Origin of the sequence: Microscilla marina ATCC 23134, assembly GCF_000169175.1 — a bacterium.
Lineage (GTDB): Bacteria > Bacteroidota > Bacteroidia > Cytophagales > Microscillaceae > Microscilla > Microscilla marina.
In genome coordinates, this window is record NZ_AAWS01000039.1 from 1 (window position 1) to 92,333 (window position 92,333).

The 92,333-nt window shown below is 40.8% G+C and carries 70 protein-coding genes and 1 tRNA gene; 35 read left to right on the forward strand and 36 right to left on the reverse strand.

Going from position 1 to position 92,333, the window contains the following annotated elements:
* Nucleotides 1–1,687 (forward strand): SpoIIE family protein phosphatase (locus M23134_RS26760; RefSeq protein ID WP_045114403.1); only part of this gene is annotated, 1,687 nt, incomplete at its 5' end.
* 69 nt (nucleotides 1,688–1,756) lie between these two features.
* On the opposite strand, the gene M23134_RS26765 is transcribed toward M23134_RS26760, so the two are convergent.
* Both M23134_RS26765 and M23134_RS38960 read right to left on the reverse strand, forming a co-directional pair.
* Complete coding sequence (locus tag M23134_RS26765) at nucleotides 1,757–2,683, reverse strand: NAD(P)/FAD-dependent oxidoreductase (protein ID WP_002701597.1); 927 nt, start codon at nucleotides 2,681–2,683, stop codon at nucleotides 1,757–1,759.
* 8 nt (nucleotides 2,684–2,691) lie between these two features.
* The gene (locus M23134_RS38960) at nucleotides 2,692–3,243 is read right to left on the reverse strand and encodes a TetR/AcrR family transcriptional regulator (RefSeq protein ID WP_002701598.1); all 552 of its coding nucleotides are present in this window, start codon (nucleotides 3,241–3,243) and stop codon (nucleotides 2,692–2,694) included.
* 1,370 nt (nucleotides 3,244–4,613) lie between these two features.
* On the opposite strand from M23134_RS38960, the gene M23134_RS26775 reads away from it, so the two are divergent.
* A complete protein-coding gene (locus tag M23134_RS26775) occupies nucleotides 4,614–7,373 on the forward strand; it encodes a S8 family serine peptidase (protein ID WP_002701600.1) in 2,760 nt (919 codons plus the stop codon).
* A gap of 141 nt (nucleotides 7,374–7,514) precedes the next feature.
* On the opposite strand, the gene M23134_RS26780 is transcribed toward M23134_RS26775, so the two are convergent.
* Nucleotides 7,515–10,211 carry a T9SS type A sorting domain-containing protein gene (locus M23134_RS26780; RefSeq protein ID WP_157558665.1) on the reverse strand — a complete coding sequence of 899 codons (2,697 nt, stop codon included), beginning with the start codon at nucleotides 10,209–10,211 and terminating at the stop codon, nucleotides 7,515–7,517.
* 727 nt (nucleotides 10,212–10,938) lie between these two features.
* Here M23134_RS26780 and M23134_RS26790 point away from each other — a divergent pair.
* From M23134_RS26790 to M23134_RS26820, 7 genes are all read left to right on the forward strand, one after another.
* A complete protein-coding gene (locus M23134_RS26790; RefSeq protein WP_002701607.1) occupies nucleotides 10,939–13,299 on the forward strand; it encodes a TonB-dependent receptor in 2,361 nt (786 codons plus the stop codon).
* Nucleotides 13,300–13,313: 14 nt separating this feature from the next.
* Nucleotides 13,314–14,186 (forward strand): DUF4249 domain-containing protein, encoded by an 873-nt coding sequence (locus M23134_RS26795; protein WP_045114405.1) that lies wholly within the window; start codon nucleotides 13,314–13,316, stop codon nucleotides 14,184–14,186.
* Nucleotides 14,187–14,992: 806 nt separating this feature from the next.
* Nucleotides 14,993–15,376 (forward strand): TonB-dependent receptor plug domain-containing protein, encoded by a 384-nt coding sequence (locus tag M23134_RS26800; RefSeq protein ID WP_002701609.1) that lies wholly within the window; start codon nucleotides 14,993–14,995, stop codon nucleotides 15,374–15,376.
* A 568-nt stretch (nucleotides 15,377–15,944) separates the two neighbouring features.
* Nucleotides 15,945–17,966, forward strand: coding sequence for a TonB-dependent receptor plug domain-containing protein (locus M23134_RS26805; RefSeq protein WP_002701612.1), 2,022 nt, complete (start codon nucleotides 15,945–15,947; stop codon nucleotides 17,964–17,966).
* A 102-nt stretch (nucleotides 17,967–18,068) separates the two neighbouring features.
* Nucleotides 18,069–20,852, forward strand: coding sequence for a tetratricopeptide repeat protein (locus tag M23134_RS26810; protein WP_082226718.1), 2,784 nt, complete (start codon nucleotides 18,069–18,071; stop codon nucleotides 20,850–20,852).
* Between the two features lie 258 nt (nucleotides 20,853–21,110).
* Nucleotides 21,111–23,351 (forward strand): TonB-dependent receptor plug domain-containing protein, encoded by a 2,241-nt coding sequence (locus tag M23134_RS26815; RefSeq protein ID WP_045114406.1) that lies wholly within the window; start codon nucleotides 21,111–21,113, stop codon nucleotides 23,349–23,351.
* Between the two features lie 3 nt (nucleotides 23,352–23,354).
* Nucleotides 23,355–25,850, forward strand: a complete 2,496-nt coding sequence (locus M23134_RS26820; protein WP_002701615.1) for a tetratricopeptide repeat protein — start codon at nucleotides 23,355–23,357, stop codon at nucleotides 25,848–25,850.
* A gap of 182 nt (nucleotides 25,851–26,032) precedes the next feature.
* On the opposite strand, the gene M23134_RS26825 is transcribed toward M23134_RS26820, so the two are convergent.
* Nucleotides 26,033–28,048: a urocanate hydratase gene (locus M23134_RS26825; RefSeq protein WP_002701616.1), complete on the reverse strand. Its 2,016-nt coding sequence runs from the start codon at nucleotides 28,046–28,048 to the stop codon at nucleotides 26,033–26,035.
* 518 nt (nucleotides 28,049–28,566) lie between these two features.
* On the opposite strand from M23134_RS26825, the gene M23134_RS26830 reads away from it, so the two are divergent.
* The 3 genes from M23134_RS26830 (at nucleotide 28,567) to M23134_RS26840 (ending at nucleotide 36,603) form a co-directional block, all read left to right on the forward strand.
* A complete protein-coding gene (locus tag M23134_RS26830) occupies nucleotides 28,567–29,445 on the forward strand; it encodes a LysR family transcriptional regulator (protein ID WP_002701617.1) in 879 nt (292 codons plus the stop codon).
* A 558-nt stretch (nucleotides 29,446–30,003) separates the two neighbouring features.
* Nucleotides 30,004–34,551, forward strand: coding sequence for a GEVED domain-containing protein (locus M23134_RS38965; protein WP_002701619.1), 4,548 nt, complete (start codon nucleotides 30,004–30,006; stop codon nucleotides 34,549–34,551).
* A 474-nt stretch (nucleotides 34,552–35,025) separates the two neighbouring features.
* A complete protein-coding gene (locus M23134_RS26840; RefSeq protein ID WP_002701620.1) occupies nucleotides 35,026–36,603 on the forward strand; it encodes a tetratricopeptide repeat protein in 1,578 nt (525 codons plus the stop codon).
* 100 nt (nucleotides 36,604–36,703) lie between these two features.
* On the opposite strand, the gene M23134_RS26845 is transcribed toward M23134_RS26840, so the two are convergent.
* Together M23134_RS26845 and M23134_RS26850 are read right to left on the reverse strand one after the other, a co-directional pair.
* The gene (locus M23134_RS26845) at nucleotides 36,704–38,362 is read right to left on the reverse strand and encodes a vWA domain-containing protein (RefSeq protein ID WP_002701621.1); all 1,659 of its coding nucleotides are present in this window, start codon (nucleotides 38,360–38,362) and stop codon (nucleotides 36,704–36,706) included.
* A 200-nt stretch (nucleotides 38,363–38,562) separates the two neighbouring features.
* Nucleotides 38,563–38,805, reverse strand: a complete 243-nt coding sequence (locus tag M23134_RS26850; RefSeq protein WP_002701623.1) for a hypothetical protein — start codon at nucleotides 38,803–38,805, stop codon at nucleotides 38,563–38,565.
* A gap of 353 nt (nucleotides 38,806–39,158) precedes the next feature.
* Between M23134_RS26850 and M23134_RS26855 the strand changes: the two genes are divergently transcribed.
* Nucleotides 39,159–39,731, forward strand: a complete 573-nt coding sequence (locus M23134_RS26855; RefSeq protein WP_002701625.1) for an RNA polymerase sigma factor — start codon at nucleotides 39,159–39,161, stop codon at nucleotides 39,729–39,731.
* Between the two features lie 82 nt (nucleotides 39,732–39,813).
* On the forward strand, nucleotides 39,814–40,965 hold the full coding sequence (locus tag M23134_RS26860; RefSeq protein ID WP_002701627.1) for a S1 family peptidase: 1,152 nt from the start codon (nucleotides 39,814–39,816) through the stop codon (nucleotides 40,963–40,965).
* Nucleotides 40,966–41,292: 327 nt separating this feature from the next.
* Here M23134_RS26860 and M23134_RS26865 read toward each other — a convergent pair whose 3' ends face one another.
* A complete protein-coding gene (locus M23134_RS26865; RefSeq protein WP_002701628.1) occupies nucleotides 41,293–41,769 on the reverse strand; it encodes an Lrp/AsnC family transcriptional regulator in 477 nt (158 codons plus the stop codon).
* Nucleotides 41,770–41,922: 153 nt separating this feature from the next.
* Between M23134_RS26865 and M23134_RS26870 the strand changes: the two genes are divergently transcribed.
* Entirely contained in the window at nucleotides 41,923–43,350 is a 1,428-nt protein-coding gene (locus tag M23134_RS26870; protein WP_002701629.1) for a pyridoxal phosphate-dependent decarboxylase family protein, read from the forward strand.
* 176 nt (nucleotides 43,351–43,526) lie between these two features.
* Here the strand turns inward: M23134_RS26870 and M23134_RS26875 are convergent, their stop codons facing one another.
* The gene (locus M23134_RS26875) at nucleotides 43,527–44,792 is read right to left on the reverse strand and encodes a cation:proton antiporter (RefSeq protein ID WP_002701630.1); all 1,266 of its coding nucleotides are present in this window, start codon (nucleotides 44,790–44,792) and stop codon (nucleotides 43,527–43,529) included.
* A 208-nt stretch (nucleotides 44,793–45,000) separates the two neighbouring features.
* The gene (locus tag M23134_RS26880) at nucleotides 45,001–45,414 is read right to left on the reverse strand and encodes a DUF1801 domain-containing protein (RefSeq protein WP_002701631.1); all 414 of its coding nucleotides are present in this window, start codon (nucleotides 45,412–45,414) and stop codon (nucleotides 45,001–45,003) included.
* Between the two features lie 165 nt (nucleotides 45,415–45,579).
* Between M23134_RS26880 and M23134_RS26885 the strand changes: the two genes are divergently transcribed.
* Nucleotides 45,580–45,653 (forward strand) — tRNA-Ala (locus tag M23134_RS26885).
* 114 nt (nucleotides 45,654–45,767) lie between these two features.
* On the forward strand, nucleotides 45,768–47,003 hold the full coding sequence (locus M23134_RS26890) for a site-specific integrase (RefSeq protein ID WP_045114409.1): 1,236 nt from the start codon (nucleotides 45,768–45,770) through the stop codon (nucleotides 47,001–47,003).
* Here M23134_RS26890 and M23134_RS26895 read toward each other — a convergent pair.
* From M23134_RS26895 to M23134_RS41410, 6 genes are all read right to left on the reverse strand, one after another.
* Nucleotides 46,996–47,283 carry a helix-turn-helix transcriptional regulator gene (locus M23134_RS26895; protein WP_002701633.1) on the reverse strand — a complete coding sequence of 96 codons (288 nt, stop codon included), beginning with the start codon at nucleotides 47,281–47,283 and terminating at the stop codon, nucleotides 46,996–46,998. The two genes, M23134_RS26890 and M23134_RS26895, sit on opposite strands and share 8 nt — an antisense overlap.
* A 124-nt stretch (nucleotides 47,284–47,407) precedes the next feature.
* Nucleotides 47,408–47,998, reverse strand: coding sequence for a hypothetical protein (locus M23134_RS26900; RefSeq protein ID WP_045114410.1), 591 nt, complete (start codon nucleotides 47,996–47,998; stop codon nucleotides 47,408–47,410).
* A 26-nt stretch (nucleotides 47,999–48,024) separates the two neighbouring features.
* A complete protein-coding gene (gene dnaB, locus M23134_RS26905) occupies nucleotides 48,025–49,515 on the reverse strand; it encodes a replicative DNA helicase (RefSeq protein WP_002701635.1) in 1,491 nt (496 codons plus the stop codon).
* Nucleotides 49,515–50,783 carry a hypothetical protein gene (locus tag M23134_RS38970; protein WP_002701637.1) on the reverse strand — a complete coding sequence of 423 codons (1,269 nt, stop codon included), beginning with the start codon at nucleotides 50,781–50,783 and terminating at the stop codon, nucleotides 49,515–49,517. The genes dnaB and M23134_RS38970 overlap by 1 nt, the downstream gene beginning before the upstream one ends.
* A 23-nt stretch (nucleotides 50,784–50,806) precedes the next feature.
* Complete coding sequence (locus tag M23134_RS26915; protein ID WP_002701638.1) at nucleotides 50,807–51,094, reverse strand: hypothetical protein; 288 nt, start codon at nucleotides 51,092–51,094, stop codon at nucleotides 50,807–50,809.
* Between the two features lie 92 nt (nucleotides 51,095–51,186).
* Entirely contained in the window at nucleotides 51,187–51,399 is a 213-nt protein-coding gene (locus M23134_RS41410; RefSeq protein ID WP_157558667.1) for a hypothetical protein, read from the reverse strand.
* Between the two features lie 904 nt (nucleotides 51,400–52,303).
* Here M23134_RS41410 and M23134_RS26925 point away from each other — a divergent pair.
* From M23134_RS26925 to M23134_RS26935, 3 genes are all read left to right on the forward strand, one after another.
* Entirely contained in the window at nucleotides 52,304–52,564 is a 261-nt protein-coding gene (locus tag M23134_RS26925) for a hypothetical protein (RefSeq protein ID WP_002701640.1), read from the forward strand.
* 105 nt (nucleotides 52,565–52,669) lie between these two features.
* Nucleotides 52,670–53,044, forward strand: coding sequence for a helix-turn-helix domain-containing protein (locus M23134_RS26930; protein ID WP_045114412.1), 375 nt, complete (start codon nucleotides 52,670–52,672; stop codon nucleotides 53,042–53,044).
* 101 nt (nucleotides 53,045–53,145) lie between these two features.
* Nucleotides 53,146–54,156, forward strand: coding sequence for a hypothetical protein (locus M23134_RS26935; RefSeq protein ID WP_002701642.1), 1,011 nt, complete (start codon nucleotides 53,146–53,148; stop codon nucleotides 54,154–54,156).
* On the opposite strand, the gene M23134_RS26940 is transcribed toward M23134_RS26935, so the two are convergent.
* Together M23134_RS26940 and M23134_RS38975 are read right to left on the reverse strand one after the other, a co-directional pair.
* The gene (locus M23134_RS26940) at nucleotides 54,157–56,013 is read right to left on the reverse strand and encodes a CHAT domain-containing protein (protein ID WP_198145098.1); all 1,857 of its coding nucleotides are present in this window, start codon (nucleotides 56,011–56,013) and stop codon (nucleotides 54,157–54,159) included. It abuts the gene before it with no gap.
* Between the two features lie 299 nt (nucleotides 56,014–56,312).
* Complete coding sequence (locus M23134_RS38975; RefSeq protein WP_002701645.1) at nucleotides 56,313–56,720, reverse strand: hypothetical protein; 408 nt, start codon at nucleotides 56,718–56,720, stop codon at nucleotides 56,313–56,315.
* Nucleotides 56,721–57,064: 344 nt separating this feature from the next.
* Between M23134_RS38975 and M23134_RS26950 the strand changes: the two genes are divergently transcribed.
* Nucleotides 57,065–59,455, forward strand: coding sequence for a tetratricopeptide repeat protein (locus tag M23134_RS26950; RefSeq protein ID WP_002701646.1), 2,391 nt, complete (start codon nucleotides 57,065–57,067; stop codon nucleotides 59,453–59,455).
* A 9-nt stretch (nucleotides 59,456–59,464) separates the two neighbouring features.
* Here M23134_RS26950 and M23134_RS26955 read toward each other — a convergent pair whose 3' ends face one another.
* Both M23134_RS26955 and M23134_RS26960 read right to left on the reverse strand, forming a co-directional pair.
* Entirely contained in the window at nucleotides 59,465–60,379 is a 915-nt protein-coding gene (locus tag M23134_RS26955) for a PD-(D/E)XK nuclease family protein (protein ID WP_002701647.1), read from the reverse strand.
* Nucleotides 60,376–63,009: a UvrD-helicase domain-containing protein gene (locus M23134_RS26960; RefSeq protein ID WP_002701648.1), complete on the reverse strand. Its 2,634-nt coding sequence runs from the start codon at nucleotides 63,007–63,009 to the stop codon at nucleotides 60,376–60,378. Before M23134_RS26960 ends, M23134_RS26955 begins: the two co-directional genes overlap by 4 nt.
* 578 nt (nucleotides 63,010–63,587) lie before the next feature.
* On the opposite strand from M23134_RS26960, the gene M23134_RS26965 reads away from it, so the two are divergent.
* Entirely contained in the window at nucleotides 63,588–64,583 is a 996-nt protein-coding gene (locus tag M23134_RS26965; protein WP_045114414.1) for a hypothetical protein, read from the forward strand.
* An 80-nt stretch (nucleotides 64,584–64,663) separates the two neighbouring features.
* Here M23134_RS26965 and M23134_RS26970 read toward each other — a convergent pair whose 3' ends face one another.
* From M23134_RS26970 to M23134_RS26985, 4 genes are all read right to left on the reverse strand, one after another.
* Complete coding sequence (locus tag M23134_RS26970; RefSeq protein WP_002701650.1) at nucleotides 64,664–64,996, reverse strand: hypothetical protein; 333 nt, start codon at nucleotides 64,994–64,996, stop codon at nucleotides 64,664–64,666.
* A 124-nt stretch (nucleotides 64,997–65,120) separates the two neighbouring features.
* Entirely contained in the window at nucleotides 65,121–68,183 is a 3,063-nt protein-coding gene (locus tag M23134_RS26975) for a restriction endonuclease (protein WP_002701652.1), read from the reverse strand.
* 39 nt (nucleotides 68,184–68,222) lie between these two features.
* Nucleotides 68,223–68,969 carry an LEM-3-like GIY-YIG domain-containing protein gene (locus M23134_RS26980; RefSeq protein WP_002701654.1) on the reverse strand — a complete coding sequence of 249 codons (747 nt, stop codon included), beginning with the start codon at nucleotides 68,967–68,969 and terminating at the stop codon, nucleotides 68,223–68,225.
* A 172-nt stretch (nucleotides 68,970–69,141) separates the two neighbouring features.
* On the reverse strand, nucleotides 69,142–71,193 hold the full coding sequence (locus tag M23134_RS26985) for a site-specific DNA-methyltransferase (protein WP_053337395.1): 2,052 nt from the start codon (nucleotides 71,191–71,193) through the stop codon (nucleotides 69,142–69,144).
* A 572-nt stretch (nucleotides 71,194–71,765) separates the two neighbouring features.
* Between M23134_RS26985 and M23134_RS26990 the strand changes: the two genes are divergently transcribed.
* Both M23134_RS26990 and M23134_RS26995 read left to right on the forward strand, forming a co-directional pair.
* On the forward strand, nucleotides 71,766–72,863 hold the full coding sequence (locus M23134_RS26990) for a YaaC family protein (RefSeq protein ID WP_002701657.1): 1,098 nt from the start codon (nucleotides 71,766–71,768) through the stop codon (nucleotides 72,861–72,863).
* A 4-nt stretch (nucleotides 72,864–72,867) separates the two neighbouring features.
* Nucleotides 72,868–73,449: a hypothetical protein gene (locus tag M23134_RS26995; protein ID WP_045114415.1), complete on the forward strand. Its 582-nt coding sequence runs from the start codon at nucleotides 72,868–72,870 to the stop codon at nucleotides 73,447–73,449.
* Between the two features lie 306 nt (nucleotides 73,450–73,755).
* Here M23134_RS26995 and M23134_RS27000 read toward each other — a convergent pair whose 3' ends face one another.
* The 3 genes from M23134_RS27000 to M23134_RS27010 form a co-directional block, all read right to left on the reverse strand.
* A complete protein-coding gene (locus M23134_RS27000) occupies nucleotides 73,756–74,364 on the reverse strand; it encodes a hypothetical protein (protein WP_002701663.1) in 609 nt (202 codons plus the stop codon).
* Complete coding sequence (locus M23134_RS27005) at nucleotides 74,349–75,362, reverse strand: WD40/YVTN/BNR-like repeat-containing protein (RefSeq protein WP_045114416.1); 1,014 nt, start codon at nucleotides 75,360–75,362, stop codon at nucleotides 74,349–74,351. Before M23134_RS27005 ends, M23134_RS27000 begins: the two co-directional genes overlap by 16 nt.
* Nucleotides 75,363–75,612: 250 nt before the next feature.
* The gene (locus M23134_RS27010; protein ID WP_002701666.1) at nucleotides 75,613–76,032 is read right to left on the reverse strand and encodes a helix-turn-helix domain-containing protein; all 420 of its coding nucleotides are present in this window, start codon (nucleotides 76,030–76,032) and stop codon (nucleotides 75,613–75,615) included.
* An 89-nt stretch (nucleotides 76,033–76,121) separates the two neighbouring features.
* Between M23134_RS27010 and M23134_RS27015 the strand changes: the two genes are divergently transcribed.
* The 6 genes from M23134_RS27015 to M23134_RS27045 all read left to right on the forward strand — a co-directional run bounded on the left by M23134_RS27015 (nucleotide 76,122) and on the right by M23134_RS27045 (nucleotide 79,977).
* Nucleotides 76,122–76,418: a hypothetical protein gene (locus M23134_RS27015; RefSeq protein WP_002701668.1), complete on the forward strand. Its 297-nt coding sequence runs from the start codon at nucleotides 76,122–76,124 to the stop codon at nucleotides 76,416–76,418.
* A 120-nt stretch (nucleotides 76,419–76,538) separates the two neighbouring features.
* Nucleotides 76,539–77,096 carry a hypothetical protein gene (locus M23134_RS27020; RefSeq protein WP_002701670.1) on the forward strand — a complete coding sequence of 186 codons (558 nt, stop codon included), beginning with the start codon at nucleotides 76,539–76,541 and terminating at the stop codon, nucleotides 77,094–77,096.
* A 167-nt stretch (nucleotides 77,097–77,263) separates the two neighbouring features.
* On the forward strand, nucleotides 77,264–78,505 hold the full coding sequence (locus tag M23134_RS38980; protein WP_002701671.1) for a helix-turn-helix domain-containing protein: 1,242 nt from the start codon (nucleotides 77,264–77,266) through the stop codon (nucleotides 78,503–78,505).
* Nucleotides 78,502–79,011, forward strand: a complete 510-nt coding sequence (locus M23134_RS27030; RefSeq protein ID WP_002701672.1) for a hypothetical protein — start codon at nucleotides 78,502–78,504, stop codon at nucleotides 79,009–79,011. The genes M23134_RS38980 and M23134_RS27030 overlap by 4 nt, the downstream gene beginning before the upstream one ends.
* A gap of 277 nt (nucleotides 79,012–79,288) precedes the next feature.
* Nucleotides 79,289–79,549: a hypothetical protein gene (locus M23134_RS41880; protein WP_002701677.1), complete on the forward strand. Its 261-nt coding sequence runs from the start codon at nucleotides 79,289–79,291 to the stop codon at nucleotides 79,547–79,549.
* A gap of 44 nt (nucleotides 79,550–79,593) precedes the next feature.
* The gene (locus M23134_RS27045) at nucleotides 79,594–79,977 is read left to right on the forward strand and encodes a hypothetical protein (protein ID WP_157558669.1); all 384 of its coding nucleotides are present in this window, start codon (nucleotides 79,594–79,596) and stop codon (nucleotides 79,975–79,977) included.
* 204 nt (nucleotides 79,978–80,181) lie between these two features.
* Here the strand turns inward: M23134_RS27045 and M23134_RS27050 are convergent, their stop codons facing one another.
* Nucleotides 80,182–82,233, reverse strand: coding sequence for a WD40 repeat domain-containing protein (locus M23134_RS27050; RefSeq protein WP_002701679.1), 2,052 nt, complete (start codon nucleotides 82,231–82,233; stop codon nucleotides 80,182–80,184).
* A 279-nt stretch (nucleotides 82,234–82,512) separates the two neighbouring features.
* On the opposite strand from M23134_RS27050, the gene M23134_RS27055 reads away from it, so the two are divergent.
* Together M23134_RS27055 and M23134_RS27060 are read left to right on the forward strand one after the other, a co-directional pair.
* Entirely contained in the window at nucleotides 82,513–83,058 is a 546-nt protein-coding gene (locus tag M23134_RS27055; RefSeq protein ID WP_002701680.1) for an RNA polymerase sigma factor, read from the forward strand.
* A gap of 48 nt (nucleotides 83,059–83,106) precedes the next feature.
* Nucleotides 83,107–83,895 carry a hypothetical protein gene (locus tag M23134_RS27060; RefSeq protein ID WP_002701683.1) on the forward strand — a complete coding sequence of 263 codons (789 nt, stop codon included), beginning with the start codon at nucleotides 83,107–83,109 and terminating at the stop codon, nucleotides 83,893–83,895.
* Between the two features lie 61 nt (nucleotides 83,896–83,956).
* Here the strand turns inward: M23134_RS27060 and M23134_RS27065 are convergent, their stop codons facing one another.
* The gene (locus M23134_RS27065) at nucleotides 83,957–84,316 is read right to left on the reverse strand and encodes a helix-turn-helix domain-containing protein (RefSeq protein WP_002701685.1); all 360 of its coding nucleotides are present in this window, start codon (nucleotides 84,314–84,316) and stop codon (nucleotides 83,957–83,959) included.
* 183 nt (nucleotides 84,317–84,499) lie between these two features.
* On the opposite strand from M23134_RS27065, the gene M23134_RS27070 reads away from it, so the two are divergent.
* Genes M23134_RS27070 through M23134_RS27080 form a run of 3 tightly spaced genes read left to right on the forward strand, consistent with a single transcriptional unit; the run spans nucleotide 84,500 to nucleotide 86,647 of the window.
* On the forward strand, nucleotides 84,500–85,231 hold the full coding sequence (locus M23134_RS27070) for a hypothetical protein (protein WP_002701686.1): 732 nt from the start codon (nucleotides 84,500–84,502) through the stop codon (nucleotides 85,229–85,231).
* A 37-nt stretch (nucleotides 85,232–85,268) separates the two neighbouring features.
* A complete protein-coding gene (locus M23134_RS27075) occupies nucleotides 85,269–86,093 on the forward strand; it encodes a coiled-coil domain-containing protein (RefSeq protein WP_045114418.1) in 825 nt (274 codons plus the stop codon).
* On the forward strand, nucleotides 86,093–86,647 hold the full coding sequence (locus tag M23134_RS27080) for a hypothetical protein (protein ID WP_002701688.1): 555 nt from the start codon (nucleotides 86,093–86,095) through the stop codon (nucleotides 86,645–86,647). Before M23134_RS27075 ends, M23134_RS27080 begins: the two co-directional genes overlap by 1 nt.
* 45 nt (nucleotides 86,648–86,692) lie before the next feature.
* Here the strand turns inward: M23134_RS27080 and M23134_RS27085 are convergent, their stop codons facing one another.
* From M23134_RS27085 to M23134_RS27120, 8 genes are all read right to left on the reverse strand, one after another.
* A complete protein-coding gene (locus M23134_RS27085; RefSeq protein ID WP_002701689.1) occupies nucleotides 86,693–87,127 on the reverse strand; it encodes a hypothetical protein in 435 nt (144 codons plus the stop codon).
* Nucleotides 87,128–87,145: 18 nt separating this feature from the next.
* Nucleotides 87,146–88,408, reverse strand: a complete 1,263-nt coding sequence (locus M23134_RS27090) for a hypothetical protein (RefSeq protein ID WP_002701690.1) — start codon at nucleotides 88,406–88,408, stop codon at nucleotides 87,146–87,148.
* 12 nt (nucleotides 88,409–88,420) lie between these two features.
* Nucleotides 88,421–88,921, reverse strand: coding sequence for a hypothetical protein (locus M23134_RS27095; protein ID WP_002701691.1), 501 nt, complete (start codon nucleotides 88,919–88,921; stop codon nucleotides 88,421–88,423).
* A 17-nt stretch (nucleotides 88,922–88,938) separates the two neighbouring features.
* On the reverse strand, nucleotides 88,939–89,754 hold the full coding sequence (locus M23134_RS27100) for a hypothetical protein (protein ID WP_002701692.1): 816 nt from the start codon (nucleotides 89,752–89,754) through the stop codon (nucleotides 88,939–88,941).
* 120 nt (nucleotides 89,755–89,874) lie between these two features.
* Nucleotides 89,875–90,120, reverse strand: a complete 246-nt coding sequence (locus M23134_RS27105) for a hypothetical protein (RefSeq protein WP_002698016.1) — start codon at nucleotides 90,118–90,120, stop codon at nucleotides 89,875–89,877.
* Between the two features lie 73 nt (nucleotides 90,121–90,193).
* Entirely contained in the window at nucleotides 90,194–90,541 is a 348-nt protein-coding gene (locus M23134_RS27110; protein ID WP_002701693.1) for a hypothetical protein, read from the reverse strand.
* Nucleotides 90,528–91,226: a hypothetical protein gene (locus M23134_RS38985; RefSeq protein ID WP_002701695.1), complete on the reverse strand. Its 699-nt coding sequence runs from the start codon at nucleotides 91,224–91,226 to the stop codon at nucleotides 90,528–90,530. Before M23134_RS38985 ends, M23134_RS27110 begins: the two co-directional genes overlap by 14 nt.
* Nucleotides 91,227–91,234: 8 nt before the next feature.
* Nucleotides 91,235–92,221 (reverse strand): hypothetical protein, encoded by a 987-nt coding sequence (locus M23134_RS27120; protein WP_002701697.1) that lies wholly within the window; start codon nucleotides 92,219–92,221, stop codon nucleotides 91,235–91,237.
* Nucleotides 92,222–92,333 lie beyond the last annotated feature (112 nt).

Sequence of the window (92,333 nt, forward strand, 5' to 3'; positions counted from 1 at the left end):
CACAAGCAAGCATGAAAAGTACTCTATCGAAGGGTTAAAACTTGCCCGTGAATTGAAAGATACATCAGCCATTGTAATATTTCTGAATAGTAAAGGCTTATTGGCATCAGATTCAAAACAATACGAGCAATCAATGCAATATTATACAGAAGCATTAAAGCTCGAAAAAGCAGGCGAAAAACAAATAATGTTGGCTACCTTGTTTAATAACATAGGAATGGTGCAGAACAGCTTGGGTAAACACGACCAAGCCCTTGAGTATTTGTTTAAGTCAGTAGAAACTGCGCATAAGCTAAAAGATAAAAGGCGAAAAATAATGAGGACTTATAAAGTGTCTAAAGAGCACTTTGAGAAAAACTTTGCCTTTGGAGTGGGCAATACTTATATCAATATTGGCACGGTATACAAAAACAAAAAGACGTATAATAAATCAATTGAATATAGCAATAAAGGCTTAGAGATGATGCCTAACAAACGCGTCTTTTATCAGTTTCAGAAAGTATACAATACCTTGTCGCAAGCGCATGAAGGTTTAAACAAAACTGACCTTGCTTTTAAATATTATAAACTATACATAGGGGCACGCGATAGCCTTAGCTCACGAAACTACGAACGTCGTTTGAACAAAGTAGTATCTATACATACTGCTGAGAAAAAAGAAAAGGAACTTGCCGCGCTCCGACGAGAGGCTGACATTACCAAACAACGCAATCGTGCAATTAATACTGCTTTGGGAGGAGGATTGTTTTTGATGTTGAGTCTTGCTGGCTTGATGTACAAAAGATATGACGACAAACGCAAGTCGCATAATGTATTGGCAGAACAAAACCACGAAATAACGGCACAAAACCACGAAATAAGTGCACAGCGCGACCAAATTGCTGAAAAAAGCGAAAAACTAGAGTTTGCCTACCAAAACATTACTGATAGTATAGAGTATGCGCAACGTATTCAAGAAGCATTGTTGCCTTCGCAAGAAGCCATTCGTAAGGCTTTGCCCGAATCTATGATCATGCTTAAGCCAAGAGATAAAGTAAGCGGGGATTTTTATTGGTTTACCCAAACCGGAGAAAATGAGACGCAAAAAACAGTACTTGCCGCAGTAGATTGTACTGGGCATGGAGTACCAGGGGCTTTTATGAGTATGGCAGGAGATGCTTACTTAAATCAGATTGTAAAACAGCAAGGGGTAACCAAGCCCAACGAAATTTTGTTTAAACTGCATAAAAACATTCGTCAGTCGCTGAAACAAGAAACCACTGGTAATCGCGATGGCATGGACATATCGCTTGTGACAATTGATCACGCACAAAAAACGGTAAACTTTGCGGGTGCTAAAAACCCCTTATTATATATACAAAGCGGTAAGCTTCATTTGGTTAAAGGTGATAAGCACTCTATAGGAGGAGAACAACGTGAAGACGAACGAAGCTTTACCAACCATCAGATAAGCATAGATACTGACGAATCTACAAGCTTTTACTTATTTTCTGATGGTTTTCAAGACCAGTTTGGTGGCAGCGAAGGCAAAAAATATATGGTGAGTCAGTTCAGAGATTTGCTGTTGTCTATCCATCATTTGCCTATGCATACTCAAAAAGAACACATGGAAAAAGCTTTTTCTGACTGGTTAGGTACTGACTATGAACAACTTGACGATGTTTTGGTGATGGGGTTTAAAGTATAGTGATAGCATAAATCAAAAATATTTTACTGGTAAATTGCGCAAGGCATTACAGCTTTGCGCAATTTTTTGTTAGACTGTAACCCACTTTTGGTGAATAATTTCGTGAATCATCATTGAGGCAACCTTGGCACCCTCAGCGACTGAAGCTGCAATGCCCCCAAAGCCATTTTTAGCGTCGCCTATGATATATATACCTTCTATCTCAGACTTACCCCACTCATTGGATTTATAAGTGCCATCATCATTGGTCTCTACTCCTAGTTGTGCTGGAATCTCACAAGCTTGTTTTTCGCCAGTGCTTAATAAAAAACCTCCTTGACGGGAAATAGTTTGTCCGTGTGTAAGTTGCACCCCTTGTAATTGCCCATTGGTTGAAATCAGTTTTTCTATGCTATCTTCTACCAATCCTACTTTGTTTTGTTTAAGGGCTTGTTTTTGTTCTTCAGATAGCACTTTTTTACCATTTGTAAATACTATTAAGTCATTGGTCCAGTGGCTAACGGTTTTGGCAAATTCGAATACAAAAGCCTCTTCACCAAACAAAGCCAATGGCTGATTGCGTCGTTCCCAACCATCGCAAAAAGGGCAAGGGTACACAGTTTTGCCATACACCAACTCTATACCAGGTAAGTTTACCTGTTGGATATTTTCTTGGTAGCCTGTAGCAAATACTATATGTTTAGCCTTGAATATGTCGCCTTGGCTGGTCTTGATAATAAATATTTTTTCCTCCTGTTTTACCTCACTTACCCGACCCTTGACATAGTTTACTTGCGTATACTGAGCCAGTTGATCTTTAGCTATTTGCAAAAGCTCAGATGGGTGAACCCCGTCGCGGGTTAGAAAACCGTGCGAACCTTGAGTAACCATATTGCGGGCTTGCTCTTCGTTGATAATGACTGTACTAATCATTGCCCGGCCAAAAACCAAGGCTGCGCTCATTCCGGCGGGGCCTCCACCCACAACTGCTACTTCTAAAATCTTTGTATGATCCATTGTATATATTATTTGTCTGTTTGATTTATTAATCCATGCGCAAACGTATTCCAGGCAAGCTCGTGTACTGCTTTAGGTGCCACGGCTCCTTCTGCCAAAGCACGGGTAGCTCCATGTACTATGCCCATCCACATGTATTCTATCCATTCATTACTCAGTGCTTTATCAATGATTCCCTGCGCTTTAGTCTGGTCTAACGCACCCTGAAAGAGTTGGGTCATTTGGTTAAACTTTGCTTGAATGACTTTGTCTTCAAAGTGGGCGACAAACTTCTGGCAAAACTCAAAATATTGCCCTTTACTAATGTCATCTTTAAATATTTGTTTGAGCCGTTCCAGTGGTTGTTTGTGGGTTTGGGTGGCATTGGTTACATCATTGAGTACCTCATCCATGATCCACGCAGCACAGGCAGCTAGTAAATCGTCTCTGGTACTAAAATACCGATGTAGGGTACGCCTACTCACGCCGGCATTGTCGGCAATAGTTTCTATCCTTGCCGAAGGATCTTTGTTGAGCACTATGATAGATGCCTGAATGATATTTAGTTTGTTTTTTGTCATAAAAATGTGTTTTCTGACTCAAATTTGTGACAAATATACTGAAATTTTTTAAAATACAAGTAAAGCCTGTAAGAAAAATTAACAAGCAAATTGTTTTAGTGTAGGGGTTAGAGTTGAACTATCAGGCATTATGAGCGGCATTATTTCTAACTTTTAAGTATCTGAAAATAAGTGTATTATGAGTAGTGCTTGCGAACCCTTATATACCAATGTCTCAACAAAGGTGATTGATTAGTTATGTATAGAGTAGGGGGCTAGACCTTAGAACCCTTTCAGGACTGTAGACTTTAATAAGTGGGCATATAAACAGAAGATAAACAGGAGGAGGCGAAAAAAATGTAAAAAATATAAAATACGATAAAGTACAATCTATCACAAAACATATAGATGAGTAACAGATGTAATAAAAAGTAGATTGAGGGGTTATAGAGAAATAATCATACAGTGTTTTTGTTTTATACCCTATAATAGTTGTAAAGAGTAAGCAAAACCTCAGACAAAAAGGTGTGTTAAACCAACCTGTGGATGTTTTGTTTGGAATGGCCTAAAACCTGTGAAAATTTGATTATAAATGTCAAAATGTAGGTTTACCTGGTTAGAGTACACTGCTTGGGTGGAGCTTAAAAGCAAAGGTAGGTTTGAAAAAAGAGTGCCTAAAGTATTGGCAATACAAGGTGAAAATTAAAAGAGTGCAGGTGTACTTTTTACACACACCTTTGTGGGTGAGTTGGTCAAAGCTTTCAGCCTGACTTTTGGGCTAAAAAAACATTGATATGTGTTTAAATTGTACAAAAAAAATATTTTACTATCAGTTTTTAGTGGGTTAGCTTATTTGGTGTTTTTTGGAAATTCAATAAAATGTTTTGACTTTTGCGTAAAGTTAATTCAATTATATTACTCAATGAGAGGTAAGGAGAAATTAACTATGTTATTATTTAAAAACAATTTATTAACTCAACAGAATAGTTTTAAGTAGTTATTCACCAGCATTTAAAACAATTGTAATAGTGCGCCTGCTAACCCACTGAATACGATTGTAAGATGGTTCTTTAATCAAAGTTAACTTCTGTTTTGCCAGGGAAGCAAATCATTACAGAAGTTGGTCATTCAAATTACAATGATGGTTCAGCTATAATAGTTTGTTTATACTCATATTGTATACATCAAAATAGCCTACCCGATTGATTATACTATTGTCACCCCAGGTTTTATGCTCGAATAAAGAGGTAAAATTCACTACGTCTATATTCCTACATTTGTTGATAAGTTTTAGATAATAGCTAGTTAACTGGTTTGAAATGAAAACAGTCGCCTGCTAACAAAGACTCTTTGTTCATTCCTGTCTTGCTTCTCCACTAAATTACACTTATATGTTAAATTTAAGAAAAGGATTTACCTGGCTGGTAGTATTGCTGGGCGTATCTGCTATGTCGGCACGTGCCCAACAGCGTTATACACAACGCCAGACCCAGAAGTTAAAGACATTGAGTCGCACTTATTTAAAAAAATCACAAACCCAAAGAGCGCAAGCTTACCAACGTGCCAAAAACTTAGGCATTGCCACCCGAATTATTTCTGAAGGAAAGGTCATGGAATTGCAGCGTTTTACTGCCAATGGTATTCCTTTGTACAACATCACCTATAATGCTACAGCTGCCCAAACTATTTCGACCGATAGGGTACATACCGACCTGGGCATTACTGGCAACGGTATGACATTGGGTATTTGGGATGGTGGAGCAGTAAGAACCACCCACCGCGAATTTATGAACAATGGCAATAGCCGGGTAACCCAACAAGATGGTGCACCCACCCTTAATTTTCATGCAACTCATGTGGCAGGCACAATGGTAGCGGCCGGGGTAACTGCCAACGCAAAAGGGATGGCTTATGAGGCAAGCTTAGATGCGTATGACTGGAACGATGACCTTGCCGAAATGACGGATGCAGCCGCCAATGGTTTGTTACTATCTAACCATTCGTATGGCAAAGGTACTGGTTGGGAGTGGAATGATCAGCATAGGGTTTGGCTATGGTTTGGAGACGTAAGTATCAGTACTGTAGAGGACTATAAGTTTGGCTTTTATGATGAAGAAGCCCGTGCCTTGGACAATATTGCAGTAAATGCACCTAATTACTTGATCTGTAAAGCAGCTGGAAACGATCGTAACAACAACCGCGTAGGTGAGCACTATTATTTTGACAATGGAGGTAATGCAGTTCGTTCATTTGACTTTCGCAACCCTGATGGCAACTATGATTGTATTGGAGGAGCAGCTACTGCCAAAAATATTTTGACTGTAGGCGCGGTAAATGACATTGTTGGAGGCTATACGCGTGCGGCTGATGTGGTACAATCTAATTTTAGTAGCTGGGGACCTACCGATGACGGTCGTATCAAACCAGACATTGTTGCCAACGGAGTAACGCTGAACTCTACCTGGCATACAGCCGACGATGCTTATAGCAGCATTAGTGGTACCTCTATGGCTACCCCAAGCGTAACGGGATCTTTGGGTTTGTTACAGCAATACTACCACGGACGCAACAACAACACTTACATGCGTTCGGCTACGCTTAAGGCGTTGGCTATTCACACTGCCGATGAAGCTGGAGCGGCCGATGGACCTGACTACCAAAATGGTTGGGGCTTGATGAATACCAAGTCAGCGGCTGACGTAATTACCAATCGTAATAACACCTCGCGTATAGAGGAGCAAACCCTTGATAACAATGGTAACTATACCATAGATATAATGGCTACAGGCAATGAGCCTTTGGTGGCAACCATTGTATGGACAGACCTTGCGGGTACGCCGGTAGCACCTGCTCTAGACCCTGCCAATCGTATGTTGGTAAATGATTTGGACATTCGTATTACGCACCGAAACGCAACGACTGGAGCAGTGACTACCCACCAGCCCTGGATGCTTGACCCTGCCAACCCTGCCAATGCAGCTACTCGAGGCGACAACGACCGCGACAATGTAGAAAAAATCTTTATTGCTAACCCGGTAGCAGGTACTTACACCATTACAGTTACACATAAAGGCAACTTGCGTAATAACAACAGCCAGACTTTTTCAATGATTGTGACGGGTATCAATGTAAACAACAACAATGTGGCTTGCGCAATACCTGCAGCCTTAAATACAAGCAACATTGCCAATACTTCGGCTGTGTTGAACTGGGGAGCTGTAGCTGGAGCTACGTCTTATGATGTACGTTACCGAGCACAAGGAACAGCCAACTGGACCAATATAAATGCAGTAAATGGGACTTCTACTAATATAAGTGGTTTGACCCAAGCCACTACTTATGAATTTCAGGTAAGAACCAACTGTGTAGGTGGCAGCAGTGCTTATGCTGGTATTGTAAATTTTGTTACTAATGGTGCACCCACAGGATACTGTGCTGCAAAAGGAGGAACAGCCGATGAATATATCCAGCGAGTACAGTTTGGTACGATTAACAATGTATCGGGCGACAATGGAGGGTATGGCGATTTTACCGCGCAATCGGTTACTTTGGGCAGAGGGAGTACTACTACTATTACCATTACACCTGCCTGGAAGGGACAGACTTACCCAGAAGGATACAGTGTGTGGATAGATCTTAACCGGGATGGGGATTTCGATGATGCCGGGGAGCAAGTATATACCCGTAGTGCTACTACAGCTGGGTCAGTTTCAGGAAATATCACTATTCCGGCAGGAGCTGCTATCGGGCAAACTCGTCTGAGAGTGACTATGCGTTATGATCAAATACCTGCTGCTTGTGGTACTTTTCAGTGGGGTGAAGTAGAAGATTATATCGTGAATATTAGTGCCAACGGTAACAATGCCGCTGTTGTATTGACTACTCAACAAGTAAAGGTGCCTACAACAGATATTTCATTGTCACCCAACCCTGCCAGTTCTGCACTTAACATTACTGTAATGTCTGAAGGGAAAGCAACATTTACCTTGATGAGCCGAAATGGAGCAGCCTTGCAAACGCAATCAGCGAAGGATCAAGGAGGAAAAATCAATAAAACATTTGATGTAAGTAAATACCCAGCGGGCTTGTATCTGATGAAGATCAACGCCAATGGTGCACAGTATGTCAAGCGGGTAGTGATTATTAAATAGTGTTGAGTAAGTGCGTATATTTTTTGTCCATGATTAAAAAGGTTGCCTTCAAGTCAGAAGGCAACCTTTTTTGTTGGATAAGTGCTTAATAGTTTGTCTCACAATATGACTGGAAGGCACCGTGTGAAACTTGTACCAGGCCTACTTTTTGATATTGAATCTGCGGGTTTCTACTCCTTTTGAGTGGTAAATAAGGAGTGTATAAATGCCTGATTTCAACTTTTCTAGCTTTAAGTAATGCTTGGTTTGTTGTGGGGCTACTTTTTTAGAAAGCACAAGTTGCCCGTACATATCTTTTACTTCTAGTTTGCTCACTGCTGGTTTATCTGCCTTGTACGTAGGTGCCAAAAGCTCGACTGTCACGCCATTGGTGGCAGGTACTGGGTATACATTGCTTATACGCTTGTGGGCAGCAACATGCGTCTTTTCTTTTTGCGTGGCGCTGGCATTCAGGCAGTTTTGCCCACTATAGTTATGAGCACGGGTAGTATTGTCGAAGTCGGTTCTTGCTTGCCCCAACATACAATTGCTATTTTGTAAAGCAAATTCGGTCCATTCGCCTTCCGATTTGTACACAAACCAACACAAGCCTAATATTTTGCGTGAATGTGCGTTGTTCCAACTGTTGATCTCTTGATAGGCTTGTTGCATCCAGCCCTGATAATAAGTAACCGAAGGAGGAATGAGTTTGCAGTCGCCCGATGTACAAGGAGTAGGATTGTTGCAAGCGCTGTTTTTGGTAACAGTAAAGTGAGCACTTGTGTTGGTTTCGGTAATAATGGCTGGAACTCCTGCTTTTCCGTAAGAATCGATGATTTGCATCAATACCCGGTAAGACCTGAACCCCTTGGTGTTGGCTTTGTTAAAACCAGCAGGCAACACATTGCCTGCCCTGCCCAGGTGGTTATCTGGTCCCCAATTGATAGTAATACCGCCTGCATAAGAACGATTACCGTTGTTGTGTGCACCATAAGTATGAATGGCATACCCATCACAATTGTTGCCAATGCCTTGTACTACAGCCTTGTAGTAGGCGTCGTAATAACCTGAACCCAAGGTGCCATCTACTGCAGTAGGAGCCCAGTTGGCTACTGGCCCTACCAGTACTTTGATCTGGTTTCCGTTGCTTACACTGTTTTTCACTTTGTTATACACAGCATTATAATAAGCCACATAAGTACTGGCAGGAGCCCCACGACCATCGCCCGATGGCTTGTACTCATAGTCGAGGTTATACTCATTGCCTATTTGAAACCACTTCACTTTTTGACCGTTTCCGAGGTTGTTGTACAGTTCGTGTATAATTATTGCGCAACGGTCGGCAAATGCATTATAAGATATACTGCCAGGGTTAGGAATAGTAGCAAACCAGTTCCAGTTGAGCCTTACTACTGGGGTAAAGCCATCATTGATAATACTGCGCATGTGCGATTTGATGCCGTTTAAGTCTGAAGGGTGATTGATGCCTTCGGCATTGATAATTTCTACCGACCAACCTTTTTTACCGTTCATTAGGCTACTGGCGCCAGGTGCCCACCAATGAACCCCAAATAAGGTTTCACAAGTAGTAGGGGGTGGCGCCACATTACCCACGTTGATGCTCCAGGTTTGGGTTTCGCCAAACCATTCTACCCCATCGCGTACCATGCGCAATGAAAGACGGCGGTTGCCTGATACTACAGACGAAATATTGAATCTGAAATCGACATAACCGCCTGGTGACACATTGTGAGGTAAAAAAGCACGGGCGTTGGTAGGTGAAGTGGCATATCCACCATTGATAAAGTCTGACCAGGTTACCTGATTGCTTGTGGTAGCTCCCAAACGGTAGTTTTGCCCTGCCGACCAAGTAGTATTACCGTTGTTGTATACCCTGATACGTACCTGTTTCTTTTCGTTAACCTTCATCGATGCTATAACCGATGACTGTGATTCTCTTACTTCGCCGTTATTGTGATTGTTTGGTGCAGGATTGTTTACGTTGATGTTCCAGGCGTACGCTTCTCCAAACCAAGCCACCCCATCTTGCACCATTCTTACCGAAAGCTTGCGACTACCAGCGTGATTGCTCGATATGTTAAACCTGAAATCTACATAGCCCCCTGGTGATACGTTGTGAGGTAAGTATACCCTGGCATTAGTAACAGAGCCCATATAGCCACCTGCCGAAAAATCAGCCCATTGTATTTGGTTGGCGGTAGCCCCGTTGGTGCCCGATCCGGCTCCCAGCCTGAAAGATTGCCCTGCCGACCAGGTACGGTTTCCTGTATTGTACACCCTGATGCGTACTGCTGCCTTTTTCCCCTTTTCGATGGTGGATGGAACCGAAGATTGAGATACACTGATGTCGGCGTTGTTGGGGGCAACCGTCGGATTGTTTACGTTGATGTTCCAGGCGTATGCTTCTCCAAACCAAGCCACTCCATCTTGTACCATTCTTACCGAAAGCTTGCGATTACCAGCGTGATTGCCTGATATGTTAAACCGGAAATCTACATAACTACCTGGCGATACGTTGTGAGACAGGTATACCCTGGCATCGGTGGTAGAGCGCATATAGCCACCCGCCGAAAAGTCAGTCCATTGCATTTGGTTAGCGGTAGCACCATTGGTACCCGATCCGGCTCCCAGCCTGAAAGATTGCCCTGCCGACCAGGTACGGTTTCCTGTGTTGTATACCCTGATGCGTACCGCTGCCTTTTTTCCCTTTTCGATGGTGGATGGAACCGAAGATTGAGATACACTGATGTCAGCGTTTAATTGTGCGTGTGTGTCATAGCTTGATAGTAGTAAAAGCGCAAAGACTAATACAAGCAAGCCCTTTGGTTTTGTTTTCATTGGTTTAAAATTGTGTGGAGTCAAAAACTGTTGGGTTGGTGCTGACTGTTCAGCCCTTGCCGTATAGAAATGTTTGTACATGGTATAGTATTTAGGTTATTTGGTAATTAGTTATTTGATGAGGCAAAGTTGGTAGGGAAATGCAGCAGGAACAATTTAGAGGAGTATACAACGGCACTACTCGCCTGGAATGCCCTACTACAAAAGCACTACAAGGCTGTTTTAATATGATTTTAAAAAGAAATGATAAGTGATCTGGAAAAAATAAGATGTGCCAATTCAAGAAAATATATTGTTCTCAGACGATTCAAAAAAAACGGTGCATAGCCAAAGCTATGAAGCTTTTTTTTGAGAAGAATGAGGGCAATAGATACACTTTAATGGCTCAAATTATTTATGAAAGATCACTAAGACGAAACAACTTTTTGACATTAGAGGTAACTCTTTGCTTGTTGATGCCTTAATTACCCAATATGGTGGTTTTGAATGGGAAGAATCATTGTTAAAGTTTGCTGTGGGGCTCAGGTGTTATGCCTATAATCTGGCATGTTATAAACTATTAATGATTTATTGGTATTATAATAAGCCGATGGGTAGCCTGCTAAAAATTATATAATAGTTTGAGGAGTTTTAGGTGATTTTCATTGATTAATTTTTATTACTTGGGAGAACATTTTCAATTTTGACTGGTTGAATATTCAAAAAAAAACAATTCCATACCATACCAATGATAAATTACAAACGAATGATGCAATCAGTGGGGCTATGCTTCCTGATATTGTTAGGTGCCAGCTTCGCGTATGCGCAAAAATCTACCTTAAGCGGATATGTAAAAGATGCCAGTAACGGTGAAGTGCTATTGGGAGCATCTGTTTACCTGACAGAACTGCAAAATGGAGCAGTTACCAATGAGTACGGGTTTTTCTCAATCAAAATTCCCAATGGTCAATACACGGTAAAAGTGAGCTATATTGGTTACAAAACAGTGACCAAACAAGTAAACCTCGCCAATGACCAAAAGCTAAATGTAGAACTCCCGGTAGAAGGTCAAGCCCTCGAAACTGTAGTGGTCACCAGTGAAAAACAAGATGCGAACATACGCAGCACTCAAATGAGTGTAAACAAACTGGAAATCAAGACAATTCAGAAAATGCCTGCCTTTTTTGGCGAAGCCGACATCATCCGAAGTATTCAATTGTTGCCTGGAGTAACTACAGTAGGAGAGGGAGCCAGTGGGTTCAATGTGCGTGGGGGTAACATAGACCAAAACCTGATTTTGATAGACGAAGCTCCTGTGTATAATTCTTCACACGCCTTGGGTTTCTTTTCGGTGTTTAACCCTGATGCAGTAAAAAATGTAAAGCTGGTCAAAGGAGGAATTCCTGCCCAATATGGCGGTCGCTTGTCGTCGTTGTTAGACGTACGCTTGCGCGAAGGGAACAATAAGAAGTTTGAGATGAACGGGGGAATTGGTTTACTGTTTAGCCGGTTTAGTGTTCAGGCACCCATTCAAAAGGGCAAGTCGTCTTTTATTATTGCCGGGCGTCGCTCTTATATCGATTTGTTCTTTCCTTTATTAGGTGGTGCTTTGAGCAACAGTAGTGTATATTTTTATGATTTAACGGCCAAATTAAACTTTACGCTTAACGATAAGAATAAAATATTTGTATCAGGCTATTTTGGGCGAGACAAGATAGGGTTAGATGTTTTTGGTTTTAATTGGGGCAATGCTACCGCTACCATACGTTGGAATCACCTCTTCAACGATCAGTTGTTTTTGAATACCACTGCGTTTTATAGCAATTATGATTATCAGTTGGGGGTACCCAACGATACCGATGGTTTTGACTGGAAAGCCAACATTGTAAACTACAGTTTCAAGCCGGAGTTTACCTATTTTGCCAACGCCAGCAATACAATTAACTTTGGTGGGCAAGCCATTTTATACCAATTTGTGCCTGGTACAGCTACTTTTACCAGTGGGGGCAATAGCCGCGATATTTCGCTGGATGATAAGTTTGGGCTGGAAACGGCCGTATACCTGAGCAATGAGCAAAGCATTGGCGATAACGTGACCCTGGAGTATGGTGTGCGTTATTCTTGGTTTAACTACCTTGGGGCTGGCAAAGCCATTACTTTTGGCGATGCACCTGCTGGCGAGCGTCGCGAACCTGTAAGTAGTAGAGAATACGGAATGTGGGAGACTATTCAGGAGTATGGCAATTTTGAACCCCGTTTCTCGGCAAAATATATGCTTAATCGTACATCTTCGCTTAAGTTAAGTTACCACCGAATGGCACAATATATTCACCTGGTGTCTAACTCTACCGCCTCTATTCCTCTAGATACCTGGACACCCAGCACCAATAATATTCAGCCTCAGCTTGCCGACCAGGTAGCTTTGGGGTATTTTAAAAACTTTGGTGAAAACAACGATTACGAATTTTCGGCAGAAACCTACTATAAGCTTTATCAAAACCAAATAGACTATATAGATGGCGCCGATTTACTGCTAAACGAAAACCTGGAAGGTGACTTGCTCACTGGCGAGGGCAAAGCTTATGGCTTAGAACTTTACTTGAAGAAAAACAACGGTAAATTTACCGGATGGGTAAGCTACACCCTGGCACGTACTGAGCGTCAAGTCAATGGAATTAATAATGACAGTTGGTATCCCACCCGTTTTGACCGTACGCACAACTTGTATGTGGTAGGTATGTATAAATTGAGTAAGCGGGTAGAATTATCGGCAAACTTTATGTTTGCTTCGGGTACCCCTACCACTTTTCCTACCAATCGCTTTGAGTTTGAAGGGATAGTGGCACCCCACAACGCCGAAAACAGTCGTAATAATTTTCGTATTCCAGCAGCCCATCGTTTAGACGTTGCCTTGACCCTACTACCCAAAAACACCAAAAAACGTTGGCAGGGATTCTGGGTGTTTTCTATTTATAACCTGTATGCTAACCGAAACCCTTTCTCTATATTTTTTCAGGCAGACGCTGATAACCCAACCATTACCCGTGCCTATCGATATTCTATCATAGGCTCTGTTATTCCATCGGTTACTTATAATTTCAAGTTTTAAAACAAAGCGGCAAAATGAAATCAAGAATATACTTATATATCATGTGCATGGTAGCAGTAGCCACCATGACAGCGTGCGAAGACGAAATAAATGTAACATTGGGTGAGAGCACGCCCCAGCTTACAGTAGAGGGGTGGGTATCAGACCAAACTCCGTTACAAACGATTAGGCTTACTATTAGCCAAGACTATTTTGATAATGCAGCTGCGGCTGGAGCCAGTGGCGCTACAGTAAGAGTAAATGACGACCAAGGTAATGTATACAACTTTGTGGAATCGGATTTGAATTCGGGAGACTATTTAAGCAATTTTACGGGAGCCATAGGCCGTACTTATACTTTGTATATTCAGTATCAAGGTGAAGAGTACCAAGCCACTACCCAACTTGCAAGGGTGCCTCCTATTGATTCTATTCGGGTAGAAAATGCTGATGATGCCAGCCCCGGACCGGTTAACGTGAGTAGTGGATACCGCGCTGAGTTTTTTGCCAATGAAATACCTGGTGCAGGAGATTATTACCGTATCAAGACTTACCGCAATGATGTATTGTTGAACAAGCCCGGTAACATCTCAGTTTTTGAAGATACCAACGTAGACGGCTTGCCTTTTATACTGCCAGTAAGACTGAGTATTAACCCTATTTCCGAAGACGGAGAAGGCTATGCTTTGGGGGATAAAATTAAAGTAGAGTTGTTGTCTATTAGTAAAGAAGCCTTTCTGTTTTTTGAAGAGCTGGAAACACAAACGACCAATGGAGGGCTTTTTGCCAATCCTATAGCTAATGTGCCCACTAATATACAAAATATCAATCCGGCCTCTGCTAAAAAAGCGGTTGGTTTCTTTTATGCTTCGGCGGTCAGCTCTTTAGAAGTTACCGTAACCGAATAATAGTGGCTTACTACTTTATTTGATAATATTATAGACCTACTGCCCCACTTGGTTTTTCAGCAAGTGGGGCTTTTTTCAAGACATAGCGTTAGAGGTTGTATGCATTGATCTTTGACTTTTTTATAAGTGCAACCAAAAATGGTATTTTTTTCTTTGATTTTTAACTAGTTATCCCTTATCTTCTCATATCAAAAAACACTGACAGCCCGCTACACGTAATAACCAAAGAGGAGTTGTTAGCTTCTCTTACTCTTCAAAATATCTATCAATACAACCACTGTATTTTACCTAAGTAAAACGCAAAAAATAAAGTGCTGTAATAGAATTTAGCATCTGCTTGTTGCTCAGAGACGATATTCTGTGGAGCAGGTGAGATTTTTCGTTTTACTAAACACCATTACTACTATAATTAAGTAGATCCTAAACTTAGACTTTTAATCGCTTATTTTTCCTTCTTCTTTAGTGACTGTTTGCATCAATCATCTGCAAAAAGCAATATGCTGATGATACATGTGCAATGCTATATGATTAAATACTCTACTTAGTAATGGTTGAAAAATAATTTATTGTCTTAGAGGTGGCTTTTCGCCCTGATGTTTTGTTCTGAGATGTATCGTAATTAAAAAAGCGAACTATGCTTACAAACCGAAGTTACAACTTACTATGCTGGATTGCTAAATTCTTCGAATCACGTTTGGAGCCCTGCCTTTGGTTAAAAATACCTCATCTTAGCAAGAAACCTCTACCTCGAAATAAGTTACTTATTTTTCAACCACTCCTTACTAAAACTACTTTGAATACAGACTATGAAATATACTTTAATGCTACTGCTGTTGTGCTTAGGGGTGGGGGCAAGAGGGCAAACAGATTCGTTGAACAATGCAGAATGGTTTCGTTTAAAAGCAGAAAAGCTTATTCGCTTAGAACAAGTAAATGCTGAAACTGAAATATTAGGTGCTAGTCAATATGCCCAAAAACTTGAGAATGTACCCGCCAGTGTGATTGTGGTAAACCAAAAGCAAATGAAAGAAAATGGTTACCATGACTTGTCTGACTTGCTCAAAGATTTACCAGGTTTTGATGTAATAGAAAATGCGGGTAGGGAGCTTAAAAATGGCTACGAGATAGTAAAGAATTATCAATCACCAATGAGTTTGCCCAACCTATCAATGATCATAATATATTTATAGAAGCCCGTTACAAAGACTTAAAAGGAGGGCGTCAGCCCAATATTTCACCTTTTACTAATCAGCAGGTCACGCTTAGGCAAGGCAGCCTTGTATACATAGGCAGTGATGGTTTTGTTGACCAAAACAATGAGAAGAGGGTAAGTTTTGGGACAAGAAGGTGACAGAAACTATTGGAGGTTTGCGCTCCGCTTCCTATGAAACAACAACAAATGATTGAACAAGTGCTCGATAAGCAAATGCAAAATACTACGCAAAGAGACGATATTTTATTTATTGGGCTAAGGCTATAGATTTTTTTGGGTAAGTGGTGTTCATTCGCTCATAGTATGCTCATTACACCTACTGGTTAGATATAATAAAGCATTCATTGCATTAAAAATAATCTATGAAGGAATGGACAAAAAATAAACTTTCGTTCTGGTAATGTTCTTTTATCCTGATAATTCGTTACTTTTTTCGCCGTAGCTATGGCTACGACTGCAAAAAGTGCCTCTTCTCAGAAAAAAATAACTCATGCCAAATCAGTAACTTATTATTCAACCATTCCTAAACTGTTTTAATCGCCATTATGAAAACTCCTTATGTTTATTTGTTTCTGTTATACTTGGGGGCATTGACTCCTCTTTATGCTCAAAAAACTGATAGTGTGTTGAAAATACCTATAGAGGAGGTATTGAACCTACCAGTAGAAAAGCTAATGGATGTAAATATTGAAGTAGCATCTAAGGTCAAGGAAAAGCTTTCCGATGCACCCTCTTCAGTAACTGTGTTTACCCAGCAAGACATTCAAAATATGGGCATTACACACCTGGAAGAGTTACTCAACTATGTGCCTGGCTATCAAACCGGATATGATGTAGAACAAGGCAAAACTATTAGAATAGCCTCAAGGGGCAGAGGCAGTGCTTTGTCTGAGTCAGTGTTACTGTTGGTAAATGGTCAGCGCTTAAATGATTTGTATACAGGAGGAGTGTCGGTGCTTAATCGCTTGATTGCAGTAGAAAACATCAAGCAAGTAGAGGTAATCAGGGGGCCAGGGTCTGCCTTGTATGGAGCGAATGCTTTTTTGGGGGTAATAAACATTGTGACAGACCACGAAAGCAATAAAATATTGTTTGAACTGGGCAACCTGAGCTCTAAAAGAATAGCGGGCAATTTTTCTAAAAAAACCAAAGACTTTACTTTCAATGCATTTGTTAAGTTGTTTACCGATGATGGTGATAGGTTTGACAATGTTCCTGATATTTTTGGTAATGGTGAGGCAACCCAGGATCCGCAACAAGGCGCAGATGCCTCAGTGATGTTAAAGTACAAAAATTTTAGCATAGGAGGGCGTTATACTGAAAGGCTCATGCGTGATTTTTTTGTGTTTAGGGTGATTAATAATTATCAAAACCGGGAGTTTACTCAACAGTCATCAGTATTTGCTACCTATCAGGCAGATTTTAGCCAGCGGGTGAGCCTGCAGTTGAGGGCAGATTATTCTGTTGATAAATGGGTGGCGTCAGGCTTGGCAATACCGGCAGGGTTAGAGGTAGCACCAGGGTTTGCCCTAAACGAGAACTTTATCGCTGGACCTTTGCTTGGGTCTTACTATTTTAATGCCTTGGCTGATCTGGACTGGAAAATACACAAAAATAATGACTTGAAAGCAGGTGTAAGCTTTTCGAACACTGCCATTACTGATGTGGCGAACCTAATGACTCACCACCCGGTGACGCTTGAATACCAGCAAGGAATGGTTGCCTTTAGGGATAGTCTGACTTTTAACGAAAAAATACCCCGTAACTTTATTGGTGCTTACATTCAAGACAAACACCGAATAGGCAATTTTTTACAAATAACTTTGGGAGTAAGGCTTGACCACTACAGTGATTTTGGCTCTTCTATCAATCCCAGAGCAGCTGTAGTATACAGCACCCCGTTTAACTCGAAGTTAAAAGCCATTTATGGGCAGGCTTTCCGGGCACCCAATTACCTGGAGCTGTATGATAAAAACAACCCAGTAGATTTTGGTAACCCTGACCTGGAGGCTGAGTCTATCAGGACTATAGAGTTGGTGTATTTGCAAAATATACAACAACATACCCGTATCTCGACCACCTATTTTAACAATCAAATTGCTAACCTGATTGTGTTGGGCGACCCAGTAAACGACCCTGATAACCCTTTGGGAGCACCTGGCTTTAAAAACAGTGGAGAGCTGTCTACCCAAGGCATAGAGCTTGAATTGAAAAGTACCATTGCCAAATACTTACAAATTACTGGCTCTTACACCTTCATTACAAGCAAAGATACCCTTCCAGTCAGCCCACATGCGGCTTCGCTGGTTTGTAACTTCCATGTAAATAAGTGGAATGTAAACGTACATGGAATATACCGTAGCCAAATGGATTTGGTATCTGGCCAAAATGATTATGCGTTGTTAAATGCAGCGATTAGGTACAATTTTAGTAGCTTGGTAGTGGTATATGCACAGGTGAAAAATGCTTTAGATACTACTTATTATACAGTTACCTCGGCTTTTTCTACTGGCATTGCCAACCGGGGCAGAACTTTTCAGGTAGGTTGTTCTTATAAGTTTAAGTAACCCTTTGTTCAACCCAAGTGTCTAAACACACCATTTGTCTCTTGTCTTTTGCTGCCAGTATGCCTTATTAAGCGCGATCAAAGAAATAAACATACATTTGCAATGTTCATAAGACTCATAAAAATGCTGTTGCTGGTGGCAGTTTTGCACCTACAGGCAACTGCTCAAAGTGTAGAATCACTGCTGAGCAGTTTGGCTAAAAGTAATAGTACTACCGAAAAAGTTGACATTTTAAACAATATTGCCCAGGTGCAATTAAGCTTACAGCAAGCAGATAAGGCTACTGGGTATGCTCAGCAAGCCCTTGCTTTGGCGAGCAAACATAACTATGCTGCCGGAAAATCGCTGAGTCTTTTGTACCTGGGCAAAGCTTACAAGGCAAACAAACAATTGTCTAACTCGCTCAACTATTACTTGCAGGCAGGGGTAGGGTTTGAGGTATTGCGAAATAAAACATTGCAGGCAGCGACTTATCATGACATAGGAGATTTATATCAAACCTGGCAGGCACACGAGAAAGCCATCGAGTATTACCAAAAATCATATCAATTAAAACCAGCCCCACAATTGTTAATGGCTCAGGGAAAATCATATTACCTGTCAAAAAATTACCCTAAAGCTACCGAAACCTACCAAAAGGCATTGAACATATACCAAACAAAACAAGACGTTGGGCAAAGCCGACAAGCACTTACAATGCTGGCGAATATTTATACCACCACCGGGCAATACCAACAGGCATTGGTAAGCAGTCAACAGTTACTTCAATTGAACCAAAAAAGTACCCAGTTGGGGGTATTGGCAGACACTTATAATAATATAGGTGTATTGCACCAAAAGTTGGAGGAACCAACCAAGGCACTTGCTGCTTTTAACCAAGCATTGCCCTTGTATGAACAGCTGCCAAGTAGTGTGGTGTATCAGCGTAAAAAAATAAACTTGCTGACCAACATTGGTACTATATATACTCAACAAAGGCAGTTTGGCAATGCGCTCAATCAATACCAAAAAGGGGTGAAAATAAGCAAAGCGCAGCAAGTACCCTTAAAAACTGCGGAATTACATAATTATATAGCCGCTACTTATTATGTCAACCGCGACAATACCAATGCCTTGAGTTACGCAAAAGAGGCGGTACGTTTGGTGAAAAAACAACCCATTAGTGTGGGAGGGCAAAGGGTATTGCAAAATAGTTATCAGGTGTTGGCAGGTATTTATCAGCAAAACAATCACCTTAAAAATTACCAAAAATACTATGCTTTACATCAAAACATCAAAGATAGTTTGAACAAGGCGCAAAACGCTGAGGAACAACGCATCTTGAAAGAGCAATTGGCAATAGAGAAAAAAGAAAACGAATTTAAGATGCTACTTGCCGAAAAAGAAAGACAAGCCTTATCGTTACAACAACTCAAGCTTGAGTCGGAAAAAAAAGCTAAAGACTTGACCTTAAAAGCTAAAGAACTTGAGCTGCTTAAAAGAAACCAAGAGTTGCAGAGTGCAGAACTGAAAAACCAACAACTGGAAAAAGGCAAAGTAGAGCAGCTGCTGGCACTTGCCGAACAAAAAGCCCGTACTGAACAACAAAAACTATTGACCGAGAAACAAAAGAGAGAAACTGAGCGGCAAAAACTATTGGCTGAAAAGCAAAAAATAGAAAACTTACAAAAAGCCAAGGCATTGGAAGCAGCCCAAAAAGAAAAGAGTTTGCAGGAAGAGCAGCTTAAGCAAGAGCAAACCTTAAAAAGGTATGGCATAGGTTTACTTATTTCACTCGGCTTGTTGTTGGTGTTTGTGTTATTTTCGTTTTTAGCTTCGCAAAAAGCCCGTAAAAAGCTCAAAAAACAAAACGTTGAAATACAAAAGCAAAAAGAAGAGATTAGTACGGCTCATGTAGATTTGCAAAAAAAGACAGAAGAGATAGCCAGCCAAAATGAAGAGCTTCAGCAAAATCAGGAAGAGATTATGGCGCAGCGGGATTTTATAGAAGTGAAAAACAATGATTTGAAAATGACCCACCACCGGCTATTACAAAGCGAAAAGGTGCTCAGAAAAGCGTACGATAAACTCCAGAAAAGTGAGCAGCAAGTAGTAGAGCAAAATAGAACATTGCATTTGGTTCACAAACGAATCAATAATAGTATCAATGTAGCCCAAACCATTCAAAATGCTATACTGCCACATACCCAAAAAATGCACAAAATATTGGCAGACCATTTCATCCTTTATCGCCCTAAAGATGTGGTGAGCGGTGATTTTTATTGGATAGAACAGGTTAACGGCAAGGTGTTTTTAGTAGCGGCCGATTGTACCGGACATGGAGTGCCAGGGGCTATGATGAGTATGATTGGCTATGCATTGCTAGATAAAATAGTATTGATTAAAAAAATACACGAGCCCAATGAGGCCTTGGATGAACTACACAAAGAAGTAAAAACTGCCCTAAGCCAAGAGCAGTCGGGCAACGAAAACGGGATGGACCTGGTGATGCTGTGCCTGGAAAAAAATGACCAAGGACAAACTAAAGTAACTTTTTGCGGGGCTAAAAACCCCTTATATTATATTGAGAAAGGAAGCGAGCAAGTACAATTGTTGAAAGGCGACCGACGCTCTATAGGTGGCAAACAGGCAAGTCAGGTACAGTTTACCAATCAGGAAATATTGTTAGAAGAAGGAAGCTTATTGTACTTAGGAAGCGACGGCTTTGTTGACCAAAACAATGAGCGACGTAAGAGTTTTGGTACCAAAAAACTGCATAAATTGCTGGAAGCTTGCGCACAGCTTGAACTTAGTGAACAAAAAAAGCTGATGGAAAAAACTCTGGAGCATCAAATGCAAAATACTACCCAAAGAGATGATATCTTACTTTTAGGAGTAAGGGTATAATATACTGCCTGGCAAGTAACTTATATATTCTAAAAAAGGCTGGTTATCTGTTTAAGTATCGCAGTCAGGTGTTTTCGTTTTTAAGGTGTAAACAAATTATATCAGAGGCTGTTTTGAGGTTAACTGTAACAAAACAGCACATTTTTTGACTATGTTTGAACAGCAGACCTAATATACCACGCCATTATTTGCCTGCAAACCTTTCCAGCGACCTAAAATCTGCTAAAAATCAACCATTAATCAAGCACTAAACGGTTTATGAGACAAATCTGCGCTTTACTATGTTTACTTCTCCTGTTGGCAAGCAATGATCAACTCCTGGCACAAGATCCAGACAATTTGTTTAAAGAGTCGTTGGAAGAGTTAATGAAGCAACCCGTAGCCAAAAGTTTATTTGATGTGAAAATTACTACTGCAAGTCTCAACGAAGAATTGTCAGGTAAGGCATTGGCTATGACCAGGGTAATTACTGCTGAACAAATACGTTTGCGCAACTACCAGTCGTTGAGAGATGTATTAATGGATTTGCCTGATTTTAAAGTAGATGATATAAACGATGAAAACTCATTCAATACCTTCATTACAAGAGGCATTGTGGGGCAAGAAAAGTTTGTTATTTTGCTTGATGGAGTGCGTATTTCATCACCCACCAACGAAAGAATGCCCATTGCAGAAAATTATCCCGTATATTTTGCCAAACAAATAGAAATAGTATATGGTTCTGCTTCTGCCTTGTATGGAGCTGATGCTGTGGCAGGAGTGATCAATATCATTACTAAAAGATCAGCCAAAAACTTTGAAGTGGAGTTTGCCCCATCTATGGGCAATTATAACACCTACAATGGAGACTTATTTTTGTATAAAAAAATAGGCAAGGCTTCGCTTACCCTGGCAGGCAAGTACTTTCAGGAACAACCTCCCGACTTGAATGAAAGAACTGCTAACGATCCTGTGTTTGACTTGAGTGGTTACAACACGGGTACTTTTAATACTGTCTTTGGCCCTATTACCTCTCCTGTTCCTGTATCGCCAGCATTGGAAGCCCCACGAAAGGCTTATGCTGTATTTGGCTCGCTCAAGATGGAAGATTTCCAGTTCAATATGTTTTATAATTATTCGCAGCATTCGTCGTCAATACAGGTTACTCCCAACAATTCTATTTACAACAAAGACGTACTCTATGGGCAAGGAGTGTTGATGAGTAGTATTAATTACACAAAAAAACTAAGAAATTTGCGTTTATCCTCTTCGTTGATGGGGAGTATCTATGAGATGGACCCCCGCACCAATTTTCGCAATGTATTTGTAGGGATGGCTACTGGCTATAAATATGCCTTGGGCAACGAAATAAAACTAAACCAAACTGCCAATTGGCAAATCAACCGTAACCTAAATGTGGTAGGAGGATTTACTTTTGAGTTTTTTAACTCTATCCCCAAAACAGCCGATTTGTCGGAGCCAATTAATCCTAGGCAGAGTATTCAGGGAACCATTACAGGGACTGATTTACCTGCCGAGTTTTTTCAAGTCAATTACTCAAATATAGGAGGCTTTGCCCAAATACAGTATGCGCCCAATCAAGTATTTAGTTTTACGTTAGGCAGTCGTTATGACAACAATTCGAGGTTTGGAACCACCCTTAACCCCCGAATGGGCGTAGTGGTGCAAGCTTCCAAAAAACTCGCCTTGCGGTTAATGTATGGTTCTTCGTTTCTGGCGCCCAGCCCCTTGCGTACTTTCGAGCATTATGGTTCTTTTTTCTCTAATGATGGTGGACAAACCTATCAATCATTTTTTTGGCATTTGCCCAATCCTGACCTAAAACCCATTCAGGCAAAAAACCTGGACTTTGGGGCACGTTATTTTATTACTGATGCGTTTTCGGTGAGTATCAACAGTTACTATACCTGGCTCACCGACTTGTTTAACGATAAGTCGGATGCGGATCATACCAATATTTATAATGGACAATTTCTGGGGTGGAACGTTGACTTTATAGAAGTACCCGTAAACGAAGGGCAACAGCAAAACTATGGAGGCAGTCTACAGTTAGACTATCGCAAGGAAATGAAAAATACTAAACTAAATGCCTATTTTATTGTAAGCTATGTAGACGGCAGGGTAGATGTACTAGGTGATGGCAACAAGGCAGAAATAGAGCTGGTGGCTCCTTGGCAAATAAAAACAGGCATAGACTTTAGTTATAAAAGCTTTTCTGTTTCACCTCGCCTGGTATGGGTAGGCGAGCAACGTATGAACGCGTTTCAGGCAGATAACCCTACCAAAAGACAAACCCTCGATGGGTACACATTGCTTAATGTGTCGTTGCGTTACCAATTATACAAAAAATCAGGTATTTTTATCAATGTGTTCAATGCCTTGAATCAAAAATATCGAGTATCCAACTTTAGTGGCAACAAAGACAACCCCTCTCACGCGTTTTTTGGTGCCCCTCAATTACCTTTACGCATTCAGGGAGGCTTGCAGGTAAACCTTTAGCTTATGACAAGTATAACAATCTACTTCTTAAGAAAAACCTTGCTGCTATGGGTGTTTATTGGAACCCTTTGTGCAACAGGTAGCTTACATGCCCAAAACCTGAACCAGTTATTGATCCAACTCGACAAAACCAAACAACCAGTAGCTAAGGTACCTCTATTGCAGCAAATAGGCGGTGCATACCAACAACAAAGTGCCCATAAAAAAGCTATAGAATACTTTGAAACTGCGCATCAAATTGAAAAGCAAAATAAACTACCCCTTACCCGTACGCTCAAAAGCCTTGGTTACTCTTTTAAGCAATTAGGCAACTACAGACAGGCTATCCAACACTTTGAAGAAGTGCTACAAACAAATATTGAAAAAGATGAACGATTGGACATACTCGAAGAGCTGGCTACTTTGCATAAGCACGAAAAAAACTATGCAAAGGCTATAGAGTATACCAGCCAAATATTAGCGATTCATCAAAACAGCAATGATATACCCAAAATAGCCAATGCCTACAATAACCTGGGGTATTTGTATAAAAAAGCCGACAATCAACAAAAGTCGCTCGAAAGCTACAACCAGGCGCTCACTGTTGGGCAAAAGGTTAGCCCTGCGATGAACGCAAATGCACGGGCAATCGCCTACATCAATACAGGGGTAGCCTATACCAGTATTGGTAAGTATCGCGAAGCCCGGTCTTATTATATCAAAGCGCTTGATATGAGAGAGAAACAAGGCAAACCTGCCGAAATAGCCGATACATATAATTATTTGGCGGTATATTATTATTTGAGTGGCAACAACAGCAAGGCAATCGCCCAGGCAAATAAAGCTATAGACTTGGCAGAGCCCATAAAAGCCGAAAAAGTATTGGTAAGCAGTTATAAGCTGTTGTCAGAGGTGTATCAACAAGAGAAAGCCTTTGAGGAGTCGCAAAAATACTTTAAAAAACACCAGGAGTTAAAAGATAAAATGGCTCGCCAACAGCGTGTAGCCCAGCAAAAGCTATTGCAAAAGCAGGTAGATGTAGAAAAACAAGAAAGCAAACTAAAGGCACTTATTGCCGAAAGAAATCGCAAAGAGGCTGAGTTGAAGCAATCGGAGTTGGAAAGAAAGCAACAACAACAAGCGCTCAAGCTGAAAGAGCAAGAGCTGGCTTTGCTTAAGCGTAATCAAGAATTACAACAAGAACAGTTTAAAAACCAACGACTGGAAAAAGAGCGGGTAGAGCAGTTGCTCGCGCTTGCTGAACAAAAAGCAAATACTGAAAAGCAAAAGCGCCTTGCCGAAAAGCAGAAGGCTATAGCAGAACAACGACGACGCGAAGCCGAAAAACAAAAGTTAGTAGCAGCTAAAGAAAAAGCTGAGCGCATGCAGCAGAGTAAGGCACTTGAGGCAGCCCAAAAAGAAAAGGAATTGCAACAAGAGCAACTTAAGCAAGAGAAAACGCTGAGAAAGTACGGCACTATATTGCTTATATTGGGAGCCTTGTTGTTGGGTTTTGTGTTGTTTGCTTTTATTGCCTCACAAAGGGGACGACGGAAACTAAAACAACAAAAAGAGGAAATAGCAACGCAAAACGAGGAGCTACAGCAAAACCATGAAGAGATCATGTCGCAGCGTGATTTTATTGAGAAAAAAAACAAGGAAATGGAGTTTACCAATAGTAAGTTACGTCAGAGCGAACACGTATTGCGCAAGGCTTACGAGCAACTCAAAGAAAGTGAAGAAAGCATTAAGGAAAAAAACAGCCAAATTCATAAAAGTATCACTGCAGCCCAAACCATACAACAGGCCATATTACCTTACCACAAAAATGTGGAGACTGCTTTAGGCGAACATTTTATTATGTATGCCCCAAAAGATGTGGTCAGTGGCGATTTTTATTGGATAAAAGAAGTGCAAGGCAAGGTGTTTTTAATTGCAGCTGATTGTACTGGGCACGGGGTGCCAGGGGCGTTTATGAGTATGATTGGCAAAGCGCTGATTGATAAGTTGATTTTGATTAAAGATTTGCTCGAACCTGCTGAAATATTGCATAAACTGCACGATGAAATTAAAATGGCGTTGCGGCAAGAAGAAACCGGGAATAACAATGGAATGGATTTGGTGATTTTACGCCTCGAACATTTAGAAAATCAAGTAAATATTATGTTTGCCGGCGCCAAAAGTTCTATGTATTATATAGAAAAAGGCATCACCGAGCTACAAGTGCTCAAAGGCGATCGTCGCTCGATTGGTGGGTATCAAAACGATGAAATTTTATTTAACAACCAACAAATTACTTTGCCCAAGGGTAGTTTGATTTATGTGGGAAGCGACGGTTTTGTAGACCAAAACAATGTGCGCAGGCGGAGTTTTGGCAATAAGCGCCTCAACAAACTTTTGCTAGACAATATGGATGAGCCTTTGTCTAAACAAAAGCAAGCCTTGGAAGAAGCCCTCAAAGCCCACATGGAAGGGACTACCCAACGCGATGATATTTTGTTTATAGGAGTGAAACTATAAAAAAAGGAGCGTTCATTTAATTGTGCTTTTTGAAAAATAAATACTGATAATCAGCGGGTTAAAATTTTTAGGCACAATTTTTTGAACGCTCTCAAAAAAACGAATTTACACAAACTCTGAAACGTTATCAAAAAAAAGCCCACATGAGGGTCATCAGGTGGGCTTTTGTCATTTGTGCTACTTTAAAACAGCCCTTCCAGCAAATGATCATCTACCAGATGAGGCAAGGTTACTTTCAGTTCAGGTGAGCGTTCCATTTCGCGTTCTATGGCAAAACGTGCGTTTTGGTTGCGTGCCCATGAGCGACGGGCAATACCATTGTTTACGTCATAAAAAAGCATTTTTTTCAAACGGTTTTCTGCGGCTGTGCTACCATCCAGCAACATACCAAAGCCACCGTTGATCACTTCGCCCCAGCCAACACCGCCACCATTGTGAATAGATACCCAAGTAGCGCCTCTAAAGCTATCGCCAATTACATTATGAATCGCCATATCTGCCGTAAACTTGCTGCCATCATAAATATTACTGGTTTCGCGGTAAGGCGAATCGGTGCCACTTACATCATGATGATCGCGTCCTAATACTATAGGCGCCGAGATTTCTCCCTTGGCAATGGCGGTATTAAAAGCCTCGGCAATTTTAGCACGCCCTTCGGCATCGGAGTACAAAATACGGGCTTGCGAACCCACCACCATGTTGTTTTTGCCCGCCTCGGCAATCCATTGAATATTATCCTCCATCTGTTGTTGAATCTCTTCGGGCGAACTCGCTTTGATCTCTTCCAACACCTGGGTGGCTATAGCATCTGATTTGGCAAGATCTTCTGCCTTGCCCGATGTACATACCCAGCGAAAAGGACCAAAACCATAGTCGAAACACATAGGACCTAAGATATCTTGCACATACGAAGGGTAACGGAAGTCGATGCCATTGTCGGCCAATACATCGGCACCAGCACGTGATGACTCAAGCAAAAATGCATTGCCATAGTCAAAGAAGTAAGTACCCTTGGCGCAGTGTTTATTTACTGCGGCTACGTGGCGACGCAACGATTCGTATACTTTTTCTTTGAAAGCTTCAGGTTCATTGCGGATCATATCATTGGCCTCTTCAAACGATACACCTGCCGGGTAATAGCCTCCTGAAAAAGGATTGTGCAAAGAGGTTTGATCAGAGCCTACATGCACAAAAACATCTTCTTCATAAAACCTTTCCCATACCTCTACTATATTGCCACAGTAAGCAATAGACACCACTTCTTTATTTGTCTGGGCTTCTTTTACCCTGGCTATCAGCTCGTCCATATTGTCGATCAAGACATCTACCCAGCCTTGGCTGTGACGTTTTTCGGCAGCGGCTTTGTTTACTTCAGCACATACTGTTACACAGCGGGCAATGTTACCTGCTTTGGGTTGAGCTCCACTCATTCCACCCAGACCTGCCGTCAGAAAAATTTTACCTTCCGAAGTTTCACCCTTGGGCAATGTATTGCGAAAAGCATTCATTACTGTAATAGTAGTGCCGTGTACAATACCCTGAGGACCAATGTACATATAAGAGCCTGCTGTCATTTGCCCGTATTGGGTCACGCCCAACGCGTTGAATTTTTCCCAGTCATCGGGTTTCGAGTAGTTCGGAATCATCATTCCATTGGTTACTATTACACGAGGAGCTTCGGTAGACGAAGGAAACAGTCCCATAGGATGCCCCGAATACATATGCAAGGTTTGTTCGTTGGTCATAGTAGCCAAGTATTGCATAGTGAGCAGGTACTGCGCCCAGTTTTGAAATACGGCTCCATTGCCTCCGTAAGTAATCAATTCTTCGGGGTGTTGTGCTACAGCGGGGTCAAGGTTGTTCTGAATCATGAGCATAATAGAGGCTGCCTGACGCGACTTTGCCGGGTACTCGTCAATAGGGCGGGCATACATTTCATACGTAGGTTTAAACCTGTACATATATATACGTCCGTAGTCGTTGAGTTCTTCGGCAAACTCTGGCGCAAGTGTTGGGTGCCAAGCCTCTGGAAAGTATCGCAAGGCATTGCGAATGGCCAGTTTTTTCTCGTCTGGCGACAATATGTCTTTACGTTTGGGGGCACGGTAAGCGTTTTGAGGGTAGTCTCGTTTTGCCGGAAGTTCAGCCGGAATCCCCTGTAGTATTTGTTGTTTGAAATTGGTGGTGGTTGTGAGCATTTTTTTTAATTTTTTAAAGGTAAAATAGATAAGGAATGGTGAAAAAATAAGTTACCGAGTTCGGGGGAGAGGTTTTCTTCTAAGGTGCGGCACTTTTTGCAGGCGTAGCCATAGCTACGGCTAAAAAAAGTAACAAAGCATTAGGTGGAAAGACTTCCTCTAAACTGAAAAATTATTTTTTGTCCATTCCTAAGTACACTGTAAATTAAGTAAGTTGTCATTTAGTTCGAGTTTATTTTGTTTGCTGGCGATCTTTACAAATAGAGCATAGCCAAAGCTACGCGATTTTTGTAAAGAGAAGTCAGAGGGCAAAAGAAGCCGAAAAAAGCATAAGATATTTATTTTACAGTGTACTAAGCAGCAAGTCTTTAGATAATGTAAACTGATGCTGTAAGTGAGCAAATATGTACAAAACTTGTGGCTTGTGGCTCAAAGCTTATCGCTTTAATCTATGATTCTCCAAATTTCTTAATATTTTTGATGCTTAACAAGACTATTTTAGGCAACAATTGATAACAATGGGTAATCAAATAGAATTACGACACCTTAAGTACTTTTTGGCGGTAGCCGAAGACTTACATTTTAGAAAAGCTGCTGAACGCTTATATATTTCTCAACCAGGGTTGAGTCGCCAAATCAAGCAAATGGAAGACGATCTGGGGGTACAGTTGTTTGAGCGTAACAATCGCAAAGTAGGATTGACCCCCGTTGGCTTGTACCTTAAGCAGGAGTTATCTATGGTGGTCAAAAACCTGGATGAAGTATTGCAGCACGCCAAACTGATGGAAGAGGGCAAAGAGGGGAGTGTTACGCTAGGGTATGTGGGGTCAGCTATGCAAAATATTATTCCTGAATTGCTCATTAAATTTCGTGAAATTCACCCCACCATTCGTTTTAGCCTGAACGAAATGAATAATACAGGGCAGGTCAAAGCTTTGCTCAACAAAGAGATAGATGTGGGCTTTGTCAGGCTCAATCAAGTACCCGAAGACTTAGCGCTTCGCCCGGTGCTCAACGATACCTTTACCTTGGTATTGCCCGCCAGTCACCCATTAAGTGCCTACAACTTTGAATCTTTACATCAGCTAGAAGGAGAGGAGTTTATTTTGTTTGAGAAAGCATACAGCCCAGTATATTATGAGCGAGTGATGAGCTTGTTTGAGTATGCAGGCTTTTCCCCTAAAGTATCACATTATACAGTGCACGCCAATACTATTTTCAGGTTGGTAGAAAATCGCTTTGGTGTATCTATCATTCCTACTTCGCTCAAAGAAGGTTATGCCATGAATGTAAAGTTTATAGAGTTGCAAGATATTCCCATCAGGGCAGTGCTATCCGTAGTTTGGAATAAGAAAAACCGCAACCCCACTTTACAAAAAATACTAGAGTTACTTTGACCCATTGCCAAGTCACCCAAACGGGAGAGTTGGGTAGCAAAACAAGTATGATGACCAGTACTCGTTTGGATAAATAAAAGTAGTAAAACCACATTTCATTTGCTTCAAACAGTTGGCATAATCAATGGTAAAGAAGGTTGTTTTGTGTAAGTATAATATGTGATTTAAAACGTGTTTTTAACGACTAATTACTTTGTTAAAATTTGGTGGCTACGGTGCTTTTATATAATTTGTTTGGTTTTCGGTGTATTTTTTTTGTTTTTTTCATAGCCCTGTAATGTTTACCTTTTTTTTGAACTGTTATCTGTTTGTTTATTGATAAGGTTTTTGTATAAGTTGTTGATATATATTCTTTTATAAAAAATAATATTTGTTGATAAATAAGTTATTTGTGCCTGGTGTCACGTAATTGTATACCTGTTTTTTGTTAGACAATTCCTCTTGTATACCTTTTGTATACCCATCCAAATTTCGTAAACTCATTCTTTTTCCCTACTTTCATTCCTAGCAATTATCCTTTTAATTCCAATTTTATTACACAATTTTAAATCATTTTGCATGAATCGTATTATTACTTCTAATTGGGTGTATACCCTTTTGGTACTTGGCATGTTTGTGCTTGTGCCTGGCGTAAATGCCCAACAAAAAAAGGTGAAAAGAGAAGGCAATCCTGCTGTAAAAGCAGCCTATGAACTCAACCTTTTGAAAGATCCAAAAACCGGAAAAATACCGGAAAACATCAGGACAAAAGAGCTTACCTACGTACTGTCTACCCCATCACTTAAAAAATCTGATAAAAATCAAAGAGTAACCGCTGCCAATTGGAACCGTCGCGGACCTTACAATGTAGGGGGGCGTACGCGTGCACTTGCTATTGATCGCTCTAACGAGAACGTGATTTTAGCAGGTGGTGTTTCAGGTGGTATGTGGCGCTCTACCAATGGTGGTGCCTCGTGGACTCAAACTACTGGTGCTTCACAGCTGAAAAGCGTAACTGATGTTTATCAAGATCCCAACAATACCAACATATGGTATTATGTAACGGGCGAGATTGTAGGCAACTCTGCTTCGGGTGGAGGTGCTGCTTTCCGTGGAAACGGTGTGTTTAAATCTACCGATGGTGGACTTACTTGGGTAAGCTTAGCGGCTACCTCAGCTGATCCTACTGTTTTTACAGGTGGTTTGCAGTATAGCTTGCGTGTAAGGGTAGACCCTACCAATAGTGATGTATATGTAGCTGCTTTTGACGGTATTTACCGTTCTACCAATGGAGGTACAAGCTTTACGAATGTATTGAGCGCTCCAGATGCACGCTATACAGACCTTGAAATTAGTGCTACCGGAGTAATTTATGCTACTATAGGCAGCAACAGTACCAGTACCAACAAAGGGGTATTTAAGTCTACCAATGGAACTTCTTGGAGCAATATTACTCCTTCATTGGCAGCGGGCTACCAACGAATCGTATTGGATGTGGCGCCTTCCAACGAAAACATTGTTTATGTTTTTGCCAACACTCCTGGAGCGGGTACCAACGACCACCAGGTATTTTATTCCTCTAACGCTGGTTCAAGCTGGACAAACCGTTCAAGCAACCTGCCTGCTTATGGTGGAAGCGTAGGAAACTTGTCGCAAGGTTCTTATAACCAATACCTCAAAATTAAGCCTGATAATCCAAACGTAGTATTTATAGGTAGCACCAACCTTTACCGTACTACCAATGGTTTTACCAGTACAGGAGGCAACACCTGGGTTGGAGGCTACTCTCCAGCAAATAATGTGTCTACTTATGACAACCACCACCCCGACAACCACTCTTTGGTTTTTTATCCATCTAACCCCGCAAGAATGCTTACCGGACACGATGGTGGGATTAGCCGTACGGAAAACAACCTTGCCAACAGTGCTGGTACATTCCCTGTTAGCTGGACTTCATTAAGCAATGGGTATTATACTACTCAAATATATGGGATAGCCATTGACCCTGAAACTGCCAACGATTCTCGTTTAATGGTTGGTTTGCAAGACAACGGTAAGTGGACAGCCACTTCTTTTTCTGGTACGTCTAACTGGGGCGAAGAGCGTGCCGGAGGTGATGGTTGTTATGTAGCCATTGTAGCTGGTCAAGACATTCGCTATACCAGTACTCAAAACGGTAATATTTTACGTTTTGAAGGACCTAATATTGAAAACCCAAGTGATGCAGATGGTATTCAGCCTTCTTCGGCTACTAATCAAATGTTTGTAAATCCATTTATTTTAGACAAAGCCGATCAGAACATTATGTATTACCCAGCGGGCAATCGTATCTGGAGAAACACTAACCTAAGTGCTATCAACAGTGGATACACCTTTAGTGGAACCAATACTGGATGGACCAACCTTACTGGCTCTGATGCTGGGCTTACGGCTGCTGAGCTTGAAAATAGACAGGCTATTTCTGCACTGGATGTATCTAAGAACAATGCTGCCCATGTGTTGTATTACGGAACAAGTACAGGTAAACTATTTCGTTTAGATAATGCCCATACTGGCAACCCTTCTAAAGTAGATATTTATACTGGTAAAGGCTTTCCAGCCGATGCTTACGTAAGTGGTATTGCAGTAGACCCTAATAACTCTAACAATGTAGTGGTGGTTTTTTCTAACTATCAGGTAAAAAGTGTTTTCTACTCTACCAATGCTGGTTCTAGTTGGACAGACATTAGCGGTAACCTTGAGCAAAATTCTGATGGTTCAGGAAACGGTCCTTCAGTGCGCTGGGCAGAAATCCACCGCGATTCTAACGGAGGAACTGTATATTTGGTAGGTACCAGTACTGGACTTTACTCTACAGAAACTCTAAATGGTACTGCTACTACCTGGACTCAGGAAGGACCTAACACCATTGGAAATGTACCTGTAGTAATGATTGAAGGTCGCAGTGTAGACAACCTGGTAGCAGTAGGAACTCACGGAGTAGGTGCTTTTAGCGCTACTGTAACTGCCGCTGCACCTGCTTGTGGTACTCCTAGTAGCTTGGCTTCTTCTAATGTAGCTCAAACTACAGCAACCTTGAACTGGGGTGCAGTGAGTGGTGCCAATAACTATGATGTTCGCTATCGTGTACAAGGTACTTCTACCTGGACCAACGTAAATGGAGTAAGTGGTACTTCTACCAACCTTTCAGGCTTGACCGGAAGCACCAACTATGAAGCACAAGTAAGAGCCAATTGTAGCGCTGGAGCAAGCAACTATTCAGGATCGACTACTTTTACTACCTCTGCTACACCTGCTGCTTGCATTACTACTTTCCCTTACAGTGAAAGTTTTGAAACTGGTTTGGGTGGCTGGATCCAGTCTTCTTCTGATGACGCAGACTTTACTCGTTTATCAGGGGCTACCGGATCAAGTGATACTGGTCCTGCCAGTGCAAATGATGGTTCTTTTTATGTATATGTAGAGGCTTCTAACCCTAACTTCCCAAGCAAAACGGCTACCTTGATTAGCCCTTGCTTTGATCTTTCGGCAACCAATAATCCAACGTTTACATTTGACTACCACATGTACGGATCTCAGGTAAATAACCTAAAAGCCGAGGTAAGTACTAATGAAGGAGCAAGTTGGACTCAAATATTTACTAAATCAGGCAATCAAGGCAATAACTGGTTCAACGAGTCAATTGATGTAAATGCTTATAAGGGTGCCAATGTATCGTTTAGGTTTACTGTAACTACTGGTGCCAACGCCAGCAACGGATGGCAAAGTGATATAGCCATTGATAATATCAAGGTAGAAACTGGCTCGACTGGTGGTGGCAGCTGTGTATCATCTATTACTACCTTTCCTTATATCGAAAGCTTTGAAGCTGGTTTGGGTGACTGGTCACAATCAACTGGCGACAACATCAACTGGACACGTCAGTCTGGTACTACACCTTCAAGCAGTACTGGTCCTTCTGGTGCAAGTGATGGTGCTTTCTATTTGTTTACTGAGGCGTCTGGCGATGGTACAGGTTTCCCTGGAAAAATAGCCATCTTAAATGGCCCTTGTTTCAATGTGGCTGCCTTGACCAACCCTGAGTTTAGATTTGATTACAATATGAATGGTGCTGCAATGGGTAGCTTGGAACTGCAGGCAAGTACCGATGGAGGTGCTACCTGGAATACCATCTTTACTAAGTCTGGAAACCAAGGATCAACTTGGCTTACAGCTACAGTAGACTTTAGTGCTTATAGTAGTGGTGATGTAAAAGTGAGATTTGTAGGTGCTACTGGTACTAACTACACCAGTGATATTTCAATAGATAACATCATCCTTCAGGGATCAACTTCTACTGGTGGTGGTGGTGCTCCTACTGGCTACTGTGCTTCTTCTGGCACAAGAGTTAACTATGAATGGATTGACAGGGTGCAAATAGGTACAATTGACAACCAATCGGGTGCCAACGCTGGTGGATACGGTGACTATACTGCTCAATCAACTGATCTGGTTACTGGAAACAGTGTAAATATTACATTAACTCCTGGCTGGGCTGGTACTCAATACAATGAAGGTTTCACGGTATGGATTGACTATAACCGTGATGGAGACTTTGCTGATGCAGGTGAAAGAGTGTTTACCACCAGTAGTGCTTCTACTATTTCTCTTGTTTCAGGAAGCATTACGGTTCCATCGTCTGCTCAGGCTGGGCTTACCCGTATGAGAGTATCTATGGAGTACAACAGTGTGCCTAACGACCCTTGTGCTACCATAGGTGACGGAGAGGTTGAAGACTACATTGTAAACATTGTACCCGGAAGCAGTGCAGCAGGTATAAACAGTAAGGCGGCTACTACAGTAGTAAACACTACTTACAATCCTGAAGGGATAAAACAAGTATATGCTACTTCATTCCCTAACCCAACCACGCGCTTTACTACAGTAAAAGTACAAGCTGCCATTGGAACCAACGTGAAAATGTTGATGACAGATGTGAATGGGGTAGGCCTAATCAGCCGAGACCGTACTTCTGAGACTGGTGTTGTAGAAGAAGAGTTTGATATTTCTAAGTTCAGTAAAGGGCTGTATATCATTAAAGTATGGACAGTAAACGGCAATAAAACTTTGAAAATAATGAAGCAATAACTTGCCAGGTTTTAATGCATAATTAAATATTTAAGGCTAAAAATCCACTGGGATTTTTAGCCTTTTTTATTGTGATAAATAGCGATTTTACATAACTTGTGACTGCTTGTTTGGAAATAATAAAACCTGATAAAAAACAACGCTTCATTTTTGTGGATTTGATGGGTGTGTATGAATCAAATACCATAAATAATTACGCCTTAGAACGATGCTTTTTTATAAAAACCAATTTTATCTTGGGTAAATTTTTATATTTGCCAAACAAAATATTCGATACGTTAAGAGGTAACTCTCAAACAATGGCAGTGCGATTTATGCCTAACTATACTAGGTGATTTTCAATTGATTTATAATAAATTGATGAGTTTGAGATCCTCATTAAAGCCAATTATGAAGTATACTATATCTTTAATATGTTTTTTATTTGCTATCACTTCCCACAGTTTATCAGCCCAAAACAAGGAGGTCGATAGTTTGCTAATTGTTCTTAAAAAAAATAAAGGTTCTGTAGATTCTGCCCGGGTAGATTTATTGAACAGAATCGCCTACCTGCTTACAAGAGTAGACCCTCAAAAAGCAAGAAATTATTGTAATCAATCTATTGATCTGGCAAAGAAGGTAAAATACTCGGCAGGCGTGGGCAGGGCATACCATGTGATGGGGTTGGCTTATTATAGAAATGGCAACGGGCAAGAAGCCATTAAACCGTTGGTTGAGTCAGTGAAAATAAACGAAAAATTGGGCAATGAAGTACAACTGGCATCATCATTTAACCTACTCGCCACAGTATTTTTGCTCAATATCAAAAACTTCGACAAAGCAAGAACTTATTATAACAAAGCACTTCAATTATCAAAAAAGCTAAACAACAAAGCATTGGCCAACCGCTTGCAAAACAACATAGGTCTTACTTACTCCTGGCAAAATAAACACGGCGAAGCTCGTAGTATGTTCGAAAAAGCTTTGAAAGGTTACAAAGAGCTCAAGAAGCGTTCTGGCGAATCAAAAGCCTTGAATAATATAGGCGATACTTATGAGTCGGAAGGAGACTACAAAAAAGCCCTTGAGTTTTATAACAAGTCGCTTGCTATAGAGCGTGAGATCAAAGGTAGTCCTAGAGGAATGGCCACTACTTTGTCGAACGTGGGGTCGGTACATGTAAAACTGAAGAACTATGACAAAGCCGAAGAAGTACTTCAGGAAGCCTTGACAATGGCAGAAAAGGTAACGGCCAAAGAAGAGGAAAAAGAAGTGTATGAGGTATACGCCCAACTGTATGAAGCCAAGGGGGTGGCAAACAAAGCCCTGAAATATTATAAAAAACATTATGCCCTCAAAGACAGCCTTTTTAACATTGAGAAAAGTCGTCAAATAGCCGAAATAGAAACCAAATACGAAACTGAAAAGAAGGAAAAAGAACTGGCGTTACGAAAAAGTGAAATTGTACAAAAAGACAAAGAAATAAGTAGCCAACGTTCTATACTTATAGGTTTACTATTGGTACTTACTGTGGCCTTTTTTATGGTGAGTCGTCAGCGTTTGCGTAACCGCAAAAACAAAGAAATATTTAAAACCAAAGAAGAACTCATTCAGGCAGAGTTGAAAAACGCTGAACAAGACCTTAAGTTTAAAAATAGAGAGCTGACAACATACGCGCTGCACATTATTCAAAAGAATAATATCTTGACTGAACTCAAAGACTCTATCGAGGAGGCAGTAGACGACATATCAGACAAAGAAAGCAAAGGCCTTTCTAAACTTATCCATTTGATTAATTATAGCTTTAACCTTGACCGTGACTGGCAAGATTTTAAGATAGCTTTTGAACAAGTACACGAAGGTTTCTTTGATAAACTACAAAAGCGTTATCCTAATATTAGCCCCAGCGAAATACGCTTATGTTCTTTGTTGCGCTTAAATTTTGCTTCTAAAGAAATAGCCGCCATTATGGGTATCTCTCCCGACAGTGTAAAAGTAGCCCGTTATCGTTTGCGTAAAAAACTAGAGTTGAGCCGTAACGATAGCCTGGTAGATTTTATTAGAAACATGTAACTGTATCGATTTATTACCTGTAACCAAGTTTTTTTGAGTAAAAAAGGCAGAATGAAAAATACCCCCTGCCTTTCAAATTAGTCAGATATTAGTAGTTGTATCATTGAGTCGTTATTTGCGAAGCTTTTTGCACCAAATCTATAAATTCAGCCCGGTACTGATTCATATCCTTGCCTTTTGACCCTTTGGCCAGTGTCAACACAGTTTGAAACGTTGTTGAACCCTTGTACTGTGAGTTTTTGAGTAGCATACCAAACGAGGCCACCGCAGCCGAAAAACGAAAGTTGTGAGAGGTTTCATCTACCGATTGATGATTGGCAGCTATTATTTGGCTGGTTTCTATGCCTGTGCTACCTTCAGGTTTTTTGTATCTTAGTCGCACATTCATTAGCTGTTGATTGTTGAACTGGGTAGCTTGAAAGTTAGCCGGAATTTGATTCTGGTCTACGGCTACAGTTTGTGGGTTGCTGTGCAGTGTCACCTCATACAAGGCGGTGACAGTATGCCCTGCGCCTATTTCTCCGGCATCTTTGGTGTCATCTCTAAAGTCTCGGTTGGCAAGTAAGCGGTTTTCGTAACCAATCAAACGATATGACTTGACCACCGCAGAATTAAATTCTACTTGAATTTTTACATCTTTAGCTATAGTAAACAAGGTGCCTTTCAGGTCTTTGCCAAATACCTTGTAAGCCTCATTGAGGTTGTCGAGGTAATAGTAGTTGCCATTGCCTTTATCGGCAATAATTTCCATTTTAGAGTCGCGGTAATTGCCCATACCCAGCCCCAAAACAGTAATAAACACTCCCTCTTTTCGTTTTTCTTCAATCAAGTTTTGCATTGCCTGGTCTGACGATGCCCCTAAGTTAAAATCACCGTCGGTTGCCAAAATAATCCGGTTGTTACCCTCTTTGATGAAGTTTTGTTTGGCTATTTTATACGCTAGTTTGATACCCGCTCCGCCAGCCGTAGAACCGCCCGACTGGAGTTTGTCTAAGGCCTCCATTATTTTTTGTTTGTCAGTTCCCTGAGTGGCAGGCAACACCAAGCCAGCGTTTCCAGCATATACTACTATAGCTACCCGGTCTTCTTCGCCCAGGTTGTTTACCAGCATTTTAAAAGCCTTGCGCAAGAGTGGAAGTTTGTCAGGGGCACTCATAGAGCCAGACACATCAATCAAAAATACCAGGTTGCTTAGTTTTAATTTTCTGCTGTCCAGCCGTTTGCCTTGCAAACCAATATGTACCAAGTGGTTTTTAGGGTTCCATGGACATTTTGCCACTTCTGTATTGACTGAAAATGGGTGCTGTCCTTCCGGTTGTTTGTATTGATAGTTGAAGTAGTTGATGAACTCTTCTAACCTTACACTGCTGGTACTGGGCAGTTGTCCATTGTTGATAGACTTACGCGCCCGGCTGTAGCTGGCATTGTCTACATCTATAGAAAAGGTAGAAAGAGGAGCCGTTTTTACCGATAGAAATGTGTTTTCGTTGGCAGGCTTTTTCTCTTTGATTTTTGGGGGTGACACATCTTCTTCTAAAGCAATGGTATTGGTTTCTGCGTCCGCTTGATCTTTAGCCGCTGCTGCACTCTTGCCTTTTTGATTTCTTTTGGTCGTAGGGGTTGTTTGTATATTGTCAATATTACCTCCTTCGGTAGTTTTTTCCTGGTGGCTGTTACAGGCATAAAGCACGAGCAGCAAACTAAAGGCAATAAGCGCCCGTTTTCCCCATTGTAAGGGAATTAAATCATTGGTTTTCATAGTGTTTATTGAGTAAAGTGAATTGGACAACGATTGGTTCCCCAACTTAGATGAAGTATTTGATATAGTTAAGTAGTACATTTGCCAGTAGTGGTTGCAGGGCAAATATTGTTTATTGTTAGGTATAGATAAGTAAAAAAGTATGGTGTGCCAGCAACACACCATGCTCCAATGTGTAGTTTTAGATTTGGTGAAAAAAGTTATTCACCACTTTTGGTTTCTCTTTTAGTAGTATCAGTGGCAGTACTGTCGGTGGTGTTGGTAGTGTCACCAGAGGTCGTATTTTGACCAGTATCTACAGACGTGTTAGTATTGGTACTGCTTGTATCTTTTGTTTCTACTGAGGTAGTATCTGTTTCATTGGTTTTACCTCCCTTGTCGCCGCCACAGGCAGTCAAGCCGATTGCCAGGCAAAATGCGCTCATTAAGATGATTTTTTTCATTGTATTTAATGTTAAAAGTGTTTTTAGATTTGTCCCTTTATACCGTAAAATAAAAGAGGTAACCCAAGCGCAAAAAAAAAAATAAAACAGGGTTACTTACCTATACTTTTTTTATTAATGCTACAAAGCAAATCTTGTCGGAAAAAACAACAAGTGTTTGGGTTGGTAGTATATATAGCCATGGCGATACAACAAAATATGAGCGTATATAAGGTGGAGTAGTTGTATAGAATGTACATAATTAATTATGCTACTTTGTAAAAAAAATGCACTTTTCCATACTATAATACGTACATTTGTTTTAAAACCTCATTCAATAAACTTACCCAATATACACTTAAAAAGAGCACTCAATGAAGTTGAAAAAAGAGTACTCCGAAGAAAGCTTAATTGCAGGAATCAAGCAAGACAGTCACCAAGCGCTTAAGTATATTTACAAAGCTTATTATTCTATGATTCTTCACTTTGTGACCAGCAACAGCGGCACCGAACAAGAAGCAAAAGATATTTATCAGGAAGGCGTGATTGTATTGTATGAAAAATTGAAAGAAGCTGACTTTGAACTCACTTGTAAGATCAAAACTTTCCTCTATTCTGTTTGCCGAAGGTTATGGCTAAAAAGGCTGGCTGAAAAAAATAAGTATGGGGGTAAAATCAACGATTATGAAGAGTTTTTACCGTTTGAAGACGAAGCAGAAGCAATGAACGAACAGGAGGAACAATACCAAATGATGACCGAGTCTATGATTCAGTTGGGTGAGCCCTGTAAAACCATACTGGAGGATTTTTATATCAAAAAAATGTCAATGCAGCAAATTACTTCTAAAATGGGGTATACCAATACGGCCAATGCCAAAAACCAGAAGTATAAGTGCATGATGCGATTGAAGAAAATATTTTTTAAAGAATACAATGTTCAGGAATAAACACCTGGCATTGTGAGCTTGATGATAGCATAATAACATAAACCCAAATAAATGCTGGCTTTAACAAAGAAAGAGAACTGCCATGGATATAGTGCAAAAGTATACCACCATAGAACGTTACCTTGAAGGACAACTCGAGGGAAATGAACTGATTGATTTTGAGCAACAAATTGCAGCTGATAGTAATTTGGCTCAGGAAGTAGAAGAACACCGTATTTTGATAGAGAACCTGGAAAGGGTACGATATCGAGAAGAAATGAAGGCAAAAATGAGTGCCATTCATAGCGAACTGTTTGATGTAGAAGAAAAAAGCCGTGCAATCAAAACCAAAGCCAGAATAAAGAGCTTATGGCATAAATACCAAAGCATAGTGGCGGTAGCTGCTTCGGTCACCATTATTTTTCTGGGCAACACTTTTTTTAACCTCAAGCAAGTTCGTTCTGTGGAAGAAAAACAGTCTACCAATTATTTACAACTTAATCGTGAACTAAAGGTAGTCAAACGCAAGCAAAAGAACATAGAGGCTAAAACCAATAAACTGGAAATAGCCAGCAAAAAAGCCATTATTGGCAAAGTAAAAAGTACTGGAGCTACCGCATTAGTGATATCGCCTACCGGATTTTTGGTGACCAACTACCATGTGGTAAAAGATGCAGACTCTATTTACATAGAAACCAGGAGAGACTCTACCTTAATGCGTCTGAAGGTAAAGGCAGTGTATGGAGATGAAGCAAAAGACTTGGCTATTTTGCGGGTGATTGATACTAACTTCACTACGTTTGGACAGTTGCCGTTTAGTTTGCGTACCGAACAAGCCAAACTGGCCGAGAGAGTATATACATTGGCGTATCCGCGCGAAGATATTGTCTATGGCGAAGGCACTATAAGTGCTCAAACGGGGTATCAGGGCAATCCGGCGTCTTATCAAATTTCTATTCCTGTAAACCCCGGCAACAGTGGAGCTCCTGTAATGGATGCCCGTGGTAACTTGGTGGGGTTGATTACCGGAAAGGACAAAAAGATGGAAGGGGCTACCTTTGCTATCAAGGCTAAGTACCTGGCAAGTATGATGGATTCGGTGGCAACCAACCTTGAGGTAACCGATTCTTTACGAAAACCACTGATCAAGCCTGCGGCAAACTATTTACAGTATTTACAACGCCCTCAGCAAGTAAATAAATTGCGAAAATTTGTTTTTGTAGTGAAGGTGTACAACAGCGACAAAAATTTTTAGTAAACGTTGAAAAAAAAAGAAATATTGTCAAACTTTTTCTGAACATCTTACGTAAGTAAGAAAAACTTTACTAATCAATCAAAAATATTTATACATTACCCCATACCTATCTACACAAATGTACTTATATGGGGTAATAACAATCTCAAAAATACAATTAATCAGTTTTTCAATTAACCTTTGGAATCCTTACTCTATTTTAGGGTATAGGATTTTTCTTTGCCCTAAAGTGAAGAAAAAGTTAATTTGTGCCCTGCAGTACCTTTTGTTTCACTGAGCGTTGTTTTACACTGATTTTTTTTATCATTGAGTACCTTTTATACCCAATTAAGACTTATTGTTATCAAGTGGGAGAGCAGTAGAGTACTTTATTTCATTCAAAACGAACAAGCTTTGTATTTTACTTACATTGGGCAAGCTTGCCAAATGGCGCGACGCAAAGCTGTAGTAGTGATCTAAGTCTGGTACTACAATCTTGATCAGATAGTCGAATACCCCACCTAATAAATAACATTCTACTATTTCGGGAATTTCTTTGATAGCATTGCTAAAAGCCTCAATAAATTCTATGTGCTGGCTGGTGAGGGTTACTTCGCAAAAAACAATGAGTGGCAAATCGAGTTTTTTCTTGTTGAGCAGTGCTACATAACCCGAAATGTACCCTTCTTTTTCCAAACGTTTGATGCGTTCATACACGGGCGTTTTTGTCATTTTGAGCTTGTCTGCTAACTCTTTGATATTCATTTTGGCGTCTTGTTGCAGGTAGCCAAGTATCTCTTTGTCTATGGCGTCTATATTGAGCATAGTAATTTTTCCTTTAAATGATGATGAAGTAGGAATATATCAAACTAAATCCTGAAATATATGTACTATGCAGGAATATTTTCTTTATTTCGAAATTAATTTAGTTAAAAAGACTGTAATGTGTAATTTTGCGGTGAATTAATATGATAAACCATGATAGAAAAAGCATTCAATCCCGAAGATTTTAAAGCCACTGGTTACGAACTCATCGATACCTTGTCGGAGTATTTGGCTACTACCCAACAAAACCCTGACAAACTATTGGTAAACGACTACCAAACCCCCGAAAAGCAACGGGAAAAATGGGAAAACTATGATTTTGCCAATGGTTTATCGGAGTACTTTAAAGAATTTTTGCAGGACTCGATACACATACACCACCCACGGTATATGGGGCACCAAATAAGCACTACTGCCCCTATAGCAGCTTTGGCGGCTATGATGAGCGATTTCCTGAACAATGGGATGGGTATTTATGAAATGGGGCAATCATCGGTAGCTATGGAGCACTTGGTGGTGCAACGTTTGGCCCAAAAGATGGGTTTTGATGACAAAGCAGGTGGTTTTTTAACTTCAGGGGGTACCCTTGCCAACCTGACGGCGCTACTTGCCGCCAGGCGCAAACAAGCAACAGCCAATGTGTGGCAAGAGGGCAACCAACAGCCATTGGCATTGATGGTGTCTGAGCAAGCGCATTATTGTGTAGAACGTGCCGTGAAGATTATGGGGTGGGGAGATGCGGGCATTATTAAAATACCTGTAGATGAGCAGTTTTGCCTGCGTACCGATTTGCTGCAAAGCTATTATGAGCAAGCCATAGCCCAAGGCAAAGAAGTAGTAGCAGTAGTGGGGAGCGCCTGCTCTACGGCTACTGGTTCGTATGACAACCTTGAGGCTATAGCCGATTTTTGTGTACAGCATAATGTATGGTTTCATGTAGATGGCGCTCATGGGGCTTCGGCAGTTTTTTCTGACAAACACCGCCACAAAGTACAAGGAATCAACCGGGCTGATTCGGTGGTGATGGATTTTCATAAAACCCTATTGGTACCTGCATTGGCTACAGGGTTGGTGTTCAAAGATGTTAACGACTCATACAATACTTTTGCCCAAAATGCCCACTACCTGTGGAACGATGACGAAGAGCAGGAGTGGTTCAACTTTGCCAAGCGTACCTTCGAAACCACCAAGTTTCCAATGGGTTTCAAGGTTTTTACTGTATGGAGTTATTATGGAGATGCTTTGTTGGAAGAAATGATTGATACTATTTATGGTTTGGGCGATACTTTTGCTCAATTGTTACAACAACACCCATCGTTTGAACTTGCCATGCCACCCGCCTGCAATATTGTGTGTTTTAGGTATACTGCTACCCACGAAGACCTCAGTAAAGTAAATAGCCTGATTAGGCAACACATATTGGCTGAGGGTAAATTTTATATAGTACAAGCCTTGCTCAACGGCGAAACTTATTTGCGGGTAACGCTGGCAAACCCAGCTACTACAGCGCAAGACCTGGAAGACCTGCTGGAGCATATAGTGCAAATAGCCCAACGCCAAGTGCCTGCAACTAAAGTATAAACATACAGAGCGCCTTAAGAAAAGTCAAGGAAGCTGTTTTAGTGAGGGCTTCCTTGACTTTTGGAGGCTAAAAGTGATAGCAAATATTTGATGACCTGTTTAGGCCCGGCAAGCTTTGAGAACTTGCCGAGTCTGACTTGATGCCTTAATATTCAATTATGTATGCTTCGGAGTGTTTAATGACCAGAAGGAATATCTTCAGTATCTTCTTCTTTTACTCCTTGTACCAGCTTGCCAATGGTAAGCCCTTGTACAATGATAGAAAACACCACCACTATATAAGTAATGGTTACAAATTCCTCGCGGTGCATTTTGTCGGTAAGCGAGAGCGCCAAGGCTACCGAAATACCTCCTCTGAGTCCTCCCCAGGTAAGTATTTGAATGGTACGAGGAATAAAACTACGCTTGAGCTTCATTAACGAAATAGGAATACCCACTGAGATAAACCGAGATACCAACACCACTACTATAGCAATGACTCCGGCAATGATGTAACTTTGGTTGAACGAAATAACCAATACTTCTAAGCCAATCAGGATAAAGAGTACCGCATTGAACACTTCATCTAGTATCTCCCAAAACATGTCTACATATTGGCGGGTAATGTCTGACATGGCAAACATGCGGGCGCGGTCGCTCATCACAAGCCCGGCTACTACTACTGCCAAAGGACCCGATATGTGGATAAACGAAGAAAAAGCATAACCTCCCATCACCAAAGCAAGGGTAATGAGTACTTCTTCGATGTAAGAGTCTATAGATTTGAGCAAAATATAGCCCACATAGCCCAACAACAAGCCAAACAAGGCACCACCACCCGCCTCAGTTACAAAAAGGAATAAAATATCGGAAGCGCCTATCTTATCTATGCCTTTGTCAGCCATTTCGAAGATACTCAAAAAGATAACCACGGCTACTCCATCGTTAAAGAGTGATTCGCCCGATATTTTTACTTCTAGTTTTTTGGGTACAGTAGCTTTTTTAAGAATAGCTAATACGGCTATTGGGTCGGTAGGCGAAATCAAAGAACCAAACAGTAGGCAGTAGATGTAGTCGATGGGGGTTCCCAGCAATTGAAACACATAATACATAAGCGAGCCTACTATAAAGGTAGAAGTAAGTACCCCTAGCGTAGCAAATACCATAATTGGGTTTCGTTCTTTGGCAAGTGTTTTTACATCTACATGCAGCGCACCGGCAAAAAGCAGGAAACTAAGCATGATTTCCATCAATACCTTGTTAAAGTCTACGCTTTTGATCATTCCCACCAATTGGGCATAAAGGCTTTTAGAAAATGTACCTAGTATTACAATACCTAAAGACATCACCAGCGAAATAATCATTAAACCAATAGTAGTAGGCAGTTTGAGGTAGCGGTGATTGATATAACCAAAGGCTGCCGATAATACTATGAGAATAGTAAAGGCATTGAATAAATCCATAAATGTGTACTTATTTAGTTTGTAGGTTTCGCTTTAGTTGTAGTAGCTTCAAGGTACAAGTAACAAAGTTCAAAGTGCTCCCCTGTGTTATTAGCGGTGAGCAAATGTATAACAGTCTACTTATCGCTTGAAGCTAATTGCTTACTGCTTAAAAAACCAAAGATAGAAGGATAATTATAGATGATAAACTCATGCAGGTTTAATTTTCTCAGTATTGTTTTTTCAGGTAGAGAATAGAGGCTTTTATTAGCTTCTTAAGCACGTCTTGGTCTATATCTTCCAGTTTTTTGATATACAAACATGACTTGCCTGTTTTGTATTTGCCCAATTGCTCCATGAGCTCATCGTATTGGTCAAAACCCGCCATAATATACAAGGTGAGGCTTTGTTTGCGAGAGGCAAACCCGGTAAGGAACCAATCACCTTCTCGTCCGCTGGCATACTTGTAATGATAACTGCCAAAGCCTACAATGCTGTCGCTCCACATCACAGGTAGTTGCCCGCTAATGGCTTCCATCAATTCAGCAATTGTTTTGCAGTCAGTACGTCTTTTTTCGTCGGCTATATTTTCTATATAAGCCTCTACACTTTGGTCGTTGGGTTTGGTTTTGAGCGTTGCCATGTGTTTGATTAGTTTAGGGTATACAAAGAGGTGAATTTAATGATTTATGGTAATTTCGGAAAGGTATTTTGTGTTGTAAATAGAAATTTATGTTTTTTTAAAAAATGTCAGGTGTAAATTTGGTAGTTATCCCCTTAGTGCATACATTTGCAAACCTTAACAAATGGGGGATTAGCTCAGTTGGCTAGAGCGCTACACTGGCAGTGTAGAGGTCATCAGTTCGAATCTGATATTCTCCACTCAGAACCGTCTTTTAGACGGTTTTTTTTTGCTTTAGCATGTAGGTTTGAGTAGTTTTATGTAGTAGCTGTGGGTTACTATAGTGGTTACTACAGATTTAAATGATCAAAACTATGAGTTTTAGCATTCTTTTTTATCTAAGGAAAGATATTCCAGATTCTCAGGGCAATCTAAGGATTGATTTAAGAATTAGCACATCAAAAAAAGACAGGACTTCAATATCTACTGGCATCAAGATAAAGCCAGAGCAATGGCTTGTCCCAAAGAAACATGCTTCTAATGGTATGACTCTGCATATCAAAGGTAGCACTTCCAAAATTAAGGCTTTAAATGAAAGATTAAGCATCATTGAGACAAAACTTCAAAACCGTTATAATGAGTTATTAAAAATAGGAGCACATATCACTGCTAGGAGTTTAAAAGAAGTATTGATATCCAATAACGGTGAAATTACCTTGATGAGTATCAGTGAAACTCTGATTAATAATATTATAGCAAAATCTACAAAAGAAACAACTACTTATCGTGCTAGAAGAATTCAAGAGTTTTTGCAGGATGAGTATGGTATTAAAGATTTGCCAATATCTGGACTGCTTACGCAAGAATATAGAGGTATGGGTAAAAAGCTAAATGATTGGTGCTTGTATAGAAAAAAATACAGTAATGATGTAGCCCGTTTAACATTGGTTTTACTTAAAAATATAGCTACCGAAGCTGTTGATCTAGGAGTAATAGAGCATAACCCAATTAACTATAACTTTAAGGCTATAAAGGAACATAAGGAACAAAAAGAATCCCTAATTCTGCAAGAAGTATTAAAAATTGAGAAACATGTAATAGATTCAAAATCTGCTCTTTATCGAGTTAGAGATTGCTTTTTATTCCAGTGTTTTACAGGGCTTGCCTATATTGATACATATAACCTTAATGGAGATGATCTATTGGTGGGTGTTGATAAAAGAAATTGGATTGTAAAGAAACGTCAGAAAACGAAAGTTGTTGCGAAAGTACCTATTATCAAATCAGCACAGGATATTCTTGATAGGTATGCGCATAATATAGGCAAGTACGATGGTAGACTCTTACCTGTATATGCAAGTAACTCTGCATACAATAAGTATATTAAAAAACTTATGAAAGAGGTGGGTATTGATAAAAAAATCAGCTCGCACTCTGCTAGGTTTACATTTGCTGAAATCTTACGCACAAGTGGAGCTGCCCTTGATAATATAAAAGATGTATTAGGTCATTCTGAGAAAAAAATGACTGAGCATTATGCAAAAATGACAGATTCAACTATTAGTTCGGAGTTGGATAAACTTGATAAAAGTTTAGAAGCGTCTAGGTAACTCTAGATTCAATAAACTCTATTACTTCTACTATTTTCCAAAGCTCTACCCCGTTAGAACCAGCAGGTTTGTATGATTTCAGTTCAAACCTGTCTCTCCAATCTCTTAAGGTAGTTCTTGTAATTCCAATACAATCACAAATTTTCTTTGTAGTTAAAAAGCCAACTTCAGGTGTTTGATTTAACTTTTGTTGCAATTGTTCAAGTTGCTCCTTTAAAGGAATTACCTCTTTATCAATGATGCTGTCTACATCTTCTTTTGTATAAAATACTACTGCCATTATATTTAGTTTTATGTGATACTACTAGTGTTTATTATTGGTCAAAATACAGGAGAGCACTTATACCTTTGTCTCAATAGTTTTATGAAAAAATTAAACTAATGTTGCTCTCCTGATGTCTTTGTTAATTGTTTGATAAGTGCCTTGCCAAACTTTGAATTGCCAAATACTGCATATAGCACCTGTTGTCAGGCACCAACCAATTGTCTACTTTACCTTGAAGGTTTATTTGCTTGCTTAGCTTGGGTAAGTAGTAGTCAAAGCTTGCCAATAGCTTGATTTTAGATTTAAAAAAAACTTGAAACTTGCTGGTATAAAGTCCATGTTGTTTTAAAAAACTTTCTAGGCAAAGTGCTTGTCCGTTCTGCCTGAAGTAATCCTGCAAAGTACTGATAAACTTTTTTCTGGCTGCCTCAGGACTCCATACCAGAAAAAACTTGCCCACAGGACTGCTAGTACATTTACTTGAAAAATCGGCAAGGCTAAGGCTATCCAAGTCACAAAGCTTTACTTGATCATCAAAGGTGTAAATAGCATCACCAAAGCTCCCAGTAATGACCATATCGTTGCCAGAAATGAATATGCTTAGGGTGCTATCAACCATTTGATTGGTTGGTGTCATTTTATACCAGCTTATCCCTGCCTTTGAGAGGTTGGAAATCAAATGATCTTTGAAATAAAGTGCTAATGGTGTAAGGTTCTCTTCTGCATTCATAGTATTTTGCATGATGTATTGATGGCCTAAAAAGGTAATTCTGATTGATTTGTGTTTGAGTTACCTGTCAGTATGTGAGTATCGGGCTGAATTGTGTTGATTGTCGAGCCTTGATCTTGGTTGAGTAGTGGAGGTAACTCAAGATGGTTGGGGAGATTCTCAAATTTTGCTAAATCAGCCACAAACCTCAGATGTATATCAGCCAGCTCTCCGTTTCGATGCTTGGCAATGATTACTTCTCCTATGCCCTTGGTAGAGCTGCCCATTCGATCTTCTGCAATCCCATAGTATTCGGCTCTATACAAGAACAGTACAACATCAGCATCAGCCTCTATGGCTCCCGATTCGCGCAAATCAGAAAGCTGTGGTCTTTTTTCTCCTCCACGTATTTCTACTGCCCGACTTAGCTGCGATAAGGCAATCACTGGCACATTCAGGTCTTTTGCCAACTGCTTTAATCCCCTTGATATGGAGGCGATTTCTTGTTCGCGGTTACCTTGGCTATTTTTACTCATGCTTGCAGTCATCAACTGAAGGTAGTCTATAATGACTAAGCCTATGTTAGCAGTTTCTTTTAATCTAAAAGCCTTGGCTCGTAATTCATTCATTGAAATTGCCGCTGTGTCATCAATGTATATAGGCGCTCTAGCTATAGTCTCTTTTTTTTCCTTGAACAGTTCCCATTCTTCGTCAATGAGTTGATTTTTTCGAATGCGTTTGATGTTGACACCAGCTTCTGCACAATAGAGTCTGGTGAGCAACTGTGCAGCGCTCATCTCTAACGAAAACATTGCTACTGGAATACCTGCATCTACTGCGGTATTTCTAGCTATAGAGCACATAAAGCCTGTTTTGCCCATTGCTGGTCTGGCTGCCAAAATAATGAGGTCCGGCTTTTGCCAACCTGAGGTAACTTTGTCTATATCATGCAAGCCACAAGGAACTCCACTAAAAGGGCTTTGGCTATGGCGATGTGCTTCAAGCCCACCCATAAGCTCCTGATCAATGTCACCTATTATGAGTGCCTCTTTGTTAAATAAGTGTTTAGTAGCTTCATGGGTTTTATGCTGTATTTGATCCAACAATTCCAAAGCATCACTACTTTCTTGAAAAGCTTCTTTTTGTATCTCTGCCGTAATTTCAATCAATGTTCGCTTGATGGATAACTCGGCAATGATGCGGGCATGGTATTCCACATTAGCTCCTGAGTTTACAATGTCAGTTAGTTTCGTTATGTAAGAAGCCCCTCCTACCATATCGAGCTTTACCTTTTTCCGTAGTAGCTGGCTCACCGTAAGTATATCTACAGGGTTAGACTCAGCATATAAATCAAAAATTGTTTGATAAATCTCCTGATGGGCAGGCTTATAAAAATCTTTTGGCTTTAAGATGCTTACAACAGAAGAAATAACATTTCTGTCAATCATCAAGGCGCCCAATACAATTTCCTCTAGTTCTAATGCTTGTGGAGGTACTTTACCTAGTAGGTGCTCAATATTTGCTGAAAATCTATTCATTATTTATTTGCTAGGTTTTGTTGCTTCATATTCTCGTAGTACTGCTTCTGGTACCTGTCTTCATCGCTTTCTGGTACATTTCGTTGGATGGTTTTAGCCACTATAACTTGCTCATTTTTGTTAGCAACACGCTTATTATTTTGTTTTTGGACTGAATGCAGCTTTTTGGTATAGTCGCTCCTAAGCCCTTGGTAGATGAAGTTTTCAGCTGTACCAAATTTGAATGAGCCAGAGAAGTCAATGTATAGCAGGTAGTTTTTGAGTTGCTCTGCCATATAGTCTGGGGTAAGCCCATCGTTAAAATATCTCTCAAACAGTATTTTTTCTATCCGTTCGCGTTCCCATTGGATATCGATGTGCTCAAACTCTCGAATGAGGTCAGTAACCAGAATTTTAACTTGCTGACCGAATTCTTCACGGTTCATTTCTGTGTTTTGGGAAACTTTTTTCGCAACTTTTGAAGGGCTTTTGGTAGCTTGAATAGATGAAACTTTGATTTGTTCGGATACACACTCTTCCTTTTTTTCATTTTCATAAAAATTTAAAGAAGAGGAAGGGGACGGAAACTTTTCTTTTTTTTCTTTTGTTTTTTCTGAAGTTATATATGTGTTATCTATTGTTCCTATAGTGATATGCGCTTTTGTCACTTCATGAGATGACAAATTGTTATCTGCTGAAGTGACGTTTTGTAACATGCCCCCCTGAGCACATGACGATATGTTATCTACTCCACATAACAATTTGTTATTTACCCCATGTAACATATCGTCATGTGCACCAAATGCGTTTTTGTCATCTGCCCCACATAGCATATCGTCCTGTGCTTGATTGCTACCTGTTGTTTGCGAGAAATTGCTGTTGGTTTTTGCCAGTTCAAAGAGCCTTTCATCAAGTAGTTTGTGGTTTCTGAAATAGTAGGTTTTGTTATGGTCTTTACGGTCTATATAAGCACAGTAAAACTTGCCTTGAAACGTATCCCCCTTGAACTGTTGAAACTCACTTTTAGAATTGTAAGTCACCCCAATCTTTTGCCAAGCACTTCTAAATTCCCTGACCGAAAAACCAAGCTCTTCTGTCCAAGAGTCGCCATTACGGTAATGGGCATGTCTTGATGGGCACATAAACTTGTAAAACCCCTTGGGGTGGTAGCTAAAGTAATAATCTAGTTGTTGCATGAGCAATGAGCTGGTAACCCCTCCTGATAATTGGCGGAGCTCTTTGATATAAGGGATTGAGCGACGGAATATACTAAGTGTGAAGTTTTTCATGTGATTGGGGGCTTAAGTTTGAGTTAAGCAGTTTGTTTTTGTTGTTTGGTTTTTTGGGCGCTAATCTTACCTCTTTCCATTCGGCTTCTCTTTTCTGCCTCAAAGCGTTCTTTTCGCTTTTGAAGGCGTTTTGCTCGCCGCTTGAGGTAGGCTTTGAGTTTTTTTTGATTTTGCGCAATTGTAGGGCTAAGCAATACCCAGGTTTTACTATCGACTTGTACTCTTGCTTTTTCCTCAAACCGAGGCTGGCGTTCAAATGCTAGTTCCCTTGCTCTTAGTTTGTTCTCTCTTGTGACAAGCTCTTCTGCCATAAGTCAATTAATCATTAGGTTTATAAATAATAAATGAAATCAGGTATCCCGCCAATAGGATACCTATGATAAGTGTTGCCATAATATGAGATTTATTGTTTCTCTTTCTTCTCCCAATCCTTGACAGTTAGGTATCGCTTACTATTGGCTGAAATAGACTTTTTAAGACCGTTGGCTAGTTCCAAGGTAAAGCCTTGATGTAGCTCGCCTGATAACAACTTGGTTAATACCGATTGTAATTTGCAGGCCTCTTCTTGGGTGAGCTTGACAAATACGAATTGGTTTTGTGAGGTTTTGAATTGCATAATCCTTTGAAGTTTAGTTTAAAAAAATCAGTCTCAAGCTGTTTGAGGTTGTGTAGGTTTTTGTCGATTTCACAGTGATTGTACAGGCTTTTGATTTTTCGTTGAAAGTGATAAAAAATTTTGGATTCGATTTTCTTCTCAAAAGAAGCAGGAAACAAAAACAAGTTTGCGGTATTAGATTGCTCACCAAAAGGGACTGTTTGAGTAGCTAAATTAGCTTTCTCCTTATAATGATCTTGTCTTTGCCAGTCAAAGTAAAACAGACTGCCATTGAGATGTTTTAAATCTGTGATGGTAAAGTCAATACCAGTCTCCAGTAATTTTTGGAGTACTGTCACAGTGCGAGGTTTGGTTGTTCTTCTTTTTCGCATAAGCATATTGTTTGAATGGTATAAATGTTTGATTTGGGTTAAGTAGCAGGACAAAATTGTCTGCACTTTATGGCTGTATTTATTGTTCCGCCATGCGTCGAAAAGCCATATAACAATACAACCATTTAACTATAGTTATTTATGTCCAAGTACTTACTTGAAATAAAAAAGGCAGTGCGAACCCAAAGAGATCACACTGCCTGGTGTATATATGAGTACACAATACACACACGTTTTACTCGAATAGCACTAGCTAAACAACCCAATCAACTATTACACAATGTTCATAGTGTTCTCGTTAGTTCTGATGATGCAAGTATAGAGTATATTTTTATTATCGGCAATATTTTGTCGATAAAATTTACACTTCTACAAATATATTGTCGCTATAAACTGAACTATTAAGCGGTAGAAGGCAGTAATATTTTAGAAAAATATCCTCACTTATGAGGATAAAAATGCGAGATAAAATCCCAATCTTTGTGTTTTAAATCAACGCCTACTAATAGGTAATATGAATCAAGTTTTACACTATGACAGAACAAGAATATCAATCACAGGATTTTACTAAATCCGTTTATGAAGTATTTCACGAAGGTGAAAATGGAGTGCTTAACAAAGGGTTTAGGGGATTAATCGAAAAGTATATCAACAGTGCGGAAGACTTGATTAGTCTCCAGCAGTTGGTTTATGAGTATTCAGGCGGTCAAGCTATTTATTTTTACAAATTGGGCATACCTATGAAAAAAAAGGTTCTGGAAAAAATAAGGAAGGTCACAGAGGCTCTTGAATAAATCCTTACTTCGGGTTGTGATGTTTAATTTTAATACTATTTTACAAAAATTAAGTGTTATGATTGATCGGCAATATTTTGCCTTAAAATAGATTGTACTATATAGATGGACAGTAATTTTCACGAGCGATTTAGCAAACTTCTAGAAAAACTTGGGTACAGGTCTGCTGCACAGTTGGCAGATAAGATGGGGCAGGCACCTACAAAAATCAGAGGGTATGCTAGGGGGGCCAATAAACCCGGGTTAGAGTTTTTGGAAGCGTTGAGCCAGATACACCCTGAAATTAACTTTGATTATCTCATCACTGGAATAGGGACATTGCTCCATCAAGATACCAAAGAGTTAGACATGAAGCTATTGCAAAGCATCATTGAATCAAAAGACAAACAGATAGAGGGGTATCAGCGAACTCTGGAGGGTTTACAAGAAGAAAATGACAAGCTGGTGAGGTTGGCTAAAAACCGTAATAAGAAGGCTTAATACATAATTGTATGATTTTTTTTCTGATGCCATGACATTTTACCATCGCTTAATCATTTATACTATTAGGAAGGATGACTATATCTAAACTAAAAAAGTAAATGAACCAGAGCATAATACTTCAAGAGCTAATTCGAGAAATAGGAGAAGAAAAAGCTTGTAAACTACTAAAACTAACCAAAGAGCAACTTAGCGAAGTTTTCAATAGTAGCACGACCCACTTTTATAAAGCGCAAATTGAAATTCTATCTCAACAAGTTGAATGGACAACCACACAACTCAACCAGGTAATTGAACGCAATAACCTTTACTTGAGCGAACTCAACGAGTTTGAACAAAGGTGTGATGATGTAGGGCAAACTGATACAACACCAATACCGATGGATGTATTGGAAGGTTTAGACCAAGCAATGAGCGAAAGCGCTGCTTTTAGATCACAAACTGCTCATGAGGCGTTTAATCAGCACGTCAACGAAGAAGCGAAAACTCAAATAGCAGAAATCAAAAGAATTAAAACCAACTCTGATTGGCGAGTAATTGGCATTGCAGCAAGCGTGGTGGTTTGCTTTTTATCTGCATTGCTTGTGTGGCAAAACTTGCCAAAGGCGCAGCAAAAGCAGCCTACGGCATTGAAGGTGAATAAGCAAGTAGATAGAACCTTGCCTGAGCTGGTGATAAAGTCTCCTAAAAAAGCAAAGACAAGCACCTCTTCTAAGGTTGTGATTACTTCGCCTACAAAGCAGCCGCAAGTTGTTAAGCAGCCAACAGTAGCACCTAAGAAGGTAGAGGAGAAAGAAGAAGAGTTGGTAGCGTTTGCGGATAATCAAATGATGGAGAAATTGATTGACCCCAAAAAGAGCCTACCTGAAGGCATTCTTATGCCTAGCAACAAGCAACAGTTTGAACTAGGGCAAAAGATTGTTTTTGCTACCAAGCTTAAACAAAAATCTAGAGTGAAGCTTTTCTCTAACAAGCTTAAGAAAATTGCTGACTTCAAGCTTCAAAAAGGAAAGATTGCAGAGGTTGGAGTTAGAAATTTAGAAAAGGGTAAGTACTATGTTGAAGTACGTATCAACAATGTGCTCATTGTAAGTAGTTTTACTATTCAGTAATCATTTACTGTTAATTACAAAGTTGCCCCATACGGCAGGGAGGTAGTATTTTTTAGAATACTGCCTTTTAGCTAATGTAAGCGCCTTAGCATAATCTCTATCACCATTCCTTTTGAGTGTCTCATAAAACAATTTCATAATGTTTTTACTGCCTTCATCAGATGCCGACCATAAGGAATATATTATTGATGGTGTGTTGGAATACAAAAAAGCATGGGTAAAGCCAAAAACACCCTCATGTGGAATTAGCTTGCCTGCACCTGAGTCACAACCAGATAGAATAGCCAGCTCTGTTGTGATGTTCATATTGTATATATCTTTTACTCCTAAGGTATCTAGTTGTCCCCCTCCTTTTGGAAAAATTAAACCCATTAAGTACTGATTTTGAAAATTTCCATGGGTAGAGATGTGCAGTATCCTGCTATTCAATTCATTCATTATTTGCTTGTGAGCTGATGGGTAGCCAAGGTAAGTTTTGCTTTTACTGAAGTAAGTAGCACTTTGTTTTATTTCTTGTTCACTATGCTTTAAATCAGCAAAGCTTTTATGCGAAAAATGTTTAAAGCCCACTCCAAAATAATCGAATTCATAAGCTCTTGGCTGGTGAATAAATGCGAGAGTACTACTTACATGATAGGTAACTATGTAGTCATGCATTAAATACTTTACTTCTTTAAGCCCCAAAAGAGGAGTGTCAGGGTTGAAAGAAAGTTTATTACTGGTAAGTGCTTCAAAGGGAAAGTTGGTAAGCTCGCTGGTAGGAACGATGAGTAACCTGTTTTTGTCTTTGATGAGACTACTTATGGGAGAGATGAATTGTTTATACAATCTTGGACTATCTTTAATGAAATCTTCAACATCAAGGCTATGAGAAGCAAAACGAAACTCATTAGCCAGGTCATAGAGCTCTCCCTTTGTTGTATTGGTTAAAAGTTTTTTTATTGTAATCTTATCTATGGTAATCACTTGTACAAATAAATCCTTACCTGAGTGAACAAACTCTAATAAGGCTTGAGTAGGTGCAAGGCTGTCTTGTACTTGTGGGAGGCTTATTATTGGAATATCTATTGCATTTTTATTAGATACCTGATCCAGTAAAACATTACCTTTAGCTCGTTCAGAAAAGTAAAAAAAGAGCCTTTGGTATTTGACTACCTCAATTTGAGGGATTCCTAACTGTTGTCTAAGCCTCCATATTACTGAAATTGCCAATTCAAATATCTTGGCACTATTCCTTAGCGCATTTATTTTTTCCACTCTCTTTTTTAGTTTTTTTCGATAGCGAGTAACCAAGGTATCTGCACTCATCAATGCAACCAGTGCCCCCCTCAGGTTTACATTGTTTTTTGCCAATAATTCCCCTTTTCTTAGCAAAGATGCTATCAGAATGACTTTGTTGAAAGTTTTGTTGTGCAAGCCTGGGTTAGGTTGTTGAGTGGAAGGAACAAACCCAGGGCAATTGCTTTTGATAGAATGCCTAATGTATTTAAGAGCAGAGTCAGGCTTTGTTAAAAATAGGGTTGAGAGGTTGTAGTATGTTCGAGCCAGTTTTAACCTTTGTTTGTGATAGAAGAAAATATTGAGTGCCTTTTGGTAATAATGGCGTGAGGAGTCTTTTGATATACGCCTGAAAATTAAAGCCCTTGTTGTATAATAGTCGCCTCGTACCGAGCTTTTTGCACTACTAAGATTGATTGCTTGTTGATTGAAAAAAAGTGCTGAATCTTGTTTTTGAATAAAGTTATAACAGGTGCTTAGATTATTGTATAAAGTAGACTTTGCAACATCATATTTTAAATCCTTTACATGAGCAAATCCCTGTTCACATTGTCTAAATACCTGAATGGCCTTTTTCAAGCGAAACTCAAACAAATAAGTTTGACCAATTCCCAAGAGTGCGTTCAGTGAATCAGGACTATGACGATGCTTCAAGTGTGTAAATGTAATGTTAAAAACATCCCTGGCTTGACTAAACTTTCCTTGAGCTAATTTTACCTTACCCGATTTTAAAAGGCTATCAGTATTTTGGGCAGGGGCATAGTTGTAAGCAATAAGCAATAAACAAAGTATAGTGAAAAGCCTGACCAAGTATTTATCCATATTTCAATATGCGAAATATAGCATAAGTAGCAAAACTGGTTAAAGAAATATTTGGTTTATATCTTGAAAACAGGATGGTGCTCTTGACCATCCCAAAGGCAAGCCTGCATTGCTACGGCTTCCCCTTCTTCTGTAAACCGCCAAGAAGTTTCCTGTAAGTTATCGGGTTCTTTGAGTTCTGAGTTACGATAAGGCTTAATAGTCAAAGTCCTGGATTGAGGGTCATGTGTTTCTATCAACATTTCGTCTCCGTCTATCTCAAAGTGATCATGAAGTAACGTTACACCAAAGCGACTGACAGCGTTATGTTTTTTGAGCACCTTATGCAGGTCATGCATTAGTTCTTCATCTTCTGTCTTGTCATAGGCTTGTGCCTCAGCAATATCTTGTAAGCCCTGATAAGGGTTTACTGCGGTGTTGGCATTAGTTGTTTTAGCAGGTTTAGTTTGAGTTTTAAGTAGCATAATCTAATTATTGAGTTTTACGTTGTGTGTATTACTCAGTTAGAGGGGGATACTTGAAAAGTGTGAGCGAAAACCTGAATTTTTTTTTGAAAGAAAAATGTAAAGAACTGTTTTTTTAAGTGTTTAGAGAGTTGTTTTTTAATTTTACCTAAGGTTTACCTACCAAAAAAGCCGACAAAATTTCTTCTGTCGGCTTTAGTCTTGAGTAATCATCCTATAATAGAGGGCAAAGATAGTCATTTATGGGGGAATTAATCAAAAAGCTTGCTACTGAGCTTGTGATTCTTTCGGAGCTTTGTTAGCTTAAGAAGCTAATGCAATAAGCCTTTATAATAATCCCTTCAATGAATAGTGCTTTTATCTCTCATTTGCGCCAATCTGTAAGTCAAGGTCAAGTTGATGTTACTCTAGAAAAGTTACAAAATCATTTGCCTGATAGTTATCATCTATACGACGAAGTTATTTTGTTGAGCTCTAGGTATCACAACATAGAAAAACAATATAGACAAAACACACTTGATTTTGCTGTATTACAAAGAGAAAGAAATAAAGTTTGTGAAGCATTGCTTCAAATAATCGGTAAGATAGAGCACAACAACCAGTCAGGTTTAATCTCCAGCACCCGATTGCTTACCAAATTCCCACCTCAGCTTCAACCAGACAAGGTTTTTGGTAGAGCACAAGATTTGAAACGTCTTGAAAATATACTAAGCAAACAAGCCCCTGTGGTGGTTATTAACGGTTTGGGAGGTGTGGGCAAAAGTACTTTGGCAAGACTATACTTGAGCCATCACCAAGGCAAGTTTGACCATATAGCCTGGTTACCTTTTCATCATAGTTTTGCTCAAACCATACTGACCAGCACACTCCCCGATAACTTGCATATTGCTAGGAAATCGCTAAATGAAGTGCAAGTGCTAGAGCAAGCTGCACTTGCACTTCAGGCGCTTGATGGCAATAATCTCTTGGTAATAGACAATGCCGATGATATAGAGGAGTTGAACAAAAGTAGGCATTGGTTGCCTTTGAACAACACTCATTGGACAGTATTGATTACTTCTCGTGGGGTGGTGGCAGATGGCTTTGAACAATTGCCACTAGGCACATTATCGTTTGACGAATCGGTAAAGCTTTTTGAGGCGCACTACCCACAGGCAACCCAAGAACCCAAGGCACTCAAAGAACTTTTAAACTTGGTGGGTTTGCACACACTTACGGTAGAGCTCATGGCGAAAACTTTGGCAAAGAGCCGTAGACTAAGCAACGTAAAAGCATTGCTTGCCAAGGTAAAAGACAAGAAATATACAGACCCCAAACTATTGAAAGAGGTATGGGTGGCACACAAAGATAAATGGTCGGAAGGTGCGGATAACAGCAATGAACTAAAACGCAAGGTCAAAGGGATTTATCAATATTTGTTGGTGGTGCTCGACTTGACAGAGCTCAATTCACAAGAACAACAAGTGATACAATGGTTGGCAATGTTTCCAACCAAACCCTTGGCAGTTTCTTTGTTTTTTGGGTTGGTAGAGACTGGTGCCAGAGAAGATGACCCTTGGGTGGCTTCGGTAGATGAAAGTTTGGATGCGCTGATAGAAAATGGTTGGTTGCAAGAGTTGAGCGTGGACAATGAATTTACCCAAAGCATTTTTTTACATACTATTCTAAAAGACTTGATCTTTTTTAAGATACCACCCAACTATCAAACCTGCAAGCCTTTGATTGAACGCTATCCCGTTTTTGTGAAAGCAGCAGATCAACCCGTTTTGCCTAGGCTCTCATTGGTAGAACTTGGCGAAAACCTGACCGACTACTTCGCCATTACTCCCGAAAAAACCAAAGGAGTGCCTTGCTTTGAGTATGTCAAGAACATTGCCCATGTATATTCTGCCTCAGGTTATTTGCACTCCTATTTGGGCAATTATACCCAAACCTTGGCTTGTCACCAAGAGGCACTTAGACTTGCTGTGGAGTTGTCAACTAATGATAGTAAAGAACATACCCTGAAACAAGCATGCATCTGTGAGTTTCAAAAATATTTAGGGTATATTCAACAAGATTTGGGCAATTATGATATTGCCCAAACCTTGTTTGAAAATTCTTTGCAAATTGCTCGCTCATTGGGTGATTTATCCCTAATAGCAAGCCGCTTATCAAACTTAGGTTTGTTATACCGAGAGAAAGATCAATACCGACAAGCAAAGCCTTTATTAGAAGAAGCACTAAGCATAAGGTTGAGGCTGTATGGTAGTGAAAACAACTTGGCTGTAATGGTAAATATGTCTAACCTTGGCTTAGTTTATCATAACTTGTTCAATCATTGGAAGGCAAAACCATTGTTAGAAAAATCCTTGGCATATCACGAAAAACACTTAGGGGCAAAAGACCCTGAGACAGTCATTGTACGCTCAAACCTTAGCCAAGTCTATGCTGCGCTGAATGAGTTTGACAAAGCCCATAAGGCAATCAAGGCAGCAATAGAGGCTGCCCTCGAAAACTTTGGCGAGCTGCACCTACATGTAGCTGGTGGCTACAATAATTGGGGCATTATTTACTTGCAACAAGGTGAAAAAGAACCCGCCAAGGTGTGTTTTCAAAAAGCTTTAGAGATTTATCGACAAATTGTGGTGCCTTCTCACCCTCTACTAAAGGAAGTTGGAAAATGGTTAATAGCTGTAGAAGATGAACAGCTTTTAGAAGACCATAGGCGCTTGAAAAACATTAAACTTACTTGATCAGTATTATCAATCATCATCCAAAATACTCTTTTCTTCATCTGCCGAAGGCTGATTTTTGTCTTTCCAATAGGCTTGTTGCATATCGCCAATTGCCTGAGACTCTTGAATCATTTCAAATATGGGGTTGATGCGTTGGTTAGTACTTTTCTCTGCTTGTTTCTTGTAATAGGTAAGGTAGGCATCGCAAGAAAAACGCGCGTCGCAGTTGCGGCACACCCTAGAGGCAAACTGCCGTTTATAGAAATCTCGTTCGCGCAATACTTTTTGCGTAGGAGGGTTAAACTTTCCCGCCTCTATACAGTCTACCACTTCGCCAAACAACTCAATGGTTTGTTCTACCCTTTCTTGCGAAAACTCAATCGGGATTAAGGGTTCCCATTTGGCTAGCTCTGTTTCCTGTGCTTTTTCATCTTCGGCAACAATTGCCTCCTTAAGTGCTTTAGGATATGAGGTGGCAATGATGGCGGTTTCGTCTAATTGCTGGCTGCGCAGGGTTTGCCATATATAGGCATATACATTGAGCTGTTTTTCGTAAAACTCTTGGTTTGACTTCACATCTTCGGCGGCGTGGGTTTTAATGTCATACATGATAGTTTTATCCTTTTCACGCACAATGTCTACCACTCCCTCAATGGTAAAGGGGCGTCCTTCGGGGGTTTTCTGATTGGGCAAAATCAGTTTTACTTCAGTCTCCGTCACTCTTTTTGCCACCTCACGCATTTTTTGCCAATAAATCCATACTTGTTGCAGGGCAGTATCTTTTACATCTTCGGCAAGCCCCCGCCCATAGGTAAGGCTGAGTATTTCGTAGTTTTGGTCAAACCGACTAATCATAAAATCCTCTATCTTGCGTTCAATGCGTTCAATCTCTCTTTCCTTTCTAATCTGTTCGCGGCTTTTGCCTAATATTTTCTTTTTCATATCAAATCAAGGTCAAGGTTTTCGGGGTTGTCAATAATGAAATTGTGCAAGTCGTCGATGGTTTGGTGTACCAGACTACCAAAAAACATAGTTTGCGAGCGGGAGGGCACAAACCCATACTTTCTGAAAACCATGTATTGCCTTGGGCAACGCTCATACAAGAGATAATCGGAGGTGTAAGAATATGCCTTCATGGGGGCTTTGGCAGAGAGCTTGGCGCTAGGAACAGTAGCGGCTTGGCTTGCCCCAAGCACAGGTATTTGGTGTTGGGCAAGCATTGCCTTAAACTCTTTGCTGATTCCTCGTTTATAATTGGCTACAATTAATAGGTTTTCGGCGCGCGATAATGCCACATAAAACATGCGTGCCTTGTCAAACTCGTCCATGCGGGTGAGCGGTTCGCCTTGGTTGCCTAGCAAGGGTTTCATCAATTCCTCCATTCTACGTACCCCTCCGCTACGGGTAACGGTATTGCCCAGCACCACCACAGGAAACTCTAGCCCCTTAGACTGGTGAATGGTAAGAAAAGGGATACGCCCTCGTGGAAAGGGGTCTTCTGAGTTTTCGAACTCGGTTTCGCCTTTTTTGTAAATGGTATACCAAAAACGAATAAAAAAGGCACGTTTAAAGTTTTTGCTTTCTAGGTCTTTGGCGCGCAATACGGTTTTGTATAACTCTAAAAAACGTGAGATATACCCCGTGAGCAAACCTAGATTATAGATAGGTCCTTCGTCTATTTGCACATCGCTTTTGCCTGCCGCATCCATCATTGTTTTAAACTCTTTGAAAGCCAGTATTTTGTAAAACAAATCGAGCGGGTTCCAATTGAGCGAGGTGGCACGGGTAATCACATCTCGCAGGGTAAACGACGATTTGCCCCCTTCATCCATTTGTTTTTTGAGCTGTCTAAGCAAATAAGTGCTCGACAAGCTTTTGCGGGCGCTGGGCGATATACTTGCCTCTTTGAGTTGGGCAGGCATTTTCTCAAAGTCGTAGGCATCGTCGAGGTTTAGTTCATTGCTTGCCTCTACCTTTGCCATCAAAGCTTTGTAGTCGCTTATGCTAGTAGTTATTTCGCTGCGATGGTGTTCTACCAATGCCTTTAGCCCTGCATCTTGGCGTATAGCCACACCCGCTTCGCTATACACTTCTTCCATCCAATCGTGGTAGTTTTTAAAGTCGCCTCGGTTAAACTCTGGGTCGCGTTCGGGTTTGCCAAACACCCTCAGAAAAATACCCATAATGCTACGAGCTTCGGGCAACTTCAGAAAAGGTTGGGCACGCGGAGCGTAGGTACGCAAGCCCAGGCTTTCGAGAGCGGCTTGAGCCTTGGGCACTTGAGTACTGCCCAACGAAGGAAACAAGAATGCCACTTGGTTGGGGTCTTCTATGATTTGCTGGTTGAGCAATGTCTGGATGAACTGGGCAATTTGTTCAAAGCTTTGCTCAGGCTCTAGGTAGTCAGTCGTAAACACCGAAGCTTGGTCGTCAGTGCTATGGGCGCTTATTTGCTTGGTATGCACGCGGTATTGTTGGGTGGGGTCGTCTTCTTTTTGCCAATTGGTTTGCCCAATATAACTGGTATAAAAATCTACAATTTTTTTGCGTGAACGGTAATTAATGTTCAAAGGTATTTTGGTAACAGGCTTGCCCTTGGGGTAATACTGTTTGCAGCGCTCTTCAAACTCTACAAAGTTCTCCACGGTTGCCCCTCTAAACCTATACAGGGCTTGGTCGTCGTCACCCACCACGCACAGGTTTTGGGTAACCTCGGCAAGCTTAAAAAACAGCTTTTCTTGAATGGTGTTGGTGTCTTGATATTCGTCAATAATCACGTATTTAAACTTCTCGTTTGCCTCACCTCCAAAGTTCTGCATCACCTCTAACCCCTTTTGCTGCACCAACGAAAAGTCGAGCTTTTCTTGCCATTTCTCTTGCAATGAATCAAGGTAAAAAGCATACATCTTGACCATTTTTTTCATGGGTTCTTCGCTCACTATTTTGTTCAAAGTAGCCACGTCGAGGCATTCTTCAGTAAAGCGATTGAACAATGCCATGAGGTGCATAATGGCGTTGTACCTCGACACCCCTTTTTTATGGTTTTCTGCCAAGTAGTCGTTGATGTACTGGTTTTGTTCTTCGGCGGGTAAGTCGTCGAGCCCACCTGCGGCAATCATTGCTGTCCATATCTTTCGGTTCGAGATATGAAAGTATTGTTCTAAATCATCTATGGGGGTTATTTTTTTATCAGCGCCTTTTTTTTGCCCAAACCTACGGTCGGTAATGAGGCGGTTGCAAAGCGAGTGCACCGTGCCCACATACATCTTGGAGAGGTCGAAAGTTTGGTTGGTGCGGTTGGTCACCAGCCCCAACAAGCTTTGCAAACCTTCTTTGAGTTGAAGGGCGGCTTTTTCGGTAAATGTGGCCAAAAAAATGTGTTCGGGGGCTACTTGTTGGTGCACAATGAGGTAGAGGCATTTCCAAAGTAAGACCCTGGTTTTTCCAGAGCCAGGACCCGCCGTCAAAAACAGGGGGCCATCGGTGTGTCTAATGGCTTCTTCTTGTGATTGATTGGGCGTGAAGCCTACTGCTTGCCATAAGGCTTCGATGCTAGGGGTTTGATCTGGCATAGAATAGTTTTGATAGTGTATAGATTGGGATTTGTTTTAGCTGGTTTAAAACTAAGATTTTTTTCGGAAAAAGCAATAATATAGTATGAAGTCTTTAGTATTGGCTGTGTATGCGCTCAAAGCAACAAAAGCAGTACCTTGTTTTCAAGAACTGCTTTTGTATGTGTAAAATTAAATATGTCAAACTATGTAAATAGCGCTACTTGAGTCTTGCCAAGCGTTTGGTGAGAGTAAATCAGTATTTGATATGCATAACAATGCAATAAGGGTTGAGATAAAATAATGCATGGAATATTAGGGTTTGATTGAGATTGTAGGATAAGATACTCATTGTAGCGTTAATAATCGAATTTGATTACATGTTCTTCCCTTAAAAAAAAGCAATGGCTACGCAAAAATATTGCGTACTTACCTCTTATGTTTGCTCAAATTATTTTGAACTTGTTTAGTTTTTTTGCATTGATAACAAAATGAGTGATTTTTCACAACGAAGCATATGTGTAAAAGCTCTATTTTGAATTATTTGAAAAAACTTAACAAGTTCTTTATACACCCAATTCAATTAATTTCTTAAAACTATGAACAGTATACACACAACAAACGAGTTGCAGTTAAAAGACAACTCGCAAGCAGAGCAAAACAGAGTAAGAGTCATTTTTGAAGAACTAAAGGCTAGAGCAACGGCAGGGCAAGAGTTATCACCAATGGAGCAAGAGTTTTTTTGTAGAGCTGTCAATATTTCTCAGCTAAACGATGGAAATGCTGAAGATTACCCTTGTTGTAGTAGCTACATATTTAAGATGCTTTATCTGGCTTATGCGTATGATTTGAGCGGAGGCAGTAGGTATTATAAGCCTGTTATGGGTAGAAAAGAAGAAGTACCTAGACATGAGGTAAATACTGATATAGCGTACCTCAAACAAGAGGCGGATGATTGGTTGCCAATCGTGGAGAAAGGCAATCATTCGGATCAAGACTTACAAGCAATGGCAAAAGAAGCTCGTTATGAACTCAAGCAACTCAAAAAATCAACTAAATATTTGTTAAGTGGGCATCGTTTACGGCAAGCCCAAATAAGAAGAATACTTCTTCAAACAAAGTTTTCTTATCTTGTGTGGCTGGAAATCCAAGAAGATTCGTCACAAGATGATTTTATTTTGACTTTAGATGGTGTAGATATAGAAATAACGCCTGTCAGTTTTTTTCATATCATAGGTAGGCATTATGCACTTCGAGACAAAGCTTATTACTCAGAAAAAAGTGGTCATAATGAAAGTTTTCATCCAAGAAATATCCACAAACGCCTCAAAACTATATTCCGTAAAATTGATGTCTCTGGTGTGTTGGCGGGAGAACCAATAGAAAGTATTGGTTTTAGGTATAAGGGGCAAGATTATCTTTGTTGGATAAAAAGTAAGCAAAAACCTCCTGTATCAGGCAACACAGGTAATATAAGTTATAACAGGCTAGAAACCTTTTACCTAGTAGAAGACGCACAAGAATTACAAAAATTAGAAGATAACTATATTTTGGGCGAGATTGACGACGAACTGTCAGTTTACGTTCCTTTGTAGAAAATCCAGCGAAAAACAAGAGTAAAAAATGCCTGACAAAACAACTCAGGCATTTTTTATTTTGCGTATAGCATAATACATTATTTTCTACTACTCAACCTCTCCCTCAACTCCTCATAACGTTCCTTCAACAAGCCCTGCCTTTCTTTTTTAGTGAGCTTCACAATTTTACCTTCTTGGTCGCGCAGCTTGTAGGTCTTGATGACTGTTTTCTTGAAGCCGCTACCTTCACGGTCATAACGCACCAAGAAAATAGTGGTAGGGCTTTCAGGTTCAGGAATAAATTGCTTCAATAACTCAAAAACTGGCTTTGCTTCTTCTAGAGTGTTGAAGAATTTGTACAAAAAAAACTTACTTTCTTCTACCTCTAAATAAACATCATAAGAGGTATCATTAGCATTTACTTCTTTCATCGATAACTTTGTTTACAAACTAGTTGAACTTGCTTGGATAGCGCTGATACAGGTTTTCAAACCTTCCTGGTCGGGTCGTTTATGGGGACACAAGCAACGGCAGAGAAGAGCCATCGACCATCGACTAAAACTCCTCATTCTCCAACACATCCCCCTTAGGCAACCACCACCTTACAGGCGCTTGGTCGGTTACTTGGCGGTAGTCTATGCCCAGCGCCTCGAAATACTTTTCGGCGCAGGTAATTTTGTGTTTTTCGTGCTCAAAGCGCAGCGCCTCCTTGTCGAGCGTGCCCTTGGTTTCGCGCACCAGCTCAAGGTAGCGGTCGCCGTTGTCGGCTTCCCTTATCACTCCCCAATCGGGGTTGTAGTTGCCCAGTATTTTGGGCAGGCTAATCTTAAAACGGTTCGGAAACTTAAAGTACACCAATATTTTGTCTTCGGGTATCAGGCGGTTGTTTACAAAACGACGCTCTACCTCCGAGTCTATTTGCACCTTGCTATAGAGCGACTTTTCGCCCCCGTAGATCAACTCCTTTTGCACCTTGCGGTCAGCGGCAGGAAAAAACACCTCCATTTGTTCGTCAAACACTTCGGGCTCTAGTTCCTCTTTCACCTCAAGCCTGATAGAATGAGCCACATGCTTGCGCAATATTTTGCTGATTACCTCAATAAAAATAGAGGCAAAGGTTTCGGGGTTTTGGATAAAAGCCTTTTGCTGATAAGAGGCAATGCCTTGAAAAATGGCGTTGATCGTTTTGCGGGTCAAGTGGGTAGCTTCGGCGGCGCGTTCTATCAGGTTAAACACAGGAAAACTAGCTTCTACTACTTTCTCACTTTTGAGTTTGAGCGCTTTGCCCACCACATACAGGCTTTGGCGAAAGGGGATTTCTTGGGTTACCTCTTTGCCGCTCTTAAACTGCACAAAAGGGTCATAAGCATCGCGGTCTATTTCTACCACCTCAAAACCCGTAAACACGTTTTCTTCTAGGCTATATTTGCTGTAAAACGATTTTTTGAGGGCATGGTCTAGGGTAACACCCTCTGCCACCTTCACTTCTTCTCTGACATGCCTTTGGCTATTTTGCAACAGGGTAAAATTGAGTATTGCCTTGTTTTTTGCTGTAAACTCCTTGATAGAAATATTGAGCTCGGCAATGTCGAGTTTGCCCTTGCTGGCGTTGATCTGCACCTCAGGAAACGAAGTTTTGTCTAGGCGCTCAATACAATTGGCAATCAAAGCCTCCGAGTCTAGTGCAATGCTGTAGTTTACTTCCTTTGTGAGCTTTTGCCAAAACCGCTTGAACTCGGCAAGGGCAAACAATTGTTTGTTGAGCTTTACATCGCCTGTTTTGGCATTGGTAGGGCGGGGCGGACGTCCTCCAGTTTTGCCGCCATCATATTCTTTTTGCAAGTTTTCTACATAGTCCTTATAAGTATCGTTTGCCACTACCGTCAAAATATTTTGTTCGGGTTTGTCTTCTATGCGTTCCCCGCTTTGGTTGACACACAAACGCAGCCCTCGCCCAATCTCTTGGCGTTTTTTGATGTTTGATACCGATTGGTTGAGCGTGCAAATCTGAAAAACATTGGGGTTGTCCCAGCCTTCGCGCAAAGCAGAGTGGGCAAAAATAAAAGCTACAGGTGTGCCTTGGTTGCCTTTGGCAAAAGTGAGCAAACGCTCTTTGTCTTTCATAATGAGTTCATAGGCGGCTTTTTCGGCTTTGCGTTCGTCGGCTTTGCTTGCCTCTTTGTCTACATAAATGGTTTGCCCCTTCTTTTTATAAGAGGCAAAGTAAGACCCTTGCACCTCGGCGGCGCTGTATTGCCCAAAAAAAGCATCGTCTTTGCGCAGCGCCTCATATTCTTGAGCAAACAAGGTTTTGATGATGCCTTCGGGCTGTGCTTCGTTGCCTAAGTAGTTTGCCACCCGATCTATAAAAAAGAGTGACAATACCTTGATTTGGCTTTTCAGCAATTTCTTTTGTAGCCTAAAGTGCTCGCGAAGGGTTTCGCGGATTTGCCGCCTAAAAATAGTGGGTTTGGCTCGTTCTAGAGTTTGGGTAGTCAGCAATTCGCCATTTTCAAAATAGATGGCTTCTTGCCCTTCTTCGGCAATGATGTTTTCTATCACATAGCCCTCTGCGTAGTCTTTGTTTTGGGTAATGGCATACAAGTCTTGCCCTTGGTACACATTGCGTTCTTCTACCGCCTTTTTGCCCTTGTTTGCCACCACCACTTTTATTTTTGCAAATATGCGACCTCCTTTTTCGCTATCTGCCCCTAACAACACCAGCTCATTGTTGAGCGCACTAGAGGGCAAATCTACCCCCACTACTTGTATTTTCTTCACCAGGTTTTGGTAAGCCGCTTGGGCGGGAGAAAGTTTGTAAATGAGGTTTTGGTAAAAGCGGTGGGTGGCACTATAGCGCAAGCCAAACACAGGTTGCAGGGTGCGAATGGCACTTTTGGCAAGGTCGGTATTGTCTACGCTCTGGGGTTCGTCTATAATCAATACTGGCTTTACCGCTTGTATGTATTCGTAGGGCTTTTTTTCTCCCGCCAGTTTTTCTGTGCCCTTATAAATATTGTTGGTTTTTTTGTTGAAGGCGGCTATAGTCATGAGTAATATTTGGGGCAAGGGGCTTTCGCCAAAATCACGCAAAGCGCTCACCTTATCGCCGCTGTATTGCACCAATTGTATACCCGTGCCCCCGTGCAAGGTGCGCAAATCGTCACGCATTGCCCTATGGGCGCTCAATACGCCTTGGTAAATAGCTACGCTGGGTACCACAATGATAAATTTATGAAAACCCAACTCTTGATAAAGCCGATAAATAGTGCGCAAATACACATAGGTTTTACCCGTGCCCGTTTCCATCTCAATCGAAAAGCTCGGAAAGCGCCAAACATCACTGCTTACCCCTTTGAGCATTTGCCCGTCGTCGTGGTGGGCATAATCGCCCATAGGCAAATCGTTTTTTTCTTGCACCAACTCCATCGGAATGTCAAAAAAGTGGTTGTTGCCCAATTCTTTTGTATAAGGGTTGCACACCATCGCTCCTTGTTGTTGCAAATGAGTTTGCTCTTTTGCCAAGGCATTTTTCTTGGGCAAGTCCTCAAAAAGCGCCATAACACTCTCAATGGCATCGAGCTGGTATTGGTGGTGATGGTTAAATTTAAACTTCATTGTTTTTATCCAATTGGTATTGCCTAGTGCGTTTTTTTGTCAATAACTATATTTCACTGGGTTCGATGCCCCTCGTTTTCTGTATTTGGCAGGTACTTGTTTGTTAAAATACAGTTTTTTGATGCTTGGTTCAGCTTCTCTGCCCTCAAAAGCAATGCGCATGCTTTTGTCACCGTCGCGGTGGTATTCATACCATCGTTGGGGCACAAACACCCCCACAACCAAGCCCTTGTAATTGGCAAGTACTACTTCAGCTTTTTCTGCCCTTGCTTGCGACATTCGCCAAGCCTTGCGCGTGGCTTCATAAATACTTACTTCTTCGTTGGCGCTCACGTTGATATTAATAAAAATGAGCTTGTGTTTCACCTCTACCTCTTGTACCGAATACCTTTGCTCAATCTCGGAGGCGTGCATGGGACCAAAGTCGTTGCTACCTGTGCCGCCCATAATGTTGGTGAGCCCTGGAATGGCATCAATCAAACAAGCTTCTACCTCACACGCAGTTGAATCGTCCATCCCGTGGCGATGGATGACGTGAATCACCTCTAAACCCGCATTTCTTACTGCTCTTATGCGCGACAGCTTCAGGTCTGGCTTTTTGTTTTCATCGTCATCGTCTTTTGGGTCATCTTCTGCTTCAAGGGCTTGTGCAGCCCTGGCATGGTCAAACACCCTATTACCTTTGCCCTTGCCTATGTAAAAAGTTTCTCCGTTTCGAGGATCAATCAAACGGTACACATAATAATTGAGCTTGTCAATTACTTCTGGCGAGAATTTGTTCATCATATTGTTTGTGTTTTATAGTCAATAGTGGCTGACGCATTTTGTAAAGTCGCCAACAAGTAATTAATCAAAGGGAGTGTTGTATTAGCCTACCAATTCCCAGCTACCCACTTGTTGCTTGTAGCTAATAGCTTGAGGCTGCAAAAGCTCCCAACTCCCAACTATGGACTATTGACTAAATCGTCTCAATCAAACCCGCGTCGCTAAATTGTAGCTTGATTTGGTCGCTAATGGCTTCGCCTCGGCAAATAAAAGTATGTTCCACTACTTGCCTCAATTGTTGGGCAGTGTTGGGGTGCATTTGCTCGTCGAGGCACACCAACACGCCTTTGCCACTTGCAGGGTCGGTCACTTGCCACACTGTGTTTTTATCAAATTGGGCGGCGTGCATTGTGGGCAAATCTAGAGTAAAACCCTTTTGCAAAAGTATTTCGGCAATGATGTTTTCTTTGCTAAAGCTCGCTTCGAGGCGAGTGTCAGCGGCTTCTTCAAATGCCAAGCCCAATTGTTGGGCGTCGGGCGTGCCTTGGGGGGCTTGCCATTCTTTAAAGTTAGATTGGGCAAGCTGAAAAGCCTTGAAACCCAAATCGGTTTGGGCAATGTGGGCTATTTTTTGGCGGCAATCTTCTATGGCAGTGCTTTGTTGGGCTAGCTTGTCTTCTAGCTTTTGCAAGGCTTTGGGTTTGGTGGCGTTGGCGTCGTTGTCAAACAAGGTCAAGTCTATGTTTTGCTCTGCCACTAATTGGTCTTTCTCATTTTTGAGCATTTGCAAGTCGTCCTCTAGCTGCATCACCTCCGCCTCTAGGCTGTTTTGTTCGGTTTGTATCTTTTCTATCACCTTGCGAATGCGGTCTTTGCTGATTTGGGCAATGTGTTCGTAACCTGCCTTGCGTGCTTCACTCTTGGGCGGCGTTTCTTCTTCTAGTTGTACTAAGATAAATTTGCGATTGCCGCCATCTTCTTTGTTCAACTCCGTGACGGCTTGGGCAGTGGTGGCAGAACCTGCGAAGAAGTCGAGGATGATGTCCTGAGATGTAGTAGCTTGTTTAATTAAAGTTTGAATTAATTTTACTGGTTTGGGAAAGTTAAATATTTTCCCGCCCATAACTTCTGCGATATCTCTTGTGCCATTTGTAGTAAATCCCACATTATCTGATTCAAGCCAAGTTGAAAATCCTGTCACAGTCTGATTTAAGTTGCTTAGGAATTTCTTTTCTCTAGGTCTACCTGTCACCTTTTTTGGAAAAAGAATCCGTCCCTCTTCAATCATTTTTAAAACATTCTCCTTGGACTTAGACCACCCCCGGTTAGGGTTAGGGGGATAAGATAAGTTCGTTTTGGGATCTACAATATCATAGTGTAAATTAGGGCGCTGATCTTTAGTTGCTAAACCAGATAAATCTATACTTGCCCAAGGACCTCTTGGATCATTGTCAGGGTTTTTATATTTAGAAAGATCTATTGATTTACCCAGAAATTTTGTGTTTTCAGATTTTGAGTATAACAGTAAATATTCATGATCAGATGATACATTACTTTGGTTTCTATTATCTGCATTTTGTCGTCTTTTCCAAAGTAGTATACCCATAAAATTCTCCTCCCCAAAAATCTCATTCATCAAAGCCCTTAAATTATGTACTTCATGATCATCGATAGAAACGAAAATAGCCCCGTCGTCTTTGAGCAAAGATTTCGCAATTTTGAGGCGTGGGTACATAAAATTGAGCCAAGTAGCGTGAAACCTCCCCGAATCTTTTTTGTTAGAATGCAGGTTTTTGCCCGCCTTGTCTATGTAGTGGCTTAGGTTGTCTCTAAAATCATCTTCATACACAAAATCATTTCCTGTATTGTAGGGCGGGTCAATGTAAATCATCTTTATTTTACCCAAATAAGACTTTTGCAGGGTTTTGAGCACCTCAAGGTTGTCGCCTTGTATAAACAAGTTTTGGCTGCTTGCCTCGTTTACTCCTTCGCCCACCAAAGGACGGAGCGTGCCCTTGGTGCGTGCCATTGCCAGTTTGCGGGCTTGGCTTTTGCCTGTCCAGTTGAGCCCCCAAGGTTCGGCTTTTTCTTCGTCGTCAAGGGTTTGGTCACCGAAGAGCTCGCGCAAAAGCTCAAAATCAATTTTGCCATCTTTTATCACTTCAGGCGCTAGTTGCTTGAGCCCTTCTATCAAGGGTTGGTTGCCCAAACCGTGCGCCTCTAATGGCATCTTGCTGATTCCCATATTTGTGTGTATATCTGTCTAAGTTTGCGTAACATGTGTGTAAGTTATCCTTGGTTCGGATTTAATCGGTAAGTTGATAAAATGAGTGGAGATTTGAAAGTTTTGGGTGAGGAAAGTTAATAGTTAGGAGCTTTTACAGTTTCAAGCTATTAGCCTTTAGCCATTAGCTTGAGGCTGCTTTACAAGCAACTAGCCAAGCGTATAGTGCCTTGATTTTTAATTGTTTATAAAGTCGGGAGTGGAGTTGGCGCGTTTTAGTCCACCGTCAATGGTCAACAGTCGAGGGTGGCTGATGCGTGTGGTTGAGCTATTGCTTACCAAGCCCCTTTTTTTATGTTTGCTATGTGTGCATGGGGAGATGATACCTGAGGTTACAATTTTTATTAATCGAAATATGTCGCAATGCTTACTATTACTGCATTTTTATTTCCTCTCTAATATCTATATAAATAGGCGCATTTTGAGGCTTTTGCAAGGTTAATTTATGAGTTTTATTTGATGGTTGCTGCCATAACGTTTACTTTTGACTTGTTACACAATTTATTGAATGTTCTACTAAATCCTTAAAACCAATGACTTCTCCCCCTATTTCAGATACCCATGAAGTAGCAGAAAAAGACTATCATGCAGTTCGTTATTTTCAGTTTGGTAACAAGCCCGATGCAAGCTACATCCTTACTTCTGACCCCTTAAGTTATCTCAAAGCTTGGTTTGACAATCGTATTAGTCAAGAAGCAGAAGAGAGCAAAAAACAACCACTAAAAAAAGCCAAGTACTTTGTAAACCTTTCCCAAGAGTTTTATACGGCTTTTCTTGCAGTAAAAATGCCCTCAAAAGGAGTACTTCTTTACTATTCATTTCTCAATTTAGTAAAAGCCTACCTGTCTGCCAATGGTAGAGAAATGGAAACTACAGAACAGGAACATCATGGTTTATCTTTGAATAGCAATGGTAATGGTCTTAAGCTGGCAAAATCAAGTGGGCAAGGCAATGGTACACTCATATTCCAAACATTTGCAGAATTGCTGGAACAGCCAGTGCATTCGTCAGCAGGAGATATTCTTATTGATGATATTCTTCAGTCATTGATTGAGATTCATGGTTTAGGAGCTTCTCTTGATAGTTGGCAAGGCAAACCCAAATATTTACCCATTGATTTGCATATTATGTGTAAAAACAGAAAACAACTTTACTATGAATTATCTTATGATAAAAAACAGGACAAGCGTTTAGATACTACAAAACTCAAATCTGTTTCCGAAATCATCAAGAATGAAGAATTAGGTAGACAAAATAACAAATCTTATTACAAATCAATCAAGTTCTTCGATTATAACAATGATGATCAAGGTTGGAAAGATGCTTATCAAAACATAGTAAAAGAAGTTAATAACCTTAATATCACTACTTTGCTCACCCGTGGTGGTTACCGTTATTACCTTTACTTAGGCACACCAAGGCTTCATAGGTTATGCAATACCCTGGCATTTGCTTTCTATATTGGGAGCGTTGCCCGCTACCGCCCAACCCTCAACGAAACAATGCTAAGAGGTAAACACAGAGCCATCATAGAAGAAGCTGTCAATGCTTGCCCCAAACAGTTTTTTTATCATTTGGCAGGTCATATCACCCAAGAAGTTTATGTAGTACCTATGACAAAACTTGATTAAATAGATGAATCCAGCGTTTCAGCACCATAAAGAACCTTTGTTGATAAAGGATACTCTTCGCATAATGAAGGAACTAAATATTAAGGCAAGACCCAATTATCAAAAAGATAGCAAAATTGTATACGAGAAGTTCCCAAGCTACGATGGCTTAGCAGGTTTTGAGGTTATTTATGATAATGTTCAGCAACAGAATAACCCTGACCTCATGTTTTACATTGATCCAAGAATCATTTTCAAACCTGAGCTAGAAAAAGAACTAAAGGTATTTGAGGATACACCCAAAAATGTAAAAGCACGAAGTGTTTTGGTACACGAATACACCCACCTTTTGCAATGGGGAACTTATGAAGAACTTCATCTAAAGCATGACTATATAAGCCACGAAGTAGATTTTGAAATGTATGTATCTCAAAGAATAGAATTTGAAGCCTGGGCAACTCAAGCTTGGTATTATTTAGAGCATATGGCTCTACAAGAATTAAATGATATTTTAGAACTCGGTTTAGCCGAACAAGAAACGAGAAAACAGCTAATCAATCGTTTTTGTGTCTTGGATGGGGGTAAGCCTATATTTAAGCTAGTTTAATGAATTGCTTGATAACAGACACTACCTTGAGGTATCTTTGAAACGGTTTACAAGGTTTGCAATATGCCAACTAATTTGCGTATGGCAAACTTTACTTTATTGGGGAGTTTTTGCTGGCGAAAACATACCTTGCTCATGGGCAAAAGTTACTTGTTCTTTGCTAAATAACCTATGGTAGAAAGGAGTAAATAAAATGCTTAGTTTTTTGTGTTTTGTTAGTCTCATAAACTCAATTACCTCACTCTTAATAAGCATTTGAATAATTAAACAAGTTTATGAGACTTATTAGACATTAGAATATCAGTGCTAAAAAGGCGCATAAAAGCCTATGCCTAAGCGCTTGATTTTGAGAGCAGGTACCAAACCTTGGCTACTGTAGTGGTCATAATATTTGTAAGGCAATACGTCGTAGCTGACCCTTATAAGCAAGCCAGACGCAAAATTGACTTGAAACATTACACTGGGCGCCTCATAGGGCAAGGCACCACGGCTTACATGGTAACCAACTCCAAAGCCAAAGCCGCTTGTTTTGTCGGTTTTGCGGTTAGCCTTGGCTCCATGACGAAAAGTAATGTACCCAGGAATGTCGTATACCAGTGCCAAATTGACCCCATCTAGCCCTGACGATACCAAAAAGCCTCCGGTAGCCTCTAGGGTAATACCCAACGAACTATGCTGGCTTAAGTTGATTAGTGGCAACTCTAGCGATACACCTGCCGCAATGTTTACCGCAAGCCTCAGTTCATCTACTTTTTCCCAGATAGGAGCACTTTCGTCCCCAACGTTGGTTACTGTGTTAAACTTGTAGCCTATTACATTGGTACTCATCGATTTCATCAACGATTGGGTGTGGCCATTAGCCCCCCATAACAAACAAAAGCAGCCTATCACGATTATTTTTAAAGCCCTTGCCATAACGAATTATAGTTAAATTTTGTCAATATACCTTCTTCACCTACCGCGTATACATCGTTTGCGTTGCTAAACTCTACATCAAGGTAGGTATACAAAAAAGTGGTGGCATCAGAAGAAAACACCTGTACCCATTTTTGTTTGTTAGCTTCGTTGTTATCAGGGTTATAGGTGCCCATAAATACCGAACGCTTGCCAACAGCTATGCCTCGGTTGCTGTGAAAATCTATGTCGTACAAGGCGTAAAAATTCTTCCTAGCCTCAGTGTTGAGCGAGCTACCATAGTAATTTAATATAGCCAAGTCGCCTACCGTATAATAGCTTTTATCGCCAAACACATAGATCGCGTTATAGTTATAACCTACTTTGCGATCGTTCCAAGGCTCAAGGGTATTGCCTCCGTCAAGGGTGCGAAAAACCACTTCATCTTCAGAAACAAAGTATACTTTATCAGCATCAACAACTGACATACCCCAGCAAGGTTTTGATACGCCTAGCATATGAGACCAAGAGTCTCCTCCATCTGTACTTTTCAAAAGGGCGCAACCTTCATCCTCTTGGTTAGTGTTTCTGTCTACGCCATTGATTATGGCATAGCCTGTATTGCCCACAAAACGTATGTCTCGCAGGTTGCCAGAAAAAGGCTCTACTTCTATCCAACTATTGCCTCCGTCGGTAGTTTTAAGCAGTGCTTTCTGCTTAAGAGCAATGAATCCTACTTGTGCACTGGTAAATATAATTTTGTTGATAGGAGTAACATCACTACGTGAAATGTCTTGCCAAGTAATGCCTCCATCTGTAGTTTTAAATATGACTCCACCGTCTCCAGCAATATAGCCGTGCCGCTCATCAGGAAAACTAATGCTACGTAAGTGTTCTTTGGTGGGCAAGCTAATATGCTCATGTTGAATGGTGATAAATTCGCCTAGTATGTATTTGTTTTTGTCGCAGCCCGAAAGCAGACCTACAAGCAACAAACACCAAATCCAATGTTTTTTCATAAGGTTTTGTTGATGGTTAAACAACTTACTGGTAGGTACTTAACCTTCCAGTGGTTAGCGCATTGCGCTAATCAAGGGCAAAATAAAGGAAAAATCACATCAATAGGTTGAAAAAATGGAAATATTGGTAGCCCAGAGGGCATTTATTGATTTTGTAAAGTTGCCTAAGCTGGGGTGATACTTATTTTCATCTTTATGCACAAAAGGCGAGGCAATAAGATCAATAACGAAAAGAATCATCACTCGGATTTTATTGTCCTTCCATTTTTTGAGTTAGTTCTACGATTTGTTTCTGTGCTTGTTGAAGTTGCCGTGTGAGCTCTTTTATTTCTTCTTCTTTTGCACTATCCAACGCTTTGAAACCTTCAATTTGTCTTTTCAGAATCTCAATCATCCTCAGTTTTTCGTTAGATGCGTCCAATGATGTTTTTACATCTGCCTCCAGGTATTTAGGTGCTATACCAGTAAAGAGCCAATTAAGATTTAGATTCCTAACATTTTCTACAATGCCTTTTAACGGAGTGTACCCTGGATCACTAGTTTCTTGTTCATAAGCTATTAATGCAGTTCTGGAAACGTTAATCATTTTGGCAAAATTTGTTAAAGTCATATTTAAGTCGTTGCGAATTTCACCTATTCTCTTACCGATACCGTCTCCCTTGGATGCCATTTTGATTGTTGAAATTTAGATTAAAGTATTAATTTTGTATATTCAAGCATTAATTGTTACACAAATTAAAAAATTAGATATAAATAACTATGAACATTCGTATAGACACCCCCTTTTTCAAGCAACAAGCCAAGGAAATTGAACCATTAATTCCGAGGCACTATAGTGGTATAGTAAGACACTATTTGCCAGAAATGACAACTAGTCACATTCAAACAGTGAAAAAAGGCTATGTAGCTGACTGGTTAACACATTGCGTGTTGGCTTTTATTGCCAAAACCAAGACACGTATTCCAGCCAACATAGAATTGGATTTGCCAAATGGGATTTTGTATGAAGATGTGGTAATCGAAGAAGTGATTATAGAAAAAAGGTTTGTAAATTGATTGTCGAAATTTGTACTAAAGTATAAATTTTATATATTTGTCATGTATAAAAAAAGCCCACTACTCGCTCCGACCAAAGTTTGAGTAATGGGCATTGTTAAACGTTAAAAAACGTACTAGATGCGAATTTCAGAAAATTCCCACAGAAACCCAAATCTGTATGGGTACTGGGTAGAGAATGCCCATTATCCAAGCGCAGGCGCTGGACAGGTTCAACACATACGCCCTCAAGACAATGCTTGTCTGATAGAACATTGGCAAAAGCCAGTGATTGACAACCTTAGCCTTAATGGAGTATATCATAAACAATACTCGCTCAAACTAGCTGAACACCTCTACATGGGGCATTACGGCAACATCCTCTATTATGTAAATCAAGCGCAAGCTTATCGAGTGGAGTTTGTACCTATAGGCGAACTAGCCACTGTGCACGACTTTGACGAAGCCCAAACGCACTTTAGCACCCGCAAGGCATACCTAGTTCAGTATCATCATACCAAGGGCAAACAACTCACCCCCGATGATGAATACTTCATTTTTGATTGCTGGCTAGAAACAGGCAGTTTTCAAGCAATGATTCCCTACATCTTCCCGATAGATATAGGCAACCAACGTCTACAAGCCGATGGCTACCTAAACTACTTGAGGTTGGCTGGTGCCCCCCCAGTAACAGTTTAGTCAATCACTACTCTTTGCTCGGAGCACCTACTCCCTTAGCCCTCATTGCCAAGGGAGTACCTTTTACCCTACATACATCTACTTTCCATTAGGTGTGTTAGGTGTAGCTATACCCAATCTGAAAAAACAAGAACATAACTACCAACAACTTTTACCCATAAAACAATATGGCAATTATCCAACAAACTGCCGCTAACACTCATCAAAATACATTCACTGGTTTTGTCTATCCAGCGGCTATTTGGCTAGACCAACGCCTGAGTGCCAACGAAAAGAACCTACTTGCCGAGGTTCACAGCCTAGAGAAACTATCCCGTGGTTGTATGGCTTCCAACGACCATTTTGCCTTAAGGCTTAATATCAATACTCGTTCGGTATCGCGCCATATCAAAAGTTTGCAAAAGCGGGGCTACCTAAAAACAATGTTTTTTAATGGTAGGCACCGACAAATGGCGGTGAATATGGAGCAACTACAACCACTGGAAAGCTCAGTAAATGCCACTGTTGAGGTTGATAATTTGTTGAAGCAGCCTAGACAAAATGTCGAGGCAGATTCGACAAAATTGTCAATCAAACCAGCCAAGGTCGACAATTTATGCGCACAGGGGCGACAAAATGGCGAAGCAGCCTCGACAAATTGTCGACCTAATAGAGTCAATAATACTATCATTAATAAATCAACTAATACTACTATTGAAGCTAAAGAAGAGAAAGCTGTAGGAGAGGATTTGTTTGAAAAAAATGGAGCTCCTTCTTCACCTCCCAAAAAGACAGTTACCAAGGCTACTGCTAAAAAAGCAAGTAAAACAGCGCTCACCAATATTCCATTACCTTTTTCGTCGGATACCTTTAAAACTGCCTGGAACAACTGGCTTACTTACCGCAAGGAAATCAAAAAGCCTTACCGTTCGGCAATGAGCGTGCAACAAACCCTTGCCAAACTGGACCGCTACGAAGAAGGCTTTGCTCTGGAACTCATCGAAAAGTCCATCACCAACGGCTGGCAGGGGTTAGTATTTGCCCAAACAGGTGAACAATACCAAAAGTGGCTCGCTGACAAGCAAAAAAGAAAAATACCTGAACAAGGCACAGGCACCCGCGCCAAACCCCAGCCTAATCTTATGAGTCTTACCCAGCATACCGTGAGCGTATACAACCAGCTCACTGCCTTAGAAAAACAACAAGATAAGTTTCAAAACTACCCTAGGCACTTGCTCGAAAGCCTTGCCGATCAACTGCGTGACCTATGGCGTAGGGCACGGGGTCTCCAAATGTTTGGTAGTGAAATAGCTCGCATCAACAGGCTGGGCAAACTAGTGGCTGATTTGGCAAAAGGAAAACAGGCGGCGCCTACCACTTCGCAAGCAGGTGTAAGTCAAGCACAGAAAGGAGGGGTTTGTTTCGCATGAAAAAGCCTAAAAAGCCCTCTGAGGACTTGGCAAAGACCAGGATTCAAATCCAGTTCATTAATAGCGAACAACTGGCTGAGCTACTAGGCATCAGCCACCAAGCCCTGCTTGAGAAACTGGCTGTCTACCAAACCAAAGCAGCAGTAGATGAAAAAGAAAGTGGTAGGATAAGTTCAGCCTCAGACTGCGACGAAACATCGCCTTTGAAGATAGGCGTAGAAAGTTGTTGTTCACAAGGTAACTTAGGCAATCCTACCCAAAGGATTCAATGGGTACACAATCAAATTGCTGCCTATGAGAGTGAACAAGGTCAGTTGGCTCAACTAAGCCCTGCCGCCTTGCACCGAATCGCCCAAAACCTTAGAGGTTTATGGTACGAAGCTACAGCGCTCAAGATGCCTGAGCGTGATATAGAACGCATCAACAAAATAGGCAAGTTAGCAGTGAGTTTTGCCAAAGCCAAAAAAGCTAGTCAAGCTGAGCAGGAAGGAGGCGAGCAAGCCTGAGTACCGAAACTAATATTGGTAGCAACCCTTCTTCTGATTTGCAAAACATCATGATAGGCTACCTACAAAGTGGGCAAGGGTTTCCTGTAAACTTTCAAGTATTTTGGCAATGGTGTGGTTCTGCCAGAAAAGACAATGCCAAGCGCGTATTGGAGAAAAACTTCACGCAAGGTGTTGATTATCAAGTTTTCCGAAAGAATGCGAGAAATCCAAAAGGGGGGGAGACCTGCTGAGCTTATTTGCCTCACTACCGACTGTGTCAAGTCTTTGGCAATGCTTGCCCAAACTAGCAAAGGGCAGTGTATACAAAAGATTAGACGAACTAGTGAAAACCTATACTACTGCCCACGGGGTGCTACCTCAATATCTATATACACTTTTGTTCCAACACTTTGCTGTACAGTACCACATCAACCTACCCCTCAAAGTCAAGCGAGCGGGAATTAGTCAAATACAATGGATAGAGGAGAACGGTTGGATCACTCAATTATACGATTTGGCAAAACAACTTTTTACCTCAAACGCCAACACACTTTAATTGTTGCTTTGAGATTTTCATTCATAAACATTTTAAAAATCAAAATGAGCGGAATTATGGACAATACTGAAGCACCAAATCATTCAAAAAATGAGGGAACTACTAATACTTATTCGGTAGAAGAGTTTGTGCAAAACGACATGGAAAGCCTTCAGAAAGTGCTAAAAATGATGTCGGCTTTCTGCATCACTCACGGAGGGGATACCCCTAAATCGTTTATGCACTACTTTATAGAATTAAGCATGGCCATGACCATTTACATTAAGGAACATGCTCCAGATGGATTTATGGAAAAGCATCATTTACACTTTTCTATTCTCCATGACTTTATCAAAGACCTTGAACAGGTGGGTGCTCATACTATCAGTGCTCTATCTAGCAAGGTGCAAGCACTTCAAAGCGAAATGTCCCTAGGTGCTAAGGCTTAGCTCAGACACTAGCTTTACCTCACTACCTGCCCAGATGCTTAACACCTGTTTTTTAAAGGGTGGGTAGTCATTTATTTGAATTTAAATAAATGAAAATACAGAAAGTAACGAAAATTATGAGCACAATTTTGTGAACCTTCTCAAGTGAAACCTCCCACATTACTGCTTTTGAGTGAGAGGTGGGGTTTTGTATGATATGTGTGTTTACTTATTCAGTATTTTCTTTAGCAAACCCTTTGTATGCTTCGAGTCATTTTTTTGGATGGGCCTGGCTTGTTGCTTACTATCAACCAGATGTAAATATTGTATCCCTGCTTTGTTGCCATCATACTTACCATCAGGGGTTACTATCAACCAAGCATTTTCATCCTCAAAATTAGCATGGATGGTGCAAAGTAACTTGCGTGTTTTAACATCCCAAATTTTAGCAGAACCATCTTGAGAGCCTGTGAGCACCTTATCTTCTTTGGGTGAAAACGTGATGGCACAAATGCCGTCAGTGTGCCTATCTATAGATTCTTTCCTTCGGTTTTGGGCAATATCCCACATAATGGCTTTCCCTACATTAGTGCCAATCAACTGCCTGTCTTCTTTAGCAGTCAATACACTGCCCGTGTGAAATATTTCTTGTTTGTATCCCCATTTTTTGACAAGTTTAAATGTTTTTGTATCCCATTTTTTTAGTGTATCGTTTAGAGATAGGGCAAATACTTTTGAACCATCAGAGCTAAAGTCAGCAATCTCGACACGATTTTTAGAAAAATAGAAAGTATGCAATGGTAATTGATATTTTACTGACCACAAACCCAGCCTGTCTCTAAAAGCATGGGCTAAAATTTTAGAGCCATCGGGAGAAAAAATGGCTTCTGTTCCATTCCAAGCAGTGTATTTTGTCTCCCAAGAGTCTTTGAAAATACTTTGCTTGGTCTTTAAGTCCCATAGCTCAAAAGCGCTCGACCAAGTGCCCACCAACATTTTAGAGCCATCGGGAGAAACTTTAATTGATTGAGCACCCCCTTTGCTAATGAAAGTATGCATCAATTGGCTGGTTTTTAGGCTCCATAGCTGAACCCTCCTCCCTCGGTGACCAGTGAGCAAGCCCGAATTGTCTGGCAACACAGTGATACATTTGAGTACTGTTCTATCACCTGGCTTATATCCATTTAGTACCCCCTCAAACTTGCCTGTTTGAGTGTTCCATAGTTTTACCAAACCATTGATGCCGAGCAATGTTTTGTGACTGTTGGGTGAAAACGCAACGGCAGTTACTGGGCTTTTATTGGGTATAATTTTTTGTGCTTGTTTTTTGGTTCGTAAATCCCAGATACTCACATGCCTTTCTTCGCAAACTGCCAATATATGCTTGCTTTGGGGGCTGTATGCCAACTTGGTTATGTTTTTGGGAGGCATCTTAAAAGTATGAATCAAAGCACCATTTTTTACATTCCATAGTTTTACAAAGCCATTGCCATCACCTGTGAGCATTTGCCTACCATCAGGCGAAAAAGTCATGCTTTTGAGCCAATCGGCATGCCCTTTGAAAACCTTGATAAGTTTTTTTGTTTTAACATCCCATAGTTCCACAACTTTTTTTCCTCCGCCTATCAATAACTGACTGCCGTCGGGAGAAGCTGCAAGTGCATAATTGGCTTTGCTGGTTACCATCACTTCATCTATTGGTCGTACAGTTTTGGCATCCCAAACTACTACTTTTTGTTTATCAGCATTGAACACAAATATGAAACGACCATCAGGCGAAAAATTGACGGCAGGCACTCGCTTAAAATCATGCAAGAGTTGGTAATTGTTGGCGTCCCATAGTTTTACATGATCACTGTAAGACACAGTGATAAACTTGGTACCATCTGATGAAAACATGACCCTTTCTATGCGTCGTACAGTTTCATATTTGCTGTAGGCAGTAAATTGGTGAATTAGTTTTCTTGCCTTGGCATCCCAAACCACTACGTCACCGTGAGCGAGTCCTGCGAGCATTTTGCTACCATCAAGAGAGAATGTAAGGGCTCTTACCCAAGCATCATGGACAAAGGTGTACAAAAGCTTGTTAGATTTTATCTGCCACAATTTGGCAGTATTATCATGGGAGCCTGTAATTACCTGACGGCCATCAGCAGAAAATGCTGCTGTTGTTACATCATCAGTATGGCTGGTTTGTACCATTAATTTATAGGGTTGGGCAAGAGATATGCAAGCACTGAGCAAAAGCGTGCTCAAAATACCAATCAGTAGTTTCATACAAAAAAGAAGTTTGATTTAAAACATAATATAGTCAAATTAGATATGATACGAAATTCGCTCTACTCATTCATTAGTAATGTTAATATTTTACCTGAGTAGCTAAGTACTTGAATTACAAAGGACAAAGATTATCTCACCAAATGTTTAATAATTCTATTTTATGTACCTTTGTGTTTTAACCTCCATTCTTGTATGGCATCTAATCCTACTTTTTTTACCCGCCGTGACATTTTATCACTAGTTGTTCATTATTATAGTTAGAGACCAATTCATATTATGTCTGCAAATATTTTAAGTGATCGCTTTATCAAAAATTTAAATGCAAAAAAACTCATCCCCTTGGCTATCAAAGTACTTACTTCTGCTTCTGAGGCATCTGGTATCCAAGACAAAGCAAAAGATATGGTGCAAGAAGCCTGGAAAAAGTTTTTTAATAAATACGGTAATGATGAGTACAAAGAAAAAGAGGTGATGTACCTGATGATTACGATTACTCGCAATACGTGTGTTGAGTATATCAGGCGCTTGAAGGTAGAGCACCGTTATTTAGCTGAACAAAGTAGTCAGTTAAATCAGAGAGACGAAGTAGACATAGCACTCGATGTTGAGTATATATTTAGGAGCATTCCAGCAAATTACAGATACATATTGGAGGCAGAGCAGAATATACAACATGAAACCCAACAAGAATTGGTGCAGAAAATAAGTGATGAATACAAGCACTTATTTAAAGTGACGGAGTTTAACCTCAATATATTTAGGTCATTGAAAAAGCGAGCCAAGCAAATGATTGAAAAGCTTGTGAAAAACGATCAGGTATAAATATTAGAGAGCAAATAAACATTAAAAAAAACAAGAATTATTCAAGTTATGATCGCCTATACATTTAAAGAAATTGAGGAAAAAGGAAAACTGTATGCTGCGGGTAAAATGGACTTGAGTGAGCAAATTGCTTTTGAGGAGTACCTGAATGCTCATCCAATACAAAAAATGATGGTAGAAGGCATGGTGGTAGAATATCATTATTTTGATGGATCGCCTCCCAAAGTTCTTACTAGTATACAACATAAGCGTCGTTATTTATCTATTGCAGCTTCTATCGTTTTAATACTAGTAGTAGGTGGATACTTTGCTACCCGTCAAACAGTAGTACCCTCTGGTCAAAAACTCTTAACCAGAGGAATTCATCTGAATATACCTATGAGCAGGTGGGAGGTAAAAACACCGCCTAAAGCTGTGAATGATCATCACCAGGCTAGTCATTTAAAAATCAATAATGCATCACAACATTTATCCAAAAATACTATTTCCAACCAACAATTAGCAACGTTCAATAAACAAGAAATTGCTTATTGGGAAGGGGAGTTGGACCTAGTAACTGATGCCAGCCGTAGTGCCTCTGGCACAGTAGAAGTACTGGCGATTGATAATGTTCAAAATGCGACTACTTTTAAGGTTAGGTACAAAAATACTTCTAAGCTTTTTATTACAATATACAGTGCCAAAAACATGGTTAAACCTTTGTTAGATGAAGTCCCTTTGTTACCTGTGGAATCATCTATTTTTAGTAAGATGGTGTTATTACCAAAATCAAACACCTATTACTGGCAACTTACCAATGAAGAGGAAGAACTTTTTATAGGTAAGTTGGTAAAGTAATGTAAGTAACTGTACAGGTATGAGGTGTTATAATGCTGCCATACCCTGTTATTTTTTTTAATTATTCTTCTTTCGTTCCTTCATCTCCTTCCTTCATTACTCGGAATAAATCCTTAGACATATTAAATAAGCTTTTGAGTTGCTTGAGTAATGCCGGGTTTGTGTTTTCTAAAAACTCTGATTGGGCATAAGCTTCAAATATCACCTCTATTGGAGTAAGCCCTATAGCATGGCATGCTTTTATAAATTGAGTCAAACTAATATCACTATGCAACGTTTCAAGGTTTTGATATTGCCTGGCACTTACCCCAAGCTGTTCTGCCATGTCTGATTGGGTCACTTTTTTTCCCACCCTATCTTCAGCGCTTTTTCTAAGCTTTTTCAATGCTTCTACTACTTCTTGTTCTGTTATTTTTTTCATCGGTATTCGATACAAAGTCCCGATCAAGGTAATAAAAGCGCAATTTAATTGCGTGTCTTTGTCCATAATATTAAATATTTGAAATAAAATTACGCTTTTTAATGCTTAAAAATGTATTTTTATTTCGTAATTATTTTAACCCAATAAAAAACGAAGTTACTACCAAGTAACTCAGCCAACACTATGAGTAACTCAGCACACTTAGAAAAGCAGATATTTAAGGAAGGGGTAGCGAGTGATTTTATCAACCGAATTGTAGAACATTTGCCTAATATCATGTTTGTGGCAAGTATTGTCATTAGGGCAGTGATAGGTTATTTACTTTGGATGCATGCCATGACTATGTTTAGCTACATCAAAAACCCTAAAGTACAATGGCTTGTGGCAACGTTGCTTGTAGGTGCCACTGAGGTTATTTTTACTACTTTTTCGCTTGCCTCGGCAAAGCTCAGGAGAGAGGGAGGGGAATTAAAGAACACTTCTACCGAAATAGAGGAAGTAACTACAGGTAACTCTGACGAAAAGGTTCGTAAGCTTAAAGTTACCAACCGAGTTACTTATACTCAGGGAAAGAAACTTATTACCTGGGCAAATACACTATTTGTAGTAACTATTATTGGTAGTTTAGGTTTCAATGCCTTGATGTTGGTATGGACTCATGAAAGTGGTTCAACAGAATATTTTAGTACTATTGATCACCCTGGTAAGCTGCAAATATTTATTCAAGTCATGAACTTGATTGCTGTGTTTACCAGTGAAGCCTCTGCTTTTATACTCAACTCAAGTGCGAGCCTTGAGCAGAATAGGCTCGGAGTAAACAAATCACCCACAGATACATTTACAGATGACCTGGATATTGACCTGAGTGATTTGATGGGTGGTATTTCAAGTGGCGCATCTGCTCACGCTGTCTAACTAATTTTTACATTATTAAACTTTCTATTAGAGTATTATGAGTAAAAATAAACATTTAAAAACTTCCAATACTATCGATGTATCCGTTCGGGTGCATTTCAAGGAATTATTTAAAGGTGCTGTCAAAGAGTTTGCGGTACTCACTGCCGTATCTTGTATTACTAGTTTTATGCTTGAAATCCCTTTGGTATTAGCACTTATTTTAGGGTTTTGTACTTGGTTTCTTTGGGGTGTATACCGTTATCAAGAAATTAAAAATAAGGCACTGAAACGACGACTGAGTAGCATGTTACTTAAATACGAAAAGGATGTTACTCAATTAAGTAACCATGCTGCTGGTGAAGTAAGACTCAAAAACGAAGAGATAGAAAGTCTTAGACATAAAGTTACTTTCAAGCAAGGAGAAGTAACTAAAGCTCAGCAGGAGGTAACTAAATGGCAGGAGCAAGTTACTTACTTAAACGCGCAAGTTACCCTGGAACGTAAGAAAGTAACTCATGCCGAGGTAAAAAAAGAAGAAACTGAGGTTAAGGTAACTAAACTAAAAGAAGAAGTAACTCGGCTTACTCAGAAAGTAACCCAGCAAACTGAGCGCGTCAATAGAGTAAGTGCTCAAGTAACCCAACAGGTAACCAAAAAAACTAAAATGTACGAATTACAGATAGAAGAGCTACAGTTGGCTCTTAGCACTAAAAACCAGCAGTACACCCAACTACAGAAAGATTCTAAAGTGTGGGAGTTAGGGTATATTGCTAAAGAGTTAGGCAGGCTTAGAAAAGGCAAAAACAACGAGGAACAAATTGCCCAACTTGAGCAACGTAAACAACAACTGGAACAAGACCAACTAAAAGTAGTAGCATAATGCAAATAAGTGTCACTGATGAACAAGGTAATCACTTGGTAGGAGCAGAAATAAAAGGTACACTGAGCGTTAGTTGTGCGGGGTATCAACCCTTGCTCAAGACTGTAGATGTTATTTATACGCTTCATCAAAAAACTACAGTGAAGCTATCTCTTGCTAAAGATACTGACATGCAACGTTATTTTATAAGTAATGAGATAGTACAAATGTTTGGGTTTAAAGATAGTAGTGAATTGCCTGTTGACTTTTGTGGGTTAATTATTATAAAAGGAGCAGGCAAATGTAAACAAGCCTGGCTGAATCAAGTTGACCACCTACCCAACTCAGTCGTAATTAGCTTGTATAAAATCATCACTGAACAAGGGTTGAGGCTGGAAGTAGCAATGGAATTTTTAAAAAACTTAGTAGATACACTAGGAGTCAATCACTATCAATTTATAGTAATAGATGTTGAGGAGTATCATTTTTCTTATGATAATTGGCAATTCGGTAAAACCGTTGAAAAGGTTTTTGTTCAAGGAGGACAATGTACTGTTGGGCTCAATATACTTTGAATATAATTACCCTACTTGTAAAGTAGTCTACAAGCAGGGCATAGTCTACTTGCCATCTGTGCTCATGGGTTTTGCCTTGGTTATTTGTTTGATCCTATCTAACTCCTGTTTACTTACCCCAGCGGCCATAGCCTTGCGAAGCGCCTCTTTCTCACTGATCTGAAACTCCCGAAACACGGTTTGCCAGGCATCAGGGTTTTGCCAATACTCCTGTTCTTTTTCGCTGAGGTTTTCGGCCAGTAAAATCACTACCTGATTGCCTGCGGCAAACAAGCACTCGATGAGTTGGCGGGTAAAAGCCAGTGGATCAGCGGTAGCCTTGGTTTTCTGAGTGGCTTTGCTACCAACTACTGTTTCATTGGCGGCAAGCGATACCACAGGCAGCCCCTGGCAAGCCGCCCATGCTTCTTTGCCCGAAAAGGGCAGCCCTACGGTACAATATAAGGTAGGGAGTTGCTTTTGTTGTTGTTTTGAGTTCATAAATGAATGTGGTTTTGATCAAACAAAATAAGTGGTAAAAATGCTGAGAAAGTGCATGATGTTACTGTTTTCATCATTACTAACACTTGGTGCATTTATTAAATTTAGTTCTGTGGGCGACAAATCTGCCATTACATTACTTATTGACTGAAAAGTATTTAAGCGGTCGGGTGAGCGGCAAATGGTCGTTCTAATTCTTTTAGTAGACTGTGGTGCAAAATAATTTTGTGAAAAGCCTTCCAGGATTTTCGAGTAAAAAGGTAAGGAATTGAGCGGAAGGTAGCCAAAGAGACTTACTCTAAAGGGATAACGGTTTTCCCTTAGTTCTACTTCTGCATAGAGCGACTGTTGTAGTTTGGCATCAATTGCCCTTTTAATGGGTAGGGCAATTCTTACCCAAACCTCATTATCGGTTTGATCAAAATATTCATGAACTGGAATGTACTTGATTAATCTGCTACTAGTTTTACGTACCTCAATATCTATTCTCAATTCATAATCCTCATGCCCGGCATACAATTGCTCTACATTGGCGCCTATCTGCTCATCAATATCGTACAGGATTGCCTTGCCCAAAAGAAGGGCATTGGCAGGTATTTGCCCCTGGACTACTAAAAACTCCAAGGCATCTTGCCACTTGTTAGGTTGGCAATAAAACTGGAATACATCCCCTTCATAGTTGCCGCCAAAAGGCGGAGGGAAGTTGATCACAATATCCCCTGAGATGCGCCACTTTTTGCCCTGGCAAACAATTTCAGTTTGGTTGTCCTGGTTGCCAGTGCGTTCCGCATGGAATATGAGGCTGTCGCCGAACGGCTTTTTCAGATCGAAGCCTGCCACTATGCCTTCTTCAGTGCCCAAGGCAACCCTGGTATGCCACAACTCTTGATGCACCACCTCAGCTTGATCCAAAGAAGGGTTTACCAACTTAAGTCTCCTTATTTTATGTGGTGAATGGACATTGCCATTGGCATAAATCACTGGGTTGCCTGGGCGATAAGTTTCCTCAATTGCCCAGCCGTAATTTTCTGCATCCGGGATGCTTTGCTCTTGCACTTCGAATACTTCACCATTGTGGAGCATCATGCCTGCGGTGGTGGTAGCAAACCCTGCGTCATCTTCGCTGATTTCGCAGCCTTTCAAAATATAGGACTTACTCAAGTCAAGTCCCAACGCCATAAATGCTGCCGCTTGCCCTTCTTGCTGAGCTTCCTGCAAATGGAGCAAATCGTCCAGCGAGCCGGGGTGTCCGCCCGTAATGAGGTCTAATATTTTTGCCATAGTGTGTGCTGCTTATTCTTTGGTGATAATTGCATAAACCTTATCGGGTAATTTGTATTTATCGATAAAGGCACGAATCTGAAGTTGTTGATCCTCACTCAGTGCTGGAATCTGTACTACAAAATCGTACTCTCCCTGAAATTCGCCCAGCGCATAGCTAAACTTTGGAATGATGTTTTTTTCGACAATTTCGCGCAATGAGTAACGATAATATTGCAAACTGGAGGCTTCGCTGAGGTAATAGATATAGCGGCGATTTCTCTGATACGTTTGGTTGATGATCACTACCTCCTGACTCAGTCCTAACCTTCGGTTGAGCTCTTCTTCGAGCACCATCGTTTGGTTGCTGATGGCGATTTCCAGTTGGGTAGCTACTCTGAACGCCACAAAATGCTCATACAAGGTTTTGATGGGGGTAAGCATTACTTGCAACCAAGCCAAATGCCGTGCTTGTTCCTTTTTGAGGTACGAAGGCACTAGCCAGCGCACAAACTTGTTCCAGTCAATGGTCATGCTTTTATTTACTTATTTTATAAAGGAGTTTTTAAGGTGAGATGGTCTTTGAGCGGGTGTGCATTGTCTATTTTTACATAGCCCGATTTGGGGATGTACACCCGGTTTACTGGAGTGTAAGTTTCTCCACTTGCCTTTGCTTCAAATAATGTAATGACAACATCTTCTACTCCTGCCACTGCCTGAACTGCATCCACAATTTTAGATTTCAGTATTTTACCGTCAAAGGGCAGGTTGGCTAAGTGCTGTTTGATGGCGGTTTCTATGCTTGTTTTGAATGGGGCAGGTTCCAGCAAGGGATTGTAGTATACTTCCAGGCTGAGCCTTGCGATGTCGCCGGGCAAGCTGTTGACCACCACATAAGCCCCTGGCGGTTGCAAGCGATCAATGTAGGCTCTGGCCGCTGCCAGTTCGCCTGCCGAAAGTTGCCCCGGCTGTCCGTTCACCGTTTTGGCTACCTTGAGCGTGGCAACGTTGTCATTGCCGCTGGCCACCGAAATGGCCGCTTGACTAATAATTTGTTTTTCGGGAGATACCTGGGCATAACCAAGTGCTCCATTTTGATCCCTGACGAGGTTGTCGCCGGACTGAAATTTTGTTGCCTGTAGCACAAACCATTCTGCCGAGCCAAATATGCTTTGAGCGAGCCGGGCTTCCACTGCTGCCTTGTGGTGATCAAAGAGTTGCTCCAGCGTCCAGGCTGCCATGGCCACCACATAGAGCCAGAGTCGCCAGATCGCAAAATTAGAGGGAGAATCCAGGGCATCGAGCTTGGGTTCGGCAGCCTTGGCCGCCAGCAGTTCGTTGCGTATTTGAGTAAGGGTTCTTGCCATGGTTGTTTGCTTGTATACTTAAACAAAAATGGTTTTGAAGATGGATTTTGACTAATTGTTTGAATACCAACACTAATCAATCCTGTAAATCCTAAAATCACTTTAATCTTAGTATAGTATTTAATTTCCTGTTTTTACAATTACCGCCTGGGGCAGCTTATTTTGAAAGTACTTGACCAAGGGGTAGTCACGAATGTCTACTTTATCAGGGTCATACCTAACCTTGGTACCTGCTGCAATCTCCTCATCCAGCGAAAGCGTGGGGTTGTCGTCCAAAAGCACAAAAAATGCCTGGGGGTTTCCATAGAGTTGCAGGGCAAGGTCTATGATATTTTGCCCCTCGTAAGTAGTATAAACTTGTATCATATCTATATCGGTGTATCAATCATCGCTTTGCGCTAACCATTTAACCATTAGCGAAGCGAAACCATTCAACCATTTAATTACTCCACCCCGCCTCAATCTGCACCAGCTCGTGCCCTTCTCCCTGGGTCAGGTCAATGCGGACAGATTCTATGGTTTGCCCATCGAGCTCCAGTTGTAGCTCAATCTCGGCGCGCATCTCACTCAAATCCCGGTTTTCGTCGCCCAGAAATATGTGTAGCCCAACACCTGCCTGGGGGGTAGCACGCAAATCCCCTTTGTTTGCCACCAGGTGATGTGCCTGATGCTGTACGGTGGCATCGCCCAGAGCAAAGTCACCGTTTTCAAAAGCGAGGTCTCCATCCACTTCCGAGAGCAGCACATCTATCACCTTGCGCCATTTGTTAGGGTCAGTTGTCGCCATCGCCGTGCGTTACTTTTTTGTTGATGATCGAATCTTTTAATACCCCGGTCTGTTTGCCCGCCACAGCTCCCTTGAGGGAGACCTGCAACGCCGAAGGGCTGCCATTGCCCGGTTCTGGAATGGGTGGTCCCGAAAGTATATGAACCAAGCCATCCAGGATTGCCTTGTTCTTGTTCCACTCGGTTTTGAGCTCTTTGATTTTGATCAGCCCACCTGCACTATCCCCATTTAATGCTAACTTGTCAGCGGTCAGTTGCACGCTCAAATCACCCACTTTCAACTGGTGGGCATCCTGGCTCAGGTTTACTTCCAACTCACCGTTTTTATAGTTCAAACCTGCTTCGCTCAACTCGGCAAAGCTATCTTCGCTAAACCGGATGATAAGCTTTTCTACTTCCCCAAAACTGGTCACATAAGCCTCACTTTCCGAGGCTTCGAGCATCGATACAATCACCGGGCTGCCTATTTTGGGAATAAACACTACCCCGCCTATTACTTCACTATCGATACTTGCTACCAGACGTACATCGGGCAGGGGGGCTTCGCCGCCCAGCGGTTGCACCTCGCAAGTGCGGGCGGCTTCGTCTACCTCTACCACCGTGCCCCGGATATTTTTGCTGTCAGTGGGTAAAGCCTCCATAATCCGCCTGATGGAAGCAATAAAAGCGTTGATATTTTCATCCATAGTTTAGTTTACTGTGCCCTCCTTCCAATTTTGACGGCTCGCTTGAAGCCCCCGGTTTTGCTGACCGTGGTTTTTACTTCATCTACAAAATACAATCCCTCACGTTCGGGGTAGTCAGCATCCCGGATTTGGCAACGTGCCGAATGCACCACGTGTGGAATGCCCAGGGTTTTGATTCCCCCCTTGTAGCCCTCGTAGCGGTACAGTTTGACCTTTTCGTCCGCAATTTTTTGCAAAGTGTCCTTGTCCGCAATGGGCTCAGGCGAAATCCAGGTTCTCAGCTCGCCTTCTTCACTGCCTGCGTACACTTCCAGTTTTTGATTGTTTTTGAGGTATGAAGTCGCCTTGAGCTTAATCTTGATGTCCTCCTTGCGGCGATACTCCAACTCGGTGGCAAGTACATTGCGCTGTAAGTCATACACCACAGGTTCATCTACCCCAGTAGTAGCCGCTACATCCTCTGAATAAGGCAAGCCCACGTACAACTGCTTGCCCCGAAAGTACATCGCCAGCCCGTAGTTGTCTTTGAGCTTTTGCAACACTTTGGCGGCGCTGGCATTGGCCACCCGAAAGGGGGCGAGCACTACTTCGGGCACCTCTTTGGGGTTCACAAACTCCACCTCAAAGCCTTTTATAGCTTCTTCAATTACTTCCTTCAAAGTGGCGTGCTTCCAGGTTTTGTTGAGGTTGGAGCGCTGCAAATGATAGACTTCGTCCAGGCAATGCATCTCGAAGGGTTGGTTGGGGAGCAGCCGGGCAATATAACCTTTGAACTCAGTATGCAACTCGCCATCGTAGCCCAGTTTGATTTCTACTCCATCTCCTTCTTTGAGCTGCTTGTTGAACTGACCCCTTAACCTACCCAATTTGAGTACGGCCATATCACCCAGGTTTTTCCACGAGCTGGTGATTTCCAGCGAGGTAAAACTGTCCAGCAGGTACTCCACCCCACCAATGGCCGGGGTAAATATGACTTGGGTATTGAATGTGAGCATGGGGGCAAAAAACAGAACACAGGAGTGAGCTCACAAGAAAAGTTCGTCAAATAGTGGAGTTTGCTCATGTGGTTGCGGAATAGTTGCATAATGATGAAAAGTGTAAAGGTAG

What these genes read in the sequence shown, in the direction of transcription:
- M23134_RS26970 (WP_002701650.1), bottom strand. Translation starts at nt 64,996, where the DNA reads ATGAAAGAAGTAAATGCTAATGATACCTCTTATGATGTTTATTTAGAG.
- M23134_RS26870 (WP_002701629.1), top strand. Translation starts at nt 41,923, where the DNA reads ATGATAGAAAAAGCATTCAATCCCGAAGATTTTAAAGCCACTGGTTAC.
- M23134_RS26845 (WP_002701621.1), bottom strand. Translation starts at nt 38,362, where the DNA reads ATGAAAACCAATGATTTAATTCCCTTACAATGGGGAAAACGGGCGCTT.
- M23134_RS38980 (WP_002701671.1), top strand. Translation starts at nt 77,264, where the DNA reads ATGGCAATTATCCAACAAACTGCCGCTAACACTCATCAAAATACATTC.
- M23134_RS27095 (WP_002701691.1), bottom strand. Translation starts at nt 88,921, where the DNA reads ATGACCATTGACTGGAACAAGTTTGTGCGCTGGCTAGTGCCTTCGTAC.
- M23134_RS26980 (WP_002701654.1), bottom strand. Translation starts at nt 68,969, where the DNA reads ATGATGAACAAATTCTCGCCAGAAGTAATTGACAAGCTCAATTATTAT.
- M23134_RS26990 (WP_002701657.1), top strand. Translation starts at nt 71,766, where the DNA reads ATGACTTCTCCCCCTATTTCAGATACCCATGAAGTAGCAGAAAAAGAC.
- M23134_RS27105 (WP_002698016.1), bottom strand. Translation starts at nt 90,120, where the DNA reads ATGATACAAGTTTATACTACTTACGAGGGGCAAAATATCATAGACCTT.
- M23134_RS26800 (WP_002701609.1), top strand. Translation starts at nt 14,993, where the DNA reads ATGAAATATACTTTAATGCTACTGCTGTTGTGCTTAGGGGTGGGGGCA.
- M23134_RS27050 (WP_002701679.1), bottom strand. Translation starts at nt 82,233, where the DNA reads ATGAAACTACTGATTGGTATTTTGAGCACGCTTTTGCTCAGTGCTTGC.
- M23134_RS26815 (WP_045114406.1), top strand. Translation starts at nt 21,111, where the DNA reads ATGAGACAAATCTGCGCTTTACTATGTTTACTTCTCCTGTTGGCAAGC.
- M23134_RS41410 (WP_157558667.1), bottom strand. Translation starts at nt 51,399, where the DNA reads ATGCAATTCAAAACCTCACAAAACCAATTCGTATTTGTCAAGCTCACC.
- M23134_RS27010 (WP_002701666.1), bottom strand. Translation starts at nt 76,032, where the DNA reads ATGGCATCCAAGGGAGACGGTATCGGTAAGAGAATAGGTGAAATTCGC.
- M23134_RS26955 (WP_002701647.1), bottom strand. Translation starts at nt 60,379, where the DNA reads ATGAAAAAGAAAATATTAGGCAAAAGCCGCGAACAGATTAGAAAGGAA.
- M23134_RS26775 (WP_002701600.1), top strand. Translation starts at nt 4,614, where the DNA reads ATGTTAAATTTAAGAAAAGGATTTACCTGGCTGGTAGTATTGCTGGGC.
- M23134_RS38970 (WP_002701637.1), bottom strand. Translation starts at nt 50,783, where the DNA reads ATGAAAAACTTCACACTTAGTATATTCCGTCGCTCAATCCCTTATATC.
- M23134_RS26890 (WP_045114409.1), top strand. Translation starts at nt 45,768, where the DNA reads ATGAGTTTTAGCATTCTTTTTTATCTAAGGAAAGATATTCCAGATTCT.
- M23134_RS27090 (WP_002701690.1), bottom strand. Translation starts at nt 88,408, where the DNA reads ATGGCAAAAATATTAGACCTCATTACGGGCGGACACCCCGGCTCGCTG.
- M23134_RS26880 (WP_002701631.1), bottom strand. Translation starts at nt 45,414, where the DNA reads ATGGCAACGCTCAAAACCAAACCCAACGACCAAAGTGTAGAGGCTTAT.
- M23134_RS26915 (WP_002701638.1), bottom strand. Translation starts at nt 51,094, where the DNA reads ATGGCAGAAGAGCTTGTCACAAGAGAGAACAAACTAAGAGCAAGGGAA.
- M23134_RS26965 (WP_045114414.1), top strand. Translation starts at nt 63,588, where the DNA reads ATGAACAGTATACACACAACAAACGAGTTGCAGTTAAAAGACAACTCG.
- M23134_RS26795 (WP_045114405.1), top strand. Translation starts at nt 13,314, where the DNA reads ATGAAATCAAGAATATACTTATATATCATGTGCATGGTAGCAGTAGCC.
- M23134_RS38965 (WP_002701619.1), top strand. Translation starts at nt 30,004, where the DNA reads ATGAATCGTATTATTACTTCTAATTGGGTGTATACCCTTTTGGTACTT.
- M23134_RS26950 (WP_002701646.1), top strand. Translation starts at nt 57,065, where the DNA reads ATGAATAGTGCTTTTATCTCTCATTTGCGCCAATCTGTAAGTCAAGGT.
- M23134_RS26780 (WP_157558665.1), bottom strand. Translation starts at nt 10,211, where the DNA reads ATGAAAACAAAACCAAAGGGCTTGCTTGTATTAGTCTTTGCGCTTTTA.
- M23134_RS27000 (WP_002701663.1), bottom strand. Translation starts at nt 74,364, where the DNA reads ATGGCAAGGGCTTTAAAAATAATCGTGATAGGCTGCTTTTGTTTGTTA.
- M23134_RS26975 (WP_002701652.1), bottom strand. Translation starts at nt 68,183, where the DNA reads ATGAAGTTTAAATTTAACCATCACCACCAATACCAGCTCGATGCCATT.
- M23134_RS26895 (WP_002701633.1), bottom strand. Translation starts at nt 47,283, where the DNA reads ATGGCAGTAGTATTTTATACAAAAGAAGATGTAGACAGCATCATTGAT.
- M23134_RS38985 (WP_002701695.1), bottom strand. Translation starts at nt 91,226, where the DNA reads ATGGATGAAAATATCAACGCTTTTATTGCTTCCATCAGGCGGATTATG.
- M23134_RS27015 (WP_002701668.1), top strand. Translation starts at nt 76,122, where the DNA reads ATGAACATTCGTATAGACACCCCCTTTTTCAAGCAACAAGCCAAGGAA.
- M23134_RS27110 (WP_002701693.1), bottom strand. Translation starts at nt 90,541, where the DNA reads ATGGCGACAACTGACCCTAACAAATGGCGCAAGGTGATAGATGTGCTG.
- M23134_RS27055 (WP_002701680.1), top strand. Translation starts at nt 82,513, where the DNA reads ATGTCTGCAAATATTTTAAGTGATCGCTTTATCAAAAATTTAAATGCA.
- M23134_RS26805 (WP_002701612.1), top strand. Translation starts at nt 15,945, where the DNA reads ATGAAAACTCCTTATGTTTATTTGTTTCTGTTATACTTGGGGGCATTG.
- M23134_RS27065 (WP_002701685.1), bottom strand. Translation starts at nt 84,316, where the DNA reads ATGAAAAAAATAACAGAACAAGAAGTAGTAGAAGCATTGAAAAAGCTT.
- M23134_RS27100 (WP_002701692.1), bottom strand. Translation starts at nt 89,754, where the DNA reads ATGGCAAGAACCCTTACTCAAATACGCAACGAACTGCTGGCGGCCAAG.
- M23134_RS27120 (WP_002701697.1), bottom strand. Translation starts at nt 92,221, where the DNA reads ATGCTCACATTCAATACCCAAGTCATATTTACCCCGGCCATTGGTGGG.
- M23134_RS26790 (WP_002701607.1), top strand. Translation starts at nt 10,939, where the DNA reads ATGATAAATTACAAACGAATGATGCAATCAGTGGGGCTATGCTTCCTG.
- M23134_RS38960 (WP_002701598.1), bottom strand. Translation starts at nt 3,243, where the DNA reads ATGACAAAAAACAAACTAAATATCATTCAGGCATCTATCATAGTGCTC.
- M23134_RS38975 (WP_002701645.1), bottom strand. Translation starts at nt 56,720, where the DNA reads ATGCTACTTAAAACTCAAACTAAACCTGCTAAAACAACTAATGCCAAC.
- M23134_RS27045 (WP_157558669.1), top strand. Translation starts at nt 79,594, where the DNA reads ATGAGCGGAATTATGGACAATACTGAAGCACCAAATCATTCAAAAAAT.
- M23134_RS27070 (WP_002701686.1), top strand. Translation starts at nt 84,500, where the DNA reads ATGAGTAACTCAGCACACTTAGAAAAGCAGATATTTAAGGAAGGGGTA.
- M23134_RS27085 (WP_002701689.1), bottom strand. Translation starts at nt 87,127, where the DNA reads ATGAACTCAAAACAACAACAAAAGCAACTCCCTACCTTATATTGTACC.
- M23134_RS26935 (WP_002701642.1), top strand. Translation starts at nt 53,146, where the DNA reads ATGAACCAGAGCATAATACTTCAAGAGCTAATTCGAGAAATAGGAGAA.
- M23134_RS26930 (WP_045114412.1), top strand. Translation starts at nt 52,670, where the DNA reads ATGGACAGTAATTTTCACGAGCGATTTAGCAAACTTCTAGAAAAACTT.
- M23134_RS26830 (WP_002701617.1), top strand. Translation starts at nt 28,567, where the DNA reads ATGGGTAATCAAATAGAATTACGACACCTTAAGTACTTTTTGGCGGTA.
- M23134_RS27080 (WP_002701688.1), top strand. Translation starts at nt 86,093, where the DNA reads ATGCAAATAAGTGTCACTGATGAACAAGGTAATCACTTGGTAGGAGCA.
- M23134_RS26865 (WP_002701628.1), bottom strand. Translation starts at nt 41,769, where the DNA reads ATGCTCAATATAGACGCCATAGACAAAGAGATACTTGGCTACCTGCAA.
- M23134_RS26875 (WP_002701630.1), bottom strand. Translation starts at nt 44,792, where the DNA reads ATGGATTTATTCAATGCCTTTACTATTCTCATAGTATTATCGGCAGCC.
- M23134_RS26855 (WP_002701625.1), top strand. Translation starts at nt 39,159, where the DNA reads ATGAAGTTGAAAAAAGAGTACTCCGAAGAAAGCTTAATTGCAGGAATC.
- M23134_RS26985 (WP_053337395.1), bottom strand. Translation starts at nt 71,193, where the DNA reads ATGGGAATCAGCAAGATGCCATTAGAGGCGCACGGTTTGGGCAACCAA.
- M23134_RS27075 (WP_045114418.1), top strand. Translation starts at nt 85,269, where the DNA reads ATGAGTAAAAATAAACATTTAAAAACTTCCAATACTATCGATGTATCC.
- M23134_RS26825 (WP_002701616.1), bottom strand. Translation starts at nt 28,048, where the DNA reads ATGCTCACAACCACCACCAATTTCAAACAACAAATACTACAGGGGATT.
- M23134_RS27060 (WP_002701683.1), top strand. Translation starts at nt 83,107, where the DNA reads ATGATCGCCTATACATTTAAAGAAATTGAGGAAAAAGGAAAACTGTAT.
- M23134_RS26765 (WP_002701597.1), bottom strand. Translation starts at nt 2,683, where the DNA reads ATGGATCATACAAAGATTTTAGAAGTAGCAGTTGTGGGTGGAGGCCCC.
- M23134_RS26850 (WP_002701623.1), bottom strand. Translation starts at nt 38,805, where the DNA reads ATGAAAAAAATCATCTTAATGAGCGCATTTTGCCTGGCAATCGGCTTG.
- M23134_RS26900 (WP_045114410.1), bottom strand. Translation starts at nt 47,998, where the DNA reads ATGAATGCAGAAGAGAACCTTACACCATTAGCACTTTATTTCAAAGAT.
- M23134_RS26820 (WP_002701615.1), top strand. Translation starts at nt 23,355, where the DNA reads ATGACAAGTATAACAATCTACTTCTTAAGAAAAACCTTGCTGCTATGG.
- M23134_RS26960 (WP_002701648.1), bottom strand. Translation starts at nt 63,009, where the DNA reads ATGCCAGATCAAACCCCTAGCATCGAAGCCTTATGGCAAGCAGTAGGC.
- M23134_RS27005 (WP_045114416.1), bottom strand. Translation starts at nt 75,362, where the DNA reads ATGAAAAAACATTGGATTTGGTGTTTGTTGCTTGTAGGTCTGCTTTCG.
- dnaB (WP_002701635.1), bottom strand. Translation starts at nt 49,515, where the DNA reads ATGAATAGATTTTCAGCAAATATTGAGCACCTACTAGGTAAAGTACCT.
- M23134_RS26810 (WP_082226718.1), top strand. Translation starts at nt 18,069, where the DNA reads ATGTTCATAAGACTCATAAAAATGCTGTTGCTGGTGGCAGTTTTGCAC.
- M23134_RS26860 (WP_002701627.1), top strand. Translation starts at nt 39,814, where the DNA reads ATGGATATAGTGCAAAAGTATACCACCATAGAACGTTACCTTGAAGGA.
- M23134_RS26995 (WP_045114415.1), top strand. Translation starts at nt 72,868, where the DNA reads ATGAATCCAGCGTTTCAGCACCATAAAGAACCTTTGTTGATAAAGGAT.
- M23134_RS26925 (WP_002701640.1), top strand. Translation starts at nt 52,304, where the DNA reads ATGACAGAACAAGAATATCAATCACAGGATTTTACTAAATCCGTTTAT.
- M23134_RS27020 (WP_002701670.1), top strand. Translation starts at nt 76,539, where the DNA reads ATGCGAATTTCAGAAAATTCCCACAGAAACCCAAATCTGTATGGGTAC.
- M23134_RS27030 (WP_002701672.1), top strand. Translation starts at nt 78,502, where the DNA reads ATGAAAAAGCCTAAAAAGCCCTCTGAGGACTTGGCAAAGACCAGGATT.